Origin of the sequence: Staphylococcus sp. AS1337 (assembly GCF_051408735.1) — a bacterium.
Classification (GTDB): Bacteria; Bacillota; Bacilli; order Staphylococcales; family Staphylococcaceae; genus Staphylococcus; species Staphylococcus xylosus_B.
The window spans coordinates 288,358-403,700 of sequence record NZ_JBOIHZ010000001.1 but is presented as its reverse complement, the minus strand read 5'-3'; the positions used below and the strand labels follow the sequence as shown (position 1 = coordinate 403,700).

Sequence of the window (115,343 nt, the reverse complement as noted above, 5' to 3'; positions counted from 1 at the left end):
GTCACCTTTTTTCAGCCCTTCTTTAACAAAAATTTCTCCATTTATTTTATCAATTTTAATATTACGTTTTTCTACTTTATTATCATTATTAACGACAAAAACATTATTATCTTTAGTTAATACCGATTTAGGTAATTTAATAGAGTCTAGTGGTACTTTTACTTCCATAGAATAACCTGCACGTACTGGAATATCTATATCACTAATAATCACTGTGTACTTAGATGACTCTGAATCATTACCGCCACTTGGTGCTGATTGAACCGGGTTTGATGACTGTGTTGTAGCACTTTCTTCATCACCACTTCCTCCGGCACTCGCACCACCTGCTGCACCAGATTCACTCAACTGATCTTCATAGCTTTTAGGTAATTCTGCGATTTTTTTAATTGTCCCTTTACCTGTTTTACCGTTACTTGTGATTTTAACGTCTACCTTGTCTCCTTCTTTGATTTTTTCTAAATCAAATTCTGAAACAGTTGTTTTAATTTGTGGTTCGTTTGAAACCAATTGCAATATCGTTTGCCCATCTGCTACATTTTCCTTATTTTTGATATCTACTTTACCATCAAATGCTGCATATACGCTGTCATTGATTTGTTTATCGTGTTGATTCAACTGTTGTTGTGCTTCGCTTAATGCACTTTGATCTTGTGCCAGTTTCTTTTGTAAACCATTGTTATTTGGCGCTTGATTAATATTTCTATAATCTTCATTAACTGCTTGCTGTGCTTCGTCCACTTTATTTACTAATTGTTGGCGTTTATTGTTGTTAACGTTATAGTTAATGAGTGAGTCACCTTGCTTAACTGATTGACCATCATCAACTTGTGGACTTACAAATGTGCCTAATTGACTATTGTTGTTATATGTTTTTACTGCTTGAGGTGATGCTTTCCCCTCTAAATTAAGTGGACTTTCTTTCTCCACTTTATATGTATCGTAACCGTCTTTATCTTTTTCATCACTATTCGCTTGTTTTAACACTAAAGCAATAGCTAACAATCCTATAACTGCAACAATTCCTATAAGCCACATCCATTTTTTCTTCAATTAACAAACACTCCTTGTATATCCATTTAAATATAGAATGACAATTATATATAGATTACCTTAAAACCAATATAATTGTCATGCTATTTTTTCATTCAATTTTTATTTATACTAATATTTTTAATTAAATTATTTTTAATTAAACTCAAATATAACGGGATCAGTACAATTATAGTGAACATTATCCCTGGTGCAGCGTTAATAACTACGACTAAAATAGGTAAATTCAAAATTTGAGATAAAATAATTCTTGATAAAGTACTACCTAATACAGCGGCAATAATCAAAGAAAAAACATTCACTTTAAAAAACCAAATAACTAAAATTGCTACAAACCTAAAGCAGAAAGACACAATCAAATTAATAGGATTAAATATACCTAATATTAATAATATAAAACTAGATAACAATCCTCCAATAAAATATTTCTTAATACCAAAAATAGCTAAAATTAAAAGAGATACAGGTGCTGAAAGTTGGAATTCTAAACCTGGTAAAATTGATGGCATTTTTATTATTGCAAATATACTTAATATTGCTGCAATGCAACTTATCTGCGTTATTTCTTTTGATGACAATTTAAGCACTCCTAATTTTATTAATATATTATTTGTTTAGGTACTTCCTCTAAAAATGCAATATATTTTTTTAGATCTATTTTTTCACCAACAAAAATAATTCTACCTCCTACACGTGTATTCTTATTTTTAATATTAAATATTCTATTATATCCTAATGTGGGAGAAGCATAATAACCTGTAGTATAATTTAAGTCATCAGATACACATAATTCTCCTTTAACATTATTAAATAAATTTATACAGGTTGCTATTGATAGCGCATCTTTTACTCGTTCAGAGATATCATTGATTTTATTTTTGTTTTTAAAAGCAAAATTTGTCACTCTAACACCTCTATTTTTAGTAGAATCTAGTCGCTTTCCTGTTTTTGCCGATAAAATAATAGCCCCAGTATAAGCGATATCATTTTCAATATATTGAAATCCATTTTTTAAAGCTTTATCAGAAATACCACTATTATTAGCCAAATCTTGCATATTAGTATTTTGATTCTGGATTATTGGTAAAGCTTTTAGATTTTGAATAGGTTTTGTTATTTTTTCAATTTTTAAATTCAAAAAATCTATACTTCCGTTTTCATGATAAAAAGCTTTATTAAAATATTTTTTAATATTTTTTTCTAAATTTTCAAATTCACATATGGTTTCGGCACCACTTATATGAATTTGCTCATTACTAGCTCGCATCTTAATACTATACATTTTTTTCACCTTGATAATATTGATTGATTAGTTCTAAAAGTTTATCGATATCTTTTTCATCATGAAAATAAGATAACGAAATTCTTAATGTCGGTTTTTCGACTGTTGGATATCTTAAATAACTTAAAAAAATACCATTTTCGAAAAGTGTATTATATATCTTTTTAGCCACATCTAATCTATCAAAAGTAATTTTTTTAATTGGAGAGGCAGAATTTGTTTGATTTGGAAAAAGAACTTTAAAACTTTTATTAAAATAGTCACTTAAATATGTTAATTTTTCTCGTCGTTTATCAGCATCAAACAAACACTGTAAACTTTTTTTAATAAAATATAAATTATAAATAGGCAAGCTACTCGAGTAAATTAACGTTCGTCCCTGATTAATCATTAATTTTCTTATATCATTAGAACTTAAAATAATCCCCCCATGCGCGACCCATGCCTTTGATAAACTAGCTGTTAAAACATCTACATCATGATAGTTTTCAAATATACTTAAACCTAAACTATGAGAAGCATCCATCAAAAGAATTGCGTTATATTTATTTTTTAATTCAACTAATTTTTTTATATTTACAATATTTCCATTAGTCGAAAAAACACTATCTGATACGATTAATTTTTGAACATTTTTGTTTGAATGATATGCTAATTTTTCTTCTAAATCTTTATAATCTAAATGATTATAAATTTTTTTATCTAAACCACTGAGTCTAATGCCATCTATGATACTCGCATGGTTTTTTTGATCTGAAAAAACTAATATATCTTCATCTTTAAAAATATTGAATATAGATAAATTAGCATCATACCCACTATTAAAAATTAAGCAATTTTTGAAATTAAGCCAGTTGCTTATAGTAGATTCTAAATCATCATATATTATTGAATTTCCACTAACTAATCTAGAACTAGATAAATTTGGACTATATATCTTCATAAATTCTGAAAAATCTTGAATACTAAATTTTAATTGTCCTAAACCTAGATAATCATTAGAGGTAAAATTTGTATATCTTTTACCGTCTATATATATATATTTATCACAAACGCATTCTATAGATTTAAGTTTTCTATATAAACCTTCTTCATGTAATTTTTTTAAATTACTCTTCGAGTTCATTCCTCATTTCCTTTCAGTTCATTATATCCAGAGTCAATTTCAAATCCTAAGTCTTCTATCATCTTATAATCCAATTTATTAGGCTGTCCTCCAGTAATTAAGTAGTCTCCTACAAATATTGAATTTGCTGCCTTTAAAGCCAAAGGTTGTAATGAACGCAAATTAACTTCTCTACCACCAGCAATTCTAATTTCTTTTGATGGGTTAATTAGTCTAAATAAAGCTATAAGTCTCAAGCATTTCATAGGAGTCAATTCATTCATTTCTCCAAATTTTGTACCTTTAATGGGATGTAAAAAATTAATAGGAATACTATCGGCATCGATTTCTTTTAAGGCAAAGGCCATGTCAATAATATCTTGATTTGACTCTCCCATTCCACAAATCACACCAGAACAGGGCGATATATTGTTTTCTTTCATAATTTCTAAAGTGTTTGTTCTATCTTTATACGTGTGCGTAGTTACAACTTCTTCATGATAGTTTTCACTAGTATTTATATTATGATTATATCTATCAACGCCAGATAATTTGAGTTTTTTAGCTTGTTCATCATTAGTTAAACCAAGGCACGCACATATTTTCAATTGAGGGTGGTTTGATTTAATTTCTTCTACAGTTCTACTTATGTGATCGATCTCCTTATTACTAGGGCCTCGTCCACTCATTACAATACAATACGTACCTATGTTATTCTCATGAGCTACTTTTGCTCCACTAATAATTTGTTCTTCCGGAACTAAAGCATATCTTTGCTTTTGCTTCATATCTCTAGATTGACCACAATAACCACAATTTTCTGGACATATACCACTTTTAGCATTTAAGATCATATTTAGTTTCACTTTTTTTCCATAGTAATGTTTTCTTAATATATAAGCCTCGCTTAATAAATCTAATGTATCTATATTAGTATCTTCATATATTTTCAATAATATATCTTTAGTTAAAGTTTCTCCTTGTAAAATTCTTTCAGCTAAATTCATGCTACTCATCCCCATCTAATATATTGTGTAGTGATTTTTCAAAAATATTAACCATTTTTTTAATTTCTTTATTGGACATATTTAAAATTGGAACAAAAGTAATAACATTTTCTAAATTTCTTATCATTAATCCATTTTCTTTACAATTTCGCACTATTCTTTCTACACTATTTATATCTAAATCTACTTTATTATGCTTATCTTTTACTAATTCAACGCCAAACATAAGCCCTCTACCTCTAATATCACCTATATTTTCATGAGATTTAAGAGTGTGTAATCTACTTTTTAATGTCTCAGAAGTTTTTTGTATATGTGCTATAAGATTTGTTTTTTCAAAAAGATTAATATTTTCTAAAGCAACAGAACATACTATTTGGTTACCCGTATAAGTATGACCATGGAAAAATGTATTAATGCTATGATTATCGCTTAAAAATGCTTTATAGACCTTTTGAGAAGTTAAAGTAGCAGCTAAAGGTAAATACCCTCCTGTAATTGCCTTACCTAGACACATAATATCTGGTTGTACATTTTCATGATTACAAGCAAACATTGCACCTGTTCGTCCAAATCCCACAGCTACTTCATCACAAATTAGAAGCACATTATATTTTCTACATAACTTTTCTACAGATTTTAAAAATCCTTCTGGATGAACGAACAAACCGGTAGCTCCTTGAATAAGAGGTTCTAAAATAAAACCTGCTATTTCTTCATTTCTTTCTAATAAAATATTTTCAATACTATTTAAAATTGAATCAATCATATCCTTTTCATTTACGTATCTACTTTTATATATAGATGGGCTTTCTATCTGTATATTTTCAAATATCAAATCTTTAAAAATTTGATGGAAGCTGTCTATACCCCCAACACTTACAGAACCTAAGGTATCTCCATGATATCCATTTTTTAAAGTTAAGAATTTATTTTTTTTAGAATATTTATTTCGATCAATGTTTTTCCAATATTGATAGGCCATCTTAATAGCTATCTCCACTGACGCACTACCGGTATCTGAATAAAACACCTTTTTAAGTTTCTCAGGCGTAATATTCACAAGTTTTTTTGCAAGTTCTATAGACGGGATATTAGATGACCCTAAAAGTGTTGAATGCGCAATTTTGTTTAATTGCTTTTTAATCGCTTTATTTAGTTTTTTATTATTATGTCCGTGAACATTAACCCATAACGAAGCATATCCATCTAAATATTTTTTTCCATTTGTATCATATAAGTAACTTCCTTTCCCTTTTTCAATAATAATAGGGTTATCTTTTGTGTAAACGCCCATCTGAGTAAATGGATGCCAAACATATTCTGAGTCTTTAATCTTTAACTCTTTTGTATTATTCATTATTTCCTCCGATTAGATATTGAATAAATTCTTCTGAAAAATCACTGTGGATACCATCCTTTTGGAAAGTATAAACAACCTTTTCCGTTTCTTTTTCAATTGTTTTTTTATTATCATTTTCAATAAAGTCATTTATGTAATTATTCATAATTAGTAAATTAGGTGGGAGATCTTCCTTATCTATATAACTTTGATGCACAATAGCATCGCTGATAGCACCTAATTTTGAAGGTAAAACGCTAATTATAAGTTCAGATGTTTCTTTGATTAAATCTTTAGTCATATAAAAATGATTATCATATTCATAAATAGGTACCCCAATACCTCCTGCACCTTCTATTAAGACAATATCAAATTTATTTTCTAAAAATTTGACCCTATGCAATAATTTTTGTCTATCTAGTTTTTGGTTCTTTTCAATTTTAAACGCTAAATGTGGCGATACTGGATCACTGAATTTATATAATGATGTCATTTTATAATCTAATAAGCATTCTTTTTTAAATACATCTAAATCAGGGTATCTTCCATTATTTATTTCTTCTGTTTGAAACGGTTTAAAAATGCATACATTATAGCCTTTTTCTTTTAATAGTTTAAAGAGATTTTTAGTTATATAAGTCTTTCCCATATTCGTATTAGTACTTGTAATAAATATATTCATAAAAAATCTTCCCCCTTTAAATGTTAACCTTTATAAATTAAAAGTTTACATTTAAAAAATAATATTTTCAAGTTATTATAACTAAAATTGTATATTCAATATTTTTTACACTCTACTAACTCTCAATTAATACTATAAATAGGTATGATATTACTTATTAAAAATTCTTGTTTCATTACATCTAAAAGTCGATGAAACGACTAATATATTTCAGTTATATAAATAGCAAAATTTAAATTCTGAGGTGTTAACCGCTATTACAAAACAATTGGAACAAAAAGTCTTGTACGTTATTTCAAAAACATTAAAATGAATATAAAATGGAATTTGAAGTTACCGGCGAAGGCAAATGTAAAAAAATAATTTTATGAGATAACTTTTGAAATTGTATAGAATTTGAAACATGATGGCCACAAACTTTATATAAATATGCTAGAAGAGCTTTTTTCAATATTAAGTCATTATAAATTTAATTATTTATAATAGTTTGGTAATGGAAACAATTTTGGTAGAACTAAATAATCCCCTCACTATTTGAGTTAGTGAGGGGTTATTTAGTTCTACTGTGCATACTTATAAAATATAAGTTTACTTTACTACTTTATTATTTATAAATATTTACCATTTACGCTCAATAAAATTTTAATAAAGAGCATTTTTACAAGTATCAATGACTACTTTGATAGCAACATTTCCATTAGAATGCACCACGATATTAAAACCTAATTTTTGAATTTTTTTAAATATATCAATTAATTGGTTGTTATTTATCAATGGTCTAAGCGCTTCGTTAACATCTAAATACTTATTACGAAAGAAAAAAATACAATTGAAATTCAACTAACCTCAATTGCTGTATTTAATGACGATAGCTGAACTAAAAATTAAAACTTATCTCATTACAAAAGGATCGGCCATTTGTTCAGATGAGGAATTTATCCATATTGTTTTTGTTTTTAAATATTCATTAATAGATTCTATACCACCTTCCCTGCCATAACCACTCATACCTGAACCGCCAATAGGGGCCATTGGTGAAATACTTCTATAAGTATTCACCCATACTATGCCTGAATCAATGGAATCAATCATTCGTTGTGCTCTTCCAATGTTTTCTGTCCAAATTCCTGCGGCTAAACCATAGCGTGTGTCATTAGCTAATCTAATAATTTCCTCTTCATCATTAAACCTTATAATACTTAGAACAGGGCCGAAAATCTCCTCTTGCACTAAACAATCAGAATGGCTAGTATGTTCAAATATTGTTGGCTCAAAATACCATCCTTCTTTTAAATATTCTGGTCGTTTTCCTCCCACAACTAGATTAGCTCCTTCTTCAATTCCTTTTGATACATATTTTTCAATTTTTTCTAATTGCTCTTTAGTAGCTACTGGACCAACTTCAGTTCTGTCATCTTGAGGGTCACCTACAACGATTGAATTAGTTCTTTTTACTAATTTTTCCATAAATTCATCATAGATATCATCATGTAGGAACACTCTTGATCCAGCCACGCAACTCTGTCCAGTACCTCCAAAAATACCAGCTAGAACGCCCATTAAAGCATTATCTAAATTTGCGTCATCAAAAATGATATTGGGGGATTTTCCTCCAAGTTCTAAAGTTGGTTTGGCAAAATTTTCAGCAGTATTTCTCACAATATGACGTGCTGCTTCTGGACCACCAGTGAATGCTACTTTACTGATATATGGGTGCGTTGTTAATGCATCGCCTACTTCGTTACCAAATCCTGTAATAATATTAATAACACCATCAGGTACACCTGCTTCTTCTGTTAACTTAGCAAATTCTAAAAGAGAAGCTGAAGTATATTCAGATGGTTTAATAACTATAGTATTTCCTGCTGCTAACGCTGGTGCTAACTTAAGAAAAGTTAAATATAAAGGGGAATTCCAAGGTGTTATAGCTGCTACAACACCGACTGGTTCTTTTTTTGTATAAACAAATAAATCTTTTTTATCAATTGGTAATGTATCACCACTAATTTTGTCAGCCAAGCCAGCATAATAATAGAAGAATTGTGGCATATAGCTGAGCTGTCCCTTCATCTCTCTAATTACTTTGCCATTATCCTGAGTTTCAAAAGCAGCTAATTCATCAACCTTTTCAGCTAATATGTCTCCAAGCTTTCTTAACACTTGTCCACGTTCAGTGAAAGTCTTTTCAGACCAAGACGAACTTTTAAATGTATTATATGCAGCTTCAACAGCTTTTTGTACATCTTGTTCATTTCCTCTTGCTATTTGGCTCCATGCTTTCCCTGAAGCAGGATCATAACTATCAAAATACAAGCTATTTGTTGGTTTTTCCCACTTTCCATTAATATACATATTATACTGCTTTAATTTACTAATTATTCTTCACCTCGTTATCAATATTCTGTAAAAATCCATGTACGTTTTGATTGAAAATCTGAAATTTTTCTAAAGGTAACATATGTCTTGCTTCTGGGATGATTATTAATTTTGATTGAGAAATACGCTTTACCATTTCTTCTGCCATTCTGATGTTCGAGCCTTGATCAAATTGACCTGTTATTACAAGTGTAGGAGCGTTAATTTCACATAAATCTTTCCACAATAAGCGATCAGCTTCTCCAAAAACTCGATATGCTTTTAAATAACTGTCTTCGTCGTTGTCTTTAAGACGCTGTTTAATTTGATTTACTAGATTTGAATGACTTTTGATAAATGTATCATTAAACCATCTTTCTATTGCTGGTTCAATTGTGCTATTTTTTCCTAATTTCTCTACAGTTTGTATTCTTTTTTGTACTGAAAGCCTTTCTCTGTCATTTCTATGGGCAACCGCATTAGAGAATATAAGTGATTTAACTTTTTCTTTATAAACACTACCGAATGACTGTGCTACCATCCCCCCCATGGAAAACCCTAAAACATGGGATTCATGAATATTAAGTTCATTCATAAAATTCAATAATTGTTCTGTGAAATCTTGTAATTCATAGTTTTCTTTATCAGGCTTACTTGATTTTCCATGACCTAACATATCATAAGCAAACACTTGATAATATGCTGAAAAATAGTTTATATGTTCTTTCCACATTGTATGATCAAGCCCCACACCATGAATTAAAATTAAAGGGTCTCCTGTACCAGCAGTCACATAGTAAGTATTATCTGATGTTATGCCGTTTTTCATTTATAGTAATCCCATGTCTTTCATATCTTGATGTCTATCTCCCGTTCTAGGATGTGGACGTCCCCCTGTAGAAACCCCAATAGCAACTACAATTTCATCTTGTCTTGGTGCATCATCAATACTTGTCTCAAATGTAACAAAATGAGATCGTTTTGAATCATCATTTTTATGCACCATAGGTATAGTAATTTTAGATCCTGGGCCTCCGCGCTTGTTTGTAAAGCTAAGTATACTTTTTCCTTCAACAGAATCTCTAAATTTATTGCCAAACTTTAATGTATGAATAAAGGCTGAAGCATGTTCAATTTCTCCATCAACGCCTACTGTTGCTGCTTTCCCAAAAGCTTCTACTTCATCTGGTGAATTAATATATTTAAATAGTTCTTCAACTAAAGTCTCTCCTATTATAGGTGCTTGTTCATCTATTTCTGGTTTTAAGTTTTCAACGTATCTTTCTCCATACCAAGGATTTTTAATTACTGCTGCAGTTATTATCATTTTTACCGGAACTTCTACTTCTTTCTGCCCTTCAATAAAAGTTTCTTCAATTGTTGTAAATATTTTTCTAATTTCTACCATTATATATTCCGCCTTTCCATTATTTAAAATTTGGCATTACTTTTTCGGTGAATAATTTTAAACTTTTCATCTTTTTTTCATGGGATAGGCCGTTATGATCTACCCATAATAAAAGATTTTGTAAATTTAACTCGTCTTGTAATTCTTTAATTTTTTCTGTTACATATTCTGGAGTCCCGAATAATAAATTTCTAGGATGTAAAAAATCATAATCTAGTTCTTGATCTTCTGTTAATTCTTCGTCAGGGTTCATTAAATTACCTAACCCTCTCCAATGACAAACCCATCTGTAATTGTTCAATACTGCTTCAGCAGCATCTTCTCTTGCTTGCTCCATTGTTTCTGCAACATATAAATCTCTAACTATAGCAATACCTTCTCCTAAAGCGACTTCTTTACCACGGGCTTCGGAAGCCGTATCTTTATATAAATGAAATCTTTTCTTTAGTTCTTTTACTGGTGGCATCCAAAATATCGCGTTAGTTCCTTCGCTAGCTGCTTTCTTGATTGAAGTTGTTGAGTCAATTGTTTGCCAAAACCGAGGATGCGGATTTTGATAAGCAGGTGGCATTATAGCTACTTTATTTATTTCCCCCTTATCTATATCCATAAAATCTTCTGAAGATGGACTCATCGGATGTTCCCATTTAATACCTTTTGGAGGGAAATTATAAAATTCTCCGTGATGAGCAAAAAAGTTTCCTGTTAAAGCTTTTTTTAATACTGTAACAGTTTCTTCAAATATGGCTCTATTTTGTTGCTGATTTGATGGATCCGCAGCTATATTGAGGTTGGCTGCTTCTCTTCCATACAAACCTCTCCCAACTCCAACTTCAACTCGTCCTCTGCTCATTTGATCTAACATTGCTATGTCTTCTGCTAATCTAAGTGGGTGCCAAAAAGTCACAATGTTAGCTGCTTGGCCAATTTTTATATTTTTCGTACGTGCAGCAATATCAGCTCCAATTAGTAATGGATTCGGTATAATTTCATTCCCTTCATGACCAAAATGATGCTCTGTGTACCAAATTGAATCATATCCATTTTGATCACAATATACCGCTTGTTCTCTCATCTCATCTAATACTTTATCAAACTCTTCTTCTCTATTTTGTGCATTCCAATTCGCAAAAATACCAAATTTCATATATAGTCACTCCTTATTTTTAAAATTTTGATTATAATTTAGCGTCATTGTTGATTTACGAGTTATAAATTTTAAATTTTTTTCTTTATTAGTTCCTTCAATTAATTGTTGCTCTATTGCTAATTTATGTGCAATTTTAGGCGCTGTCCAAACAGCAGGTAACATAATAATTGAAATAGGAACTGCTGTTATAATAATAAATGATTGTATCGCATTTATACTTCCTTCACCTATATTTATAAGAATTATAGAAATAATCCCCATAACAACTACCCAAAACACTCTAACAATTTTAGGCGGATCTCCTTCACCTGTTACTGACATAGATATTGAATATGACATTGTATCCGCAGTAGTAATAACAAAAATCAATGTTAAAATAAGTAACACAATGACAAGAATAGCCCCCATAGGTAAATTTGTAGCTATTGAAATCACTGCTGCAGGCAAACCATTTTCTGATAGAGGATTACTAACTTCGCCCGGATTTTTGGTTTCATAGAAAAGACCACTTCCTCCTAAAATAGTAAACCATAAATGAGAAACTACACCTGCAACAATGGAAACAAGTATAAAAATTTCCCTAATAGTTCTTCCTTTTGAAACGCGAGCCACTAACATAGCCATTAAAGGACCGTAACCTATAAACCACCCAAAAAAGAAAAGCATCCATGATCCAGCCCATTTATCGTCTCCTCTAAAAGTACTTATATCTATAAATTGAGTGATGTAAATACCATAAGAAGAGATAAATGTATCTATTATAAATTTTCCTGGCCCAACTAATAAAATAAACAATGCAATTCCTATAGCTAACCAAATATTCAATTTGCTAAGAAATTGAATCCCTTTATCAATACCAGTAACTGCAGATATAGTTACTACTATTATTAACCCTACTACAGATAAAATTTGGGTAATTATATTATCAGGGACTCCAAAAATACTATGCATCCAATAACTAAATTGAAAACCAAAAAAACCAATTGTTCCAATTGTTCCAGCTACAGCTCCTAGGATACAAAGTACATCTATCAACGATCCTGTAGAATTATTTTCAATTTTCTTACCAAATATTGGGTATAATAATGTTCTAGGGCGTATTTTCATCCCTTTATTATAGTGCGCATACATTATAATAATGCCACTTACTGCTCCATATACTGCCCAAGCTGTAAACCCCCACGATGTAAAGCTTTGTGCCATTGACGCTGGTATTGCTTCAGTACTTTTGTTCTCAATATTAGAGTCCATAGTTGGTGGAACGTCAATGAAATAGTACATAGGTTCAGCAGCTGCCCAAAATATAGCTCCCGCACCTAATCCTGCTGTTATGACAATAGCTGCCCATTTAAAAAAACCCATTTCAGGTTTAGAAGTATTACCTAGACGTACACGCCCATATTTTGAAAAAATTAAAAATAGCCCTACTGCAAAAGTAGCGAGTAATAAAATTTGCCAAAATGCACCAAAATAAGTAATTGAAATTTGAAACCCCTTTTCAACAAACTTCGATGTAGCTTTGGTAAATAGTGAGGACATTACAACAAACAACATTAATACTCCTCCACTAAAACTAAATACCGGCCAATCTATTTTACTTTTCCACCCTTCCTTTTTCATTTTGCTACCTCAGTGTGCTCCGTATGCGCTAGTTGTTTTTGCATAAATCCCATTTCTATTGATAGTTCTTTCAATCTATATATTACGTCTGCATCTATAATTTCTTTATCGGAATTAAAATGAGAATCATTTAAGTAAACATTTCCAGGTGCGATATAAGCTCTAAAATATCCTGCTATTGGTTTCAACTGATTCTCAACAACAAGATAATGTTGAAACGTTCCACCAGTAGCTATAAACCCTATAATTTTACGTTTCATTGCCTTCGGTGGTATTAAGTCAAATAGATTTTTTAATACACCAGTAAAAGAACCTTGAAAAATGGGCGTACCGAAAATATATGCATCTGCAACACAAATTTTTCCTATTAATTCTTGTGTGTCATTGTTATATTCTGAAATAGGTCTACCATCACAAAATTCTAAATCATAATCCTTCAAATTTATAAACTCTGTAGTGACATCCTCATTCATATATTCTATAGCCTTCTTTACTGCAACTTCCGTTTTCGAACCTATAATAGTACCTGAAATGCCTAATAATTTCATGAATATTCCCCCTTAATAAATTCATATTCTTGAAGAATTATTGAATTCATTTAATTTGTGCGTTAATCCACCTTTTCCAAAAGACAATGTATTTTTGCTTTGTAAATAATTCAGAAAATCTATAATTTTTTTTCTTCTATGAAGAATATTTTTAACCCCTTGATTATAAAACCACGAATCTATGGTGTTATATATACCACGGTTAACTTTATACATATTCTTGCAATAGCTTGAAAATTCAAGATCTGTATTATGAATTATTTGGTTGTACCAAGACAATTTTATCCCCACCTTTTCGCTAATAAAAATAACTTAGACATCTCCAATAAAATAAACTAAATATTCTGAATTTATAAGTTGTCATAAATTACTCTTATTTAATAATCTCCCCCTTATAAGAAAGCGCTTCCATTTAATGTTAAAAATTTTTAAACAGGCCCGTAAACGATTTGTTATAATTAAAATAAGCAAACCCTAATAATTAAGTGACACTTAATTAAGTACAGATTAATAGTTTTGCTTTTATTTGTCAATTATAAAAAGGAGAAAATTACAATGGATACTGATATAAAAATAGGTCAAAAACTTAGAAATATTAGAAAAGGAAAAAATATAACTATTAATAAACTTGCGAAAGATACTGGTTTTACACCCAGCTTTATCAGTCAATTTGAAAGAGGTTTTACTTCAGCTTCTATTTCTACATTAAAAAAAATAACAGACGCACTATCAATAAATTTAACAATGCTATTAAACGAGAATGAAGATGTTCAGAATACTCCTTATATTGTAAAAAAAGGAGAAGCTAAAAAACTTTCTTACCCTGATGAGAAATCTACAGATTATATGATAACCAGAGAGAACGCTCCTTATGAAGTGATTTATAGTGAAATAAAGCCTGGCGGAAATAGTGGTGACTTATTATCTCATAATAGTATTGAAGAAACTGTTACCATATTACAAGGAACAATGGAAATTGAAATTAATAATAATATTTATATATTGAACGAAAATGATTCTATATCTTTTTGCAGTCAATCTCCTCATGCTTGGAAAAACAATAGCGATAAAACTTTGAAAGTAATCTGGGTAGTATATCCACCTACCTATTAAATAATTAAATTTAAAGATTATGATTTTAATATTTTACAAAAAAATTTATTCGTTATAATATTAAATAAATTCAATTTAGTAGGAGGTGCTTGTATGAATAAAATAGAAGCTAAAACAATCCAAAAGTACGTTTGTCATGAATTAATGAACTTGAGAAAAAATAAAAATTTTAAAAAACATGATATTGCTCTCGTCTTAGATATTAGTATTAGCGACCTCCTAGAAATTGAAAGAGGAAAAAATTCAAATCTGCCACTACCTATTTACATGCAATTATGTGATTTATATGATGTTGAATTAGAACAAGTTATATATAATGCCAAAAGAAATCTTGCAATAGATAGAGGCTATTCTTTTTAAATATTAAAATTATGATTATTAAACAGTTTCATATACTTAACTTAATCGAAGTTTCTCAGAAGTTATTTTAAAAGACTCTTTATTAATAAAGGGTCTTTTAATTATTTCAAAATCAAATACTTTTCAAATAATAAAAGTTCTATATTACTTTTGCTTGTTCAAATTAATTTTACTATACATATAATTCACTATAATTAACTGTTAAATTAGCAATTATTGAATAAAAAATTCAGATATTTATATGCCATTAAAAATAAATAATCATTTATTTTTTATTTATCTTTGTAAATTAATATTTCATATGTATATTAAAATGTAAAAATCAACAAAAATATTTCTAAATTTTCAGAATTCAACAAATTATTTTTAATTATTTTATGGTAAATTTAATTTATTTAGCATTTATATAAGGGGGAGGTTATTTGAGTTACTTCAATAAAGGACGCAATCATGCGCTAAAACCTAAGAAAAAATTTAAAATGCCACACATTTATGTCATTTTATTTATTTTTGGTGTAATCGCTACGCTTGCTACTTATATTGTTCCATCAGGTGAATTCAAGAGAATTAAGGGTCCTGAAGGTAGAGAAATGGTGGATGCTGATTCATTTCACTACATTACTTCTGCACCAGTAGGCATAGTCGACTTTATATCGATTATTCCTAGAGGACTTATTGAAGCTGGGGAAATCGTATTCTTTACATTAATTATTGGTGGCATGTTCATGGTACTTAGAAGAACGGGTATCATCGAAATTGCTGTTGATAACTTAACACGTCGTTTTATTTATAAAAGTATATTTATTATTCCGGTGTTAACTACAGTATTTGCTATTGTAGCTACTTTAATTGGTACAGCAGAATTATCGCTAGTTTATATTCCTGTCATCATTCCACTCGTCATCGCTTTAGGATATGATTCTATAACTGCCACAGCGATTGCTCTTTGTGGAACAGTTGTCGGCTTTACAGTAGGTGTTCTTAACCCTATTAATACGGGATTAGCACAAAAGCTTTCTGGAATCCCTGTATTTTCAGGTATTGGTTTAAGGATTATCTTATTTATCGTAGTGTTAGCAGTCACAATTGTTTTCATTATGCGTTATGCTAAAAAAGTTCATAAACAACCTACTTTAAGCCCCGTATATGAGGATGATTCAGAAAAAAGAGAGCTATATCAGCACATTACAGAACATGCTCCAACTAAAGCTACAACAAGACAAAAATGGGGGATCGCTGTTATCTTTGTCTTCTTTATTATCCTGGTATACGGCGTCACTACCCAAGGATGGTTCATGGTAGAAATGGCCGGTTTATTTATATTCATGGGCGTCATCGTTGGATTCGTTTCAGGCCTATCAACACAAACTATTTGCGAAGCATTCAATGATGGCTTTAAGGATGTACTCATGGGTGCAATTATCGTTGGCCTTGCACGTTCCATTGCTGTAGTTCTTGAAGACGGCAAGATTATGGACACCATCGTTCATGGACTTGGTTCAGTTATTGATGGTACTACTCCAACCATTGCAGTCATTGGCATGTATGCAGTACAAGTGCTTATTAACTTCATAATATCTTCTGGTAGTGGGCAAGCGTTGGTTACAATGCCAATTATGGCTCCTTTAGCTGATATGTTAGGTGTTACTAGACAAACTGCTGTCTTGGCGTTCCAACTTGGCGATGGCTTCACGCACATATTTTATCCTACAAGTGGTTACTTTATGGCAGCCTTGGCCATAGGTGGCGTTTCTTATACTAAATGGATCCGCTTCTTCTTCCCACTCTTTATAATATGGGCAGTTATTTCTATCATTACATTGATTATTGCACAACTTAGTGGATGGTCTTAAATAGCTTTTTTATAACATAGTAAGATCTTAACAATATATATGTCTTTTTGTGACAATGTTTAATTTTGAGGGAACAAAAGATAAACTTATTACTAGTTTCTCCTGTTCCCTTTATTATTGTATGAGTTAAATCAAACTGCATTAAAAATTTTTATACTATGTGCTACTTTATTGGTAATCAATGGTTACCAAAATCAATTTTAAAGCCTAAATCTTCTATCATTTTATAATCTAATTTATTCGGCTGATCACCTGTAATAAGATAATCTCCCACGAATATTGAATTTGCAGCTTTTAAAGCTAGTAGTTGTAGCGAGCGTAAATTAACCTCTTTATTAAGGTAATAAACCAATTTTTCCCACTAAATATTTGAATGTTTTTTATTGCTGAATGATAATTATAGTAATTTACATATTATTATCACACAGGAGGTAACCATGAGTTTAGCTGAAACTTTATTTACGACGGGAGAATTCGCTGAATTATGTAGTGTAAAAAAGCAAACACTTTTCCATTATGATGAAATTGGTATTTTAAAGCCTCAGTACAGAAATGACAAAGGCTATCGATTTTACACTTTAAAACAATTAGAAATATTTAGTGTGATTGATATATTGAAGGGTCTTGGTTTATCGCTTATTGAAATAAAGGAATTTTTAGATATCCGATCACTACCTAAAACAATTAATTTGTTAACTGACAAAGAAATAGAAATAGATTTGAAAATCCAACAATTAAAACAACAAAAACTAACCATACAAAATAAAAAGAGTTATTTATATGAGTCTTACAAAGCCGACTTTTCTACTATAGATATTATAACGTTACCAACACAATATTATTTGTTAAGTGATACTATAGGCGACGTAACACTTAAATCTTCATCGCATAAACTCATGTCTTTTATTAATTTTATAAAGCATAATCATCTAGACTCTGGTTATCCTATTGGTGTAATCATTGCTAAAAATAATATTCAAAACGATAAATATACTGAGTTCTCAAATTTTTATATTCAAGTAAAACAAAATATAGAAGAATCACATTTTACTAGGGAAGAAGGACAATACATTATTGCCTACCATGAAGGTCCTGATGAAACGTTATACAAAACACATAAAAAAATTAAAGATTATTTAATAAGCAATCGATTTAAAATGATTGGTGACAGCTTTGAAGAATATGTTGTTGATGAAATCAGTACTAATGGTCCCGATAAATACGTCACAAAAATTTCTATAGCAGTCGAAAAAATTTAACATCTTCTATTTTTTTATAAAAACTTACAAAACCATTCTTGACTATATGGTTACCATATAGTTTATATTTTTATATATGGAAAGTAGGTGACTGTTATGAATATTAAAAAGTGGATAATCTTATGTTTGGTCTCTAGTGCATTATTTTTAATCGTGATTGACATGACAGTTTTATATACTGCTCTACCATTGCTAACACATGATTTAGAAGCGACTGCTACACAAAAATTATGGATTGTTAATGCCTATGCTTTAGTAGTTGCGGGGTTACTGCCTGGTCTTGGTACATTGGGAGATTATGTAGGCTATAAGAAAATGTTTTTACTTGGTTTGGCTATTTTTGGTGGCGCTTCATTACTAGCAGCAAGTGCTACGACACCAACTGTATTAATATTGGCTAGAGTATTATTAGCTATAGGTGCTGCTACAATGATGCCTTCAACACTATCAATTATAAAATTAACATTTAAAGATTACCAAGAACGTGCATTAGCACTTGGTATTTGGTCGGCAATTACCGCAGCTGGTGCGGGTTTAGGTCCTGTAATAGGTGGCCTATTATTAGAGAAATTTTCATGGCCATCTGTATTTATTATCAATATACCTGTTGTGATTATCGTCATAATTATTTCTTATATTTTAATACCTCAATATCCTACAAATAAAGATGGTACATGGGATTTTATAAGCTCATTCCAAATCATGGTAGGTCTGATTACAGTCGTATTTGCAATCAAAGAATTAGCTAAACCAGAAAATAATTCAGCAGTATTATTCAGTGCTTTCGCTATTGGACTCATTGCTATAATTATGTTCATTAGAAGACAAAATAGATTAAAATTTCCATTAATCAATTTAGCAATCTTTAAAAATCCATACTTTACGGGCGGTACTATCGTTGCTATTACAACTTCTTTTATATTGATGGGATTTGAATATATTCTTTCTCAAAGGCTACAACTTGTTTTAGGCTTAACACCATTAAATGCTGGGTTAACAATAATGATGATGGCCTTAGCCTCACTGGTAGGCGCAATTTTAATTGGTATCATATTAACTAAATTTGGTACATTAAAACTACAATGGGTAACATTACTACTGGCCTTTATTGGCATATCAACATTTTATTGGGTTTTACATGCACATTTAGCCATACAAATTGTTACTTTAATCATAATTGGTCTTGGTTTAGGTGGCGCAATGACGCTAGCATCTAACGCTATTATGTCAAATGCTGATGATAAGAATTCAGGTATGGCCGCTTCCATTGAAGAAGTGTCATTTGAATTTGGTGGATCATTAGGCATCGCTATTTTAGGTGGATTATTCTCTGTTTTCTACAGTTTATTCTTTGATTTTAATAGTAATTCTGTTGATTTATCTAAGGCAAAAGGCAGTTTAGATGAGACATTGGTTCAAGCAGAACAACTTCCTTTATCTATTAGCAAAGAACTTATCGAAGCTGGCAAAGCAGCATATGACAATGCCTTTTCACTCATTATTATTATAAGTATTTTGTCACTAGCATTCACCATTATCTTATTAATATGGATGGACTTAAAACATAAGCGACTGTCTGAATAAATAAGAGTATAAAAAGCAGATGAAACGTTCAATCTATGAACACTTCATCTGCTTTATTCTTGTTGTTATATCATTGTTAAACACAATCCTAGTTCTCAAACTAACTACAATCCGCATAGAAATTATCTATACTTTAAATCTTACGATAACCACTCTGGTTTACTAGATCCTCTAGGAATTAACGTAGTATGGTAATGACCAGGTGTTTCTGACATTGTAACTTGGTCAGTCACTCCGATATAATGTCCGAGTGGTGTCTCAGATTCAAATTGGTCAGGAGCGACAATTGCATGCGTATCTGTCGTATTAAAAACATCATTTACATATGATTTTTCAAAAATACCTAATGACATTAAATAGAGTGAAACGCGACTCAAATTAACCTGAACTCTATAACTGCCGCCTTCTTTTGCTCTTCTTTCTAACGCTTTAATTGCTCCAGTTTCTAACAACCATGATATGACATAATCATTCACAACCACGATTGGTGGTAACTTAGGTTGGTTTTCTGTACCCTCTAATGCCATAACACCCATAGCGCTTCCTGCAGTTTGATCGAAACCATTTCTATCTGACCAAGGCCCTTGATCACCATAACAATTAACAGAACAATGAATAATTCCCGGTCTTTTCTCGGCAAGTTCATGAGGTGTTAAATGTCTCTCTTGCATGAAACCGTATCTTTTATTCATGAAAAAGATATCTGCTGATTTTAATAGGTCATCAAATTTTTGTTGATGTTCAGTTGAATGGTCGATATCTAAATAGGTTGATCTCATGCCGATATGTGAAGTTAATAATAACGTTTCCTCTTCTAGCTCAGAAGGTCTCCAAACATTTAATACATCTGCACCATGTAAAGCTAAGCCTCTTCCTAAACCTGCACCAGCAATTACATGTCCCATGCCTAATGCACGGATGCCATCCAATGGTTGTTGAGGGTTTTCACTGAAGCTCTCGGGTTCTGACTCGCCAATTTTCTCTATCGTAACAAGTGGTTCTTTAGCGATATATTCAAACTGTTCTTCTTGCATAAATTCAGGCAATGTTCTTACCATAGGCATGACGACACCTTTTTCTGCAGCAGCTTCTTCCAAATCTTTCGCGTCCCACTGTTTAATCGCATGAGCAACAGACTGTTTGTTTGGTAATGCTTTGATGAGTTCAAGCGTATGTCTATGTGAACTTGGGTAAGGATTTAATGGCATCACCCATCGATTATCTTTTGTTTGGTAAAAACTAAACCGCGTTGGATTATTTGGAAAATATTGCTGTTTAGCAGGAAATCCATTTAATGTTTCCCATTTTCTTTCATAAAAAGGAGATAAACGTTTCAATGCCTTTCTTATATCTACATAAATATCCTGCCCATTACCTCCCCTGTTTTGCCATAAGGAAGCAAGCGCAACAGATTTGGCAGCTAAGCCTATACCAGCTAATGAAGCAATCCTTAGTGTACTAGGTTGGATTGGATCCTTACCATAGAATGTAACTTCCCCACCAGCATCCGCAGTTGAATAGCCAATATCATTCAACAATTTCTCTAACTCAGAATTAATATCAAAATCATCGTCTTTATTTATACGATTCCGATAATTGTGTAGTAGCACTGTTTTTAAGTCTTTATTTAGCATTTCTTTTCCTTCTTTCTCAATAGCTTTATTTCATTATAGTTATTTCGTTATACTCATTAAAGTAAGCGAAAGTTCAAAAATATACATTTTGTTTATAATTGTTTATTTTTAAGGAGTGTTTTTTATTTATACAAATAAACGAAATAAAACCCAAAAAAGCATTATAGCTTCGGTGTTGTCATTACTAGAAAAACGCGCTTTAACTGACATTACAGTATCTGATATATGCAACAAGGCTAATATCACACGTGCTACATTCTATAAATACTATAAAAATATTGAGATGTTATACAAAAACATTAAAACACAAACACTCAACGAATTATTTGGTAACCCTTATATCTTCTTTAATAAGCATCAAAATATTTTAGATGCTCAATTGTACTTAGCAAACCAAGTCTTTCATTATATTATTCATCATCGCTATTTATTCAAAACTTTAATACTGAATGACACTAGATTCAATTTAGACATGTATAACTATTTTAAAGAAAACTATATTAATTTTTTAAGCAATACTATAGTTAATAACCACAATTTAGAAATTGATGACCAATTCTTATGTACTTATATAGCTTCTGCTTATACCGGCATCATCTATGAATGGGTACTTTCTGATTTTGAAATGTCACCTATTGATTTAACACATAGTATGATTTTTATAAATTCAAATGGTCCAATAAGTGTTTTAGAAAAATAAAATTTATTGAAATTTCAAATAATAAAAACGTAAAAATATTTTCTAAGTATTTAAGCAAAAATATTGAAACCCGATTAAAACGGTAGTATTATCACCTAATGTCAGTTTGAAATTCACTTCACAAGAACTGGACTATGAATATAAAAGACTAAGAGGAGTGTAAATATGTTCAATCAAACAAAACAATATATCAACGGTGAATGGGTAGAGAGTCACAGCAACGAAACAATGGATGTTATTAATCCAGCAACAGAAGAAGCTTTTGGTAAAATTGCTAAAGGTAATACTCAAGACGTTGAAGATGCGGTTAACGCTGCAGATAGCGTTTATTTAGAATTCCGTAATACTTCAGTAGAATACCGTCAAAACTTACTTAACGATATCGTTAAAGAATACGAAAATCGTAAAGAAGATCTAATCAAAGCGATGACTTTAGAGCTTGGTACACCAGTTACAGCATCTGAAAATGTCCACTACGAAATGGGATTATCACATTTTAAAGCAGCAAGAGATGCTTTAGATAACTTTAATTTTAGAGAGCGTAGAGGCAATAATATCGTTATAAAAGAAGCAATCGGTGTAGCAGGATTAATTACACCTTGGAATTTCCCTACAAATCAAACTGCCTTGAAATTAGCAGGCGCATTTGCAGCAGGTAGCAGTGTAGTCCTAAAACCATCAGAAGAAACACCATTTGCTGCAATTATCTTAGCAGAAATTTTTGATAAAGTAGGCGTGCCAAAAGGCGTCTTCAACTTGGTAAATGGCGATGGCCTTGGTGTAGGTAATCCAATCTCTGAAAATGAAAAAATTAGAATGGTATCTTTCACTGGCTCTGGTAATACTGGTAGTAAAATCATGGAAAAAGCAAGTAAAGATTTTAAAAAAGTATCACTTGAATTAGGTGGTAAATCACCTTATGTCATCTTAGAAGATGCTGATTTAGACAAAGCTGCAGATGCAGCAGTCCATAAAGTAGTTGGTAATTCAGGACAAGTTTGTATTGCCGGCTCAAGAACTCTTGTTCCAGAATCAATCAAAGATGAATTTATTGAAAAAGTAAAAGAAAAAATGAGTGCAATCAAAGTTGGCGACCCACAAGATGCAACAGTAGAGATGGGACCAGTCATTAACAGTAAACAATTTAATCAAATCCAAGAATTTATTAAAATTGGTGCACAAGAAGGCGCAACAATTGAATTAGGTGGAGAGGGTAAACCCGAAGGACTAGAAACAGGCTACTTCATTAAACCAACTATTTTCTCAAATGTAGATAATCATATGACTATCGCTCAAGAAGAAATATTTGGACCAGTAATGTCTATTATCACTTACAGTGATGTTGATGAAGCAATCAAAATCGCAAATGATACAAAATATGGTTTAGCTGCATATGTGTATGGTTCAGATATGGACACTTTACAAAAAGTAGCTACTGCATTTGAAGCAGGCGTTATTGAAATTAATGAATACCCAAGAAGCGCTGATATGCCATTTGGTGGTTATAAACAATCTGGTATCGGTAGAGAATGGGGAGACTATGGTATTGAAGAATTCTTAGAAGTTAAATCAATTTCTGGCTTCTTTCAATAAATAATAGTAATTAAAGCACGATGCCAATCTGTTTTATATTTAAATGAAACCCTAATCAAATACACTTCTATTTGAATGTAATAAACCCCAAAAGCTGAACTTATAATTCAACTTTTGGGGTTCTTATATTATATATACTATTACAATTATTTTTACACCATACTATGTCAAAATATTTTTAACCACTCTTACTATCCCACCAATTATATTAATGAATATATCTAGTATTATAGTAAATATACTTTCTTTACTCTCTCTACTTAACTTTCTTTTTCTTTGATTACACATTACCTTCACGCCCTTGTTCAAAGATTCCAAATTGACTTAACTATATCATCATTAATAGCTATAAACCTTTATTTCTAGCAAAGGAGGGAATGCTTATTTAAATTTACAATAAGTTAAGCTTTAAAATACTATAATTACTTACTTTTTATGAACCGTTCTCTTAGGATTCGGACCGTATTTGTTATCTTCTTTTTGCCCTTTTGAACAACAAACAACTAATGCAACAATTACAATAACAAGATAAACAACTCCAACTATAACCAATACAATATCCACCACAGCATTATCCATTTCCGTAATATCTATGTCTATCAATCTATTTATATCTTCTAAAAAAGTAACTAATAAAATCAAAATAGGAATTAACATAGTCATACCTATATCATGAAACCTTCTAACTGTGACAGTGAACATAGCAATTGTGACTAATATATATATATGACCCAACCAACTATTTCCTCTATTATTGTTGGAATTGGTACTATATATAAAAACAAACTAATCACAGTGTAAATAAGCATATTTATTAAAATAGTATACTAATATTCTTTTCTTCATTATCTACATGTAATATTTAAGGCATTAATCCAAAATAACTTGTAGTAATGTAACATCTATTTGCACCCCTATGTATTCTTTATTAACCCAATAATAAACAAATGAAATATCATAAATTAGCAATTAAAACTCAACAATAAAATGTTAATAAAAAACTAATTTCACATTATAATTAAAGTTTTTATTTTTATTAAGTTGTTTTAATATATTGTAGTACATGTTATGCTTTAAAAAAAGATACACTTAGGAGGCAATATACATATGGAAACATCTAAATTACCATTGGCTCAACATTTTTCAAATTTAAGAATTAATCCGAAATGGGCATTAAAACTACTTATCGCTATAGTCGTTGTGGTACTATCTACCATAATTAGTAGTAGTTTAATTGACTATGATACATTGTTTAAAGATACTGGTTTAAGTGGACAAGAGCTTGAACAAACGAAAGCTATAGGACAAATCACTGGAATCATTAGTGGCATTGTTGGTGGCATCATCGGCATCGGTATTACATTTGTTATTTTCCTATTAATTTCAAAAATCATGAAATCTGATGCTAGTGCTAAATCTATTTTTTCAGCTACATTAAGCTATACAGTTATCACTAGTGTAATTGGACTTATCGTGATTTTAATTCAATGGATTGCGGGCTTGTCACCAACGGACTATGTCATAACAAGTCTCAATATTTTTGATAAAGGCAACAGCTTTCTTAGTGCATTCAACTTACAAACACTTATAGGCGCTTATGTATTTGGTGTAATGCTCCTAGCTACAAATCGTTTTTCTAAAAAGTCAGCAATTATATGGTCAATTGTCTATTTAGTTATCTTAGTAGGCTTTGCATTAATTGGTGCTTCTTTCCAATAATAACTGATCAGTAACTTTTAAAATTAGAAATTTTTTAAGTGCTATTTAATCTGTAACGCATGTATAATTAACACTAGAGTCCTCTGCAGACTACTAACTCTATAGCCTATATAAATAAAACCCGAGACATAAATAAATGTCTCAGGTTCCAGAACGTAAACAAACCTTAGGTGAAAGTTCGCCTAAGGTTTGTTTATTTATATTTGTATAGTTATTTTTCAAAATAGCAGTAATCTTTCAGACTAAAGTTAGTTCTTTCATAAATTGATTTATTCAACATAACAAACACCACCACTATTTAATTTACATATTTTAATCTTTTCAGTGTAATATTAGCACTGTTTTGGGCCGACTCCTGAGGGAAGAGCACTAGCCGGAGACTACAAGCTAAGGCAGTGCTCGCGGAAAGCGTGCACAAAAAACTACCAACAAAGTCAAAGGCTTTGTCGACAGTCTAAACCCCAAGAGATTTATTTACGTCCTAGATTCTCATTTTTGTATTATTTAAATTTTAAAATCATAATAAAACACTCACAATAAATAAGATGCTAGTAATTATAAATAATACTCCTGTCACTTTAGACTTTCTTATATAAGCTATACCAATAGACATTGTGAATATCGCTTGAAAGGTATTCTGGGCAGTATTTGTAAAATGAACAACTTCAAAAAGCCCTAAGCAATTAATAGCAATAAAAATAATTGCAATAATGATAAATATAATTTCATAAATTTTGAAATCTTTATTTATACTCAAAATAAAAATCTCCTTTTACAAATTCAGATTTTCTCCATAATAATACCAGAAAAATAAACTTGTAATAATTGCCCCCATTTTACTCCGAATCATCTGTTTTTCTATGAGAACGACTACATAGCCTTTAATAAAAATGGCAAACTATTCTCTCTAATGACTGAATTATTTATTCTTTTCTGCTTCTCTTAATTCGATACGTCTAATCTTACCTGAGTTTGTTTTAGGTAAGTCTTCTACAAACTCTATAGCTCGTGGATATTTGTATGGTGCAACGTCTTGTTTTACATAATCTTGAAGTGTTTTGACTGTAGCATCCGTTGCTGATATACCCTCTTGCAAGATAACAAAGGCTTTAACGATATTCCCTCTAATTTCATGTGGGCTAGCAACTACAGCACATTCTTTTACATATTCATGTTTTGTAAGTGAGTCTTCTACTTCAAATGGTCCAATTGTATACCCTGAACTGATAATAATGTCATCTTTACGTCCTTCAAACCAGAAATAACCATCCTCATCTAATTTGGCTAAATCACCCGTGATATAATAATCTCCTATTCTGGGTTCAGCAGTACGTTCAGGGTCTTTATAATAACCTTTAAATAACGCCGGTAAGTCTAACGGCACTGCTATATTACCTACTTCACCTATTTCTGCTAGTTCACCATCATCATTAATGACAGTAACATGACTACCAGGAATTGATTTACCCATAGATCCTGGACGGCTTTCTGTATCTTTCAAGAAACCAATTAACAAAGTGCTCTCCGTTTGTCCATAACCGTCTCTCACTGTTAGATTAAAATTAGTTTGGAATTTTTCTACAACTTCTCTATTTAAAGGTTCGCCTGCAGAGACTGCACTATGCAAGTATTCTAAGTTATAGTCCGTTAGATTAGGAAGTTTTGCCATTAAACGATATTCAGTAGGCGTACAACAAAGGACATTAATTTTATAATTTTGTAGTAATTCTAAGTATTTCTCAGCGTTAAATTTACCATTATAAACAAATGCCGTTGCTCCTGACCCCATAATTGATAAAAATGGACTCCATACCCATTTTTGCCAACCAGGCGCTGCAGTAGCCCATGCAATATCGTCTTCTTTGATACTCAACCAATGTTTAGGCGCCATTTGCATGTGTGCATAACCCCATCCATGTGAATGTACCACAGCTTTCGGATTACCTGTTGTGCCAGACGTGTATGATAATAAGGCAACATCATCTTTAGATGTGTCGACAATTTGTAATTGATCTGCTTCTTTGGCTGATTCTGAATCGACCGTATACCAATCATCATACTCTCCGCCAACAATAAATTTCGTTAATGTGTTGTATTCTTTGACTGCTTTAAATTCATCAATACTATCAGCAGTTACTACGATAGCTTTGACCTCTCCATGTGAAATTCTATATTGTAAATCTTTTGTACGTAACATTTCAGAGCTTGGAATAACTACAATGCCTAATTTCAAAGCAGCTATGTAAATTTCATACGTTTCAATAGAACGTGGCATCATTACAAGTACTTTGTCACCTTTTTGTAAGCCATGCTTTAAAAACATATTGCCGACTTGGTTAGCATTTTTCACCAATTGATTATATGTGATTGAATGTGTTTCCCCCTCAGCATTTTCAAAAATAATAGCTTTTTTATTTTCATCAGCTGTATATTTTTCGATTTCGCTAACGATATTATACGTATCTGGAGCGACTAAATCTTTTTTATTCATTATTAACTCTCCTTTAATTCTAAATCTATAATTATCGTATTTACGTATGTATGCAAACACAAACCATAGATCATACTTTCGTTAATACAAAGTAACCCTATTACTCAATAAAACCATAATTCTAATCCTTCTTTATCTAAAAAGATACAATTATGACTTTATTAATATCAATACCTTCTTATTATAATATGTTACTAGATATACTTAAAGCCTAACCAGATTTGCGAAGTACTTGATTCTTAAAATATCGCTAATTCTTAAATAGCTTTGACATTTAGGATATATCTCATGTAGTATTTCTAGCATACAGTTGTAAAATGTTATCGAAAAACGAGGTTAGAACACAAATATATGTCGTAACCTCGAAAATGATGCTTATTTCAGCGCATTATATTTATGTTCACTTCCAAATATTCTACTATAATTTTCTGTTTTCATAAGTTTTATTGATGAAATTTATTTTTCACAGTTCAACATTTAGCTTTAAATTGTTCTTAGTGATATAATATAAAACTGTGTAATTTTTAATGAAAGAAGTGATACGATTGAGTTCAAATGATACTTTCCATGTTGAAAAAAGAATCCCCTTATTTATTGTGCTACTGTCTGGGGCATTTATTACGATTTTGAACCAAACGTTACTTGGTACAGCATTACCGCCAATTATGAAAGATCTCCAAGTAACTGAAAGCACTGTACAATGGTTACAGTCTGTATTTATGCTTGTAAATGGGATTATGATTCCAGTAACAGCATTTTTAATCGAAAGATATACATCGAGGCAATTATTCTTAACTGCCATGAGCATTTTTGCTGCAGGTACCTTACTCTGTGCAGTAGGCTCAGACTTTTCAATGTTACTTATCGGACGCGTCTTACAAGCAGCAGGTGCTGGTATTATGATGCCATTGATGCAAACAATTCTATTTTTAACTTTTCCTAAAGAAAAACGTGGTACTGCAATGGGACTCTTTGGTCTCGTAATTGCATTTGCACCCGCTATAGGTCCTACCTTATCAGGTGTATTAGTAGAACATTTATCATGGAGAAGTGTTTTCTATGTTGTATTCCCTATCGCAGTTATTATTATTATTGCGTCAATTTTCCTATTGAAGAATGTAACCGAAACTTCTCATCCAAAATTAGATACACCATCAGTAATTCTATCTACACTAGGATTTGGTGGACTATTATATAGTTTCAGTTCTGTAGGTGAAGCAGGTTGGAGCAGCGTACAATTCATAGCGCCATTAATCGTAGGTATAGTTTCATTGGTTGTATTTATTCGTCGTCAATTGAAGCTAAAAGAGCCTATGCTTGAATTTAGAGTGTTTAGTTACAATGTCTATACATTAGGTACAGTATTAAGTATGTTTGTATTCGGTGTATTAATTGCTACAAACATTATATTGCCACTATATATGCAAAATATGTTACAGTTCTCTGCACTAGAATCTGGTCTTGTCTTACTACCAGGTGCAGTAGTCATGGGCCTCATGAACCCACTTACAGGCTATTTATTCGATAAATTCGGTGGAACTTGGTTAGCACGTATCGGGTTACTCGTATTAGTAGCGTCATCCGTACCATTTACTGTACTAACAGCGCATACTACCTTTACTTATCTAGCAATATCTAACGCCTTACGAATGATTTCTATCGCAATGGTTATGATGCCTATGACAACGTTAGCCATTAATCAATTACCAAATCATCTCATTGCACATGGTACTGCAATGAACAATACTTTCAGACAAATGGCAGGTGCCATTGGTACAGCATTATTTATCACATTAATGTCTGTATCAGCTAATCCAAGTGATGGCGTCGAAGGTATCATCCATGGTGTAAACGTGACATTTATGGTTGCAACTGGTATTTCAGTAGTTGCGTTGATTTTATCAGCTAAACTTTCCGACGATAGTAAACCAGCTCGTAGAACATTATAAAATCTAATAATTTAAAACATGGATAAAAAATGATAAAAAATAACACTTTCGAAAAGTTCACTGCACATTGAACTTTTTGAAAGTGTTTTATTTTGCAAAATAGTAGATTACAACGCAATACATAATCAACAAAACTAGTTAGCATACGCTAGGTATCTTAACTTTATTAACCTTTAACAGATAATCTATTAATCGCAATTTCACCTAATGATTTTGCAGATACCAAGAGTGCATTTTCATTAACTTCAAACTTAGGATGATGATTCATATAAGGTTCTTCTATATGTTCTGGCTTACAACCTACAATGAAAAACGTCCCTGGTATTTCTTTTAAATAATAAGCAAAGTCTTCTGAACCTGAAACTGCAGGAATTTCAACTAAATGTTTAAAATAGTCTCCCTGACTTGTTGATAAAATGTCAGTTACCGCTTGTGTTTGATTAGGATGGTTGTATAATACTGGATAACCAAATTGATAATCTAAGTCATACGTAATATCGAATCCTACTGCGACACTTTTTGCGACTTTCTCAATTTCTTCATACATAAATTGTTCTAAATCATCATTAAGATAACGTGCAGTACCTTTAATCGTTACTTTATCTTGAATGACATTAGCGCCACCTGGTGCATCGAAAGAACCAACAGTAATAACACCCATCTCTGAAGGATCAATACGCCTAGACACAATTGTTTGGAGCGTATTTACAAAATTTGTTCCCGCTACTAAGGCATCGTGTGTCTTATGCGGGCTTGCAGCATGTCCACCTAATCCTTTGATTGTTAATGTGAACGTTGAGCTTCCAGCAAAAGCATTTCCCGTATTATAACCAATTACTTCTGGACCAGCGACTGGCACAACATGGATACCATATACTTCATCTAAATCACTTAACGCACCTGATGCCATAATTTGCTGTGCGCCACCTGGAGGCATTTCTTCCGCATGTTGATGAATAATTTTAATTGTGCCTGGCAGTTCATCTTTAATATCAATTAGTGCGTCCGCTAAACCTAGTAAATAAGCCGTATGCGCATCATGACCACAAGCATGCATTACACCTTCATTTATTGATTTAAAAGGTACATCCGCTTCTTCATGTATAGGTAAAGCATCAAAATCTGCACGCAAACCTATCGTATTACCAGGTTGTTGCCCTTTGATTTCTACAATAATTGCATTACTCTCAGCAACCGGTTGTGTGACTACTACATCTTTATCCTTATAAAAAGCTTTGATATACTCTGCTGTAGCATTTTCTTGGAAGGACAACTCAGGGTGCTGATGCAAATAACGACGATGCTGAATCATGTCAGCTTCCTTCTGTTCTAACTTCTCAAATAATTTTTCTTTCACATTCATAAACATTCACTTCTTTCGATTAAATTTTAAAACACATTACTGATTAATAAGTTTAAATTCCAAAGAGTATTAATTCAAACATAAAATAACATTTTATAAAATTTCTAGTTATTTTCAATCGAATTTAGTGAAATTAATTACCAAAACGAACATATTTTCATTCCACACCTTAATTTCTTAAGAAACTTTAAGTTCTACTGTCGTTTCTTTTTTATGAATGATATACATCATAGCACTAGCAATGATTACCATCCCAAAGCCAAAATATGGTGTCATTGTAATACCAAAATGATTTAGTACAAACCCACCAATAACAGATCCTAATGTGATTCCAATATTAAATGAAGCAATATTTAAACTTGATGCAAAATTCGTCGTCGCTTTGTTTCTACGTTCAGCAAAAAGTACCACAACCAGTTGTAGTCCTGGTACATTCATAAAAGCAAATAGACCCATAAGTAATACAATTAATGTACCTAATACGTGATGCGTAACGGTTATACCTACAAGTAATAAGACTAGTGCTTGGACCAAAAATATACCTATAAGCACTTTAGTGGGTTGATTATTTGTTAATTTGCCTCCTAGTGTATTCCCGATTGCAACCATTACACCATAGATAACTAATAAAACTACAACGGCGTCATCACTATAATTTAATACATCTGTAAGCATGGTCGTCAAATAAGTATATACGACAAATGTTCCGCCATAACCTAATGCTGTAATTAAATAAATCATCATTAAAGATTTATTTTTAAATACAGTTAATTGTTCTAACATTGAAGCTTGTTCATATTCATTAAGATCTTTAGGGACAGTAAATACGTTAACGATTAAACTGATTAAACCAATTAGCGCAATTGTAATAAATGAAGCTTCCCATCCAAATTGTTGGCCAATCCATGTCCCTAGAGGTACACCGGTAATAGTTGCAACAGTCAATCCCGTAAACATCATTGCAATAGCGCTTGAACGTTTGTCTGGTGTTACTAAATCACTGGCAATAGCAGTCGCTATAGACATAAATACTCCGTGCATTAATGCAGACAGCATACGCATAGCCAACAACATACTCAAAGTTGTAGCAAAGGCAGCGAGTCCATTTGCGATAATAAATATCAACATAATACCTATAAGCAAATGCTTGCGTTTCATTCTATTAGTTAATGGGGTAAGTAATGGCGCACCAATCGTTACACCTACTGCATATAATGAAACAGTTAAACCAGCCAAAGAAATAGTTGTATTAAATGAATCTTTAATTAACGGTAATAAACCAACACTAATAAACTCCGTCATACCAATTGCAAAAGCTGACATAGCTAAAGCCAAAATAGCAAATTTATTTTTTTTCATAGTTCATTTTCTCTCCTTAATTTTATTGATTGTGTTACTATATATCACACATGCAAGAAGAGGAAGTACGCACTTTAAAGTAATATAGGTACCTTTTAGTACCTATAAGGAGGAAATCATATGAGTAAAACATATAATATAGGCGTTGAAGCTACAATTGACGTCATTGGTGGTAAATGGAAGCCTGTCATACTATGTCACTTACAAAATAATGGCTTAATGCGAACTTCTGCATTAAAACGAGCGATACCAACTATTACTCAAAAAATGTTAACCCAGCAATTACGTGAATTAGAGAAAGACGGCATTATCAATCGTATCGTTTATGACCAAGTTCCGCCGAAAGTTGAATATGAACTTTCTGAATATGGTCAAACACTTGGTAATATTTTATCTTCCTTATGTTATTGGGGAGAATTTCACGTAGAAAAAATGTATGAACAAGGTGAATCTGTCACATTGAACCAACAAGACTTTATTAATATTCCAAATGCCTAATCAAACAATTTAACTCGGGCTTCAAGAGCTATAAACAAATTTCTAAAGATAGTACTTAAGCATTCGGACTAATTAATGATGGATTACTACAGTAGAGGAGTATTTAAAAATTATGAAACTTGATGAATTTGAAATAGATGATGTATTTACTACACCACCTAATAAGATAAGTGAGAAAGATATTATCAACTTTGCCCAAGAATTCGACCCACAATATATGCATTTGGATAAAGAAAAGGCTACACAAGGTAGATTCAATGGCATCATTGCTTCAGGTATACACACATTGTCCATTTCATTCAAATTATGGATCGAAGCAGGTAAGTATGGTGAAGATGTAATCGCAGGCACACATATGGATCATATTAAATTTATCAAGCCCGTATATCCTGAAGATGAACTTTACACAAAAATAAAGGTATTGAAAAAACAAGCTACGAAGCGCGACCAAGGTTTACTCACAGTATTATTATCGACATTTAACCAATACGAAGACAAAGTTTTTGAAGGAGAACTGACAGCATTAATGAAACGTTAATGATTTTGAGCATTAATATCTCACTAATCATATACTTAGCTGAAACATATCCAAATGACTAAATAATAATGATTCGCCTTCATGCCTATACAGTACCCATTAAAGATTACATATTTCATTCATGTGTGTTCATATAAAAATTAATCATAATTTATAATTATTTTTCATTGCTATTTCTATATAATCATAAAAATGTAAAAATTAATTATTTACTAAAGGAGATATTTATATGAGTATCCTATCAATTATTTTAGTTTTATTAGTTGCCGCAGAGTTTTTCTATATCATGGCCTTGCAGACTTTTGCTACAACTTCTGACAAAACGAGCAATTTATTTAAAATGACTAAACAAGCTCTACAACAAAATAATTTAAAAACACTTATGAAAAACCAAGGCGTTTACAATGGCCTTTTAGGCGTATTCTTACTATATGCTTTGTTCTTTTCAAACAATGCTAAAGAGTTAGTTACTTGTATATTAGTGTACATGATTATCGTTGCGATATATGGTGCCGTAACAAGTCAAAAATCTATTTTATTAAAACAAGGCGGCTTACCAATCCTATCCTTAATTTCATTGTTATTTTAATGTCTAGCATCCATGAACATACCATTACAACATGCCGATGAAAATGATAAAAACTACATTCAGAAATCAACAGCAAGATATGTTAAATTGGTTCACACAATACAAAAACTTGCACCGTAATTCTTGAAACTTCTCAATTCAGCTTGCTTCAAATAAACTAGCAGACAAATAAAGGCGAGAATATAACACCAATAATTAATGTTGATGTCATATACTCGCCTTTTAATATTTACTGATTATTTACAACTGAGCACTATAAATCTCGCTGTTTAAAACCGCTAATACCTATGATACACATCATTATTGCAATAATAGTTAATATCATCAGTGGCAATAATTTAAAATTATCTACCGGTATATTTGGAATATGATTAAACGGTGTAATGTCTTTCATCCATGCTTTTACATTTAATAAAACGCCTAAGTAATTTACTACAAAGGTGTAAGCTAAATAAAGATATACTAAATTTGTAAACTTAATACTCCAACCTATAACCAAAGTACCAAGTCCTACAAAAACTAATATTGCTGGGATAAAGACCATTGCTGATTGCATAATCGTTCCAAAATCAATTACATTTTCTAATGAATAAACTTGCCCTACATATAAACCTAGAGCAGCTAAAAAAATCATAACTATAGCGTTAATAATACTTAAAATCAAGAAACTAGATAAAAAATTGATTCGTGATACTGTGTTTGCTAATACAAGCATCGCATAACCCATATCAATACTCTTTTTAATTTTAAACAGTGCCATCAATGATGGTATTGTGCTGATTAAGCTCATAACTAACATCAATTGTGGCAAAAATTGTTCAACATAATTATTACCTTTATCGGAAAGCATTGATTGTAATAATGGATTGTCTTTGAAAAAACTATCTAAATCGCCGAAGATAGACCCATAGGAAAGTCCGAGTACGAATAACCCGATAGCAAAATAGCAAAAATCCGCTTTTTGCAATTTTATTTGTAATCCTAGTGACGATTTCATGTACCACGTGGCACGTTTTCTACTTGGTAATTGTGGTAGCATCTTAGCATTTATATCTCTAATATGATTTAGTACTAATGCGATAACATACATTAAAACAGTCACAACAATCATGGTAATCACTGGCCACCAGTTATTTTCTGAAAAAGCATAGACTCTAGATAACCACCCCATGGGTGAGTACATTGATATTTGTTCATTGGCTATATCACCAAAAGCCCTAACTAAATACATCAATAACAAAACGGCAATACTCATACCTGCCGTTTCTCCACCTGATGATACAAGTTGTGCGATAATCATCGTTAACGCACTAAACATTAAACCGAAGACACCCATACTAAAACCATAAACTAAGGCACCTGAAAAATCTATAGAATTGGTATTCAAGCATGTAAGCCCTACCACAAATAATATAGCTAACAAACCATTGCTAAATATACTCATCAATAAATGACTTATTAATGGTGCATGTTTCCCTATTGGTAATGCTTTTAAAATTTCTGTTCTACCATCCGCTTCATCCCCACGTATATCTCTAGCTACAATGAGAATATTCATAATAGCCACCATAATACCCGTAAACAAAGTCATTTCATGCGCAAACAATACACCAATATTAACATCGTTAAAATCTCCTGGCCCTAGCATAACTTCCATTGCAGGGTTCTTCGACATTTCTATTATTGGTCCCATCTTCGATTCATTAGGATACATGTTTTCAAAAGCTGGTGGGATAAGTAATGTTAAAATAGTTAAAAGTGTAAGCCATAGAAAAATTTTGAATTTATTACGCTTTAAATAAAAAGACAAAAGTTTCGGTGTTTGGAATAATAATGCCCCCATAATTATTCCTCCTCTTCACTATGGTTATCATAATGACGCTTGAATAATGCTTCTAAAGTTGGTGGCATAGATTCCAATTTCTTAACATCGTATTTCCCTAAGTATTTAATTACATCTGATACACAATTTGCATCTACTTCAAAGTGATATGTTGGATACGCTTGCTGAATATTATGAACACCATGCACTTGTGATAAATTTTCTAATTTTTGTTGTGACTCGACGATAAACTGCATGCGTGTTAAATGTCTCATTTCTTCTAATGTTCCCGTCTCCACAACCTCACCATTGCGAATAATACCCACGCGATCACACAATTTTTCTACCTCACTTAAAATATGACTGGAAAGCAATACACTTTTGTTGTCCCTTTTAACATCCCTTACACATTCTTGAAACACGTCTTCCATAAGTGGATCTAGACCTGAAGTAGGCTCATCTAATATATACAAACTTGCATCTATACTAAAAGCAGTAATCAAAGCTACTTTTTGACGATTTCCCGTTGAATAAGCGCTACATTTTTTGGTAATGTCTAACTCGAAACGTTTAATCAAATCCTTTTTCTTTTCATGGTTAGCATTAGGATGTAAATGTAAAAAGAAATCTATAATTTCGCCACCAGTCAAGTTTGGCCATAGATTAACATCTCCTGGTACAAATGCAATATTTTTGTGAACCTCAACAGCTTCAGTCATTGCATCTTTCCCAAACACTTCAATTAAGCCTTGTGTTGGTTTCAACAAGCCTAATATAGATTTAATCGTCGTAGATTTCCCCGCACCATTTGGACCGATAAAACCGTAAATCTCCCCTTCGTTTAATTCCATATTCACACCATTTAAAGCATAGAAATCACCAAATTTTTTTGTTAAATTCTTAATTTTTAGAATAACCATCGTATCACCCATTTTTATCAATTTTCAATTCATAAAATTAAATTTATTTGAACGTGATTATTTTATAAAAGTATGTCTTATTACTACGATTAATTGTGTATATGTTCATTCTAACCATTGTATTTTATTGTTTCGTTTCCAGATGTCCGTTCTCTTAAATCATATTCAATTTCTTCTAAACTTCGTCCTCGCGTTTCTGGCAAATATTTTATTACAAAGTACATTGCAAATATACCAATAACTGCAAAAATCAAGAATACCCATTCTGTACTTAATGCATTATTTAACACTGGAAATAGTTGCGCAACAAGTAATGTACCGAAATTTAATACAAGCGTTGCTAAACCAGTAGCTGCACCACGAGCACGCATCGGGAACATTTCTGGCAACATAACCCAAAGGATAGGCCCCCAAGTTAAACCAAAGAATACAATAAATAGTGATAAACACACGATAATAATACCTGCTGATGATGCGATACCAATTGTCCATATTAAGATTGCCATAACAAGTAATGAAGCTACCATCCCGATATTTCCTGTTATCAACAATTTCTTACGATCAACTTTATCAGCTATAAACACCGCTATAATCGTTACAAGCACATTTATCGTCCCAATTCCTACGGTCCCTAAAATAGACGTTGCTTCGCCTAACCCTGCTTTACTAAAAATAGTGGGTGCATAAAATATAATCGCATTAATACCTATAATTTGTTGGAATAATGCAAAAATACATCCAATTATTAATGTCGGTCTTAACCAAGGAGATTTTAAAATTGTCCAAGTTGACTCTGAAATTGCTGATAGTTCTTTCATCTCTTTAATTTCTGTATTAATCTCATTATCATCATTAAATGTAATTCTCATAACATCTCTTGCAGCTTTTTCATTCCTGTGCTCCAATAACCACCTTGGACTCTCAGGCATAAATGCTATACCAATTAATAAGATGACAGATGGTACTATTGCTAAACCTAGCATCCAGCGCCATCCCTCTATATCGGCAAAAGCATAATTAACGAGGTACGCTGCTAAAATTCCAATCGTAATCATTAATTGATTCAATGAGCCTAGCGAACCGCGATAAGCTGTTGGAGCCATTTCTGATAAATATACAGGCACTGTTGCCATTGATCCACCTACAGCTAGACCAATAACAAGACGTCCAAACACAAGCGTTGGCATGTTTTGCGCAACCGCTAATATTAATGATCCCACAATATAAATAATTGCAATAATTAATACTAAACGTCTTCTCCCGATTCTATCCGATAAAGGTCCACTCCCACCAGATCCAATGATTGCACCTATAAGCATGGATGAAACGACAAGACCTTCTGTAAAACTATTTAATGGAATATCGTCATTTATAAAAAGCAATGCACCTGAAATAACACCATTATCATAGCCGTATAGTAAACCGCCAAGTGCTCCTAAAATAAATATTAAACTCTTATTTGCTTTCAATTTCTAACCCCCCCCTTTAAAATTATGTCTATTATATTCTTAATATGTAAGCGTTACAAATATTTATAAATTATTATATTAATAACTTCTACTTTTAAAATGCTTATTATTATATATACGATATATCAATAAGTTTAAAACTTATAATTTAGGAAATTAAATAATATATTATGATTTTAAGGGGTGAAGTGTAATGCTTTTAAAAGAAGAAATTAATAACTTAGAAAAATATGATGGTACAACAGAGAACCAAAAAGTATTTTCAATTTATTTAAATACACATCCTGACCAAGGCACAAAATGGAAAATTGAATTAAAAAATGCACTAAAAGATTTAGCTTATAGAACTAAACACAGTGACGACCATGAGGAAAAAAATCAAGCTAAAGAAGTCATTAAAAAAGTTGAAACAGAAATTCAAAGTGTAGAACCTGAGTTAAAAAGAGGCCTTATTCTATTTTTAACTGCAGATGAATCATTATTATTTAAAAAATTAACTCATATCTCTTTAGATACTGAGTTTAATTGGGGAGATCAACCTAAATTAGATCAATTGAAATCATTACAAGGAAACTATCCTTATACTGGTGTATTAGTTTTACAACAAGACAAGGCGCGTTTAATTGAAACAGAAATAGGTACCATCGTTAAAGAAAAAGATTTTATTTTAGATTTAGACACAGACGATTGGCGTGAACACCAAGGACCACAAGGTGACGACTTTACACAAGGCGGCTCAAAAAGAGACGAGTTTAAAGAAAGAGTCAAAGCGAACCAAGAACGTTGGCTCAAAAATTTAGCTTCTACTGTAGAAATAAATGCTAAAAGAAATGAATGGAAACAAATTTATTTAGCAGGAGAAAAAGAAGAAATAGAAAAACTACGTACTTTATTTAATAAAGATATTGATAAAGTGATTACCAGTAACATCTTAAATTTAAACGCTACTGAAATTATAAATAAAGTTAATGAAGAATAACAAAAATGGGGGCAATATAGAAATCAAAGTGTTTAGATGATTTTTATATTTGCCCCCATTATGTTGCTTATATATTTTTAATTTGATTAATTTCTATGGTTCGCTTACGTTTTAATTTTTAAAACTTACAATATGATTTCTCAATTATTCGCCTTTACAGCTTTAGGTTCTCTACCGATATATATTGATTGAAGCATTATATATAAAACAAGCAAGCTACCCAACGTATCTGTAAAATAGTGTGCTTGTAGATAGATTCTAGAAATCATAATAGAAATAACTAATAATACACAGATTACCGATAATATTTTGCTATTTTTTAATAATAAAATAAGACTTACTAATAAACAAACACTTAAAACATGCATACTTGGAAAACTATAACCATCTATATCTATGTTTGGTCTCGGGCGTTGGATAACGTACTTTAAAAATGTGCCTATCGCAAATACACTAAAACACCAAAAACCATACCACCAAAATTTAACTTTATTAAAGAAAAACAACACAAGTAGTATTAGTAACACCATGATCAAACAATTCAGAGGAGAAAATATCGCAGAAATAAAAGACAAATAATGAACTAATATATCGGCTGTGATTAATTGATGTAACCAATGATAAACAAAAGCATCTAAGCCATCCGTTAAACCAGTATGTATACATAAAACTAAGAGCATAAAACATATGCTAACTAAAATCATATTCGCGTAATTTTTCATTTAATAGCCTTCTTTTCTTTATTAATATTTCGAGCTACTGCAAGCAACGCACCGAATGCAATACTTATACTTAACATCGATGAACCGCCATAGCTTAATAACGGTAACGTGACACCTGTTAATGGTATAAGGCCTGAGACACCTGCAAGATTGATAAACACTTGCATAAATAAATAACTAACAACACCTACACAAATTAACTTATAAAATTGATTTGTGGTTTTATTCGCATAAATCAGTCCTTTAAACAAAATAACACCATAAACTATTAATGTGAATAATACACCGATTAAACCTAATTCTTCCGCTATTACAGTAAATATAAAATCTGTATGTGGTTCTGGTAAGTATCCTAATTTAGCAATACCATTACCTAAGCCCCGGCCTGTAAAACCACCATTTCCTATAGAGGTCAGCGCCCCGGTTAATTGGTAACCATCTCCACTTTCATATTTAAATGGATCTAACATAACCTTGAGTCTTTTTAATCTATATAAATTTTTAGAATCAAATATCAATGTATAAATAATATAAAAAACAATGGGAACCATCGTAATCATCATAATTTGAAGTTTAATTTTATTTTTTATATCTGAATAAATAAGTATAGAAGTAATTATAGCTACTGTTAGCAATGTGCCACCTAGGTCCCCTTGCATCAACACAAGTAATAAACCAACACCTAGCACACCTAATGGAGGAATCATATGTTTTAAATGATAATCTCGAGAACTCGAAATACGTCGGTTAATTATGTATGATAGATAAAAAATTGAAGCTAACTTCAAAAATTCCGAAGATTGTAAGCTGAATAGTCCTAAGTTAATCCAGTTTCTCGAACCATTGATTTCTTTTCCAATCAGTACTGTAATGAGTAATAAACATAAAGTACCTATAATTATAAGCTTTTGTATATTGCTCTTTTTTAATACATTTATATTGATAAAAGCGCCTATGAAAATAATGGCTAAAAATCCAATTACTACAAAGAGAAATTGCCTTTTCATAAAATGATTACTTTCAATAGGTACACCGCCTGTAAGAGAGCCTTTAGAAGCTGGCACCATACTGGCACTGTAAACCATTATTACGCCTAAAATGCCTAGTAGCAAAAAACTTATAATTAAAATATAATCTAATTCCTTGATATGTTTACGTATGTAAGTTAAAAATCGTTTCATGTCTGCACCTCATTATGACTGTCAAAATATAGTAAAACACAAATTTAATATTAGCTCAATCGTACTTTAGGCTTATCTAATTTGAATTCTTAATATTTAATTATTTGAGTTTTATTCAATTATTATATATTTATCTATAATTGAAATATTTACACATATACATACCCTATCGATATTGCTTTTGCTTTAAAAAAACCCTCCATGCCACCAAGTAAAAGGAATTGAAAAATATAAAGTGCTATGCTAAAATCAATCAAAGACTTAAGGTATCTATAATAACCTTATAAGTAAAAGCATATTTCAAACTTACTTATTAAATAAAGGAGCTTTTATTTGAATAAAGATCGTTTTGACCAAATTGCACAAAAATACGATTCCCCTGAAAGAATACACCTCGCTCATATCATTACCCAAGCAATAACGAAACAAATTAAAGATACAAACTATCAAACTTTGCTAGACTATGGTGGTGGCACTGGCCTTGTAACATTAAATATCGCAGATTATTTTGAAGCAGTTACGCTCATAGATGCTTCTCCACAGATGGTAGATATTTTTGAACACAAGGTGTCAGATTTAAACCAAACTTCCATTAAAACATTGGTGGGCGACGTACTATTAGACGATACAATACTTAACCACAAAAATTATGATGTTATTGTGTTATCTTTAGTCTTGCTACATAGTGGTAACTACCAATTATTATTACAGAAGCTTTATAATCATCTAAATAGTGGAGGCATGATTATACTTGTTGATTTTGATAAAAACGAAAATATTTATCATCCAAAAGTATATAATGGCTTTGAACAAATGGATATCATCCATATTTTTAACGAATTAGCCCTGATAAACCCACAGATTAATACTTTTTACAGTGGTCAGAAAATATTTATGAAGCAAGATGCAAGCTTATTCATAGCTACAGGCACCAAACTATAGACTTTCATATTTATAAAGAGAGGCTCCGTGACACAAATTGGTATCACTATTTTTAATTATCTAGTTAGTAGACGACCAATATCGATGCCCTTGCCCCTGTCATCAGGGGTATCAAATACCTTTGCAATTATTGAAGTGTTTGTCCCTTTATTTAAGACTGAAACCTTGCTTTTAATGACATTTTTTCTATATCTGATAAAAAAGTATAGTTAATCGCACGTTGATTAATGTATTCAATTTGCTCTAACGTAATCATTTGGTTATCTACTAACAATTCATACTCTTCATTCAAGGAAGTTTGAGTAACCATTCGATTGTCAGTATTTATAAGAAATGGAATCTCTTGTTTTAACAAATAAGAAATATTTAATTCTTTTAAATCTGCAATTGCTTTTGTCTGAATATTACTTTTAGGACACATTTCTAATAGTACATCCTGTGCTTTTACAAACTGTAAGGCTGCCTCATCTTGGTTGATAGCAACGCCATGGCCAATGCGTTTTGCTCCTAATTTGATAGACTCTATCACATTTTGCATACAACCACACTCACCTGCATGTAATGTGAGATTGAAACCTTGATCTAAGGCATATTGAATAGGTGATGCTATATCATTAGGAGGGAAATCTGCCTCAGGTCCAGCAAAATCAATACCGTTGATGACTTTACTATCGTATTTTTTAATAAAATCAAAAAGTGCTTTATTAACTTCAGACTCATGTTGTCGCATTGCACAAACTAATAAGTTAACTTGAATATCTAATGTGTGAATAGCCTCTTGTACGCCTGCTTCAACCGCTTCTATCACTTCAGTTAACGTTAATCCTAGATCCATATGAAATCGCGGTGCGAATCGAATTTCAATGTATTTCACATTATCGCGTTGTGCCTGTTGTGCAACATCAACAACCGCTCTTCTTAAAGCATCATGTGTCTGTAAAACTTTTAATATTTCATCAAAACATTGCAAGTATTCATCTAAACTCTCACAATTACTACTCACAAATAGACGCTCTTCATTTAAATTTATGCCTTGCTCCATCGCTAATTGTCTAATTAATTCAACACTAGTAGAGCCATCTAAATGGCAATGTAATTCAACTTTAGGGATATCTTGTAGCGTTTTATTCATATCTGACTGACCTGCCTTACCTCTCAAATGTCACCATTAATTTTTAATACGGAAACAAAAAGATTTTTTTAAAATTTTATCTATATACTATATCACGACGTTAAACACAATACTATAAACGCATATGATAAATGAAATTTTATTTTGAATAAAATTTCATAATATAACACGATAGCAAATAAATATCATCACGCTATTGAACAGAACAATTCAATAAAAAAACTGCCAACAAGTCTTCAGACTAAGTCGACAGTATTATGATTGATCTAAAAGAAATTACATAAAGCCTTTAAGTGTATAACATATAAAACGTTAGCGTTACTACTTGCCACCTAAATAACCTATAGTAACTAATGAAATGCCTAAACCTAAAAAGCATACACAAAGTAAGATTACAATGATTTTCAATTCAGTCATGAAATATTTTCTACTTTGTCCTTTATTAACAAGCAAGATACCTATAACAATATCTAAAATAAAGACTGTAATTAAAGTGTAAGCAATGATATTTAATATGGCCATCCCATCTTCCCCTTTTAATGTTATACATAAGTCTTATTATAAAACTATTATTGTGTTACTAAACTACTAAGCACACACGGTCATATTTGGCTTAATTTGTAAGACTTAAACTTTTGTACTTACAAATTAAATATATTGATGTGTTTTTAAATAATCGATGATTTGAGTAACTGCATCTTCCACACTATATTGCTCTGTATCTATTACAATTTCAGGATTTTGTGGTTCTTCATACGGTGCGTTTATACCTGTAAATCCTTGAATCTCACCGTTGCGTGCTTTTTGATATAACCCTTTAGGGTCTCTTGCTTCACATTCATCCAAGCTACATGAAGTGTAAACTTCTATAAATTCATCTTCTGTTAATAGTTCACGAACAACGTCTCTATCTGCTTGATAAGGTGAAATAAATGCGGTCACTGTGACTAATCCAGCGTCGACCATAAGTTTACTCACTTCACCAATACGACGAATATTTTCCGTACGATCGTCTGGGCTAAATCCAAGATTTTTATTAAGCCCATGTCTCACGTTATCTCCATCTAAACGATACGTGTGAACTTGTTGATCATATAAAGCTTTTTCCAATGCTACAGAAATTGTGGATTTTCCTGAACCTGATAATCCAGTAAACCAAATAACTGCACTTTTATGTTTTTTACGCTGTTGTCTTTCTTCCTTAGTTACTTCTGACGCATGCCAAGTAATATTTTTTGAAGTAGTCATAATTAAGCTCCTTTAAAGTTATTTTTCTTGTAACCCTTTAATAAGTACTGCCGCTACTTCAGGTCTTGAGAACTCTTTAGGTAATGATTCACCGTTTTTCAATTTTTCTCGAACTTTTGTACCACTTAGATGTAAGTGTGAAGAAGCATCATGCGGACAAGTTTTCGCTGTTGCCATGTTTTCACAAGATTCACAGTAGAAAGCATGCTCAAACTTCAAAATTTGTATTCCCAACTCTGCTTCATATTGTGCAATTAATTCTTGGGCTTCATATGTACCATAATAATCACCCACACCTGCATGATCACGACCAACAATAAAGTGAGTACAGCCATAATTCTTACGCACTGTCGCATGCAATATTGCTTCTCTTGGGCCAGCATAACGCATTGCTGCTGGATATATAACTAAGCGTGTTCTATTTTCTGGGTAATAATTTTCAAGAATAACTTCGTAACTTTCCATTCGTACTTCAGCTGGAATATCATCAGATTTCGTTTCTCCTACTAAAGGATTTAATAGAAGTCCATCAACTGACTCCAAAGCCGCTTTTTGAATATATTCATGTGCGCGGTGTACTGGATTACGTGTTTGGAAACCAACAATTGTCTTCCAATTTAAATCGTAGAATAGTTGTCTCGTTTCTGCTGGATCTAAATGATAATCTACAAAGTCGTCATGTTTGGGTCTATCTAATAAATGAATCGGTCCAGCTAAATATACACTACCTTTTTCATAAACTTTTGCTACACCTGGATGTTCTAGATCTGTTGTTCCATATACAAATTGCGCTTCTTTCTCTTTGTCATAAGTATACTTCTCTTCTAGTTCAAGCACACCGTATAAATGATTGTCTTCCCCATATAAAGCGATGCGCGAACCAATTTCAAGTTCGTTAGCTTTATCCTCAGTCACTGGTAAAGTGATTGGGATACTCCATACTAAACCATTACTCAAATGTAAGTTCTCTACTACCTCAGTATAGTCTCCTTCATTCATAAAGCCTGTTAATGGACTAAAGCCACCGATACCAATAAGTTCTAAATCTGATAAACTCCATGGATTTAATGTAATAGCCGGTAACGAATCTACTACTGCTAGTAATTCCTCTTTTAAAGTTGTATCTGCTTCTCTATTAATCAACGTTCCACCATGTGGTTGAATTGTATTTTCTTTAATTTCTTTAGTTAATGGCAATTGAAAAAACTCCTTTTTAATCTACTTCACGCGCATTGACGTTGGCATTATTTTTAGTGAATATAAATGGTAATTTCTTGTTTTGATATAAAGTGAAGAATAATAAACCAATCCAAATAACAATTAGTGCTATTTTCACTGAGATTGAAATTGCTGGACTTGCTTCAAATACACTTAATAAAGAACTAGTATTTGTGAAAATTATTAATCCACTGACACAAACAGCTAAAATATTCATAGGTAAAATCTTAACTAAATAAGCTGCAAATGGTGCTGCTATTAAACCACCAATACTTAATGCAATTACTAAGCCCCAGTTAATTTGGCTCCATCCTAAAAAGATAATGAAACTAATAGAAGCTGAAACAGTTACAAAAAATTCACTCGCAGAAACTGTACCTATTGCATATCTTGGTTCTAATTTTTTCTGAGCTAATAGCAATGGCGTATTAACTGGCCCCCATCCACCACCACCAACAGAATCTAGAAAACCTGCAACTGCACCTTGTGGGATCATTGAATATTTACCAATGCTTGAAGGTTCTTTAATTTCATGTTTATTTCGTTTATATAAAAATTGATATAAAATATAAAAGCCCATTGTTAATAAAAATATCGCGATAAATGGTTTGATAAATTCACTGTGAATATGGCTCAAAAATGCTGCACCTATAAAAGCCGTGACAGCACCTGGAAGTGCCAATTTAATCATCGTTGGCTTATGTACATTATCAAACTTCCAATGTGATGTACCAGAAGCAGCTGTTGTAGCAATTTCTGAAAAATGTATGGTCGCAGAAACGATAGCTGGCGCTACACCAAACGTTAATAGTATAGATGAGGAAGAGGCGCCAAAGCCCATTCCAAGTGAGCCATCAATTAATTGTGCAAGAAAACCTGCAAGTGCAAATATAAATAGTTTATTCATGCGTCGTACTCCTTCCGACTCTATTTCATTGATTCAAGCCTTTTTATCATTTCAAGTTGCTTATTTTTCTCTTTATATGGCTGAGTTAAAACCATTTTCAAAAAGTCTTCTTTTTGGCTCATAGACAATTGCGTTTGTTTAATCTTTTGTCTACATTCATATAAAAAATCAACATAGTCTCCATAACTATCATCAAAACGTTCTTTAAATTCTGATAAAATTTGTGCTGTTAGCTTAGGGCTAGCACCATTGGTAGAAATACTCAGTGTCAACTTCCCTCGCCTCAATATACTTGGAAATACAATATCACCTTTCTCAGCAATGGAAGGCATATTGATGAATGCATGATGAGGTTTTGAAGCTAGAATTTGTCGGTTAACTTCGCTACTATTGGTTGCAGCAATGATTAAATCTGCCCGCTTTATATCTTTTGCTTCGAATGATTTTGCATGCCAATGTACGCCGTCTTGCTTAACCATATGACGTAAATTCTCGGAAATCGTAGGGCTAATGATGTGAATATCTGTCGCATAATGTACTAACGTACTAACTCTACGTTCAGCAACTTTGCCACCACCAACGACAACAATTTGCTTTTGAGAAATATCTATCATAAGTGGTATAAATGGCATAACATCACTTCCTTTTTAGATTGAATTACTGAGTCACATATTCAAAAGTCTCTTCAACACGATCTTTTAACGCGTCTTGCAAATGTTTATGATTACCTAATCGTTTACAGAGTATAATCTCTTTGGCATTCCCATATTCAACAACTTTCTTAGAAATCTGTTGATCTAGTATGCCTGTAAACCATATATAAGGCACAATATAGATTTGTGAACATTCTGAATGGACAGCATTATGCAAAGCTTGTTCAAAGGAAGGCTTACAAGCTGCTAAATAACATGTTTCGATATCACTAAATCCAGTTTGCTCTTGCAATTGGGACTTAATTGTCTCTACATCTATTTGAGTTTGTGGGTTATAACTCCCCCTACCGATGATGAGTATTTTGGCATCAGTTTTTGGTGTAACACCCGATGCTTCAATCCTCTGTTTTAAAATTCCAGTCAATCTTGGTTGCACACCTAAAGGTTCACCATAAGTAACATGGACGTTTGGATGTTTTTGTTGATTACGTTCAATTTCTGATGGAATGTCCTTGAAATAGTGACCAGCGCTTAATAACAATACAGGTATCACTGAAATTTCAGTTGCGCCTTTATCAACTAAGCGTTGGAATCCTTGTGATAAGTCTGGGCTTGTTAATTCTAAAAAGCAGGTCTCTTGCAGGGCCACATCAACTTGTACTTTTACTAAATCAATAAATGCTTTAGCTTCATTAACAGCATCGGGCACTCTACTACCGTGACTTACATATAAGACGCCTCGCATACTTACCCCTCCATTTCTAGCGCTCTCAATAACACTGGTTTCAGGTTATTGATATGTTAGTTTCGCGATTGCTGATTCAACTGGCAGCTCGTCAAACCAGCTAATGCGCTCTCTTAATTTGACTACTTCACCGACAACAATCATTGCAGGATTTTCAATGTCTTTTGCAACTTCAACAATATTTGATAACGTCCCTACCACAGTTTTTTGAAATTCTGACGTTCCTAGACGTACTAGAGCAACAGGGGTATCAGTAGCGCGGCCATGTTTGATTAACAACTCACTAATTTCAGGTAATTTTTTAACACCCATATAAATACATAGTGTTTCTGGCCCTAGGGCAAGGTGCTTCCAATAACTATCTTTATCTATATTTTTATTAATAACACCGGTAACAAATGCTACTGATGAACTATAGTCACGATGTGTTACCGGAATGCCTGCGTATGCTGGTGCCGCTACACCAGAAGTTATGCCAGGGACAATTTCAAATGGAACATGGTGCTCAGCTAATATTTCCGCTTCTTCTCCACCTCTACCAAATATAAAAGGATCGCCACCTTTTAACCTAGTTACTACTTGTCCTTTTTTGGCTAAATTCACGAGTAATTTATTCGTGTCTTCTTGCGGCAACGAATGGCGATTAGGATCTTTACCACAATACATAAATTTTGCTGCGGGTGATGCATGATTTAACAATTCTTTATTCACCAATCGGTCATACAAGATTACATCTGCTTGTTCAATTGCTTTTAATCCTTTGACTGTAATCAGATCAGGATCTCCAGGCCCTGCGCCTACTAAAAATACTTTGCCCATCCTGTCACCACTTTCTCAAATTTTAACTATGGAACGTCTGTCCATCTCTTACTTCTTCAACAATTCCTGCACGTACAACGAAATCTCCGAAATGCTCTCCTTCAGTTCTTTCTTTTGCATATTGGATTAATATTGGTTTTAAACTTTCTAATATTTCTGCTTCACCAATATTTTCTTTATAGATTTTATTTAATCTATCGCCTGTAAATCCGCCGCCCAAATACATATTATATTTGCCTGGACCTTTACCAATAAAAGCAATTTCTGCTAATGCCGGTCTCGCACAACCATTTGGACATCCAGTCATTCTAATCGTAATTTCTTCTTCGTTTAATCCCGCTTCATCAAGTAAGTTTTCAATTTTACTAATGAGTGAAGGTAGGTATCTTTCTGATTCTGCCATGGCTAGACCACATGTTGGGAATGCCACACAAGCCATAGAATTTCGTCTCAGACCTGTATAATTTTCACCATCCGTAATGCCATATTCAGCGATAATTTTTTCGATTTCAGGTTTTTTATCTTCAGACACATTGGCAATCACTAAATTCTGGTTAGGCGTTAACCTAAAATCACCTGTATGAATTTCTGCTATGTTTCTTAATGCAGTTTTTAATTTATATTCTTTAGTGTCTTTGACGCGCCCATTTTGAACAAATAATGTATAGTGCCATTGGCCACTGCCTTCTGTCCAACCATAGCGATCACCATTGTCATCAAAGTGATATGGACGTGACTCTTCTAATTTCCAGCCTAAACGGTTATTGATTTCATTTTTAATCCAATCAACACCAAGTCTATCTACCGTATATTTAAAGCGGGCATTCGTACGTACTTCACGATTACCATAGTCTCTTTGAACGGTTAAGATTTTTTCACAGACATCTACGACTTCTTCTTTCGGGAAATACCCGATAAGACGTCCAACTTGTGGATATGTGGCTGTATCACCATGTTTCATGCCCATACCACCACCTACAGTGATATTGAATCCAACAAGTTCATCGTTTTCTAAAATGGCAATCAGTCCAATATCTTGAGAGTACACATCTATATCATTTGATGGTGGTACCGCGATACCAATCTTAAATTTACGTGGAAGATATGTTTTACCGTAGATTGGCTCTGGCTCTTCATCACTTGTATCCAATACTTTTTCACCATCTAACCAAATCTCATGGTATGCCTGTGTCTTAGGTGAAAGATGTCGGCTAATATCGCTTGCGATTTGATTAACTTCACTATGCACATCAGATTGGTAGGGATTAGGGTTGCACATCACGTTACGATTCACGTCTCCACATGCTGCGAGTGTATCTAGCAACGATTGATTGATGTCTTTCATCGTTTGTTTTAAGTTATGTTTTAAAATGCCATGAAATTGAAATGCTTGTCTTGTTGTTAACTTTATTGTGTTATTCGCATATGTGTTTGCAATATCGTCCATCGCGATCCATTGATCTGCTGTCGAAGCACCACCTGGCGCACGCACCCTAATCATAAAGCTATAAGCCGGTTCTAACTTTTGTTTTCTACGTTCATCACGAATATCTCTATCGTCTTGCATGTAACTACCATGGAACTTTAATAGTTTCGTGTCTTCTTCAGCAATTGCACCTGTCACTCTATCTGCTAAACCTTCAACAATCGAGCCACGAAGATAATCACTGTCTGTTTTAATACGTTCCATTTCATCGAGTTTGTCTGAAAAATTCACTTTTGTTTCAGCCATATCATCATCCCTCTCTTAATAAACATCTCTTTGATAACGTTTGTCTTTTTTCATTTGAGTAAGATACGCTTCTGCATCTGTTTCAGACATACCACCCTCTTGTTCTAAAACATAACGTATGGTTTCATGTACATCTTTTGCCATATTTTTTTCGTCACCACAAACATATAAGGTAGCGCCATCTGTCAACCACTGATAAAACTCTTCGCTTTTCTCTGCAATGCGATGTTGAACATATACTTTTTCATCAGTATCACGTGAAAATGCCACATCTAATTTGGATAATGTTTCATCTTTTAACCATGCTTGCCATTCCGTTTGGTATAAAAAGTCGGTTGTGAAATATTGTTCACCAAAGAATAGCCATGTATTTCCAGATAATCCTAGCTCTTCACGTTCTTGTAAATATGATCTAAACGGCGCTACGCCTGTACCAGGACCAATCATAATTACAGGTGTTGTTTCATCAAATGGGAATTTGAAATTTGGATTTTTCTTTAAATATATTGGAATTGTATCTCCCGGTTGTACGCGTTCAGCTAATTGTACAGAACACACTCCATTACGAGCTCGTTCATGTGCTTCATATCTAACTGCGCCAACAGTTATATGAACCTCATCAGGTGTTGCTTCGTAACTACTTGCTATAGAATATTCTCTTGGTGGTAATTTTCTTAAGAGTTTATATAAGTTTTCAGGACTTAAATTTGCTGCTGGGAATGCATTTAATAGGTCGATAACATCACGGCCATCAATGTATTGTTGTATCCACTCAGCATCTTCTACATGTGCAAGTAATTCGGTATTACCAAATAACTCAGCTGCTTTTTGTAATAATGGTTTCGTTAATTTTGTAACTTCAAAGTGTTCTGTTAATGCTTTTTCTAAAGTTAATGTATCACCATCGTCATTAATATTTACTTCTGTCTCTTTATCCCAGTCTAATGTCTCGATTAATGATGACACTATTTCTGGATCGTTTTGAGGTAAGACTACGACACAGTCTCCAGGTTCAAATGATTCTCCATAATTGTCTAACAACAACTCAATGTGTCTAACTTCTTTGTTAGATCCTCTACCGTTGAGATTAATATTTTCTAGCACTTCTGCTTGATATGGATTCGCTTTGGTATAACGTTTTTCTTTTGCTGATTGTACAGTTTCAGTGGATGTTACTGTTGGTTCGTTACCAGAAGATTGGTTGATTATTTCAATATTCGTGTTCATCCATTTTTCGGCTAATTCATCAAAATCTAAATCACAATCTTGTCTTTCAGCTAATTGTTCAGCGCCTAACTCTAGTAACCTCGCATCAAAATCCTTACCAGTTTGACAGAAATATTCATACGATTCGTCACCTAAAGCTAATACTGAGTACCTTACATTTTCTAATTTCGGTGCCTTACGACTATGTATAAATTCATGGAATGTAAGTGCATTATCTGGAGGATCACCTTCGCCATGTGTTGCAGTAATGACAAATAGATCCTCTACTTTTTTCAATTCTTTTGGTTTAAATTCGTCCATTGCTGTTAATTTCACTGTATGATTTTGTTCAACAAGTCGGTCGGCAAATATTTCAGCTAAACTCTGTGCATTCCCTGTTTCAGAACCATAAACGACAGTGATGTGACGGTTACTTATTTCCGTTTCTGGTTCAGAATTCAATACATATGCTGCTACTTGTTGTGGCACTTCAGAAGATGATTCTTGTGTTACTTGTTGTGCCGTGAGATAACCACTTAGCCAAATTTGTTGTTCTGCTGTTAATGTTTGAAAAATTTGATTTAATTGCGCTGCCTGTTCGGCGTCAAAAGGGCTATTCGATACTGATAAATTCACAATGCATTCACCTCAATTTTATTTTTAAAACTCATGAATTTTTAAATCCATCCCTTTATTTTTAATTAATATATAAATGTTAATTAATTGGGAAATATTTTAAAATGGTACTATATTCAATCATTAAATTCTTTATATACCCGATACGAATACTAAGGTATTAGAGTAAAAATTTTTCTAACCTAATTTATGGTTTATTAGTGGTATGAAGACCACATTCTGTTTTAGTAGAGTTACTCCATCTACCTGCTCTTGAATCTCCTGAACCCGAAACAGCTGCTGTACATGGGATACAACCAATACTCGGATAATTAAAATCATGTAATTCGTTATAGTGTAAATCATATTTTTTGATATATGCCCATACATCATCCCATGTCCAATGTATCAGTGGACACACTTTAACAGACTTAAATCGCTCATCCTTATTAATAAAATTAGTAGACTGGCGGCTTAGTGATTGCTCTCTTCTTAATCCTGAAACCCAAGCTGTCGCACCAGACAACACTTCTTCTAGTGGTTTAATTTTACGAATGTAACAACATTGATTTGGATCGTTCTTCCAGAGTGCTGGATTAAATTGATCGGCCTGTTCTTCTAAAGTAAGGTCTGGCTGTTTAAGTTTTATATTCAATTCTGGATAACGTGCTTTCACACGATCTATTAAATCATATGTTTCTTGGAAATGAAGGTTTGTATCTAAGAATACAATTTCAGCATCTTTTTTCACACTGTAAATTAAATCAATTAAGATCATACCTTCAGCACCAAAGCTACATGAATATATAATAGAATCGCCATATGTTTCGTAAGCCCATGAGATTACTTCACGAGCGCCTTTTGTTTCATCTGTGATATCTAATGTATCAAATGCGTTTGGCTTAAAGTTCTCATACGTAATTTTTGCTTCTGACATGAATGGGTCATCCCCTTTTCTTTTAATGTGCTTTGATTAAAAGTTCACGTTATATTTATTTTTTTAGAATTATTCGAAAATAATTATGTTAAACACTTTACTCACTGATTTTTTTTATGTCAAGTTCATCTTTTAATAATTAAAAATGTGAATTTCTGCTAATTCCATTCAATGAAAGCGCTACAAATGCTTATTTAAAACGTTTTTTAATAATAATTTTAAAAAAACAATTATAATAATCTAATGATTGCAATATCGCTCAAACGTGCGTTTTTATAGTATTTCTATATTTTTTGAAAAATTTTTAAATTTTTATAATGATTCTAATTTAAAAGTAAAAAATACCAACAAGCATTTAAATGTTTGTTGGTATTTAGTAAATTTTTTATTATATATATGTTTATTAGACTGAAAAGCTCAATCTCGGTATGAATGTTTCAAAATGGACACGGTCCATTGAAATATTCAGTGACTGTAATTCAGCGATCATCGCTTTTAAGAATGAATTACCTCCACATACGTATACCTCAGTGTTTTCGTCCACATACTGACTCAATTGTTCTGTTTCAATAAAGCCATCACTATCACGAAAATGCTTAATAAAAGAAGCATTTTCTGATTGCTCAGTTATTTGATTTAATTTTTCTTCAAAAGCGACATTTTCTGCATTTGATGTTGATTGTAAAAATATTGCAGGTGTCCCAACTTTTACTGCTTCATCATACATGGAAACAAGTGGTGTGACTCCTACGCCAGAACCTAAAAATAGTTGCTTATTTGATTTATTTTCCAATTTAAAACCACCGACGGGTGCAGATAACGTTAATGTATCGCCAACAGCCACTTCGTCGTGTAAAATCGTTGATACTTCACCTTCATGTGTTTCAGTCACATCTCTTCTGACACCAAAAGTTAAGAAATCAATACCCCCATCGACAATAGAATAATGTCTTTTAGCTTGATACGGTAATTTATCGCTAGAAATATCTACAGTGATGTATTGTCCCGGTATAAATTGACTCAAATCTATTTCGTCAGATTTAACAGTAAATGATTTAATTAATTCTGTTTCCTTTGTAATTTGTGTAACTTCAAATGGTTTAAAACCTTCCCATGTCATTTGGCTATATACTTCATTTTCTAAACCAATAAATGCGTCAGCAATTTCACCATATGCTTTTACCCATGCTTGAATAATTGGATCTTCATCTTTCAATCCAGTTACTTCTTCAATAGCCAAAATTAAATTTTCACCGACTATTGGATAATGTTCCGGTTTAACTTGTAGTGCACAATGTTTATACACAACTGGCATAATTGCTGGAACAATTGGCGTTAAATCTTCAATATTTTCTGCTGCTGCTAGTACTGCCATGGCAAGTGCTGAAGACTGTAAACCTCTTTGTTGATTGGTTTGGTTAAACACATTTTTTAATTCAGGATGTTCTTCAAATAATTTCTTATAGAAAATTGATGTAATCGTTTGTCCTTTTTCTTTTAGTAAAGGAATTGTCTCTCTTACTGTTTGTATCTCTTCTTGCGTTAACATATAACTCCCCCTAATTAGTACTTTATTCACATTATTGTACTATTTAGAAATACTCACAATTATATTCATTTAGTTTCACAAAATTATCACAATATTAAGATACAATTTTGCAACATTTTTATTTTTTAAATTAATTTCAAATCGACTTTTAATTTTAGCTCCAATTAAGTTTGTTAGCGTATTCACATTTCATAGCATTCATAATCGTTGCTTTAATTTTCGCCTCATAACTATATATTGAAACTCTAAAGACCTTGTAGTTGATGCTAAGTACGTTAAATGTCATTTGTTTGAATTTAATTCGCTACTTAACCTTTCAATGATTTCAGCTACTGAATCTGCATTATTCTTGATCACGGTATCATAATGCTCTGGTTTGCTGGTTTCAGCTGTAACAAAAATTGATTTTTGTGCATATTTTAAAAGTTGGGCATCGTTAATATCGTTACCAAAAGCAATATAGTTCTGTTCGCCGATCATTTTTTTGAGTGTGGTGTATTTATTGATTTCTTTAGCAGTAATATCTATATTATTATCATCTTCATGAACATTTATAGATAAATGTTGCCTAAATTTCTGCAATGCGTCTCTGACTTCATCAAAAATTCTTTCTTTAATATCCACTAAAATAATTTTAATTGGCTGCTTCACCTTATGTATACCTATGTTCGAAGCTAAGTTATCTGGATCTAATTGCTGGAATATTTTGTTACTTTGTTTAACCTTAGCTACGTAATCAAAGTCACTATCTATGATAAAGTCTAAATCAAAAATACTAATAAGTTTTATTATTTTTTCAAATAACTGATTAGGAATATAATCCATGACTTTTATCTCACCATTCTGAGATACTATTGACCCATTACCACCAATTAAGCAATGGTCTTGATAATCTTTTACGACTGGTATCAAATCTCTGATAGGCCGCGCCGATGCGAATATAACAGTATGGCGTTGCGCTAATTGATGAATGGCGTCTCGCAATCTACTTTCAATAAATTTACCATTAAAACAAATCGTGCCATCGATATCAAAAACATATATCACTATTATTACCTCTCATTTAGTGCTTAATTTAGTTAATTATTATATTTTTCGTTCAATTGATGTACTAACCTTTTAAATTCTGCTTCTGAGCTAAATTCAAAAGTAATTTGTCCCTTTTTATTTTGAGTAGAAATAGAGACATTTGTGCCATATTGTTCTTTTAATTGACGTTCTTGTTGTCGAATAAATTTGGGTTTCGTAGATGGTCTCTGAGTTTCCGACTTTTCTTTTTTATCACTATAGTGCTCGGTCACATATTGCTCTAACTCTCTTACGCTCCAAGACTCCTGATAAGCTTTATTAGCAATTCGTTGCATTTTTTGAGTATCTTTGACAATCAATAAAGTACGTCCATGTGCACCAGATAGCGAACCATTTTTCACCATATCAGAGACTGATTTAGGCAAATGCAACAAGCGTAGCATATTTGCTATATAAGGTCTTGATTTACTTAGACGCTGTGCAACTGCTTGTTGTGTTAGGTTTAAATCGTCCATTAGTTTACGATAGCTTTCTGCTTCTTCAATTGCATTTAAATCTTCACGTTGTAAATTTTCTATAATAGCTAGTTCCATCATATCTTCGTCTGTTAGTGATTTTATGATTGCAGGAACTTCTCTTAAACCAGCATTACCAGCAGCTCTGAAACGTCTTTCACCTACAACGATATTATAACCAGCGATTGTTTTTCTTAACACGATTGGTTGAAGGATACCGTGTAATTTAATAGATTCAGCAAGATCTTTTAAACGTTCCTCATCAAATGTTTTACGCGGTTGATATGGGTTAGCTTTAATATCTTGAATTTTTATATTTTGGACTTGTGCATCTGCTTCTAATGTTAACCTTTGATCTTGTTCATTTTCGATTTTCAAACACCTACTTCCTTTATCATCAAAAAATGATTCATGTGCTCATACACTTATTATATCATCACTGCAACACCATAAAATATAGATAGTAGTATTTAGTTTAATCTAAATTTTCAGAAAAGTTGTTGACAAATGTAATTTTAATGTGTAATCTTAGGTATATCAAATTTGTCAATGACATATTTCACACACAGTAACAAGGAAAGTAAAACTTACACTACTGACACAGAGAGTCTTTGATACGCTGAAAGAAGACACGGAAAGAAAGTTTGAAAATGGCCTTTGAGTGTTGATGCCAATATGAGGTATCAACGGGATCGCCCGTTATAGCGATACAGTATTAACATTTTGTTAAATGGCGTACTGGATTTTTCCACACGTCGTATATTTCGTTAATACTCATTTTATTCCAACATAAGATGGGTTTTTATTTTTTATTGAAAGTACGATGTCATGATTCAGACAACGCTAATCATTCAACAATTTGGCGTACTGGATAAGGTTGCTTTAGTGATAAAGTAGCAAACAAAGGTGGTACCGCGAGCTAAGCTTTCGTCCTTTACATCCGAATTATTCGGGTTTAAAGGACGGAAGCTTTTTTATTTTAACAAGGAGGTTAACAATTATGAAAAATACTGAATTCGCACAGATTGCACTTTCTCAAGACCATACAGGCGCAATCGCTAATCCAATATACTTATCTACAGCCTATCAACACCCTAAGCTCGGGGCGTCAACAGGATATGACTATACAAGAACTAAAAATCCTACACGTTCGGCATTTGAAGAAGCATTTGCAAAACTTGAAAGAGGTACTGCTTCATTTGCAACATCCAGTGGTATGTCTGCCATACAACTAATTTGTAACTTATTCAAATCTGGCGATGAAATTTTAGTTTCTTTCGACTTATATGGTGGTACTTTTAGACTTTTTGATTTTTATGAGCAGCAATACGGTATACATTTCAAATATGTTGACTTCCTAAATTATGAAGAAGTAGAGCAAAGTATTACAGAAAACACAAAAGCACTTTTTATCGAACCAATTTCTAATCCGCAAATGATAGAAGTTGATATTGATCCATATTACATTTTAAGTAAAAAATTCAACTTACTATCTATCATAGATAACACATTTTTAACACCATATCTTTCAACACCACTTGAAGAAGGTGCAGATATTGTTTTACATTCGGCAACAAAATATATCGGAGGACATAATGATGTACTCGCAGGAGTAGTAACTGTAAAAGATGAACAACTTGCAGAACAACTAGGACAATTACACAACATGATAGGCGCAACGCTATCACCTTTCGATAGTTATCTATTACAACGTGGGTTAAAAACTCTGCATTTAAGAATGGATCGCTCTGAATATAATGCTAAATTACTTGCCGAACGATGTAATCAGTTAGAAGCTATTGATCAAGTACTCTACAGTGGACGTACTGGTATGTTGAGTTTGAGACTGAACAAAAATTATAAAGCCGATAAATTTTTAGAACACTTAAAGGTTTGTATTTTCGCTGAAAGCTTAGGTGGCACTGAAACATTTATTACTTTCCCATATACACAAACACATGTTGATATGCCAGATGAAGAAAAAGATAAGCGCGGTATAGACGAATATCTATTAAGATTATCCATTGGCATTGAGAACTATGAAGATATCGAACAAGATATTATTCAAGCATTAGAACAATCTAAACAAGGAGTGATTTTATGAGTTTATCAAAAGAAACAGAAGTAATATTCGATGCACATAGAGGGATTGACTATGATTCAGCAAATCCTCCTTTATACGATTCTTCAACATTTCACCAACAAGTACTAGGTGGCGATGCCCAATATGACTATGCTCGAAGTGGTAATCCAAACCGTGCTCTTTTAGAAGAAAAGCTAGCTAAACTGGAAGGTGGCAGTCACGCCTTTGCATACGCATCTGGCATTGCAGCAATTTCAGCAGTGTTACTCACATTAAACGCTGGTGATCATGTCATTCTACCGGATGATGTATATGGTGGTACCTTTAGATTAACTGAGCAAATATTAACGCGCTTTAACATTGAATTTTCAACTGTAGATACAACTCACTTAAAAGAAATTGAAAATGCGATTCAAGACAATACGCAATTAATATATATTGAAACACCATCGAATCCGTTATTTAAAATTACAGATATTCGAGGTGCAGCAGATATAGCCAGAGACAACAATCTCTTACTTGCTGTAGACAATACCTTTATGACTCCACTAGGTCAATCACCCTTAACGCTCGGTGCAGATGTTGTTGTACATAGTGCCACTAAATTCTTAGGCGGCCATAGTGATATTATTGCTGGCGTAGCTGTTACCAACAATCAAGCACTCGCTGACGCACTTTATCTATTGCAAAATGGCACTGGTAATGCGTTATCTGCACAAGATAGTTGGACATTGGCTAAACATTTAAAAACTTTACCTGTACGCTTTCAACAGTCTGTTGAAAATACCAAACAAATCTATGACTTCTTAGCACAATGTGAGGAAATCTCAGAAGTCTATTACCCAGGAAATAGCGAGCTACACTTGTCTCAATCCCGTCATGGTGGCGCTGTATTAGGTTTTAGATTGAAAGATGAGACAAAAGCACAAGCATTTGTCGATGCCTTATCCTTACCTTTAGTTTCAGTGAGTTTAGGAGGCGTTGAAACAATCCTCTCTCATCCGGCTACGATGTCACATGCAGCTGTACCTAAAGCAGTACGTGAAGAACGTAATATCACATTTGGGTTATTTAGATTGAGTGTCGGATTAGAATCAGCCGACGAATTGATTTCAGATTTAAATTACGCATTTAAGGAGGCTTTTAATGAGTCAACTACTCGACAAACTAAAATCCAACATATTAGTAGCTGATGGCGCTATCGGTACAATCCTTTACTCTGAAGGTCTTGACACTTGCCCTGAAGCTTATAACTTAAATCATCCTGATAAAGTTGAACGCATTCACCGCACCTATATTGAAGCTGGTGCAGATATTATTCAAACCAATACGTATGGCGCAAATTTTGAAAAATTAAAAGTTTTTGGTTTAGAACATAGAGTGAAAGACATTCACCAAGCAGCAGTACAAATTGCCAAAAAAGCAGCAAATGACGATACTTTTATTTTAGGGACTGTAGGTGGTTTTAGGGGGATTAAACAAGAAGACTTAGAGTTATCCTCTATTCAATATCACACTGAAATCCAAGTAGAAACCTTAGTTAATGCTGGTGTAGATGGAATTCTCTTTGAAACCTATTATGACTTGCAAGAACTTACCAATATTATTGAGGCTACAAAACGTAAATACGATATTCCAATTATCGCTCAATTAACTGCCTTAAATACAAATTATTTAAGAGATGGTACTGAAATCAATCACGCACTACAACAAGTAACTGCAAGCGGTGCAGATATTGTCGGATTAAACTGTCACCATGGTCCACATCATATGCAGCAATCCTTTTCACACATCGAATTACCAGAAGGTGCATATTTATCTTGTTACCCAAATGCAAGCTTGCTAGATATTGAAAATAGCCAATTTAAATATAGTGATAATGCATCTTATTTCGGCAAGGTGGCTGAACAATTGATTAATGAAGGCGTCAGACTTATTGGTGGTTGTTGTGGCACAACACCTGAACATATTCAATATATTAAATCATCCATAACTGGTTTAAACCCTGTTACTAAAAAAGATGTTATACCGATTACAAAATATATCAATAACACAGAAAAAGAACCCAAAAAACAAAACCTTAAGTCAAAAGTTGAAAATCGCCCAACTATAATTGTGGAGTTGGATACGCCGAAACACCTTGACACAGAAACTTTTTTCAGAAATATCAAAAAACTTGATGATGCAAAGATTGACGCCGTCACTTTAGCCGATAATTCGTTAGCAACGGTACGCATTAGCAATGTTGCTGCTGCAAGCATTATTAAACAGCGTTATGATATCGAACCATTGGTACATATCACTTGTCGTGACCGTAACCTCATCGGATTGCAATCACATCTATTAGGATTGTCATTACTAGATATCAATGAGATTTTAACAATTACTGGTGACCCTTCAAAGATTGGCCATTTACCAGGAGCAACCAATGTCTATGATGTGAATTCTAAAGGGCTAACCGAAATCGCCTTACGTTTTAATCAAGGTATTAACACTGATGGTGATGCGCTGAAGACAAAGACAAACTTCAACATCGCAGGTGCTTTTGATCCAAACGTAAGAAAGTTAGACGGTGCAGTTAGACGCTTAGAGAAAAAGTTAGAGAGTGGCATGCACTACTTTATAACACAGCCAGTCTATAGCAAAGAAAAAATCAAAGAAGTTTATGAAGCGACGAAGCACTTAGACGTCCCTTTCTTTATAGGTATAATGCCTGTTACAAGTTATAACAACGCATTATTCTTACACAACGAAGTACCTGGCATTAAATTATCAGAAGACATATTAGAACAATTTGAAGCAGTTAAAGATGATAAAGCCAAAACAAAGGCTTTAAGTCTGAAACTTTCAAAGGATCTGATTGACACGGTACACGAGTATTTTAATGGCTTGTATTTAATTACACCATTCCAAAAAGTCGATTACACATTAGAACTTGCAAACTATTCAAAAACAATTACTTCAACTAAACAGGAGGCAATATTATGACAATTAAAACATCAAATTTAGGTTTTCCAAGGTTAGGTAGAAAAAGAGAATGGAAGAAAGCAATCGAAGGATACTGGTCAAATAAATATGATTTAGAAACGCTTCATCAACAATTAACGGATTTACACAAAGAGAACTTATTACTCCAAAAAAATTACAATTTATCTAGTATTCCCGTTGGAGATTTCTCATTATATGACCATATTCTTGATACATCGTTACTCTTTAATATCATCCCTGAACGCTTTCAAGGTAAAGACGTAGATGATGATTTATTATTCGATATTGCCAGAGGTAATAAAGAACATGTTGCGAGTGCATTAATCAAATGGTTCAACACAAACTATCACTATATCGTTCCAGAATGGGATCATGCTGAACCTAAATTAAATAAAAACGTGTTACTTGAACGTTTTAACTATGCACAATCACTTAATGTAAATGCGCACCCAGTTATTGTAGGGCCAATTACATTTGTTAAATTATCTAAAGGTGGTACACAGTCATTTGAAGAAAAAGTAAATACACTTTTACCATTATATAAAGAAGTTCTACAATCATTAGTTGACGCTGGTGCTGAATATATTCAAATCGATGAGCCAGCCTTAGTTACCGACGATAGCTCGGAATATGAAACTATCACACAGGCCGCATATGATTATTTCGCTGAGGCTGGTTTAGGTGAACACTTAGTAATACAAACTTATTTCGAACGTGTTAACTTAAAATTCTTAAACGGTCTCCCTGTTAAAGGATTAGGTTTAGATTTCGTACATGACAATGGATTTAATCTACAACAAATTAAAGCAGGAGATTTAGACAACTCCAAAACACTTTACGCAGGAATTATCGATGGCCGTAACGTTTGGGCTGCTGATATCGAATCTAAAAAAGAACTAATTGAAACGTTACAAACATATTCAAACGACCTTGTCATCCAACCTTCATCCTCACTATTACACGTTCCTGTGTCACTGGATGATGAAACACTAGATACTTCAATCGCTGAAGGTTTGAGCTTCGCTACCGAAAAATTAGATGAATTAGATGCACTCAGACGCTTATTCAATGATAGCGATGATTCAAAATATAATGAGTTGAAGGCACGTTATGAACGTTTCCAAAATCAATCATTTAAAAATCTTGAATACGATTTCGATAGTGTACGTACTTCAAGACAATCAGCTTTTAAAGAACGTAAAAAAGCACAAGACGCACAACTAAATTTACCAGATTTACCAACAACGACTATTGGTTCTTTCCCACAATCTCAAGAGGTTCGTAAGTATCGTGCAGATTGGAAAAATAGTCGTATCACAGATGTAGCATATAAAGACTTCTTAAAAAATGAAATTGCTCGTTGGATTAAAATTCAAGAAGACATTGGTCTAGATGTACTTGTACATGGTGAATTTGAACGTAACGATATGGTAGAATTCTTTGGTGAAAAACTACAAGGTTTCTTAGTAACGAAATACGGTTGGGTACAATCATACGGTTCACGTGCGGTTAAGCCACCAGTTATTTATGGAGATGTAAAATGGACAGAACCACTTACCGTCAAAGAAACACTATATGCCCAAAGTTTAACTGACAAACCAGTTAAAGGTATGTTAACTGGCCCTGTCACTATTTTAAACTGGTCATTTGAACGTGTTGATTTGCCACGTGAAGAGGTTCAAGATCAAATCGCATTAGCAATTAATGAAGAAGTATTAGCGCTTGAGAATGAAGGTATTCAAATCATCCAAGTTGATGAACCTGCTTTAAGAGAAGGCTTGCCGCTTCGTTCAGAATATCATGCAGACTATTTAGATAAAGCAGTTCGTTCATTCAAACTGTCAACATCTTCAGTCTCTGATGAAACACAAATCCATACACATATGTGTTATTCTCAGTTTGGTCAAATCATTCATGCAATTTACGACTTAGATGCAGACGTTATTTCTATTGAAACATCACGTAGCCATGGTGATTTAATTCAAGACTTTGAAGACATCACATACGATTTAGGTATCGGTTTAGGCGTATATGATATTCATAGTCCACGTATTCCAACTGAATCAGAAATTACAGAAGCAATTAACCGTGCTTTACAAGAAATTGATCGTTCACTGTTCTGGGTAAATCCTGACTGCGGTTTGAAAACACGTAAAGAAGATGAAGTTAAAGAAGCACTTAACGTGTTAGTAAATTCCGTTGATAAATTACGTAAATCAACAAATACTGCAACTGTTTAATTATCAATCTTGTAGGTGATACCAATGAGTTATCCTTTATGGAAGCAATTAGAACAATTAAAATCATCAACGTGGGTCGACTTGACCCACACTTTCGATGAAACTATTCCTTGTTTCAGTGAATTTGAACGTGCCAAAGTCTCAACACTTTTCAATGTTCCAGATGATGGCTTTTATGTTCAAAACTGGAATATTGTAAGTCAGTATGGGACACATATCGACGCTCCTATTCACTTTGTAGAAAATACACGTTATTTGCATGAATTAAATTTAAAAGAATTGGTCCTACCACTTGTAGTTTTAGATTTTTCACAAGATGTAGCGGAAAATGCAGATTTTATTTTAACACGTTGTCACATTGAACAATGGGAAGCTGAGCATGGCACAATTGAACCTGAAACATTTGTTGCCTTTCGCAGTGATTGGTCAAAACGTTGGCCAAATATTGAAGCGTTTGAAAATAAAGACTCCGATGGCAACCAACATTTACCAGGTTGGGGACTAGACGCTTTGAAGTATTTACTTGAAGAACGTAAAGTTAAAGCGATTGGTCATGAAACTTTCGATACAGATGCCTCAGTAGATATTGCAAAAAATGGTGACATCATAGGTGAGCGTTACGTGTTAGGTCAAGACACCTACCAAGTTGAGCTACTAACCAATTTAGATCAGTTACCTAATCGAGGGGCACTCATTTATGTTATTAGTCCCAAACCAAAAGATGCACCAGGGTTTCCTGTTCGTGCATTCGCGATAAAACCTTAAACTTAAAACATAAGATTAGTACCACTCATATACAGGGTCCGGGGCATTTATATATGTCTTGGGCCTTTATTAATATATCAACACGCAATTAATTGTTCATTAAATCAAGAGATTATCCTTATTGGTTTTCATACTAATTATGTATCATTTCAGCTTAGTAAATATTTTAAATCAAGTATTTGTGTTCCTAGTTATATTTACCTGATTATGGGTCAGAAATCCTTTTGGCACAATAAGGTTTCTGGCTCATCTTTATTTATATCATAGTACAAAACATATAGGTCATTAGTTTGATTTTACACAAATGATAATCCATATCATTTAAAATCATTAAATCAATGTTATAATTCAAGAAAATTCAATATAGTTTATTTTGGGTGCTTTTCACCTATTTTCTATATAAATACCATAAATAGAGGTGACTTTTTTGCAACTTAATCAAACCAACACCCCTTTTAACAAGGAGCAATTGGTTCTCATAAATCAACTACTACCAATGCTTTCGACAGAACAGCAACATTGGTTAAGTAGTTATCTTATCAATCCAAATGCGTCAGAGCCTGAAGACGACATTTCAGCAGCACAAGAAGCAAACACAACAGACAATACAGGGGATGAAACAAATGATACAACATCTGTAGTAAATTCAGCGGAACCTATAGATGTTAATATATTATATGGTACAGAAACAGGTAACGCTGAAGAAATTGCCGAAACATTTGAAGGTAAGTTGAAAGAACATAATTTTAATGCACATTTATGGGATATGGATGATTTCCCTAAAGAAACCTTAACCGAAGTTGAACATCTCTTTATCATTTGTTCAACACAAGGTGTGGGTGAACCCCCTATTAATGCTTTAGATTTATATGACTACCTTCATAGCAATGAGGTACCACAGCTAGACACTGTTAACTTTGCAGTATTAGCACTTGGTGATCAAGACTTTCCAGATTTTTGTCAGGCCGGCAAAGACTTCGATCATATTCTAGATGAACTTGGTGCAAATAGAATAGCTGATCGCGTAGATTGTGATTTTGACTTTGAAGAAACTGCCGAGCAATGGATTTCAAATATGCTTGAATTGCTTTCTCAAACGTCATCGAATATGGCTACTATTGATGAAGATGATGAAACTGTTACTATAGATGAACCTGAAGTGCCATTTTCTCGATCAAATCCTTTTCAAGCAGAAGTTTTAACAAATAAAGTACTCACACAACCAGAAGCTTCTCGTGAAGTACGTCACTTAGAATTATCACTTGAAGGTTACTCTGAAACATACGAACCTGGAGACAGCTTGGTCGTTATGCCACACAATGACTTAACATTGGTTTCAAATTTAATCTCAGCATTAGGTTGGGACGCCGATACTAATATTCAACTTAGCGACAACGATGCCTCACGCTCACTTAAAGATGTGTTGCTATATGATTTTGAAATTTCTAAATTAACTCCCGGTCTCTTGCACAATGCGGCAGAATTATTTGGTAACCCAATGTTAAATGCAAATATCCAAAAATCAGAATGGATTCAGAATTATATATATGGTAGAGATGTGATTGATTTAATTCAAGACTTCACACCCGTATCTTTAGAACCTCAAATGCTGCCACAACTATTAAGAAAATTACCACCAAGGGAGTATTCTATAGCGAGTAGTAATCAGGTCAACCCTTCCAGTGTCGATATTACAGTTCGTGTTGTTAAGTACGAAGCACATCGTCGTGAGCGTTTTGGTGTTTGTTCTGTACAACTAGCAGAACGGACGCCTGTAGGAGAGAAATTACCTGTATACCTTAAAAAGAATCCAAATTTCAAATTTCCTTATGAAGCCGATACACCAGTGATTATGATCGGAGCTGGAACTGGAATAGCGCCATACCGAGCTTACCTTCAAGAAAGAGCTCACTTAGGTCTAAAAGGAGCACAATGGCTCATCTTCGGTAATCAAAATTATCAACACGACTTCCTCTATCAAAGTGATTTAGAGAGCTGGCTTAATGAAGGTGTATTAAGTAAATTAGATTTAGCTTTTTCAAGAGAGACAGAAAATAAAATTTATGTTCAACATCGCATTGAGGAAAATAGTGCTGAATTTTACCAATGGATTACTCAAGGCGCTATTATTTATCTTTGTGGTAATAAAGACGAGATGGCAAGTGGCGTCCATCAATCATTGATTAACATTCTTAAGAGAGAAGGTAATTACAACCAAGCAGATGCTGAGGACTATTTGACAGAAATGATAAAACATCAACGTTACCAACGTGACGTATATTAACCTGTTAAACCAGTAACTTAACTTTAATAATGTTTTATAATTATCATTAACTATAAAAGTGCTATGCATACACTGACAAACGTAACCTGAATTCACGATTAAATGAGACTCCAATTTCAAAAGGTGGTTATTATATGACACAATTCGCAATCACTTATGACAATGCATTAATACTGATAAATAAGCAATATGATGATATTCAACTTGAAAGAAAATTGGAAGGTATGAATATCATTTCAATAGCTCAAGACCCTAACGATAAAAACACTCTTTATTGCGGCACGTTTGATCGTGGTTTATGGAAAAGTGTGGACAAAGGTCAAAATTGGTTCCCTATTGGGACACGTTTCACATACAATAGTCCTTTCAAACATGATGATATTCACATGACTGCTATTACTGCAGTTACAGTTATAGATACAGGCAATCATCATAGTTCTGTGCTCGTAGGTACTGAACCTAGTGCTTTATTCATATCAGATGATCAGGGGGGTTCATTCGAATTACTTACTGATTTTAGTCATATTGCTGGTAAAGAACATTGGTTCTTCCCACCTAGACCACATACGCATCATGTGAAATGGTTTGATATAAATACCAAATCACCAAATGTCATTAACCTTACAATTGAAGCTGGTGGTTTTATCCAATCTACAGATTTAGGTCAACATTGGACAGCACCACAAACCCAAGATACACCTATTGATATTCATGTCTTAAAGAGCCACCCAGACTATCCGAATAAATTGTACGGAGTATTAGGTGATGCTTTCTTAAATGGTGGACGTGATACATTTATTGAAAGTGATGATTATGGTAAGACATGGACAACATTTATTGAAGGAATCGAGCACAGATATGGCTATGGTTTAGCGATAAATTCTCAAAATCCAGATAATATTGTCATCGCTACTTCAAACTCTCCATATAACGCACATAACTATGGAGACAACACCTTTTCAACCATTTACACTATTAATAAAGCACAAGACAATGAGTGGACTGAAGTAACTACAGGGCTACCTTCCCCAAATGGCACATTGATTTCATCTATCACTGAACAAGATGGTACGTTTTATATTGCCAATAATAATGGTGTCTATTATTCAGATGATAGTGGTATCAATTGGACAGCATTTGATATAACATGGCCAGATTCACTCACGTCTCAACACGCACATCAATTTATTACTTTAAATTAGAAATTGTTAAATGCATAACCTTAGAGTTTGGTTGTTGGCCAAAATCTAAGGTTATTTTTATGCGCAAACATAACAACATTCAGGGGAATACATACCACTTAAACGTAAATACATGCCACTTATATAATTTATGTAGTATTAATTTGGTTTACTTATGGCAATAGGAGGTGTGCCTTTATGGATTTAGAAATAATTCACGGTAATGATTTACCCAAAGGCAAGGTTATTATTCAAAGTCACAAACATACTGAACAATTACCAGAAATTATCGCTTGTATAAAACAACTATCTCAAAAAAATTATTTCCTGGAAAATATCAAGACGATATTTACTATATCAAACATCAAGATATTATTAGTTTTCGTATAGAGAATAAAGTTTTAACGATTATAACGTCAGACCATCAATACACCAGTACTCAAGGCTTATATGAAGTAAAATCACAAATTAGCATGCAATTTCTACAGATTTCGAAATCTGAAATACTTAATATTAACTATATCGATCATTTAAAACTTAATAAAAATGGTACTATCGAGATTCGTTTTACGAATAATGATTTCACATACTCTTCAAGAAGATATTTGCCATTTATCAAGGAGGCTTTAAAACTATAAAACGTTTATTTCGCGGTGCAACCATTGGTATTGCCATTGGTATAATAATTGCTTTAATCTTTTCATCTATTTTTGCTCGAACAGCTTTTCATCCTGTCTCACCCGTATCAACCATGGGGCGCTTTTATTTTCAACATTTAAACGAATTACAAATTATGCTTATTTCAGTTATTATCTGGGCCTTAATTGGTGTTAGTTTCAGTTTTGGCGAACTCATATTTTCAAGTTCTAGAAAATCACTCTTATTTAAAACATCACTTCATTTTAGCCTTATGTTTATCATTATGTTGCCTTTATCTATACTAGCAGGATGGTTTCCACTTAAATTATCAGCAGTTTTGTTTTTCATCATTATCTTTACAGTTATCTATTTTATTATTTGGACAATAGAAACGAAGCGTAATCAGAATGATATCAATGAGATTAACGCTATGCTGTCTAACAGAAGGAATGATAAAAATGAACAAAGGTAGATATACTGTGTTACCAAATGAACTATTACTCTATTCTTAATTGGTCTTCGTGTGGACAAATGGTATAAAATTCATAAATGGTTACCCGTTCTTTTAGCTATGCCACCTATACTGAATGAATTATTAAAAAATAAGTCTCTTGGCTGTCTATCTTATGAAATGTTTTTTAAATATCGTGGCGTGATGATAGTAAAATATTGGGAGTCGAATGAACAACTTTTATTTTATTCAAAAATGCCAAAACACTTAAAAGCATGGCGTAGATTTGCAAAAGCATTAAAGCAGAATGATGCTGTCGGTTTCTATCATGAAACTTATAATTCAGAATCAAAACAATATGAAAATAATTATATCAACATGCCAGACTTTGGACTAGGCAAGGCACGTGATAATCAAGTAGTAAACAAAGAAACGCAATCTGCAAAACAAAGACTACGCTCTCAAGGATGACTTTATACCAGCATTTTAACAGTAAATTAATGCAAATAGTAATGGCCGAGACATGATAATTGATGTCCCGGCCATTATTATATTGCTTCTATATCACCTTATATATTCGAAGATGCCTGCAGCGCCCATGCCGACGCCTATACACATCGTTACCATACCGTACTTTGTATCAGGTCTTTTCTTCATTTCTGATAACAATCTCCCTACCAGCATGGCACCTGTCGCACCTAGTGGATGTCCTAATGCAATTGCACCACCATTAACATTCGTCTTATCAGTCTCTAATCCAACTTCTCTCATAGATGCTAAGGTTTGAGATGCAAAAGCTTCATTTAATTCTACTAAATCTATATCGCTAACATCCAAGTCAGCTTGTTTTAACACTTCAGGAATGGCGTATGCTGGTCCAATCCCCATTAATTTAGGGTCTACACCAACAGCTTTGAATCCTACAAAACGCGCAATTGGTTTAACACCTAATTCCTTAACTTTTTCTCCAGACATGACAACTACAAATCCAGAACCATCTGTTAATGGTGCAGATTGCCCTGCAGTCACTGTGCCGTCAGCCTTAAACACCGTGCGTAGCTTAGCAAGCGCTTCTTTATTTGTGTCGGGTCTAATCAATTCGTCATCTTTAAACACTTCTTTGCTAATAACTGGACCATTTTGATCATAAGTCACCTTATTAACTTCTATAGGAATAATTTCATCTTCAAATTTTCCTGATTGCTGTGCTGCTGCTGCTCGTTGATGACTTTGCACAGCATATGCATCTTGATCCTCTCTCGACACATTATATGTTTCAGCAACCATTTCTGCAGTCAATCCCATAGGATAAGAAACACCAGAATCTTCATCTTGAAGTATTGGATTATTCGTCGGTTCATTACCACCCATTGGCACTGCACTCATCAGCTCAACACCACCAGCGACAAGGACATCTGCTTGGTCAGCAATAATTTGGTTTGCCGCATGTGCAATCGTTTGAAGTCCTGAAGAACAATAGCGATTCACCGTTTGCCCTGGAACTTCATTTGGCATACCTGCAAGTAATGCAATTGTTCTTGCAATATTCTGACCTTGCAAACCTTCTGGGAATGAATTACCGACAATCACATCTTCTACCATGCTTGGCTCAAATGAACCTCCAACCCTTTCTAATACACCTTTTAATACTTTAGCGGCAACCTCATCTGGTCTTTCATGAGCCATTGCACCATTTTTTGCTTTACCAGCTGCTGAACGTCCATAAGCAACAATATATGCATCTCGCATTTAAGTTCACCCTTTCTTATCCTGATTAATGATTAGTTACGTAGTGGTTTACCTTTTTCTAACATGTGTGAAATTCTGTCATACGTTTTTTTATTTTGTAAAAGTTCTAAAAATCTCTCTTTTTCAAGTTTTTGCAAATATCTTTGATTAACGTAAGTGTTACGTGGAATATCTCCACCTGATAATACTTCTGCCACTTTCAACGTAATTTCATAATCATAGTCACTGATAAAATGACCCATACGTTGTGCGTCTAACTGACCTTCAGCTAATGCTTTGAAGTCTTTTCCTAACGCTATATATTGTGTTTTTGGCGTTGGCACATAATTTGTTTCTGCTTCATAACGAGCCCTGTTTAAGGCTACCTCTACACGTCTTTCAGTATTTAAAATTACTGTATCTGTGTCTCTTAAATAGCCAAATCTGATAGCTTCATAGGCATTAGTTGAAACTTTTGCAAAACCAATTTGCATCAATATATCCGTAATTGATTTTTGTTTATCATCATTTTTATGATTTGTACGCAGTACTCTATCTGTTAATTCAGCGAGTCCACCTCCAGCAGGTAACAATCCAACCCCTGTTTCAACAAGACCTATATAAGATTCACTTGCAGCAACTACTATTGGTGAATGTAAAACTAATTCACAACCACCACCTAAAGCTCTACCGTGAACTGCTGTCACTACTGGTTTCAATGAATATTTCAATCTAGAGAAGACATGGTGTAGTTGTTCAACTGCTGCGCCGACTTCTTCTACTACGCGACCTTCTTCATGTGCTTTTTTCATTTGGAATAAGTTCGCGCCAACACTAAAGTTGTTTCCACCACCATAAATGACCATACTCGTATAGTCTTCACTTTCTAATTTATTAATTGCATCTAATAAATCATCAAGGAAACCATTAGAAATAACATTATTTTTACTTTGTAGTTTTAATAAAAGTTGATCTTTATTAGCTACTGATAAATTTGAATCCTCTTTATTCCAAATTTCTTCATCAATATATTCTGCTACTGGTGTAATTCGTTCAATAGATTCACCATCACTATAGAATGGTGCCGTACGTTGCTCTATCCAATCTGGCAGCTGACCTAACTCTTCTTTCATACGTGATTTCACACGTTCGAACCCCATTAAATCCCACAGTTGAAATGCTCCTAATTTCCAATTGAACCCCCATACTAATGCGCGATCAATATCTTTAAAGGATTCTGCAGCTTTCGGCACATTAATTGCTGAATAATAGAAATTATTTCTTAATGTTTCCCACAAGAATACGCCTGCATCATCTTGTGCATTAAAGATAACATCTAAATTATTAGCTAAGTCTTTACTAAATTTACCTAAAATTTCTAATTGTGGTTGTTCGGGCGCCACATATTCATTCTGTTCTGGATCAAAAACATAACGCTTTTTATCTACTTTTTTATAAAATCCTTGTTTAGTTTTATTACCTAGCGCACCATTTTCTACTAATTTTTCAGACAGTTTAACATCGTGGAAGAAAGATTGTTCTTCAGGTATACTTTGTAATCCCTTGATAACCGCTAAAGCAATATCTAGTCCTACTAAATCAGACAAACCATACGTCCCCATCTTAGGACGGCCAATACTTCGACCAGTTAATGCATCTACTTCTGTAATAGAAAATCCTTGTTGTTCAGCTCTATACATAATGTCATTCATCGTTTGTGTACCGACTCGGTTAGCAACAAATCCTGGCACATCATTTGCAACAATGACGCCTTTACCAAGTACGTCTTCAGCAAATTCTTGCACACGTGCAACAACTTTTTCAGAAGTGTTGCTATTTGGAATGACTTCCACTAATTTCATAATACGTGGTGGGTTGAAGAAATGCATTCCAAAGAATCTTTCTTTATCTAGTGTATCAAATACATTTGCGATTGATTCAATTGGGATTCCTGACGTATTAGTCGCAAATATCGCTTCTTTTTTGGCAACGTCTTTCACTTTATTCCAAACTTGATGTTTAATATCTACTTCTTCTTTAACGGCTTCTATATATATATCTGCATCATCTTGTTCTACTAAATCTTCATTGAAATTACCATAAGATAAATTGGATGCAAACGCTAAATCAAATAATTGTGGACGTTTAGGATTTGTTATAATCTCATATGCTTTTCTTGAAATTTTATTAGGATCATTTTCATCAATCACAATATCCAGCAGTTTTACTTTTAGTCCTGCGTTAACAAGCAGTGCTGCTATTTGACTGCCCATTGTACCTGCGCCTAATACTGTTGCTTTTCTTATCGTCATACTAAACCCTCCAAATTTTTTCTTGAACTACAGATATATGTTAAATAAATGCTGAGTCACCCGTGATTGCTCTTCCAATTACCAAGGCATTAACTTCATGTGTACCTTCATAAGTGTAAATAGCTTCAGCATCTGCAAAGAATCTAGCGATATCATATTCTCCAGCTAAAATACCATTACCTCCATGTATGCCACGTCCCATAGCTACAGATTCTCTCAATCTTAATGAGTTCATCATTTTCGCAGTTGAAGTCGCTACTTCATCATACTCTCCATTGGCCTGCATTCGAGCAAGCTGTGCACATGTCGCCATTGCTTGCGCTAAATTACCTTGCATCATGGCTAATTTTTCTTGAATTAACTGGAACTTACTAATTTCTTTACCAAACTGTTTACGTTTTGTTACATAGTCCGTCGTTGCTCTCAAAGCACCAGCCATAGCACCTGTAGCCATATAAGCCACACCAGCACGTGTAGAGTACAAGACTTTCGCAATATCTTTAAAAGAATTGATATTTTGCAAGCGTTTTTCCTCTTTGACGACTACATTTTTTAAACGAATCTTTGCATTAGGAACAATTCTCAGTGCAATTTTATGTTCTAATAGTTCTATTTCTACACCTTCTTGACTCGGTTCAATGATGAAACCTTTTGGCTTACCTGTATCGACATCAACTGCATATACGGGCATAACATCAGCTACATTTGCACCGCCAATCCATTTTTTCTCACCATTGATAATCCATTCATCGCCTTCTCGTTTAGCCGTCGTTTCTAATCCACCTGCAACATCAGATCCGTGCTCTGGTTCAGTTAGTGCGAAACATGTACGTAATTCATGAGATTGTAATTTTGGTAAGTAGTAAGCTTGTTGCTCTTTACTACCCCCAAACCAAAATGAATTATGTCCTAATCCTTGATGCACACCTAACAATGTGGCTAAAGAGACATCAAATCTTGCAATTGTATAAGACATGAAGAATTGGAACATTTGGCTTGGTGTTTGTGCACCTTCACGCCCTTCAAAAAGTAATGGATTTCTGAAATAATTTAATTTACCCAACTCTTCGAAATAATCTTCTGGTTCAGTAGCATTTAACCAATGCTCATTGACTGAATCTCGATATTTTTCTTCTAACATGTCATTCAACTGTTTTAGCAGTTTAACTTCGCCTTCCGTTAAATCTTTCGCAATGCTTAAGATATCCTCTGGGTATAGTGCTTTGATTGTTTCTTCTTTTGTTGGCATAATTAAAACCTCCATCGCAATGTTTGCGCTTACATTTTCATTGAAAATTTTTTGCTTAATAATTATTTTAATTCATCTTTATCTTGAGCTAACTTCTGAGCTTTATCATTCATGTATTTCTGAAGTTCCAATTTATCTGCTTTTGACGTAGAGTTCAATGGCATATGTGTCAGTTTTAGATATAGTCTCGGTATTTTATAACCTGCAATGTTCTCTCGCATATGTTCATCTAATTTCTGTTCAAAGTCTGGGTCATCTTCGGTAAGTACAACCGCTGCTGAAACTGATTCACCATATTTAGGGCTATCATATCCGACAACAACACCTTGGGCTACAAGTGGATGTTCTGATAATACCGCTTCAACTTCAGAAGGTAATACATTCTCGCCACCAGTAATAATCATTTCTTTGCGGCGATCAACGATATAGACATCACCATCTTCATCTACTTTGGCTAAATCACCAGTTAAGAAATATTCACCATGAAACGTTTTTGCAGTTTCTTCTGGTTTATTCCAATAACCAGGTGTTACGTTATTCCCACGAACTCCAAGTTCACCAATTTCTCCAACTTCTACTTCTTCAAAATTATTATCAAATATGCATATATCCATGAACATTACCGGTTGTCCAATACTACCAGGCTTCTGCGCCCCATTTTCTGGTGTATTAACCATAACAAGTGGTGCTTCAGTTAAACCATAACCGTTAATAATAGAATATCCCATACTATTAAATTTCTTTTGTACCATTGGTAATGGAGCTGAGCCACCTTGAATTAAGAAATCAATACTTTCAAAATTTTTCAGATCAAAATTTTCAGCTACTAACATGGCATAATACATCGTTGGAATCTGAATTAAATAATTTGGCTGGTACTGAGCCATTAAATCATTTAGAGATTCGCCATTAAAGTAACGTTGCAATATAAGCGTTCCGCCAGCCATTAATAAAGGAAGCGTCAAATCGTTAAATCCTAATACATGGAACATAGGTGTTGAAATAATAGTTGTATACGTTGAATTAATTTTATAAGTTAGAGCTAGATTAATTGGGTTATTTACAAAAGAGTCGTATGAAAACATAACCCCTTTGGGCAATCCCGTCGTACCACTTGTATACATTAACGAAGCTAAATCGTTTCCTTCAACACTTACAGTATTGAAAGGGCGATGTTGCGTTGGATCTACTATGTCATCATATATTTTTGAATCTATATCCATGTGTATTAATTCGTCCGCAACGCCTTCTAAACTTGAAACGTGCTTCTCAGCGTAGAAAATGAGTTTCACATTTGAATCATTAATAACACTCTCAATCTCCTGTGTTTTTAGACGCCAATTAATCGGCAAGTATACTGCACCTAATTTAAACGAAGCAAACATTAAATCCAATATCGCTACATCATTGGGTGTGAATATACCGACGACATCACCGCGTTTAATACCTTGATCTTGTAAATAATTGGCTAAGTTTTCTGCACGAATATTCAAATCTTTATAGGACCATTCAGTGCCTTTAAATGGATCAATCACTGCGGCTTTATTATCGTCAAACGTTGCTCTTGTTTTAATCCAGTCGTAGTTCATATTTTTCTCCCCCTTATTTAAATACGATGTTCCGACTTAATTGCTTGAGACAATCCTCCCCATTCATCTTGATAAATATCGCTATTAGTCACTTTGATATTATCTGCAATGGTAGGTTTAAATTCCATAAGTGCTAAAATGTCTTTTTCTAAATCCAAGCCAGGTGCAATCTCAAGAAGTTTCAACCCCTTAGACGTTAATTCAAAAACTGCGCGTTCTGTTACAAAATAAACTTCTTGCTTTAGTTCCAATGCGTTATGGGCGTTAAAATCCGTATTACCAATATTATTTACAAATTTTGAAGTATGACCCTCTTGTTTCACAGATACTTTGTTATTTTCATATGATAGTTGACCCCCGACAACCATCGAGCCTGAAAAAACAATGGTATGCACTGTTTGGCTGATGTCTATAAAGCCACCACAACCATTCATTTTATCTCCAAATTTTGAAACATTTACATTTCCGTATTGATCAACTTCGGCAAAACTGAGATAGGCTACATCTAACCCATCGTTATAAATGAAATCCCATGTCATGTCATGCCTCATACGGGCGCTCAAATTATAGTTCATACCAAATCGTGATCCACTACTGATTAAACCACCGAAAACACCTGTATCGATATTTGGTTGTACTAGATGATTCACTTGTTCTTCTATTAACACATTGGATAATTCATTATTTATGCCAAAACCAATACTGATTACGTCTCCCTCTAGTAGAAATTGAGCTGCGCGCCTCAATATTACTTTACGGGTACCTAAAGCTATATATGGTTCTCGCATCTTAACGATTTGATAATGACCAGAGAGCGCAGGATCATATTGTGTTTGTATGACCTGTCTATGAAGCTTTGGATTAGTATTAATTACTACATAATCCACTAGCTTTCCCGGAATAAATACATCGCTTGGGTTAAAGCTGCATTTTTCTACAACATCTTTAACTTGAACAATCACTTTTCCTTTATTCCTATGCGTTGCAGCCGCCAAACTATAACCTTCGCCTAAATGAGCCTCATGAGTCATATAAATATTTCCATCTGTGTCGGCATATGTACCTCTTAATAGTGCTATATCAATATCAGGAAAATGATACTGTAAATACTTTTGATTATTAATTTCTATCAACGAGACTAAATCCTCTGTTGTACATGTATTGACTTTACCTCCTGAATAGCGAGGGTCTACGTTGGTATTTAGGCCAATTTTAGATATTATGCCTGGTGAAGCATGTGTTTTATTTCTATAGTGTGTCGTAATCACACCTTGTGGTAAATAATATGCTTCAATGTCATTATTACGCATTGCATTGATGGTTTCTGGTGAACCAGTAATGATGCTTGTAATTAATCGCTTAATCATACCCCTTGTTGTAAAAGAATCTAAATCATAACTATCTCCACGATAATCACTAATGTCATTTGCTAGCATAAAAGTAAAATTCTTAAAAGATTGATCTTCATCATTATGTTCGACTAACGTTTTCAATATCTCAGCTGGTAAATTAGCCGTTGATAAGGCTGCCAGAGCTATAACATCACCTTCTTTAATGATGCTTGTTAAATCTGAAAATGGAATAATTTTCATATAGGTGTCTCCTATCTTTATTTAATCCAAACTGTTATACATAATTTCCCCTTTTAAAACCTCTCCTTTTTATAAATGTAAGCCCTTACATGTAATATACCATTATTTTTGAAAATTATGCAAAAATTTCAAATTTTATAAACTAACATCTTTCTTAAATATAATTATAAGGGTATCTAGCAGCAGAAAAACATTTTCACACTAATATGCTTCATCTAATTTACTTAATATTATTTAGTAATAGTTCAGATGCAATAATACCTGGGAATATGCGTGCTGACTGGTTAATAGTGTCCTATTATTCAAGTTATATAACTCAAAAAATATTTGTTTTGTGAAGAAAGTTAACGTTTTAAGTTATGTCATTTTACACAAATTTTAAATAAAAAAACTTTTATAATAATATGTAAATGTAATATAAATTCAAAGCAAGGGGGCGTTTGATTATGTTATCTGGATTATTAGGACCAATCGTTGATTTAATTGCTGCTTTAGGACTTTAATTTCTTTATATAATTAAAAACAGAGTATATTTGTTATAAAAATCAAGCAAAACACTTTCGTCGAATTTATTAAGCGAAAGTGTTTTTACTTCAAGACATCCACAATCATTTGCTTTTTAAAATAAACAGAAATTGAAGTTTTACGTAAAGTATAAATGTCCCTCTAGTGCTATTATTTTTTCAATCCATCTGTAAGCACATCTAAATTATATTCAAGATATTTCAAATAAGTGTCTGCTTGCTCGCCTTTTTTACCTATTTCATCTGAATAGATTGGCTTTTTATAAATAGGTACACCAGTTTCGTTGGATACTGTTTTCATTGGACGTGTATCAACGTTAGATTCTACAAACAAAGTAGCAGGTTTATTACTTTTTATAAATTTAGTTAAATCTTTGATTTGGTTCGGTGTGCCATTTTCATCCGTATCGATTGGCCAAATATAACCCTCTTTTAGATCATAACGGTCAGTCAGATATTGAAAAGCTTGTTCACTAGCTACAAATACACGATCTTCTTTAGGAATACTACCGAGTTGTTGATTATAGTTATCCTCAATGTTATTTAATTTCTTTAAATATTCTTTTTCATTAGCTTCATAATAACTTTTATGTTTAGGGTTTTTTTCTGATAATGATTTTGTAATATTTTTAATCATTTTTTCCCCAACATTTGGGTCGATGAAAGCATGAGGATTTACTTCTTTGTTACCATCTTCGTCTTTAATGTATTTAGGTGAAACCCCTTCTGATACTTTAATAGCATTCTTTTTAGAAAAATCAGTAGAACTTAAAGCTTTAGAGAGCCAACCTTGATCTCCACCTTCTAAATTCAACCCATTATAAAAAACTAAATCAGCTTGAGATAAATGTTTAATGTCGCTTGGCTGTGGCTCGTAATCATGTGGATCTGTACCAGTAGGAACAAGATTGGTTACTTCAACATGTTTCCCACCTATTTCTTTAGCCATATCCTCAATCATTGAAAAACTTGTAACGACTTTAACTTTATCTTTATCAACAGCTTCCAACTTATCGTCAGAATCGGCATTTTTTTGATTATTGCCACATGCTGATAATATTATTGTTAATAAAGCTGTAGCTAAAATTAATATAATCTTTTTCATTGTGAGACCTCCTGTCTATGATTTAATCATTTTCCATAGCAATCCATTTTTCGGTGCTAAGAAGAATGTAATGATGAATATTATTGTAATTACTAACACGATGACTACGCCTGATGGTAAATTGAATGTCACGCTAAAGAACAGTCCAATCACAGATGACACCATACCTATTAATGCAGAAGTTAAGATCATCGTTGATAACCTTTTGGTCAATAAATATGCCGTAGATGCTGGCGTAATCAATAATGAAACAACTAAAATTACGCCTACCGTTTGTAGTGAAGCTACTGTTACTAATGTTAATAAAATCATAAGCGTATAATGAATAAACTTCACTGGTAAACCAGACGCAGCGGCCATTGTCGGATCAAAACTGGATAGTAAAAATTCTTTATAAAATACAATAATGATTATCAATACAATCGCTACTACAATAAATGTGATGGTTCTATCTTCTGGTTTCACGGTTAACACGTTACCAAATAAAATTTCAGTCAAATCGATGGCTGACTGTGCTTTAGTAATCAGTAATACACCCAGTGCTAAAAATGAAGAAAATACAATACCTATTGAAGAATCGCTCTTAATCTTACTGTTTTGATTAACAAAACCAATGCCTAATGCCGCTAACACCCCAAATACAACGGCTCCATAAAAGAAATTAATCCCTATCATATAAGAAATCGCCACGCCAGGTAGGACAGCATGTGAAATTGCGTCTCCCATTAAAGCAAGACTTCTAAGTACAATAAAGCACCCTATCACACCACAAATCATACCTATTACAATTGAAGTAATGAGCGCTCGTTGTAGAAAACTAAATTCAAATACATCGTGTATAAACTGACTAACCATGATGCGCCCCACTTTCTGAAGCGATTAAAATATCTGTACCGTAGGCAGCTTTTAAATTACTACTATTAAACACTGTCGCTACTGAACCAAAATCAATTAATCGTTTATTTAAAATAATTAAACTATCAAAATATTTCTCAACTTTAGACAAGTCATGATGAACAATTAAAATTGTTTTGCCTTTTTGAGATAACTCTTTCAACAATTCGACGATAATTTCTTCACTTGTAATATCGATACCTACAAAAGGTTCATCTAATAAAATAAGATCTGTTTGTTGAACGAGTGTTCTCGCAATAAGTACACGTTGAAATTGTCCACCCGATAACTCTCCAATTTGATTATCCTTATACTCAAACATATTTACTTTTTTAAGTGCCGCTTCAGCCTCATGCTTTTGTTGTTTACGCGGTAATTGCCACGGTTTTAATATCGGATAAAACCCTAACATCACGCAATCTAAAACTTTCATTGGAAATGTTGAATCAATATTACTTTTTTGTTCGACATATGAAATATTTTTAGGTTGCTTAGCTATTGGCAAATCGTTAAAACGAGCTATACCTTTATGAGGCATTAAATTAACTATGGACTTAATTAACGTTGTTTTGCCTGCCCCATTAGGCCCGACAATTCCTACAATTTGTCCTTTTATAAGTTGGAAAGAAACATCTTGTAACGCTTCTGTTTTATTTTCGTACGTTACAGATAAATTTTTTATATCTAGCATGAAATCAATCCTTTCCTTCTTTCCTGATATAAAAACAATAATATTAGGCTAACCTAATTTTAATGTTTAGTCAATAAAATCATTTTATTCAAAAGCATTATTATGCTCTAGTGCATATATTTAACTTTACATTTATTTTTAAATTCAAAATAATTAATAAATCGAATGTACTTGCATAGCATATAGGTTATTAGAATTAAGAACGTAATGTACGTGCAAGGTTTAGGTGATAGAGATTGTGAAGTTGGTGAAGTTGATGCAATAGGTGGTTGCTAAGAAGTTGCTCCTGAATAAAACAAAACACGAGAGCTTTTTAGTTTGCCTTTCGATGAATATGAGGCGTATTATTGTTAACCGGTTAACAATAAAGAGGTGTACTATGAATAAAGAAATCTTTGTAGCGAGTACGTTTATTTTTGGCACCTTCATTAAGTATAAATTCTTATAAAGAAGAAATATAAATATCACATAATGAAGTACAAGCAGACACCACCCAAGCTTGGTATGCGTACAATGGGTGCATTTCAAAAGCTGGAGACTTCGTATTAGATCAATCAGTTTATAATGGTCTTAAATCTGGGAACATTAATTTTAATGGCATTAAAGTTAATAGCAAGTATAGTTCTAAGACTATCAGTAAAAAGATTTACGACCAAGTTTTTCAACAAATAGATGGTAAATGAATAATATCGAATTTATTATACAAAATAAAGGAGTAATTTTTAACAGAGTATTTGTATCTTTAAATAATATAAAAAGTATGGAAATTAATACCTTTGATAATAATTTGACTTATGTCTTATAATTTATGGAGAAAGCATACAGAAAAAAATAAAGAAAGGAGTTCTGTATGAAAAAACATATTTTTATTATAGGTTCTGGTTTAAGTGGTTTAGTTACAGCAACAGAATTATTAAAAAAAGGACACAAAGTTACGATGCTTGACCAAGAACCTCGTCAAGCAATTGGAGGACAAGCATTTTGGTCATTTGGCGGTTTATTTCTTGTTAATTCTAAAATACAAAAAAGGTTAGGCGTCAAAGATTCATATGAATTAGCACTAAATGACTGGTTAAATACAGCTAAATTTGATCGTTTGAAAGATGAAGATTACTGGGCGTATCAATGGGCAAAATCTTATGTAAAGTTTGCAACATTTGAAAAAGAGGATTATTTAAAAGAAATGGGCATTAAACTAACCCCTATTTTAGGTTGGGCAGAAAGAGGTGGAACCTCGGCTTCCAACCATGGAAATTCAGTACCCCGTTTTCATGTAACGTGGGGGACTGGCCCAGGGTTAATAGAACCTTTTATTAAATATGTATTTAATAAAGAGAAAGAAAATCAGTTTGAATTCTTACCAAGACATCAAGTTGATGAAATAATTATTCAGAATAATGAAGTCAAACAAATTAAGGGAAACATCCTTGAACCAAGTGATGTGGAACGGGGGAGGCCATCATCTCGTAATATAATGGCTCACTTTTCTTTAGATGTAGATTATCTAGTAATTACAACAGGAGGAATAGGCGCTAATTTCGATATGATTAAAAAAAACTGGCCAAAACGTTTAGGAGCCCCTCCCGAAAATATGATTCAAGGCGTTCCTGACTCTACAGATGGTAAAGCTATAGAAATATCTGAGAATTCTGGCGTAAATGTAGTTAACAAAGATCGTATGTGGCATTATACAGAGGGAATTCAAAACCATAGCCCTATATGGAATAAGCATGGCATTAGAATTACCCCGGGCCCCTCATCACTATGGTTTGATGCTAGAGGCAATAGGCTGAAATCTCCGGACTATCCGGGATTTGATACTCTTCACACGTTAGAAAGTATTATGAGTACAGGATATGATTATTCATGGTTTATATTAACAGAAGATATTATAAAAAAAGAATTTATCCTTTCAGGATCCGAACAAAATCCAGATCTAACAAATAAAGATATTAAATTATTAATTAAAGAGAGGTTGCTAGGACGAGCTACAACTCCAGTAGTTAAATTTTTAGATAAAGGAGCAGATTTTGTAATAGCTGAAAATTTAAAAGATTTAGTCATCAAAATGAATGATATAACAAAAAATAAACTTATTGATTATGAAACAATAAAAGAGCAAATTGAAGCTCGTGATTTACAAATAGATAATAAATTTAATAAAGACCCCCAAGTCACTTTTATTAATGGGACTCGAAAATTTTTAGGAGATAAATTGATGCGTACAGCAAAGCCCCATAAAATTTTAGGGGGCAAAAATGGAAAGTTAATTGCAATTAAACTGCATATAATAAGCAGAAAAACATTAGGGGGTATTCAGACTGACTTAAATGGAAATGCTTTAGGTAAAAACAATAAACAAATTTTAGGACTATATGCTGCTGGTGAAGCCTCCGGATTTGGAGGGGGCGGATTACATGGATACAGAGCTTTAGAAGGAACATTTTTAGGCGGTTGTATCTTCAGTGGTATAAGAGTTGCAAAAGGTATAGACAAAAAATAAACTTTTAATAGAATTTGTGTCCTCCCCTACTACAACATTATAAGTGAACTAAAAAAGTATAGTGCCTATATCAACCCAAATCCCTGACTAATGGTATATCGAAAGAATATTTGGTGTGAGTGTCACTAGGCACCTCTTTATAATTTCTCTAAAGTGAATTATTCCTTCATGTTTTTAAAAAAGAGAAATAACAATTAGGCATATCTGTGCATATATAATTAATGTCATTACAAATGACTCAATATTATGGATAAAAAATAAGTAAATGTTTTAAATGAAATGGAAAAGTAGGGTAATATATCCATTTTACTAAAATGAATATATTATATAATCTTATAATACTACTAACATAGATCGTCTTAGTTCAATATAGTTCGATGTAAATGAGGGTTCTGAGACAGCATCTAAAAACTCATAATATTTGTCTGTTATGAGTTTTTAATAATAACACAAGAAAAAGCGTACGAATTCGTACGCTTTTTCTATATAATAATTGTTTCTCTAATGGAGGATATTAAAAAAATCTAAGTAAAATAATACCTATAATGATTAAAACAATTCCTATAGTTTTACGAAAAGTTATTTTTAGGTATTCCAAGTAAACCAAACTGATCAATAATTAAAGCCATTAGCATTTGACCTAACATACCAGCTATGGTGGTAAGCGCAGCACCTAAGTAAGGCATTAAAAAGATATTAACAGTTATAAAAATAACTCCAAAAATTACGTGTCGAAAATAAGTATGGACATGAGCATAGCAAACATTATAGTAATATCTTTAAATATATTAATTTAATTATAATAGATAAGGTTGATTGCCTTAAAGTACAACATTTAGAACAAGGAAGAGCTATTTATGATGAATGGAATTTATCAATGATATTTATTGGTATGCCAAGTATAAAGAAAGCAAGGTAGCATATTAAATTACGTTGTTTTTTCTCATTTATTAAGTAAAACCTTTCCCATATACAAACTAAAGTGACAATAGCATTTTACAAGCACTTTTTATTATTCGATTAGGGCAGGATCTAAATATACAAAAATAAAAATAATATAAACTAATCATTAATGTGACAAAATCGTAAGACAAATTCGATTTTCATTTTTTATTGCCCCTTGTATAATGTGCTTTATATTATTGGAAAAGAGGGATAAAATGAACGTACAAAAAGGTACAGCTTCGCTAACAAGAATTAACCTCATTGACGTTATACGTGGTATAGCTATTATAGGTATTCTATTAATTAATATTCACTTTTTTGAACCCTCTGATACAAAAAGTATAGATATTAACACATTTGATAGTAAAGTTATTAATTATATAGAAATGTTCAGTTTAAATAAATTTCATTTTATATTTGCTTTTTTGTTCGGTGTCAGTACTTCTATTTTTATAAATAATTTACAAAAAAAAGGGTTAACCATTTGGGTACATATCCGTCGAATGGTTCTTTTATTTATGGTAGGCGCATCAAGTTCCTTATTATGGGATGGTGATATTCTTAAACTATATGCAGTCATGGGCTTACTTTTACTAATTTTCCAAAAGATACGAAACACAATAAAACTAATTTGTGGTGTTTTTTTGATTATTTTGGGGAATTTTTTACCTGTATTAACGAAATTTTTAGAAATAAAAGGTATTCATATTCCTAATTTGCTTAATTCATTTGTTTTATTAATGGTCATGCTCTCAACATTAGGACATATGTTATTAGGACAAGCACTTTACTATATCGGTATTTTTACAAATAAAAGTTTATTGCCTAAATTAAAAAAATATTGGTTACTATTTTTAACACTTACCCTCCTTATATGGGTACTTGCATTATTCATTCAAAATAACGAATTACTGCATAGCTTTAATCAAAACAGTGGTCCTATTATTGGTATATTTTATATATTTACAATTTTATTACTATATCAAATTACACCAGTACAAAAATGCCTTTCTATATTGATTCCGTATGGGAAAATGGCATTCACGAATTACTTAGGCCAAACAATCATAGGCGTTGTTATTTTAACACCGATTCTTTCAAATTATACCGTCCATACTTATGGCATGCTTTTATTATATGTGGCAATTGTTGCATTTCAGGTTATTTTTTCATTCATATGGATGCATTATTTTTTATTTGGTCCATTAGAATGGTTATGGCGTTGTGGTACATATTTAAAAATTCAACCTATTAGAAAATCAAACAGCTTCTTATAAAACAATTAATCGTTTTAGAGTAAATCCTAAAGAAGATGCCCTATTAGAATCTTTATTTATTCAATTTCCCAGTCAATGCCTGAAACAAAATCTTATAGATGATAAGACTATTTTATTGATGGTACAAAACTGAAAGCTAATGCCAATAGATATAAATTTGTGTGGAAAAAGAGTATTCAAAACTATGAATCAAAAATGAATGAAGATTCTAAAGCGTTATATCATGAATTAGTGAAAGGCAAAATCATACCTAAGATTAAAGAAGTTAATGATTATGCATTAACACAAGAAGAAATAGATTTAATTTGTATTCATTTGGATAAAGAAATCAAAGATTTAAATCATCATATTGAACATGAAAAATGTACTCAGTTAAGAAAGCAAACACGTCAAAAGCGAACTAAAATCAAAAGATATAAAAGGTATGCCTATCGTCATGATAAATATGTATTTAGGAGAGATTTTAAATTATATGAATGCGATGATTGTTCAGAATGTCCACTAAAGAACAATTGTATAAAACCAAATTCAAAATCGAATAAAAAATAATGAGAAATTATAACTGGGAATATTTCAAAGCTCATATCAATCAAAAGCTTTTGGAATCAGAAACAAAAGAAATCTACAATCAAAGAAAATTGATGTAAAACCTGTTTTTAGATTTATGAAGGCTATTTTGGGGTTCACTCGAATGTCGGTGCGAGGCATAAATAAAGTCAAAAGAGCACTTGGATTTGTATTAATGGCACTTAATATAAGAAAAAGGCAATTTCAATAGAAATTGCCTTTTTCACTTGTCCAAGAACTTTATGTCCCATGCTCTTAATCGTTTCGAATTTCAAACCAGTAATAACAAAACTTAATTTATGAACAATTATCTATGGTACTTTGCTTTTCCCTTCTCCACTTTGTTTAAATCTATTGGTAATTATCACTAAGTTTAAGCAAATGCTGTGCGTTTTTATAATTAATTTTGTCTTGGTCTTCTTCCGATAACCCTAATTCCTCTAAAAATGTTCCAAGCTCTTCAGGTTTAATATATGGATAGTCAGCAGCGTAAAGCATTCTATCTATGCCAAATGCATTTTTAACCATTTCAAATTGTGGCTGCGTCAGCATACCGCTCGGTGTAATATAAAAATGATTTTTAAAGTATTCACTTATAGGCTGTAAGAGATGGTCTGAAAGAAGTGCTTCATCCATTCTCTCTAGGAAAAATGGAATAAACTCTCCCCAATGTCCAATAATCATTTGCAAATTAGGATATTTATCGAAAACACCACCTAAAACAAGGTGGATGGCGTGGATACCGACATCAACGTGCCATCCATAGCCAAAGGAGGCAAATGAAGCGGCAGTAGCATCTGAATATGCATCGCTTTTGTAATATGCTTGATAAATATCCGCATTAACTGGAGCAGGATGTAAATATATAGGCACGCCCAATGCTTCAGCCTTAGCAAAAATAACATCATATTTTTCTTGCTCTAAAAAACCATCTAAAGGGCGTCCTGCTATTAGTACACCTTTAAAATTTAATTGCGTAATTGCCCTCTCTAATTCTTCAGCCGCTGCTTGGGGTTCATTAATGGGTATACAGGCAAACCCAAGAAAACGTTCTGGATACATTTCGATATAATTATACAATTTATCGTTAGCATACCGACAGAGCTCAATTGCTTTTTCTCCTGTCAGGTTAGACGGCGCGCCATTACCATAAGATAATATTTGGACTGCTACGTTATGTTCATCCATAAATTTGATTCGCTGTTCATGGTTCTGTAGCTCATCATCATCCGTAAAACCTGTTTTATTTTCTAAAGCCTCTAACATAGTCTGTAAAGGTACGCCTTCTGGGTCAGGTTGTACAAATTTTGCCATTTCGTCTTTAACTTCTGGTAATATAAAATGTTCTTCAAAAGTAATACTTTTCATATACTCACAGCCTTCTTTTTCAATATATTTTTAAAGTAATTATAACTTTTAACTATGTGAAATCGTGCCATTCTAATTGTTGGAGCCAATCATCAAAATTAAGTAGTGGAGGATTTACCTTACGTAATTCAGCTATATTAGCCTCATAGCCTTCATATTCAAACCATTCGAACATTTTCATCATTTGTTGGAACTTTTTACGCGCATCTACTATTTCACAAGATACTTCAAATTTCTCACTTAACTTTTTAGCTATTTCATTTAAAGTAATTTCTTCACCCGCTAATTCCATAGCTTTGCCTATATATTGTTTAGGTTGACTAAAAGCAATAACGGCAAAAGCACCGATGTCTTGTACAGCAAGCATCTGTAATGGTATTTTAGAATCCATAAAGCCTTGCATCACTATTTTGTCGTCTTGCACTTTCGCAAAACCAGTGAAATTATCCATGAAAAATGTATGGCGTAAGATTGTATATGGTAAATCTAATGTACGAATATGTTCTTCAATTTGCCATTTACTTGCAAAATTATCAGCTCCACTATATCTTTCAGCGCCAGCAGCTGATCCGTATACAAAATGAGTAGTACCTACTTGCTTAGCTACATCTGCTATCATTTTTCCTTGTTGTACTTCTTTTTCAGGGTCTTTAGGATCAAATGATTGTACGCTGTATACACCATAAACATTTTCCATTGCTTCGACAAGAGACTGCTTATCATTCATATCTGCTTGTACAATAACAGCTCCATCTTGTTCTAATTCTTTTATCGCAGATTGGTTAGGATTCCGCGTCATAGCATGCACAATCCAACCATCAGACAGTAAACTTTTAGCAACTGCATTGCCTTGGTTTCCGGAAGCGCCTATTACTAAAATGTTTTTATTGTTTTCCATCATAATCACCTTTCATCTCATTGTTTAATCAAAATATTACGTCCATATCGATAATATTGTTTCTGAAAAACCTTCTGGCTTCTGAATATATCCTAAATGTCCGCCAGGTATGTCGACGATTTTAATGCCCGTTTGTTCAGCAATATAGAAATTGACATCTTGAGGAAATGAACCCTTAGAGTCAATGCCATTTAATAACGTTATGAGGTCTTTATACTGTGATAAATCTTCTAATTTAATATCAGAGTGTGTGTACTGTCTAATTTCATATTCCGCCCAAAACATCATACGTTCATATTGTTCTTTTTGCGCTTCTTCATCCTCGGAAACAGGTTGCGACATACTTTTTTCATCGATTGCTGAAATATTCAGTATTTCTCCAAAAGTTTTCATACCTGCTTGCAACCCTTCAGTTAAAACTTGTTCTACAATTTCAACATTTTTATCTTTCCAATATTTACTATTTGGTAAAAAAGTATTAATTGGTGGCTCATGAAAAGCAATTTGTTGAATTACTTCTGGATAATCTTTTAAAACATGCATGGTAACAATAGCGCCAGAACTAGAACCAAGTAGATATACTGGTTCATCACTTAAATACTTAGCCAGTTCTGCAATATCTTTAGCATCACGCTTAACACGGTAATCGTCATCAGGTTTTTGCGCTCGTTCAGGAAGAGGTTCAGTTAATTCACTATGACCATAGTCACGACGGTCTACAGCTACGACGGTAAAGTTACCTTTCAAGTGCTCTGCTAAAGGTAAAAATATATCACCTGTGCCATTGGCTCCTGGCACTAAAATAAGTACAGGGCCTTTGCCTACTTTATAATAATTTAATGTCGCGCCTTCTAGTTCTAATTTATTCATCAATAACGCCTCCTAATTTTTACTAATTTACTAAATTTTAATTAGATGATAAATCAATAAATTATTTTTAGTTCATTAGCATGTATTATATGGTTCATTTTATATTAACGCCCTTTTAAAAATTAAACACACTTTTTGAAAATATGTTTAATTTTTAAATTTGATCTAATTTGCCTTTATCTTCATATACAAAAATATGTGTATATGCTGCGATATTATTCATTACCGTCTAAAGCTTCTCTTAACGTCTCTGCTAATTCAAATGGGGCATGTTCACCAAGTAATACATCAAGGAATTCATCTGCATTCGCTGCCGCTATTTCACTACGTGGGAACATTGGTGCTTCATATTCGGCAATAGCTTCTTCAATATTATCAAGATTATCTGCGATAGCTTGTCCTAATTTCGCGCCATCAAACATCGCTAAGTTTGCGCCTTCTCCTGCTGGTGGCATAAGATGAGCCGCATCCCCAATAAGCGTCACTCCAGGTACATGCTTCCAACGATGACCAATAGGTAAGGCATATACTTTACGTAAAACAGGTGCTGTTTCACTATCATTAATTAATGCTGTCAGCTCTTTAGGCCAGCCTTCAAATTCTGCTGCAACTTGAGCTATCGCAGTTTCTGGGTTTTCAAAGTCTATTTCATCAAACCATGCTTTGGAACGTTTCAGTGAGACATACGTATGAATAATGTTGTTAGGCTCTCTATGTGCTTGAAACCCTTTGCCGGGTGATAAAGCATACATTGCGCCGTCTCCAACGATATTTGCCGCATCGGTATGTTTTTCATCAACATCATATAAATACGTTTCTACAGAGGCAACCCCGGTATATTCCGGTGTTGCTTCTGATAATAATGGACGCACTTTAGAAAAAGCACCATCTGCACCTACCAATACATTTGTAGTCACTGTAGAACCATCCGCAAATGTCAATTCATGTTGACCGTCTCTAAGTGTTTGGATATTTGTTAATTTTTTATCCCACTGGATTGTGCCTTCGGGTAAAGAAGCTAGTAAAATATTACGTAAATCTCCACGAAGCACTTCAGGACGGCCGTGTGTGCCATCATCTGGGTCATCGAGTAAAATATTACCCTCCTTATCTACGACACGTGATGCTTCGCCGCCTTCTTGAATGATTGCTTTGAATTCGTTTGTTAATTCTGCGATTTCAAGTGCAATTTGACCATCACGTTCGTGAATATCAAGTTTGCCGCCTTGTGTACGTGCTGCTGTGGAAGCTTCTGCTTCATAAATTGTGACTGGAACGCCTTGAAGATATAACACACGTGCTAATACAAGACCTCCCATACCTGCGCCCACAATTGTAACAGGTGCTTTGATTTGTTTAGATATATTTTCAATAGTCATTTTTAAATCGCTCCTTTTTCTAATAATTAAATAAAAAATAGCTCATTTTCCTACAATGGTTATATTGTATGAAAATGAGCATGACTAACATCGAAATAAAATATTAGTGATTTGGTATTACTGGTACAAGTAGATGTGAATCATAGTCCCCACCTGTATAAATGTTGTGTGTACCTTGATTGACTGTTTCGTCATGTTCATAACGTGTTTTTAGTCCAGGTGTACTATTACCTTTAACAACTTCACTTGCTTTAACGACAACTTGGATGCTTTCACCTTGTTTGAATAATGTACCAGAAGGTAGTATTTCAACTTCTACAGGTACGATTTCATCTTTATTGAGTTTAGCTTCTTTTTCATGTGTATGCCATGGTTGTAGTGGCGTAGATTTATCTTGATCTAATTCTCGATGAGATACACGTAACCAACCTGTAGCGACTTGTCCGTCTTCAATATGATTAAAGTCAGGGAAGTTCACTTCTTCACCTTGACGATTTATTTTTTTAATACCTACAAATAAATCCATATCATCAGCTTCGTCGGCAGAAATCCATAGTTTCAATTTCATATTGCCTGTAAGTTCTGTATCTTGATCAAACGCAGTGCTAAATCTGACTTCATCATTATCTTCAACTTCACTGTCATAAGAAACTTTAGCTGTGTCTTGAGGTTTTGAAGTATTGAGTGACATTGTTTGACCATCTAAATATAAAGCTGTTTCTTTCGTATTTGGAATTGGGAAATCGCTCGTATATTTTGTGTAACCTTGATAGAATTTATCTCTGACTTCGTAACTCACTTTAGGCGTATCTTGCCAATCGTTGTCGATGCCCTTGAGATAGTAGTCGAAGAAATCTTTTTGTTGTTCAAGAGATTCGCGTGCATAATAAGTTTCCCATTCTTTACGTCCGTGGATTTTAAGCCATTTATCTTTGGAAGAAGCTTGTTTAAACCCTTCGAATGTACCACGGTTGTGCAATCCTTGTGTAGACCAGCTTGCACAAACAAATATTGGCACTTTAATGGCAGAAAGGTCTGCTTGTTTGCCTTTCCAATAATCATCAAATAAAGGATGATTTTTTTGGGAACCTTTTAAATCTTCGATGTCTGAATCTGGCCATCTATTAATAAGCCCATCGTGCCAAAATCTGTAAAAGCCTGTATCAGGAATACCACCATGGAAAGCAACTTCACGATACATATCGTTCAAACCTTCCCAAGGGATGATTGCTTTAAGGTGAGAAGGGTTTAATGAAGCCACCCACCATTGTGTAACTGCTAAATAAGAAACACCATTGGTACCAACATTGCCGTTACTCCACTCTTGTTGACCAGCCCATTCAATTACCTCGGCATAGTCTTTTGCTTCTGAAAGACCCCAAGGGTATAAAGATCCTTTTGATTTAGCGCTACCGCGTAGCGCAACTTTAACAACTACATAATCATTAGGAACCCAAAAACCAGGATCTGGTGATTCTTCAGGCGTGATGCTTGAAGTTGGTATCGCTCCTAATGTTGGCCAAAGTGCACCCATATTATTAATATTTGGTTTATTGTCTTTACCATACGTGTCTGCAGACATTACTACTGGAAATTGACCTGCTTTATTGGGACGGATAACGTTAACATATAATTCTGCACCATCTGACATTGGTACAGCAACATCTTTTTCCATAATCATTTCTTGATTACCGTATTGTATACTGTCAACAACTATATGATTTGTACCTTCTTTAATCTCTTCAATAGGTGTTGCAGTTAATTTTGAATTACCTAACATTTGTTTAGCCATTTAAATCATTCCTTTCATATAAAATAATTACTTGTTTTTCAATACACTTTTACCTTATATTCATAACAAGTAATAAACAACAAGCAAGTGTATGATAACTGTTTGAAAAACAACAATCTGTATAATATTGTTGTCTAAAAGAGCATATTAGAGGAGGAAAACCCTTATGGTTCAAGACCGTAGAATACGTAAATCTCAACAAACAATTAAAATAAATTTTTTAGAACTATTAGAAACAGTTTCCTTTGAAAATATCACTGTACAGCAGCTTGCTGATTTGGCAGATATAAATCGTAGTACTTTTTATGCTTATTATGTAGATAAATATGATTTATTAGAAAATATGGAAAATGAAAAAATTGATGAACTCCAAGCATTTATAAATAAACAACATAAAGCTATTGGAGAAAACAGTCCAGCTTATATGGTTAAAAATATTATGACTTATTTGATTGAACATATTGATGCAAATATAGGGTTCTACAAAACAATGTTTAGTATTGGAAAGGTTTCAATGTTGCAAGAGAAGTTACATATGCTTATTCAAAATCATCTAAGCGCATATAAAAGTAAAGACAATAAAATAGGAGATATGCCTTTCGACTATTTTATGAGTTATGTTTCTGGAGCAGGAATTGCACTATTGAAACATTGGGTTCAAGATGAGAAAAGAATTAAAAAAGAGGATTTTATTCATCATTTTTATAATATTGTTACGGAAGGAACTATAGGCATTGTTAAAAAGTCAGTTTAGACGTCTCTATGTTTTAAATCTCTATTATTTTTAATGTGTTATCATTAATTTACTAATCGAACCCATATTAAAAATGGCCACATCCATAGCATATCTATGAATGCGACCATTAGGTGGTTTTAATTATTTAGTTGACTGTGTGCAGTTCACATATATTTCTCTAAGTCTTTTATTTATTTTCTAGATTTTTATTTACGATTGCTTTTTTAGATGGAATAGGAACAATGAAACTGGAAAAAGGTATTTTACTTATTAAATAAATCGATAATACTGAAACACATAATACAATGATATATGAAGCAACAAATGTAGATGGATTATTTACAATATCAACATATGGAGTTTGTCTGTATACCATAATTATAAAAACGTGAATTAAATAAATCCCCATAGAATAATTACCTATAACCGTTAAAGTTTGAGTTAGCAACGAATAATTTTTTACATGATTATAAAATATGATTAATAAAGCAAGAAAAATTGGTATATATATGATATTAGCAACATTCGTCGAACCATATAAATTTGTAATATCAATTTTAATAATTAAATCGATAAATAGAAGTATCCCAATAATTTTGAAATATATTTGATATTTTAAAACGATATCATTAATTTCCTTATAATACTTCGCATAACCGATACCGAGGAAAAAGAAAGATACCCAATTTAAGATAAATGCTTTACTATTAACAAACGTATTCAACATTTCACTATGCAAAGTAACTGCGCCACTACCATAGCTTAACCAAAGCACATTAATAAGCGTTCCTATTATATATGCAATAATAAGTGGCGCTCCTTTTTTCAGTTTATGCACAAAAGGAAATAATACATAAAATTGAATCACTACTAAAATAAAGTACAAATGAATTTCTGCAGTCCCTAAAAGATAATATTTAATTATTGGTGTTCCTGCTGGATAATATGTATTCGATAAAAGCATTCTCAATATGATATATAAAGTAGTCCAAAGTATATAGGGTATTAAAATTTTTGTGAATCTAGATTTAATAAAATAAGGTAGTTCAAACTCACGCTTTAGTGTCGAGCTTGTAAGTAAAAACGCACTAATTACTGCAAAAATAGGCGTCCCTAACCTCGCTATTTGATTAAAATAAGATAAAATTGGATCTACGATAACCCCATTAGAATTATATAATTGTGCTGTTAAATGTATACAAAGCACTAACATCGTTGCTATAGCTCTTATGACAGGGATTTCTCCATAGTATTTCATAAACTGCACCTCTAAACTTGTTATAAGCATTTTGTGAATTTAATAAAATTACAACTAACTGATGATAACATGTATTATAAAATTAAAATACAACTAATGTTTAATTTTAATTTGAAATCTATACAATTAACCTACGAATAATTAAGATATGTTTATATCCATCCCCTCGTCCAACTATAATAAGTAGCTCTTTTATGATTTTCAAAATATAGGATGCACTTTATCTTCTTATTGTTTATATAATTGAAAAATTTTAATAAAAAGAGGACAGGATGGAAACTAAAATTTTCAAATTAGTTTCTTAACCCTGTCCTCATAGTACTGGCTAGATAGCTATTATATATTTATTTGCTCGTGATAAATTATGCTTTTATATTTTTAGGAATAATGATTTGCGCTACAATGATGCCAATAATCATTAGAGCTACACCTGTAATCATTGACCAAGCAGCTGCTACGCTAGCACTATTTGAAACTTGTAATGTCGCGAAAATAGTCGTGTACATTGCTATACCAAAGGCGCCGCCTAAAGTGGCACTCATTTTATAAAGACCTGATGCAAGTCCGACCTTTTCATCAGGAATAGTTAATATCGCAACAGTTAAACCAGGCGTCGCACATAAACCATTACCAATGGCACAAATGACAAAACCAAACGTAACTGCTGCAATATACCATTCAGATGGTAAAATAGTTAAACTGATAAATATAATCCCAATTGCAGGAAAAGCTGGCCCTAATAGTAACATTGGTTTCCCACCGTGCTTTATCGCAATCTTCTCGCCTAAACGAATCATTAAAATTGCCATAACCACATAAGGCACCGTAACTAATCCCGACTGGAATGAACTCAACCCTAGTTCAGTCTGGGCATACATATTAAATACCGTTGTGATGCCTACAGCCGAGTTTAAAACAAAATTTATCACAGATGATCCCATTAAACCACGATTGCGGAATAATTCAAAATCTATAAATGGTAAGTGTTTACGACGCTCAAAAAAGTAAAATATAATTGTTGAAATAACAAAGATACTTAAACAAATCATTGAAAAAGGACTTGTCCAACCTTGTTCAAAGCCTTGTGTTGCAAATAAAGTAATACTGCCTATAAGTACCGCAAATATTAACATACCTACATAATCGAAAGGTCGTTTGTCTATAACTTCCTTAGCTTCTTCTTTTGTACCAAGTAATAATATAAAGGCAATAGTTGCAATAATGATAGACAGTATAAAGTTAGATTGCCAATTAATATATGTAGCAATCAATCCTCCAACCATAGAGGCTAAACCTATGCCACCTACACTACCAATCATTAAATAACTGAAAGCTCTACGTAATGCTTTACCATTAAATTGATCGTTGAACACACCAACTGTTGAAGGTAATAATATAGCTGCAGAGACCCCTTGCAAAATTCTACCAATAAGTAGTAGTGCTGTAATATCAGAAATAATAATTAATAGTGAGCCTATAATACTTAAAACAATGCCAATATAAGTCATTTTTAAGCGGCCAATTTTATCTGATATATCGCCCGCACCCACCATAAAAATACCGGTTGCAAAAGAAGTGATACTCACAGATAAATTCAAAATTCCTGGAGTAGTATGATAAGTCTGTTGAACTGGTGTTGATATATTTATAAACGATTGGGCAAACAGCCAATACGTTAATATACTTAAGACAATTGCTAAAATCAATTTATTGCCAGAGCGTGAATGTTCGCTTGTGCTCATGATGTAAAACGCCTCCTAATATCAATAATAAAGCTAGAACAACGAAAGTTTCTTAAAAACCTCTCCTCATTCTGCTCCTAACTGATAATATCACATAAGCAATGAATTATCGTGAGCATTATAAAGTTTTCAATTAATTTTTAGCAGTATTTTTATATTTTTAACTTATTTAAAGCCTAATAATAAATTAAGTGTTTGCACCACACCATCTTCATCATTATTTTTTGCTATTAAGTTAGCTTCTTCCTTCAATTCTGGATATGAATTGTCCATCGCCACTTTATATTTAGCCGCTTTAAACAAATCAATGTCATTTAAACCATCTCCAAATGCTATTGTTTCTGTAGGATTAATTTGGAGTAACCGTTGTATTCGACGAATTGTTGTACCTTTGTTAACGCCTAAATCTGCAATATCAATCCACTCATCATCAGAAGCTATAATATATACTTCTGATTCATAATGTTTTATTTGGCTAGCAGTAGTCTTACAATTTCCCGTAGCATCATGAACTGAAATTTTTAAGAAATCATCTTCAACTTCAGAGAAATCATTGATATATGTCACGTTTTGAAATGATCCATGCACAATTTTCTTTTCAATTTCTGGAATATGATTTAATACATAAGCCCCCTTTTCAGTACAACCTAATATGGTTTGTGTTTGGTCAATATCTTGAATTGTCTGTATAATTTCTTTCCCTTTTATATTTTCAATTTTAGCATTATAAATAAACTCTCCATTATATTTAATCCTCGTTGCACTATCTCCAACAATAAATGTATCTTTGGACAACTCCCCAATAATACTTTCAACGCGCTCACATTGTTTTCCAGTACAAAAAACAAAACGGATTTGATGTGCTTCACAATTTTCTTTTAATAATTGAAAAGATTCACTATTAAATTGACTGTCACTATTTAAAAAAGTACCATCCATATCTGCAACAATAAGCTTAATATTCACTTTAATGCACCCCTACGATTCATATTTATGCTAATTATATCTATTTGTTAGTAAAAAGCATAATATTCATATTCTATAAAACAAGCATTCTATTATTAAGTAAAAAATAGATAACTTTTACCATATTAATAGTTGATATATAATAAATATATAAATTTATTATGTATAAATCATACAAACAACACTTTTATTTAAAGGGAGCAAAATATAATGGAGCTCAGACATATGAAGTACTTCGTGGAAGTGGTTAATTTAAAAAGCATGACTAAGGCAGCGTCAAAACTGTTTATTACGCAACCTACTATTAGCAATACAATCAAATTATTAGAAGATGAATTAGATGTTACTTTATTTCACAGATTTAAAAATCAAATTTATTTAACAGACGCCGGCGAAGCGTTTTTCTTCCAATGCAAAGAGATGCTAAAAATGTATGACAACATTCCTAACGATTTAAGCAATTTACTAGAAATGAAGTCCGGTCATTTAAAAATAGGCATACCCACTATCATTAATATACGAAAGTTAATCAATTTAATTTCTCAGTTCCATGAATCTTATCCAAATGTAACTTTTCAACTTTTTGAAAACGGAAGTAAAAAAATTGAAAATGATGTTTATTATGGAGATTTAGACATGGGTATCACCGTTTTACCAACTGACACTAAAATTTTTAGTACTTTTTCATTTTTAGAGGAGTCTTTAAAACTTGTCGTACATAAAAACCATAAACTGGCAGATAAACATATGATAGATATAGAAGACTTAGTAAATGAAGAGTTTATTTTATTTAATTCTGACTTTTACCTAAACGATAAAATTATTAATATTTGTAGAAATCATGGATTTAATCCAAATGTTATTTTTGAAACAACACAATGGAGTTTTATTGGAGAAATGCTTTTAAATAATATGGGTGTTTGTGTGCTACCAGAAGGGATTTTAGAATTATTAGACTCTGATTTAACAGCAATAGATATCGATGAAGCATCGATGAAATGGGAGTTAGCACTTATTTGGAGAAAAGATACAATAGTTGATTCACTTACTAAAAACTGGATTAAATTTATACAAGAGAACGTTTTATTGAATGATTAAAGAAGAAGGTATTTGTAAATTTTATACCTTTATAAATTATAGATATTTTATAGTTATAACTGCACCTCCTATAATTTAATGTGTAATAAATAATAGAAATGGGAGCTAAGTTATGGAAAATTGTAAGTATCCGAACGACAGTAAAATCATTAGTACTGATCAAGTATTAATTAATGATTTAAACAATTATAATACCTTATTTGGTGGCGTATTAATGAAAAAAATTGATAATAACGCTACTTTATCAGCACGAAGACATGCTCGGGTTAAAGAATGTGTGACTGCATCCACTGATTCTATAGAATTTTTACATCCAATTACCCAATTAGACTCTGTTTGCATTGAATCTTATGTAGCTTACACAGGTGAAAAATCAATGGAAATATTTTGTAAAGTAATTGCAGAAGATATGATAACTGCTGAACGAAAAATAGCTGCAATTGCCTTTTTAACATTTGTTGCTCTAGACGAACACAAAAAACCGATCAAAGTAGCAAATATCACACCTCAAACACATGAAGAAAAATTATTGTATGCGCATGGAGAAGATAGAGCAAACATGCGAAAGAACAGACGTCAACAAAGTAAACACCTTATTCAGTCACTTAATACAGTTAAGCCTTGGGCATTGGAGGTTGTAAATAAATGATAAGTGAAATGGAAAAACTACAACAAATTAAAACGAAACTATCTCAATTACAAGTTCATTCACCCGAACTCTACTTAAAATTAGAATATATTGCCAGTTTAACTAGACAACTAAGTATACATTATAAATATTTAGGGCTACTTATGTTTTCAGAAGACTCATATGTTATTCAGGAAAACAGACCCACTTTAATTAGGGATTCTGTTTTAAGTTTATATGAACAAGAAGTTGAAAAAGTAAAAAGTAATGAGGCATTTAGTGATTTCTATACCATGATACAAAAATTTCAAGATATAGCTTATTCACAAGTATTCCTCATTATTTTAGGGGCTGAACCTAGCTTCGTATTCCACAATACAATTATTAAATAATTAGAACAACCTTTTAAAAAATGAGGTGTACTTAATGAGCATATCCGAGTGTAGATATGTATGCGTCAAAAATAATCAATCCTTTACAGCAGGTAAGCTATATTGGTTATTTCCAACAGATGTTACAACTTTAGATGAAAATTATTCTTACGTTTCCAATGAGGGCCAACTGTTAACAGAATCATATAAAACAAATTATTTTATAAAAGCCAATAATTTAGTAAGTCATAGTTGTTAGTATAAAACATCCGTAATATCTTTATACAGATAATACAACATCACTCCCTGTTCCCTAAACCGCCAATAGTAATTAAAATTAAACACCAAAACGCCGTTTCCCTTATCCTAGCGTTTTGATTCTGAAACTATATATGATAAATCATTGGATAATGTAAGAATTGACATAGATTAAAATGGCCGAGACATAATTTTGATGTCTCGGCCATAATCGTTATATTGACAGTATTTATCATTATCAAAAATTTTATATATTATTTAAGTTTACTTCTTTATTTTCTTCCTTGTTTTCAATAATATATTTTAATTTTTCGGCCAGTACATTGCCGAAAGACTCCGAATAAGTATTTGTCATATGATCCATATCTCTATAAATATTAATATTTCCAATTACTGGCGTATATTGATTATCTACTTTAAAAAATTCAGTAGGGTCAAATTTGTACAGTCTCTCATCATTTTCAGCAAAATCTTTCCAATATGATGTGTCTTTTTGGCTTTCAAAATCATTCATTTTTTTGATTGTCTTATCTTCACCAAATTTTTCAAATTCTTCAGGAACACTAAAATCATAAGTTGGGATATCTCTTATAGCAAGAACATCCATATCATACTCATCTTTTACAATATTCAGTTGATTGATCATTTGATTTTGAACCCATTTACTATCACTCGCAGCAGAAGTTGCATGTGAAACAACTAAGTCTATATCTTTATGATGTTGTAAATAGTCGTTAACATTTTCAACCCATTTTCCTTTAGGGCTATCATCTTCATAGCCAGTAGAAAAACGTGTTCCAGAACGTGTAATATTCAATATTCTATAACCATTTTTATCTGCAGCTTTAATAAATCCACCAAGCCAATGTTCAGAGTGAGAACTTCCAACTAGAGCAATTGTAGCTTTATAATTCTCTGTTTTACCATATTCACCTACTTTTACATCTGTTTCTTTAAGGTTTTGGTTACTATTATCGAGATGAGATTCAGGTAAATCATCAAACACTTTTGCAAAATTTGGCATAGGTGTTTGCTCTTCAATTTCTTCACTTTTAGCCACTGCATCTACACCCGGATAGTCTTTATGACTTATTTCCTTATCAGAGCCACTGTTTTTCACTACACCCACCACAAATAATGACACAATTAAAATTAAATTGACTGATAATACTTTACCTAACTTTGCAAAAGCTTTTTTATTATTTTTACCATTTCTAATAGGAGCTTCAATAAATCTCGTCATAAAGAAAGATAAACCAATAGATAATAAAATAATCATAATACCAGATATTAGTCCTGGCTCTTCTGCAATTTTAAACTTATAGAAAGAAAGTAATACCCAGTGCCATAAATAAATACCAAAGGATATGCCACCTAGTTTAGTCATAATAGGCAATGCTAAAAATCTTTTTACACCATATTTTGTATCCACATTGCCTGAAAGAACGATAAGCAATGCACAGGTCATTGGCCATAAGGCAATATAGCCTGGGAATAGTTTAGACACATCAAATAAAGCACCTGTTAATATCAATCCTACTAAGCCAACCCATCCAATAATAGCAGCTACTAAACGATTGATTTTGATTCGTCCTAAATTAACACATAATAAACCACCTAAAGCGAATTCCCATACTCTTGTAAATGTAATAAAATATGCAAAAGGCTGATTTACTTGGGTAAGGTATATAGAATAAATAAATGACACTATAAATATAATTATTAGTAAAAAGTTAACAAGTTTTTTGCCATTCGATAGCGCGTATTTGCGTACTAAATATAAAACAAATGTAAATAATACAAACCAAATAAGATAAAATTGACCTTGGATAGACATGGCCCAAAAATGTTCGAGTGGGCTCTTCATTTGGTTAGCATCTAAGTAATCTGTACTACTAAAAGCAAGTTGCCAATTTTGATAATAAAATATAGAAGCTAGTGCCTCTTTAATCGTTTTCGTTAAAATCGTAAGCGGTAAGAAGAAGAAACTTAACACCAATGTCACCAAAACTATAAACAGTGCCGATGGTAAGAGACGCTTCAATAATTTAGATATGTATGGCCAAAACTTATATTCTCCAGTTTTATTTATAGTTGAGATAATAGATGTTGTAATTAAAAAACCTGATATAACAAAGAAGACGTCCACGCCTCCCGACACTCTTCCAAACCATATATGATAAATAGCGACAAGTAATGCTGCTACTATTCTTAGCCCCTCAATTTCAGGACGAAATTTGCGTTCAATATCAATTAAATTTTTATTTTGTTTCATTTTAATCCCCTTAATAAAATATAACTCATTACTTATTTGATGAGAGAAAACACATAAGCGTGTGACAGAAGTTTGGCAACAGTTTTCTGCCTCCCCTCTGTCTACGCTTCAACCAAATCACATAACTCTTTTCATCAGAAATACCACTACACATTGTTACTTAACATCATTCATTTCGTCGAATCTTAAGCGCTAAATTACCATTGATAGTTGGATAAATAGTAGCTGTTGTTGAAGATATTTTTATTTTCTTAGTAAACCCGTATTTAATATTTAATGCTTTATAATCATCATAAACAATTATAATGTTATAAACACCTGTAGCTAGTGTCTCTATTAGATGTTGATTTAACATGATTGTAAAAAAACCATCTTTCAATGACATGTCTTCGTAAGTTATATTTTGTTTGTAATCCGTACGACTTTCTAATTGAATTTCTTTTATTCTGTTATCTTTCAAATTATTAACTTCTATTTGAAGGTACATAGCTTTTTCCATTACTTGTAAATTTTTTAGGTTTGCAAATGGGGTTGTTATTTTAAAATCATAACCATCAGTATCTTTTGAATCATAATAGTTATCAGCTGTTTTTTCTAAAAATTTATGCCCCCTTTTCAACCATTCAAAATACGCTTCAAATTTATTAAAATCATTGTCATAAATCGCTGCTACAGCAGAATTGAACTTAGCATCAATTTGCGGAACAATGCGTTTTTTGACATATGCATTTTCAAATGCTGTTTTAATCATTTCAAAAATATTTATCTTAGTTGCTTTTGGTGAATCTAAAAAAACATGAGAATTACAACTTGTTAATAAATCATATTCTAAATTTCGCAATAACAACTTATCTCTACGTTTTTTGTCTTTCATATTCAATATATATTCAAATATAGTTAAATCACTTTCTCTCTTTTTAATAAAATGAGTTCTTCTAACAATCGAAATATTATCTGAGTAGCGATTGATATGCACTCCAATGCTCGTTGTAGTTGTAACTTTTTGCGCTTTTTCAAATACTCTCACAAAAAACAGTTTATCTTCTCCAAAATGTAAATTTATTGGAAATTGTATATCATGTTTTTCAATTAACTTACGCTTAATAAATTTACCACCAGGGCCTAAATAATAATATAAATAGGGAATTTTATAACTTTGCTCATTAATGTATGTCTTAGCTGTCATAAATCTCGCATGAACAGATTGATTTTTCTCAGTATGTTTAATGACCTTGGAAATAATTAAATCGCTCTTATGCCATTTTTTATTTATTGAAATCGTTTCCAAAATATTCTGTTCTAACCAATCATCACCATCCAAAAAGTATAAATACTCACCGTTACTATGTTTAATACCAGTATTTCTAGGTATTGATGGTCCGCCACTATTTTGGGCTAATCTATACTTTTTAATATTAAAAGTATTATAACGTTGCAATATTTCCCATGTACCGTCGTTTGAACAATCATCAACAATAACTATTTCATATAAATCTGCGTCTAAACTTTGTGCCATTACTGAGTCCAAAGTTTTTTCTATTGTATTTTTATTATTAAAAGTAGTAATAACAATAGAAAAAATAATCTTTTTATTTTCGATTATAATCACCTTTTCATATTTATATTAATACATTATGTTAATTTAAATATTATTATAACAATTTATACGTTATAATTGTTACAACTTATTAAATTTATTGGAGGCCAGTAACTTGCGACATATTAATCAAGAAGGTTCTATGCTCTATATTTCTTTCAATCAACAAAATAATAGTATTGGAAAATTATATGTAAAAAATGAATTTCATTCTATTTCGTATAATCCAATAGATGAATTTTGTAATTTTGAAATTGATTTAAACGAAATTTTGAAAGCGTTTAAATCGTATAATAGAAGTAAAATTTTTTTAATTATGGAAGAATCTGATGCAATTATTACGACTCAAAAAAATATTAAGGTAACAGATGAGCAATCTTCTGTTTTTAATTTATCAGAGATTTCGGATGGCTCGGATGTTATCCATCCTTATGTCACCCAAAATGGTTTTTTACATCTTTCTATGGAAAGTTATTTACCACAAAAAGTATTCTTTTCAAGACGTCATATTGATGCACTTAAATTTAACAATAGCGAAGCTTATATTACTGGGGAATTTTCAACATTAAATGCCGTTGTACAAAAATCAAATATCGTAATACGCACACGCTTTACGGAACGCGAAACTGAAATACCTTTGCCAATCACTTTGAAAAGTGAGAATAAGCGAACACATACTTCTAATTTTAAATTTTCAGTAGATATTTATAATGAATTGATCAACTTTATGAAATATCCTTTTGAAACAGAAGATGTTATAGATATTTATTTGAAAGTTGATGTACAAGAATCAGCTGAACCACTTCTAACCAAACTTGGTAATCCTAGAATTTTTACAGAACGGTTCCTTAAAGGGGAAATTATTACAGATTATAAAGAGGAAATTGTCTCTATTACACCCTATTTCACAATGAAAGGTCGTAACTTATCTTTTCGTATAAATCGCTATAGCATTGAAAGTTACCTGACTTATCTTCAAAGTCTGAAAACACCTTCATTAAAGAACCTATCACTAAAATCAAAAAATAAAGTTTGGATTATCGGAGAAAAATCTTATAAAGCTCAAGATAATGGATATCATTTCTTTAAATATATGAGAACGTACCATCCAGAATTACCTGTTTACTACATTATTGATGAACACTCAAATGAAGCAAAAAATGTATTGCCATTTGGTAATGTCATTTACTATCAATCTCCTGAGCATTTTTCGGTAATGTTGCAAGCAGATTATATTTGTTCAACACATCATCCAGAATTATTGTTCCCAACTAATAGTGCAGCCTATACGAGAAAAATTACTGCCACTAGAGTGTTTTTACAACATGGTGTCTTAGGCACTAAAAATTTAACTCAAATTAATGGTAATCAATTAAAAGACTTCAATGTAGATGTCTTTATAACAAGTTCAGAGCGCGAAAAAGAAATTGTAGTTAGAGATCTAAATTTTGATGAAACACAAGTTAAAGTTACAGGGTTAGCTAGATTTGACGAGCTGTTCAATAAAGATATTCAGATAAAAAATCAAATTTTAATTATGCCAACATGGAGAGATTGGTTAACTAACTATGAACAATTAGAATCCTCTGAATACCTAGAACGTATGAATACTTTAATCAACAGTGATAAAGTCAAAAATATTGCGGAACAAGGCACAAAAGTCATTTTCTGTTTACACCCTAACATGCAACCTTTTATTGATTCATTTGATATACCACAGCATGTTACAAGTATTAAACAAGGCGATGTAGACGTTCAACAACTCATTCAAGAAAGTAAATTGATGATTACAGATTATTCTAGTGTTGCCTTTGATTTTAGTTTTTTAGGTAAACCTGTGATCTATTATCAATTTGATAAAGACCAATTTTTAGGAAAAGAACCTTCCCACATTAATATTGAGGAAGAACTACCTGGATTAATCGTAAATAATCAAAACGATTTAGAGACACAACTTACTAGAATAATAGCAAATAACTATACAATAGATGAAAGCGTTAACATAAAAGCGCAACGTTTCAATAACTTTAATGACCGTCATAATAGTGCACGAATCTACACAGAAGTTAATAAATTTAAAACAAAAAATCAATTTAAAAGTAAGTTGAAATACGATATTTTATCTCAACATTTATTTAAACGTTTTAGAAGAGATAAGCGTTATTTTAAAGTTATGGATAAGTATAATAGTGCAGTATCTAAAATTGTTCCTGTTAAGAAAGATTTAGTAGTATTCGAAAGTAATGTTGGTAAATCAGTTAGCGATAGCCCAAAAGTGATTTATGATGCTTTAAAACAACACAGCGACCAATATCAAATTGTATGGGTTAGCAACACACAATACCCATTTAATGATGCGAACGTTAAATCAATAAAACGTTTATCACCAGAATATTATCACTATTTATCACGTGCTAAGTATTGGATTAACAATCAAAATTTCCCTTACTATATTAATAAGCCGAAAGATACGCTTTATATTCAAACTTGGCATGGAACACCACTTAAAAAAATGTTGAATGATATAGAAACTTTTGCAGGCCGCGATGATGGATATAAAAATCGCATTAATCATGCAATAAAATATTGGGACTATCTTGTTTCACCAAGTCCTTATGCTACAGAATGCTTTAAATCTGCTTTTGATTTTCATAAAGAGATACTTGAGGTTGGATATCCAAGAAATGACGTATTTTATCAAGACGAAGCTAAATTAGAAAATGAAAGCATTCATATTAAGCAAAAATTAGGTATTCATGATGACCGTAAAGTGATTTTATACGCTCCGACATTCCGTGACGACGAAATTACAAAAGCCAAAAAGCACATCATTAATCTGCAAATAGATTTATATGAAATGCAAAAACGCTTAAGTGACGATTATATCTTAATTTTACGTCCACATATTATCATCAGTAATGCTTTACATTTAGACAGTAGTCTAAATGATTTTGTGATTAATGGCAGTGATTATAATGAAATTAGTGATTTATACCTCATTGCTGATATATGTATTACTGACTATTCGTCAGTAATGTTTGATTACGCTAATACGAAAAAGCCATTATTGTTCTTCACTTATGATCTTGAACACTATAAAAACAGTCTTAGAGGATTCTATTTTGATTTTGAAAATCAAGCACCTGGACCTCTTTTAAAAACAAACGAAGACTTAATTCAATCAATAGAAAACATCAACCAAGTTCAAGAAACTTATAAAGATAAATATAATGCATTTTATAATCGTTTCTGTACTTTTGAAACTGGCACTGCTGCTAAAAGTATAGTTCAACGCTTCTTTTAAAAACATATAAGGGAGTAGAACAGAAAACATATTCTATAAACAGCGTTTCTGTCCTACTCCCTCTAATATATTTTATAAAACAGCATGATGGAGGTTTACATATGTATAATCAACTTACAATCATCTTACCTTTTTATAACAACGAAGCACACCTCAAACAATGCCTAGAAAGCCTTATTAATCAGACAAACCAACACTTTGAATTAATATTAGTTAATGATGGTGCACAAGATCTATCTGAAAAGTACTTATTTGAAAAACTAGAAAATTATTCAAAGCAGCCTAAATATATTAAATTAGATAAAAATCATGGTCATGCCTATGCACGAAATAAAGGAATCGCTCATGTTAAAACACCCTATTTTATGTTTTTAGATGCTGATGATATCATCACGCCTTATACCATTGAAGTATACTTAAAGTATCTCAAACAGCAAGATGCAGTTATTTCGAAAATACAAGACTTTTCTTTAAATATACCTAATTCTTATCTTGATGAAGACCTAACTGTTCATTACAAACAGATTGATAAACATCCAGACTCCTTACTAAAACAAGATTCAATCAGTAATATTATATTCAAAACAAGCATTGTACAAAATCATCATATAAAGCTTAATGAAAAGCTCAATATTTACGCTGATTGGTCATTCATTTTAGAATATAACAATTATGCAGAAACATTTGTTCATATTGAAGGCATACCCTTTTACTTTTGTGGAGAGATTTACGATCCTTTTAAAACTGAAAAGTTGAGAGCCCAACCGTTTGAATCTATATTTCCAGACTATGTAGATGCCTTTAAAGATGCTATTCAACGTGTTAATAAGCTCAATAATAAAAAATCATTACAAAAATTCATAATACAGCACATGGTAGACAAACTGCATTTTTGGTTTGAACCAAATAATCAAAACAATGCTGCTCAATATCAATTCGCTAGCAAAATGTTAGCTGATATCATACCGATGATCAAACCAGCATTAAAATCAGAATCACCTTTATTTAATTTAGAATTACGATTTATTCAATTTGGCTTTACGCAACTTGCCATTAAACTTAATTACAAAAGGTATCGTTTACGCTTTTATAAAGCAATTTTGCTGAATAAACCGACTAAACATTATGCTAAGTATGTCTTGTTTAATAAAAATTCTGATGTGTCACATCAAACTGTAGTGTTCGAATCGTTCGGTGGTAGTAGTTATAATGACAGCCCTAAATATATTTATGAGTATATGAAAACACACTACCCAAACTTTCATTATTATTGGGTGTTTAGAGATACTGAAAACATAGATGTACCAGAGGGTATTAAGCCTATACAAAAACAAAGTGCTGCATACTACGATATTTATAAAAAAGCACACGTTTGGGTCTCTAATGCACGATTACCATTATTTATTAAAAAGAAAAGTAACCAACTTTATATTCAAGTCTGGCATGGCACACCTTTAAAATTTCTAGCAAATGATATGACAGTAGTTCGTATGCCTAATACAACAACTGCCACCTATAAGCAATATTTTTATGAGTCTACACGGCGTTGGGATTATTTAGTATCACCGAATGCTTATTCTACTACTATATTTCAATCAGCTTTTTGGATGGCACGTAACCAAATTTTGGAAATTGGTTATCCTAGAAACGATTTACTCATCAACCATCAACATGATCAAGAACTACATCATAAAATTAAAGATAAATTAGGAATCTCTTCCGATAAAAAAGTAATTTTATACGCGCCAACTTGGAGAGATGATGAATACAGTACAGAAAATAAATATATATCTAATTTAAAAATAGATATCGATCAACTTCGAAATCGCTTAGGGGATAAGTATGTAGTTTTATTCCGAATGCATTATTTAATTTCTAATGAGCTAGACCTTAGCCAATATACAAATTTTGCTATTGATGTTTCAAAGTATGACGATATTTCGGAATTATATCTAATTTCCGATTGCTTAATCACAGATTATTCTTCGGTCATGTTTGATTTTGGTATATTAAAACGTCCTCAGATTTTCTATGCCTATGATATGGAGAAATACAGTACTGACTTGAGAGGTTTTTACTTTGATTATCTGAATGACTTACCAGGCCCTATTTATACAAATACAGCAGATTTAATTGAAGGATTGGAAAACATTAAACAAATTGAGCAACAATATCAGCCAAAAATCAATCACTTTTATAATCGTTTCTGTGCAATTGAGGATGGTAAAGCATCGCAATACCTCGGAGATTTGATTGCAAATAGAATACATAATACAGACATTTAAATTTTATAAGTTAATAATAATAGAAATAGAAGTTAGTGAAGTATTCACCTTGGAGATTGCTATATTACAGGAAATCATTTTTTGAATTTTATGCTTGTTATATTAATCCAATCTTATGATAAAAAAGATTAAGGTTTTAAAAGGATGTATATAATTATAGAAATTCTAGAGTTGAATTATTCAATAAATTGGGTAACCCCACTTTACCTTTTCATTCCAGAATCTATTATCTATATAATTAAAAGCTCCGAGACATTTATCGATGTCTCGGAACTTTATTTTGTTAGTGAATCTCTAATAATCATTGATTAAATTAATTTAAACAGTTAGACAAATCATTGTAGATAGTACTCATGAGTAATTCTAAGTGTAGAATTAAAAACAAACTAAATAGATTTGTCTAAATTTAGATTAATCTTATTCATTATTATTGATTTGTGCTTGTAGTGATTGTGAATTAGACTGTGAAATATTGAGTAAATATTTGGACCTTGCCAATGATTGCTTACTATTATTATAGGAAATTCCTACTCGCTTGGAAAGTAAAACTGTGACAAGCGACCCTAATATCGCTAACACTGTAATTGTGATAAATAATGACACGTTCGCAGTTGGATTAACAAAAAAGATAATCACAGCTATAAGTATAGACACTATAGCGATACCTATTAATATTAATGTAGCATACATATATTGCGTTGCTTGTTTCAAATCTTTTTGAAATTGTTCTTTGGAACGTCTATAGTAAAGGTTGTTTTTGTATAATTTCAAATCTCTGTTTGCATCCATCGTTTGCGCAAAATCTGAAACTTCTTTATTATCATCCTTTTTTAATGCTTCGATGATTGGTTGATAACCAAATGTAAGTGCAATTTTTTTCTCTTTTACTGTGCCCTTTGCCAGCCGGTGCAATTCTTCTAATTTTTGTTGGTTCATTGTGTCCACTCCCGTATTGTTTAGTATTAATCTGTGTTATTAAGCCAACTCTCACTTTTCCATTGAGTCTGCTATTTTGTTAACAATAGGTGCTTCTAAACATCATCATTTATTTTTTGATAATTCTGTTTTTTGTGAGTTTTGAACTTGAGTTTGCGTCTCCGTGTTATTATCTTGTTTTTCTTGGCTATTGGCTACATGACTGCCAAATAAAGTACCTGAACCTAGCACAGCACATAAAAAGAGCCCACCTAACCAAGTAAAGAACGTTGGTTTTTTTCTTCGTTCATAGCGTTTTGCTTTTTCAGCATCATCATCTAATAAATTACCTACATCGATATTCTGCGGTCCAGCAACCTTACTGAAATTTGATTGATTTGACTCAATATTTGAAAAACTTAGAGCTTGCTGTTTAATTTCCATAGCACGCGCCGAAATACTTAAACTTGTTTGATTACTTTGTTCTAGTTGTTGATTTAATCGATCTAGATGACTTCTATTATTTTGAAGTTCCATTTCTTTAGAACGGATCGATTCATCTTTATCTGCGCTTTCTCTTTTTGATTTTTCTAATTCTACTCTTAACCAATTAATTTCATCTGTCATTTGTGAGTCTTTTAATTCATAATCAGTTACTTTTTGATTCACTGCTAAATCTAAACGTTCATTAAATGTTGCTTCATTATGAATTAAATCTTGTTCTAACTTACTAATTTCTCCTCTAAGTTTGTCGACGTCTTCACTTCTTTTTTGGACTAATGTTTCCACATCTTTTTCCATAATATTTTGAAGTTCCGACTTTTTAGTAGCTATAGTCTCTTGATGATGTTGAACGATGTCATCGACAATTTTAGTAATATGCAAATCATAGTCATTTTTTACATTGGCATCTAATACTTTAATTTGGTTATTATAAGCATTTTTGGCTTTATCTGATAATGTCTTCTCATATTCACGAATACGATTTGTTAAAATCGGTCTTTCTTCTCTTTCTATTCTTTCTTCCATATCTCTACGTGCTTTTTCGCTACGCTCATTTTTACTTGTTTCAAAATCTTTTTCTAATTTTTTAGTTTGCTCTTCAACTTTCTTTGGAATAACTCCTAAATCTTCTTGTAATTTACTTTCAATTTGTGTGTATGTTCTATGATATTGAGAATCATTTGATTTATAATTACGCATTTTATCCGCTTCAATACTTTTACTCCACAAATCATTAACAAGTTGATTAAAGATGCTGTTTATAATATCTTCTCTCTTTTTTTCTAAAACTGCTAATTTATCATTTTTTGCTTTGTTAAAGTCATCTTCAGTTAATTGTTCAAGCTTTCGGTAAGTAGGTAATATTTCTTCATTATAACCTTTGTCATCGACAATACTTCTAAATTCTAAATTTTCATCATCTAAATATACTTTATCTATAAGTGAATCCAGTGTGTTATATAGGTTGCTTTTTAAAAATTGGATATCTGAAGAATCTTCATTTTTATTAATAGATATAACTTGTTTTTTCTTATTTTCATTAAACAATTTTTTCTTAGCTCCATTTTTATTTTGAATTTGTTCTATAATTGCGTCTTTTAGTGGTTGTAATGTTTCAAATTTTAAACCTTTACTTAAATCAGAAATATCAAAGCTAGTAATATTGATTTCTTTTAAAATATCATTGTTTATAACTTTCAATTTGGACTCATTTTTTTGAGGCATATAAAGTCTTAAACCAAAATTACAGTCAGGACGTTTAGCCTCTTTAATATTATGTAAAGAAGTTAGGTCTGTAACACAATATTCTCGATCTTCAAATATTTTGAATGGCTCATTTTCATCATTATGATCTATCGTCACATCAAAAGATTGCACAATTTTAGAGGAACCTAAGATTTGTTTAAAACAATCAACAGCATTCCCCTTAGAATCTCCTTTTCTCAATACTGGGGCAACGATTGGAACAATATATATTTCGCTTTCTCCTGCAAGTACATGGTCTATTTCTAAAGAACTAATATCTAAAACGTTATTGCTCATTACATGTCATCCTTCCATTCGAGTTATTGTTTAAAAAGTATTTTCATTTTATGCTTAATCGATAGTCAAGAAGTCATAAAATAATATTTCTTTCTGTGCAATGAAATAATATCAAAAAACGAACTTATTTATTTTTTAATATGTTATATAGTAAATTATTATTACTTATCATATTTAGATGATAACATATTAATTAAAGTTGTAATATTAATATTTTAAATAAAAACACGTATTTTAATTATTAATTCGAGGATTTTGTAATTGTTTTTATACAATATACGGAATATAAATAATTTTTGTGATATGAAATATTAACAGTGATGTGTGAAAATTTACCAGCATAAAAATTTTTACATGAACTCCATCCAAATACTTCATTAATTATAGAAATATTTATGTTACGCAGCATTTTCCAGGAAATATTAGCTAATGCAATTTAGTTTGATTTTACAACAATAAGTGAAGCCTTATTCTAAAACATAAAAATAGAAAGTCCGAGACATTACTTTATGTCCCGGACTTTTAGCGTTTTACATCAACTTATTCTTAATTAGGAATTGATATCAAACACAGTTCTGATAAGTTTTATTTAATTAATCTTTTACTCTATTTCACTTATTTTTTGTTCTGGATATTTTGTAACACTATCCAATATGTCTATAAACCTATCCAACATACGTTGAATTGTTGATGAAGAAAATAATTCACTCGCATATTTTAAAGACACTTTGTAAACTTCGTCCCCTTCTATCATCATGTGTAAATCAAATTTTATATTTGTATCGATAGTTTCTTTACGTTCAATTTCCCAACCATCTACGTTCAATAATTGCTCATTAATATTTTGGAATGCAAAAGTTACATCATGCAATGTATTACGAGTTAAATTATATTTTTCTACAATTTCTTCTTTCAAGTATTCAATAGGATAATCTTGGTTATCTAAAGCTTTCAACGATAGCTCAGTAATTTCTGTTAATAATTGATTAAATGATTTATTACCTTCTGGAAAACCACGTAATGCAAGTCTATTAAAAAACGCACCGACAACTTCTTCAGTATCTTTTTGTGTACGTCCTGAAACGGGGCTACCGATTACTATATCTTCTTGGTTAGAATACTTATTCATCAATATCATTAATGATGTTAATAGGATTGTATAATCAGTGCTACCAGTCGCTTGTGCAAGTTTATCTATTGCTTTTTTCGTTTCATTAGGCATGTTCACAGTAATTGTTTTACCTTCAAAAGTTTGTTGTTTAGGTCTTGGATAGTCCAAAGGTAAATCTAAAATAGGAAGTTTATCTTCAAACTGTGACAACCAAAATGTACGTTGCTTGCTTAAATCATAATTTTTAATCCATTCACTATAGTCTTTATACTGTAACTTCATCTCACCTAAAGTATGCCCTTGATATAATTTTGAAAATTCGCCAATAATATGATAAATGGACGCACCGTCTGAAATGATATGATGAATATCGAATAATAATATATAACGCTGTTTATCAAATTTCACTATTTTAACTCTTAACAACGGTGCAATTTTTAAATTGAATGGTTTTACAAAATCTTGTAAAAGTATATCATAATCAATATTTGATTTTTCTTCATAGTCTACACTAATTTGTATGTCATCTTCAATTATCTGAACAGTTTCTCCATTAATTGTTTCAAAACGCGTTCTTAATACCTCATGTCGATTAACTAAAGTTTGGAAAGCATTCTGTATACTTTTCATATCTATATTACCTTTTATTTCAAATGCTCCAGGCATGTTATATGATGTTGTTTGTTTACCAGCAATTTTATTCAATGTATATATATGCTGTTGCATCGGAGATATAGAATAAAATAATTTATCTTCAGCTTTTGGTATTTTTCGTAAATTTTTGTATTTATTACTTTCCTTTATAATTTTAGCCAATTGTATAACTGTTGGTTTTTCAAAAATATCTGTAACTGGTATACGGACACCGCTTTTATGTTCTATTTCATTTATAATTCCCAAAGCATTAAGTGAGTGGCCACCAATTTCAAAGAAATTATCATTCGTGCCAACACTTTCAATATTCAATATATTCTCAAATATTTGAGTGATCATTACTTCTGTGTCATCTTTAGGCGCAACGTATACTTTGCTTTCAACCTTAATTTCAGGCAGTTGACTTTTATTTAATTTACCATTGTCTGTGACTGGTATTTTGTCTATTTGAGTTATATATGTTGGAAGCATATAACTTGGTAATTTTTCGCTTAAATCTCTTTTGATATTTTCACAGTTTAGTTGCTCATCTGAGACTAGGTAAGCACACAGCGCTATATCTCCCTCTCCCATTGATTTGGCAATAACAGCAACATCTGTAAGTTTTTCATTCTTACGTAAAGCACTTTCTATTTCACCAAGTTCAATGCGATAACCACGTATTTTTACTTGATCATCGATACGCCCTAAACATATAATATTACCATCTTCCTGCCATTTTGCTAAATCACCGGTACGATATAATTTCCCTTCACCGAATGGATTATCAATAAACTTTTCTTTTGTCAATTGAGGTCGGTTTAAATAACCATCAGTTACGCCTGCTCCCCCAATACAAAGCTCTCCTTGAGTACCAATACCCATGAGATTATTATCTTCATCCATAATATACGCTTGTGTATTCGCAATAGGTTGACCAATAGGTACAGTTTCATAGGTAACATTATTTTCAAAACTAAAGTTCGTCACATCAATAGTAGTTTCAGTGGGGCCATAAACGTTGATTAGTTGTGTATTATTCACCTTACCAATCCATTTACTAAATTGATTAACTAACTCTGGCTTCACTGCTTCGCCTCCAACTAAGACATACCTTAAGCTAGCAAGTAAGTTTGATTGTTTAGTTAACTGAATATAATGAATAAATGGGTTAAACATAGAAGGTACAAAGACAGCTATCGACACTTTAGATGTGTGAATTAATGATGTGATTACTTCTGAGTTACCTTCTTTACCCGACGGTAACAATGTGGCTTGTGCACCAACCATAGCCCATCCAAATAATTCCCAAATTGACGGGTCAAATGTAAATGGCATTTTAAATAATATGTTATCTTTACTACTAATACCAAATCTCTTAATTCTTCTATTAAGATTATTCATAACACTTTTAGAAGTTATCTTAACACCCTTAGGTTTACCTGTAGTGCCAGAAGTATAAATAATACACATCAAGTCAGATATACTTGTAACATGCGATAAATTCTTTGTGGGTTGTATTGATATACTTTTATCCTCCATTAAATTTATAACCGATTGATTAAATTCAATAGAAGTGCCTAAAGCTCTATCTGTTAATAGTGTATTGGGTTTACTGTCTCTTAAAATATAATTGATACGCTCGCTCGGATATTCTGGGTCAATTGGAACATAGGCGCCACCCGCTTTTAAAACACCATATATCCCAACTA

Annotated in this window: 92 protein-coding genes, 4 pseudogenes and 1 other annotated feature (2 of these 97 only partly in view); of the genes and pseudogenes, 36 read left to right on the top strand and 60 right to left on the bottom strand. The window is 32.4% G+C overall.

What is annotated here, in order from left to right; genetic code table 11:
- From ACSUE0_RS01820 to ACSUE0_RS01760, 13 genes are all read right to left on the bottom strand, one after another.
- Nucleotides 1-1,053: the 5' portion of an efflux RND transporter periplasmic adaptor subunit gene (locus ACSUE0_RS01820; protein ID WP_436955829.1), read on the bottom strand. Its footprint begins 63 nt before the window's first position; the window shows 1,053 of its 1,116 coding nt (coding positions 1-1,053); the start codon lies at nt 1,051-1,053; its stop codon lies off the left edge, out of view.
- Between the two features lie 95 nt (nt 1,054-1,148).
- The gene (locus ACSUE0_RS01815; protein ID WP_436955827.1) at nt 1,149-1,631 is read right to left on the bottom strand and encodes a QueT transporter family protein; all 483 of its coding nucleotides are present in this window, start codon (nt 1,629-1,631) and stop codon (nt 1,149-1,151) included.
- Between the two features lie 20 nt (nt 1,632-1,651).
- Complete coding sequence (locus tag ACSUE0_RS01810; RefSeq protein ID WP_436955825.1) at nt 1,652-2,335, bottom strand: 6-carboxyhexanoate--CoA ligase; 684 nt, start codon at nt 2,333-2,335, stop codon at nt 1,652-1,654.
- Nucleotides 2,328-3,461, bottom strand: coding sequence for an aminotransferase class I/II-fold pyridoxal phosphate-dependent enzyme (locus ACSUE0_RS01805; protein WP_436955823.1), 1,134 nt, complete (start codon nt 3,459-3,461; stop codon nt 2,328-2,330). The genes ACSUE0_RS01810 and ACSUE0_RS01805 overlap by 8 nt, the downstream gene beginning before the upstream one ends.
- Nucleotides 3,458-4,447, bottom strand: coding sequence for a biotin synthase BioB (gene bioB / locus ACSUE0_RS01800; protein WP_436955821.1), 990 nt, complete (start codon nt 4,445-4,447; stop codon nt 3,458-3,460). The genes ACSUE0_RS01805 and bioB overlap by 4 nt, the downstream gene beginning before the upstream one ends.
- 1 nt (nt 4,448) lies before the next feature.
- Nucleotides 4,449-5,807 carry an adenosylmethionine--8-amino-7-oxononanoate transaminase gene (gene bioA / locus ACSUE0_RS01795; RefSeq protein WP_436955819.1) on the bottom strand — a complete coding sequence of 453 codons (1,359 nt, stop codon included), beginning with the start codon at nt 5,805-5,807 and terminating at the stop codon, nt 4,449-4,451.
- On the bottom strand, nt 5,800-6,471 hold the full coding sequence (bioD, locus tag ACSUE0_RS01790; RefSeq protein WP_017723565.1) for a dethiobiotin synthase: 672 nt from the start codon (nt 6,469-6,471) through the stop codon (nt 5,800-5,802). The genes bioA and bioD overlap by 8 nt, the downstream gene beginning before the upstream one ends.
- An 891-nt stretch (nt 6,472-7,362) precedes the next feature.
- Nucleotides 7,363-8,823: an aldehyde dehydrogenase gene (locus tag ACSUE0_RS01785; RefSeq protein ID WP_436955817.1), complete on the bottom strand. Its 1,461-nt coding sequence runs from the start codon at nt 8,821-8,823 to the stop codon at nt 7,363-7,365.
- A gap of 19 nt (nt 8,824-8,842) precedes the next feature.
- Nucleotides 8,843-9,655, bottom strand: coding sequence for an alpha/beta fold hydrolase (locus tag ACSUE0_RS01780; RefSeq protein ID WP_436955815.1), 813 nt, complete (start codon nt 9,653-9,655; stop codon nt 8,843-8,845).
- Entirely contained in the window at nt 9,656-10,234 is a 579-nt protein-coding gene (locus ACSUE0_RS01775) for an amino acid synthesis family protein (RefSeq protein ID WP_436955813.1), read from the bottom strand.
- A 19-nt stretch (nt 10,235-10,253) separates the two neighbouring features.
- Complete coding sequence (locus ACSUE0_RS01770) at nt 10,254-11,381, bottom strand: LLM class flavin-dependent oxidoreductase (protein WP_017723569.1); 1,128 nt, start codon at nt 11,379-11,381, stop codon at nt 10,254-10,256.
- Nucleotides 11,382-11,387: 6 nt separating this feature from the next.
- Nucleotides 11,388-13,004 (bottom strand): BCCT family transporter, encoded by a 1,617-nt coding sequence (locus ACSUE0_RS01765; protein WP_436955811.1) that lies wholly within the window; start codon nt 13,002-13,004, stop codon nt 11,388-11,390.
- Nucleotides 13,001-13,552, bottom strand: coding sequence for an NADPH-dependent FMN reductase (locus ACSUE0_RS01760; RefSeq protein ID WP_107552287.1), 552 nt, complete (start codon nt 13,550-13,552; stop codon nt 13,001-13,003). The genes ACSUE0_RS01765 and ACSUE0_RS01760 overlap by 4 nt, the downstream gene beginning before the upstream one ends.
- 555 nt (nt 13,553-14,107) lie before the next feature.
- On the opposite strand from ACSUE0_RS01760, the gene ACSUE0_RS01755 reads away from it, so the two are divergent.
- The 3 genes from ACSUE0_RS01755 (at nt 14,108) to ACSUE0_RS01745 (ending at nt 16,878) form a co-directional block, all read left to right on the top strand.
- Nucleotides 14,108-14,665, top strand: a complete 558-nt coding sequence (locus tag ACSUE0_RS01755; protein ID WP_017723573.1) for a helix-turn-helix domain-containing protein — start codon at nt 14,108-14,110, stop codon at nt 14,663-14,665.
- 93 nt (nt 14,666-14,758) lie between these two features.
- Nucleotides 14,759-15,025 (top strand): helix-turn-helix transcriptional regulator, encoded by a 267-nt coding sequence (locus ACSUE0_RS01750; RefSeq protein ID WP_119604193.1) that lies wholly within the window; start codon nt 14,759-14,761, stop codon nt 15,023-15,025.
- A gap of 422 nt (nt 15,026-15,447) precedes the next feature.
- Entirely contained in the window at nt 15,448-16,878 is a 1,431-nt protein-coding gene (locus ACSUE0_RS01745) for a YfcC family protein (protein WP_436955808.1), read from the top strand.
- A 178-nt stretch (nt 16,879-17,056) separates the two neighbouring features.
- Here ACSUE0_RS01745 and ACSUE0_RS01740 read toward each other — a convergent pair.
- Nucleotides 17,057-17,212: pseudogene (locus ACSUE0_RS01740) on the bottom strand (biotin synthase BioB); the annotation flags it as partial.
- A 103-nt stretch (nt 17,213-17,315) separates the two neighbouring features.
- Between ACSUE0_RS01740 and ACSUE0_RS01735 the strand changes: the two are divergent.
- A complete protein-coding gene (locus tag ACSUE0_RS01735; RefSeq protein ID WP_153672617.1) occupies nt 17,316-18,137 on the top strand; it encodes a MerR family transcriptional regulator in 822 nt (273 codons plus the stop codon).
- Nucleotides 18,138-18,233: 96 nt separating this feature from the next.
- Nucleotides 18,234-19,721, top strand: a complete 1,488-nt coding sequence (locus tag ACSUE0_RS01730) for an MFS transporter (RefSeq protein WP_436955806.1) — start codon at nt 18,234-18,236, stop codon at nt 19,719-19,721.
- Between the two features lie 140 nt (nt 19,722-19,861).
- Here ACSUE0_RS01730 and ACSUE0_RS01725 read toward each other — a convergent pair whose 3' ends face one another.
- The gene (locus ACSUE0_RS01725; RefSeq protein WP_436955805.1) at nt 19,862-21,355 is read right to left on the bottom strand and encodes a CoA transferase; all 1,494 of its coding nucleotides are present in this window, start codon (nt 21,353-21,355) and stop codon (nt 19,862-19,864) included.
- A 175-nt stretch (nt 21,356-21,530) separates the two neighbouring features.
- On the opposite strand from ACSUE0_RS01725, the gene ACSUE0_RS01720 reads away from it, so the two are divergent.
- The gene (locus ACSUE0_RS01720) at nt 21,531-22,055 is read left to right on the top strand and encodes a TetR-like C-terminal domain-containing protein (protein ID WP_436955803.1); all 525 of its coding nucleotides are present in this window, start codon (nt 21,531-21,533) and stop codon (nt 22,053-22,055) included.
- A gap of 165 nt (nt 22,056-22,220) precedes the next feature.
- Nucleotides 22,221-23,648 (top strand): aldehyde dehydrogenase family protein, encoded by a 1,428-nt coding sequence (locus ACSUE0_RS01715; RefSeq protein ID WP_436955801.1) that lies wholly within the window; start codon nt 22,221-22,223, stop codon nt 23,646-23,648.
- Between the two features lie 426 nt (nt 23,649-24,074).
- Here ACSUE0_RS01715 and ACSUE0_RS01710 read toward each other — a convergent pair whose 3' ends face one another.
- Nucleotides 24,075-24,383 carry a DUF805 domain-containing protein gene (locus ACSUE0_RS01710; protein WP_436955799.1) on the bottom strand — a complete coding sequence of 103 codons (309 nt, stop codon included), beginning with the start codon at nt 24,381-24,383 and terminating at the stop codon, nt 24,075-24,077.
- 372 nt (nt 24,384-24,755) lie between these two features.
- Here ACSUE0_RS01710 and ACSUE0_RS01705 point away from each other — a divergent pair, with 372 nt between their 5' ends.
- Nucleotides 24,756-25,367 carry a YIP1 family protein gene (locus ACSUE0_RS01705; protein WP_119614186.1) on the top strand — a complete coding sequence of 204 codons (612 nt, stop codon included), beginning with the start codon at nt 24,756-24,758 and terminating at the stop codon, nt 25,365-25,367.
- A gap of 919 nt (nt 25,368-26,286) precedes the next feature.
- Here the strand turns inward: ACSUE0_RS01705 and mbcS are convergent.
- The gene (mbcS, locus tag ACSUE0_RS01700) at nt 26,287-27,858 is read right to left on the bottom strand and encodes an acyl-CoA synthetase MbcS (protein ID WP_436955796.1); all 1,572 of its coding nucleotides are present in this window, start codon (nt 27,856-27,858) and stop codon (nt 26,287-26,289) included.
- Between the two features lie 527 nt (nt 27,859-28,385).
- Here mbcS and ACSUE0_RS01695 point away from each other — a divergent pair.
- Nucleotides 28,386-29,807, top strand: coding sequence for an MDR family MFS transporter (locus tag ACSUE0_RS01695; RefSeq protein ID WP_119614183.1), 1,422 nt, complete (start codon nt 28,386-28,388; stop codon nt 29,805-29,807).
- A gap of 166 nt (nt 29,808-29,973) precedes the next feature.
- On the opposite strand, the gene ACSUE0_RS01690 is transcribed toward ACSUE0_RS01695, so the two are convergent.
- A complete protein-coding gene (locus tag ACSUE0_RS01690) occupies nt 29,974-31,170 on the bottom strand; it encodes an amidohydrolase (RefSeq protein WP_436955794.1) in 1,197 nt (398 codons plus the stop codon).
- Between the two features lie 177 nt (nt 31,171-31,347).
- Nucleotides 31,348-32,529 (bottom strand): MFS transporter, encoded by a 1,182-nt coding sequence (locus ACSUE0_RS01685; protein ID WP_119614181.1) that lies wholly within the window; start codon nt 32,527-32,529, stop codon nt 31,348-31,350.
- A gap of 120 nt (nt 32,530-32,649) precedes the next feature.
- Here ACSUE0_RS01685 and ACSUE0_RS01680 point away from each other — a divergent pair, with 120 nt between their 5' ends.
- From ACSUE0_RS01680 to ACSUE0_RS01670, 3 genes are all read left to right on the top strand, one after another.
- Nucleotides 32,650-33,027, top strand: a complete 378-nt coding sequence (locus ACSUE0_RS01680) for a winged helix-turn-helix transcriptional regulator (protein WP_107530293.1) — start codon at nt 32,650-32,652, stop codon at nt 33,025-33,027.
- 112 nt (nt 33,028-33,139) lie between these two features.
- Complete coding sequence (locus tag ACSUE0_RS01675; RefSeq protein ID WP_119614180.1) at nt 33,140-33,565, top strand: MaoC family dehydratase; 426 nt, start codon at nt 33,140-33,142, stop codon at nt 33,563-33,565.
- 229 nt (nt 33,566-33,794) lie between these two features.
- Nucleotides 33,795-34,154, top strand: coding sequence for a DUF1304 domain-containing protein (locus tag ACSUE0_RS01670; RefSeq protein WP_436955791.1), 360 nt, complete (start codon nt 33,795-33,797; stop codon nt 34,152-34,154).
- 253 nt (nt 34,155-34,407) lie between these two features.
- Here ACSUE0_RS01670 and ACSUE0_RS01665 read toward each other — a convergent pair whose 3' ends face one another.
- From ACSUE0_RS01665 to ACSUE0_RS01655, 3 genes are all read right to left on the bottom strand, one after another.
- Complete coding sequence (locus tag ACSUE0_RS01665; RefSeq protein ID WP_436955789.1) at nt 34,408-35,997, bottom strand: ABC transporter permease; 1,590 nt, start codon at nt 35,995-35,997, stop codon at nt 34,408-34,410.
- Between the two features lie 2 nt (nt 35,998-35,999).
- Complete coding sequence (locus ACSUE0_RS01660) at nt 36,000-36,896, bottom strand: ABC transporter ATP-binding protein (RefSeq protein WP_436955787.1); 897 nt, start codon at nt 36,894-36,896, stop codon at nt 36,000-36,002.
- A 110-nt stretch (nt 36,897-37,006) separates the two neighbouring features.
- A complete protein-coding gene (locus tag ACSUE0_RS01655; RefSeq protein WP_119614176.1) occupies nt 37,007-38,365 on the bottom strand; it encodes a sugar porter family MFS transporter in 1,359 nt (452 codons plus the stop codon).
- A 193-nt stretch (nt 38,366-38,558) separates the two neighbouring features.
- On the opposite strand from ACSUE0_RS01655, the gene ACSUE0_RS01650 reads away from it, so the two are divergent.
- Nucleotides 38,559-39,344, top strand: a complete 786-nt coding sequence (locus ACSUE0_RS01650) for a VLRF1 family aeRF1-type release factor (protein ID WP_436955784.1) — start codon at nt 38,559-38,561, stop codon at nt 39,342-39,344.
- 140 nt (nt 39,345-39,484) lie between these two features.
- On the opposite strand, the gene ACSUE0_RS01645 is transcribed toward ACSUE0_RS01650, so the two are convergent.
- Nucleotides 39,485-40,066, bottom strand: coding sequence for a phosphatase PAP2 family protein (locus ACSUE0_RS01645; RefSeq protein WP_436955782.1), 582 nt, complete (start codon nt 40,064-40,066; stop codon nt 39,485-39,487).
- Nucleotides 40,063-41,247 (bottom strand): FtsW/RodA/SpoVE family cell cycle protein, encoded by a 1,185-nt coding sequence (locus tag ACSUE0_RS01640; RefSeq protein ID WP_119614651.1) that lies wholly within the window; start codon nt 41,245-41,247, stop codon nt 40,063-40,065. The genes ACSUE0_RS01645 and ACSUE0_RS01640 overlap by 4 nt, the downstream gene beginning before the upstream one ends.
- Nucleotides 41,248-41,580: 333 nt before the next feature.
- On the opposite strand from ACSUE0_RS01640, the gene ACSUE0_RS01635 reads away from it, so the two are divergent.
- Complete coding sequence (locus tag ACSUE0_RS01635) at nt 41,581-42,189, top strand: class I SAM-dependent methyltransferase (RefSeq protein ID WP_119614652.1); 609 nt, start codon at nt 41,581-41,583, stop codon at nt 42,187-42,189.
- 151 nt (nt 42,190-42,340) lie between these two features.
- Here the strand turns inward: ACSUE0_RS01635 and add are convergent, their stop codons facing one another.
- From add to ACSUE0_RS01565, 14 genes are all read right to left on the bottom strand, one after another.
- Entirely contained in the window at nt 42,341-43,321 is a 981-nt protein-coding gene (add, locus tag ACSUE0_RS01630) for an adenosine deaminase (protein ID WP_436955780.1), read from the bottom strand.
- A gap of 321 nt (nt 43,322-43,642) precedes the next feature.
- Entirely contained in the window at nt 43,643-43,843 is a 201-nt protein-coding gene (locus tag ACSUE0_RS01625) for a hypothetical protein (protein WP_119614653.1), read from the bottom strand.
- A gap of 126 nt (nt 43,844-43,969) precedes the next feature.
- On the bottom strand, nt 43,970-44,569 hold the full coding sequence (cysC, locus tag ACSUE0_RS01620) for an adenylyl-sulfate kinase (RefSeq protein WP_119614654.1): 600 nt from the start codon (nt 44,567-44,569) through the stop codon (nt 43,970-43,972).
- A gap of 18 nt (nt 44,570-44,587) precedes the next feature.
- Complete coding sequence (gene sat / locus ACSUE0_RS01615; RefSeq protein WP_436955777.1) at nt 44,588-45,766, bottom strand: sulfate adenylyltransferase; 1,179 nt, start codon at nt 45,764-45,766, stop codon at nt 44,588-44,590.
- A gap of 16 nt (nt 45,767-45,782) precedes the next feature.
- Nucleotides 45,783-46,694 carry a sulfite exporter TauE/SafE family protein gene (locus ACSUE0_RS01610; RefSeq protein ID WP_017723601.1) on the bottom strand — a complete coding sequence of 304 codons (912 nt, stop codon included), beginning with the start codon at nt 46,692-46,694 and terminating at the stop codon, nt 45,783-45,785.
- Between the two features lie 20 nt (nt 46,695-46,714).
- Nucleotides 46,715-47,326, bottom strand: coding sequence for an NAD(P)-binding protein (locus ACSUE0_RS01605; protein ID WP_436955775.1), 612 nt, complete (start codon nt 47,324-47,326; stop codon nt 46,715-46,717).
- Between the two features lie 25 nt (nt 47,327-47,351).
- Nucleotides 47,352-48,092 (bottom strand): sirohydrochlorin chelatase, encoded by a 741-nt coding sequence (locus ACSUE0_RS01600; RefSeq protein WP_436955773.1) that lies wholly within the window; start codon nt 48,090-48,092, stop codon nt 47,352-47,354.
- Between the two features lie 45 nt (nt 48,093-48,137).
- A complete protein-coding gene (gene cobA / locus ACSUE0_RS01595; RefSeq protein WP_119614658.1) occupies nt 48,138-48,911 on the bottom strand; it encodes a uroporphyrinogen-III C-methyltransferase in 774 nt (257 codons plus the stop codon).
- A gap of 22 nt (nt 48,912-48,933) precedes the next feature.
- Nucleotides 48,934-50,643, bottom strand: a complete 1,710-nt coding sequence (locus ACSUE0_RS01590) for an NADPH-dependent assimilatory sulfite reductase hemoprotein subunit (RefSeq protein ID WP_119614659.1) — start codon at nt 50,641-50,643, stop codon at nt 48,934-48,936.
- A 15-nt stretch (nt 50,644-50,658) separates the two neighbouring features.
- Complete coding sequence (locus ACSUE0_RS01585; RefSeq protein ID WP_119614660.1) at nt 50,659-52,485, bottom strand: assimilatory sulfite reductase (NADPH) flavoprotein subunit; 1,827 nt, start codon at nt 52,483-52,485, stop codon at nt 50,659-50,661.
- Between the two features lie 187 nt (nt 52,486-52,672).
- Entirely contained in the window at nt 52,673-53,401 is a 729-nt protein-coding gene (locus ACSUE0_RS01580) for a phosphoadenylyl-sulfate reductase (RefSeq protein WP_119614661.1), read from the bottom strand.
- 403 nt (nt 53,402-53,804) lie between these two features.
- Nucleotides 53,805-54,950, bottom strand: coding sequence for a globin domain-containing protein (locus tag ACSUE0_RS01575; RefSeq protein ID WP_119613654.1), 1,146 nt, complete (start codon nt 54,948-54,950; stop codon nt 53,805-53,807).
- 282 nt (nt 54,951-55,232) lie between these two features.
- Nucleotides 55,233-55,997 carry an HAD family hydrolase gene (locus ACSUE0_RS01570; protein ID WP_119613655.1) on the bottom strand — a complete coding sequence of 255 codons (765 nt, stop codon included), beginning with the start codon at nt 55,995-55,997 and terminating at the stop codon, nt 55,233-55,235.
- Nucleotides 55,998-56,029: 32 nt separating this feature from the next.
- A complete protein-coding gene (locus ACSUE0_RS01565; RefSeq protein WP_119613656.1) occupies nt 56,030-56,872 on the bottom strand; it encodes a ParB/RepB/Spo0J family partition protein in 843 nt (280 codons plus the stop codon).
- A 181-nt stretch (nt 56,873-57,053) separates the two neighbouring features.
- Nucleotides 57,054-57,432, top strand: a binding site (T-box leader).
- A gap of 62 nt (nt 57,433-57,494) precedes the next feature.
- On the opposite strand from ACSUE0_RS01565, the gene ACSUE0_RS01560 reads away from it, so the two are divergent.
- From ACSUE0_RS01560 to ACSUE0_RS01510, 11 genes are all read left to right on the top strand, one after another.
- Nucleotides 57,495-58,598: a PLP-dependent transferase gene (locus tag ACSUE0_RS01560; protein ID WP_119613657.1), complete on the top strand. Its 1,104-nt coding sequence runs from the start codon at nt 57,495-57,497 to the stop codon at nt 58,596-58,598.
- Nucleotides 58,595-59,770, top strand: coding sequence for a cystathionine beta-lyase MetC (gene metC / locus ACSUE0_RS01555; protein ID WP_436955768.1), 1,176 nt, complete (start codon nt 58,595-58,597; stop codon nt 59,768-59,770). Before ACSUE0_RS01560 ends, metC begins: the two co-directional genes overlap by 4 nt.
- The gene (locus ACSUE0_RS01550; protein ID WP_119613659.1) at nt 59,724-61,565 is read left to right on the top strand and encodes a bifunctional homocysteine S-methyltransferase/methylenetetrahydrofolate reductase; all 1,842 of its coding nucleotides are present in this window, start codon (nt 59,724-59,726) and stop codon (nt 61,563-61,565) included. Before metC ends, ACSUE0_RS01550 begins: the two co-directional genes overlap by 47 nt.
- On the top strand, nt 61,559-63,805 hold the full coding sequence (gene metE, locus ACSUE0_RS01545) for a 5-methyltetrahydropteroyltriglutamate--homocysteine S-methyltransferase (protein ID WP_119613660.1): 2,247 nt from the start codon (nt 61,559-61,561) through the stop codon (nt 63,803-63,805). Before ACSUE0_RS01550 ends, metE begins: the two co-directional genes overlap by 7 nt.
- Nucleotides 63,806-63,829: 24 nt before the next feature.
- Complete coding sequence (locus ACSUE0_RS01540; RefSeq protein WP_436955766.1) at nt 63,830-64,570, top strand: cyclase family protein; 741 nt, start codon at nt 63,830-63,832, stop codon at nt 64,568-64,570.
- A gap of 427 nt (nt 64,571-64,997) precedes the next feature.
- Complete coding sequence (locus ACSUE0_RS01535; protein WP_436955764.1) at nt 64,998-66,854, top strand: diflavin oxidoreductase; 1,857 nt, start codon at nt 64,998-65,000, stop codon at nt 66,852-66,854.
- Nucleotides 66,855-66,988: 134 nt separating this feature from the next.
- Nucleotides 66,989-68,056 carry a WD40/YVTN/BNR-like repeat-containing protein gene (locus tag ACSUE0_RS01530; protein ID WP_436955762.1) on the top strand — a complete coding sequence of 356 codons (1,068 nt, stop codon included), beginning with the start codon at nt 66,989-66,991 and terminating at the stop codon, nt 68,054-68,056.
- 177 nt (nt 68,057-68,233) lie between these two features.
- Nucleotides 68,234-68,425, top strand: coding sequence for a hypothetical protein (locus ACSUE0_RS01525; protein WP_259338031.1), 192 nt, complete (start codon nt 68,234-68,236; stop codon nt 68,423-68,425).
- Nucleotides 68,344-68,673: a LytTR family DNA-binding domain-containing protein gene (locus tag ACSUE0_RS01520; protein ID WP_436955992.1), complete on the top strand. Its 330-nt coding sequence runs from the start codon at nt 68,344-68,346 to the stop codon at nt 68,671-68,673. The genes ACSUE0_RS01525 and ACSUE0_RS01520 overlap by 82 nt, the downstream gene beginning before the upstream one ends.
- Nucleotides 68,622-69,146, top strand: coding sequence for a DUF3021 domain-containing protein (locus ACSUE0_RS01515; RefSeq protein WP_436955990.1), 525 nt, complete (start codon nt 68,622-68,624; stop codon nt 69,144-69,146). The genes ACSUE0_RS01520 and ACSUE0_RS01515 overlap by 52 nt, the downstream gene beginning before the upstream one ends.
- Before the next feature lie 51 nt (nt 69,147-69,197).
- Nucleotides 69,198-69,596, top strand: coding sequence for a DUF4188 domain-containing protein (locus tag ACSUE0_RS01510; protein ID WP_436955760.1), 399 nt, complete (start codon nt 69,198-69,200; stop codon nt 69,594-69,596).
- Nucleotides 69,597-69,689: 93 nt separating this feature from the next.
- Here ACSUE0_RS01510 and ACSUE0_RS01505 read toward each other — a convergent pair whose 3' ends face one another.
- The 8 genes from ACSUE0_RS01505 to ACSUE0_RS01470 form a co-directional block, all read right to left on the bottom strand.
- Nucleotides 69,690-70,874: a thiolase family protein gene (locus tag ACSUE0_RS01505; RefSeq protein ID WP_119613666.1), complete on the bottom strand. Its 1,185-nt coding sequence runs from the start codon at nt 70,872-70,874 to the stop codon at nt 69,690-69,692.
- A 32-nt stretch (nt 70,875-70,906) separates the two neighbouring features.
- Nucleotides 70,907-73,165: a 3-hydroxyacyl-CoA dehydrogenase/enoyl-CoA hydratase family protein gene (locus ACSUE0_RS01500; protein ID WP_119613667.1), complete on the bottom strand. Its 2,259-nt coding sequence runs from the start codon at nt 73,163-73,165 to the stop codon at nt 70,907-70,909.
- A 40-nt stretch (nt 73,166-73,205) separates the two neighbouring features.
- Nucleotides 73,206-74,414, bottom strand: a complete 1,209-nt coding sequence (locus ACSUE0_RS01495) for an acyl-CoA dehydrogenase family protein (RefSeq protein WP_107551229.1) — start codon at nt 74,412-74,414, stop codon at nt 73,206-73,208.
- A 62-nt stretch (nt 74,415-74,476) separates the two neighbouring features.
- Nucleotides 74,477-76,003 carry a class I adenylate-forming enzyme family protein gene (locus ACSUE0_RS01490; RefSeq protein WP_119613668.1) on the bottom strand — a complete coding sequence of 509 codons (1,527 nt, stop codon included), beginning with the start codon at nt 76,001-76,003 and terminating at the stop codon, nt 74,477-74,479.
- Between the two features lie 17 nt (nt 76,004-76,020).
- Nucleotides 76,021-77,595, bottom strand: a complete 1,575-nt coding sequence (locus ACSUE0_RS01485; protein ID WP_119613669.1) for a malonate decarboxylase subunit alpha — start codon at nt 77,593-77,595, stop codon at nt 76,021-76,023.
- A 675-nt stretch (nt 77,596-78,270) separates the two neighbouring features.
- Complete coding sequence (locus ACSUE0_RS01480; RefSeq protein WP_436955756.1) at nt 78,271-79,224, bottom strand: metal ABC transporter substrate-binding protein; 954 nt, start codon at nt 79,222-79,224, stop codon at nt 78,271-78,273.
- Between the two features lie 15 nt (nt 79,225-79,239).
- Entirely contained in the window at nt 79,240-80,079 is an 840-nt protein-coding gene (locus ACSUE0_RS01475; RefSeq protein WP_436955754.1) for a metal ABC transporter permease, read from the bottom strand.
- On the bottom strand, nt 80,072-80,809 hold the full coding sequence (locus ACSUE0_RS01470) for a metal ABC transporter ATP-binding protein (RefSeq protein ID WP_119613670.1): 738 nt from the start codon (nt 80,807-80,809) through the stop codon (nt 80,072-80,074). Before ACSUE0_RS01470 ends, ACSUE0_RS01475 begins: the two co-directional genes overlap by 8 nt.
- 461 nt (nt 80,810-81,270) lie before the next feature.
- On the opposite strand from ACSUE0_RS01470, the gene isaB reads away from it, so the two are divergent.
- The gene (gene isaB / locus ACSUE0_RS01465) at nt 81,271-81,492 is read left to right on the top strand and encodes an immunodominant staphylococcal antigen IsaB family protein (RefSeq protein ID WP_436955988.1); all 222 of its coding nucleotides are present in this window, start codon (nt 81,271-81,273) and stop codon (nt 81,490-81,492) included.
- Between the two features lie 167 nt (nt 81,493-81,659).
- The gene (locus ACSUE0_RS01460; RefSeq protein WP_119613671.1) at nt 81,660-83,312 is read left to right on the top strand and encodes an FAD-binding dehydrogenase; all 1,653 of its coding nucleotides are present in this window, start codon (nt 81,660-81,662) and stop codon (nt 83,310-83,312) included.
- Between the two features lie 514 nt (nt 83,313-83,826).
- Here ACSUE0_RS01460 and ACSUE0_RS01455 read toward each other — a convergent pair.
- A pseudogene (locus ACSUE0_RS01455) lies at nt 83,827-84,052 on the bottom strand (DMT family transporter); the annotation flags it as partial.
- On the opposite strand from ACSUE0_RS01455, the pseudogene ACSUE0_RS01450 reads away from it, so the two are divergent.
- The 3 genes and pseudogenes from ACSUE0_RS01450 to ACSUE0_RS01440 form a co-directional block, all read left to right on the top strand.
- Nucleotides 84,031-84,222, top strand: a pseudogene (locus ACSUE0_RS01450) (AAA family ATPase); the annotation flags it as partial. The pseudogenes ACSUE0_RS01455 and ACSUE0_RS01450 sit on opposite strands and share 22 nt — an antisense overlap.
- A 217-nt stretch (nt 84,223-84,439) precedes the next feature.
- Entirely contained in the window at nt 84,440-85,534 is a 1,095-nt protein-coding gene (locus ACSUE0_RS01445; protein WP_436955751.1) for a DUF418 domain-containing protein, read from the top strand.
- Nucleotides 85,506-86,312 (top strand): annotated as a pseudogene (locus ACSUE0_RS01440) (transposase); the annotation flags it as partial. The gene ACSUE0_RS01445 and the pseudogene ACSUE0_RS01440, both read left to right, overlap by 29 nt.
- Before the next feature lie 140 nt (nt 86,313-86,452).
- Here the strand turns inward: ACSUE0_RS01440 and ACSUE0_RS01435 are convergent.
- The 5 genes from ACSUE0_RS01435 to ACSUE0_RS01415 all read right to left on the bottom strand — a co-directional run bounded on the left by ACSUE0_RS01435 (nt 86,453) and on the right by ACSUE0_RS01415 (nt 92,408).
- On the bottom strand, nt 86,453-87,469 hold the full coding sequence (locus ACSUE0_RS01435) for an amidohydrolase family protein (protein ID WP_436955749.1): 1,017 nt from the start codon (nt 87,467-87,469) through the stop codon (nt 86,453-86,455).
- Between the two features lie 52 nt (nt 87,470-87,521).
- Nucleotides 87,522-88,367 carry an NmrA/HSCARG family protein gene (locus tag ACSUE0_RS01430; protein WP_436955747.1) on the bottom strand — a complete coding sequence of 282 codons (846 nt, stop codon included), beginning with the start codon at nt 88,365-88,367 and terminating at the stop codon, nt 87,522-87,524.
- 36 nt (nt 88,368-88,403) lie between these two features.
- Nucleotides 88,404-89,237: an alpha/beta hydrolase gene (locus ACSUE0_RS01425; protein WP_436955745.1), complete on the bottom strand. Its 834-nt coding sequence runs from the start codon at nt 89,235-89,237 to the stop codon at nt 88,404-88,406.
- A 215-nt stretch (nt 89,238-89,452) separates the two neighbouring features.
- Entirely contained in the window at nt 89,453-90,616 is a 1,164-nt protein-coding gene (locus ACSUE0_RS01420) for an FAD-dependent oxidoreductase (RefSeq protein WP_436955743.1), read from the bottom strand.
- Nucleotides 90,617-90,719: 103 nt separating this feature from the next.
- Entirely contained in the window at nt 90,720-92,408 is a 1,689-nt protein-coding gene (locus tag ACSUE0_RS01415; RefSeq protein ID WP_436955741.1) for a CocE/NonD family hydrolase, read from the bottom strand.
- A gap of 166 nt (nt 92,409-92,574) precedes the next feature.
- Between ACSUE0_RS01415 and ACSUE0_RS01410 the strand changes: the two genes are divergently transcribed.
- Nucleotides 92,575-93,162, top strand: a complete 588-nt coding sequence (locus tag ACSUE0_RS01410) for a TetR/AcrR family transcriptional regulator (protein ID WP_436955739.1) — start codon at nt 92,575-92,577, stop codon at nt 93,160-93,162.
- A 169-nt stretch (nt 93,163-93,331) separates the two neighbouring features.
- Here the strand turns inward: ACSUE0_RS01410 and ACSUE0_RS01405 are convergent, their stop codons facing one another.
- From ACSUE0_RS01405 to ACSUE0_RS01395, 3 genes are all read right to left on the bottom strand, one after another.
- The gene (locus tag ACSUE0_RS01405) at nt 93,332-94,402 is read right to left on the bottom strand and encodes an acyltransferase (protein WP_436955737.1); all 1,071 of its coding nucleotides are present in this window, start codon (nt 94,400-94,402) and stop codon (nt 93,332-93,334) included.
- Between the two features lie 362 nt (nt 94,403-94,764).
- A complete protein-coding gene (locus ACSUE0_RS01400; RefSeq protein ID WP_119614590.1) occupies nt 94,765-96,144 on the bottom strand; it encodes an MFS transporter in 1,380 nt (459 codons plus the stop codon).
- Nucleotides 96,145-96,309: 165 nt separating this feature from the next.
- A complete protein-coding gene (locus ACSUE0_RS01395) occupies nt 96,310-97,110 on the bottom strand; it encodes a Cof-type HAD-IIB family hydrolase (RefSeq protein WP_119614591.1) in 801 nt (266 codons plus the stop codon).
- A gap of 210 nt (nt 97,111-97,320) precedes the next feature.
- Here ACSUE0_RS01395 and cidR point away from each other — a divergent pair, with 210 nt between their 5' ends.
- From cidR to ACSUE0_RS01380, 3 genes are all read left to right on the top strand, one after another.
- Complete coding sequence (gene cidR / locus ACSUE0_RS01390) at nt 97,321-98,208, top strand: cidABC operon transcriptional activator CidR (RefSeq protein ID WP_119614592.1); 888 nt, start codon at nt 97,321-97,323, stop codon at nt 98,206-98,208.
- 112 nt (nt 98,209-98,320) lie between these two features.
- On the top strand, nt 98,321-98,857 hold the full coding sequence (locus tag ACSUE0_RS01385) for an acyl-CoA thioesterase (RefSeq protein WP_436955734.1): 537 nt from the start codon (nt 98,321-98,323) through the stop codon (nt 98,855-98,857).
- Nucleotides 98,854-99,228 carry a hypothetical protein gene (locus ACSUE0_RS01380; protein ID WP_119614594.1) on the top strand — a complete coding sequence of 125 codons (375 nt, stop codon included), beginning with the start codon at nt 98,854-98,856 and terminating at the stop codon, nt 99,226-99,228. The genes ACSUE0_RS01385 and ACSUE0_RS01380 overlap by 4 nt, the downstream gene beginning before the upstream one ends.
- A 484-nt stretch (nt 99,229-99,712) precedes the next feature.
- On the opposite strand, the gene ACSUE0_RS01375 is transcribed toward ACSUE0_RS01380, so the two are convergent.
- Nucleotides 99,713-101,740, bottom strand: a complete 2,028-nt coding sequence (locus ACSUE0_RS01375; RefSeq protein WP_119614596.1) for an acyltransferase family protein — start codon at nt 101,738-101,740, stop codon at nt 99,713-99,715.
- 166 nt (nt 101,741-101,906) lie between these two features.
- Complete coding sequence (locus ACSUE0_RS01370; protein WP_119614597.1) at nt 101,907-103,349, bottom strand: glycosyltransferase family 2 protein; 1,443 nt, start codon at nt 103,347-103,349, stop codon at nt 101,907-101,909.
- Nucleotides 103,350-103,452: 103 nt separating this feature from the next.
- On the opposite strand from ACSUE0_RS01370, the gene ACSUE0_RS01365 reads away from it, so the two are divergent.
- A complete protein-coding gene (locus tag ACSUE0_RS01365) occupies nt 103,453-106,641 on the top strand; it encodes a CDP-glycerol glycerophosphotransferase family protein (RefSeq protein WP_436955731.1) in 3,189 nt (1,062 codons plus the stop codon).
- 101 nt (nt 106,642-106,742) lie between these two features.
- A complete protein-coding gene (locus ACSUE0_RS01360; protein ID WP_436955729.1) occupies nt 106,743-108,926 on the top strand; it encodes a bifunctional glycosyltransferase family 2 protein/CDP-glycerol:glycerophosphate glycerophosphotransferase in 2,184 nt (727 codons plus the stop codon).
- 417 nt (nt 108,927-109,343) lie between these two features.
- Here ACSUE0_RS01360 and ACSUE0_RS01355 read toward each other — a convergent pair whose 3' ends face one another.
- The 3 genes from ACSUE0_RS01355 to ACSUE0_RS01345 all read right to left on the bottom strand — a co-directional run.
- On the bottom strand, nt 109,344-109,862 hold the full coding sequence (locus tag ACSUE0_RS01355; protein ID WP_119615232.1) for a magnesium transporter: 519 nt from the start codon (nt 109,860-109,862) through the stop codon (nt 109,344-109,346).
- Nucleotides 109,863-109,967: 105 nt separating this feature from the next.
- Complete coding sequence (locus tag ACSUE0_RS01350; protein WP_436955727.1) at nt 109,968-111,887, bottom strand: hypothetical protein; 1,920 nt, start codon at nt 111,885-111,887, stop codon at nt 109,968-109,970.
- A gap of 601 nt (nt 111,888-112,488) precedes the next feature.
- Nucleotides 112,489-115,343: the 3' portion of an amino acid adenylation domain-containing protein gene (locus tag ACSUE0_RS01345; protein WP_436955725.1), read on the bottom strand. The gene runs 1,522 nt beyond the window's last position; only the last 2,855 of its 4,377 coding nucleotides appear in the window; its start codon lies off the right edge, out of view; its stop codon occupies nt 112,489-112,491.

Excerpts from the sequence above, each read along its gene's own strand:
- ACSUE0_RS01675 (WP_119614180.1), top strand. The coding sequence starts at position 33,140 with ATGAAACTTGATGAATTTGAAATAGATGATGTATTTACTACACCACCT.
- ACSUE0_RS01760 (WP_107552287.1), bottom strand. The coding sequence starts at position 13,552 with ATGAAATTATTAGGCATTTCAGGTACTATTATAGGTTCGAAAACGGAA.
- ACSUE0_RS01500 (WP_119613667.1), bottom strand. The coding sequence starts at position 73,165 with ATGACGATAAGAAAAGCAACAGTATTAGGCGCAGGTACAATGGGCAGT.
- ACSUE0_RS01640 (WP_119614651.1), bottom strand. The coding sequence starts at position 41,247 with ATGAAACGATTTTTAACTTACATACGTAAACATATCAAGGAATTAGAT.
- ACSUE0_RS01775 (WP_436955813.1), bottom strand. The coding sequence starts at position 10,234 with ATGGTAGAAATTAGAAAAATATTTACAACAATTGAAGAAACTTTTATT.
- ACSUE0_RS01590 (WP_119614659.1), bottom strand. The coding sequence starts at position 50,643 with ATGGCTGAAACAAAAGTGAATTTTTCAGACAAACTCGATGAAATGGAA.
- ACSUE0_RS01355 (WP_119615232.1), bottom strand. The coding sequence starts at position 109,862 with ATGAACCAACAAAAATTAGAAGAATTGCACCGGCTGGCAAAGGGCACA.
- ACSUE0_RS01785 (WP_436955817.1), bottom strand. The coding sequence starts at position 8,823 with ATGTATATTAATGGAAAGTGGGAAAAACCAACAAATAGCTTGTATTTT.
- ACSUE0_RS01350 (WP_436955727.1), bottom strand. The coding sequence starts at position 111,887 with ATGAGCAATAACGTTTTAGATATTAGTTCTTTAGAAATAGACCATGTA.
- ACSUE0_RS01400 (WP_119614590.1), bottom strand. The coding sequence starts at position 96,144 with ATGAGCACAAGCGAACATTCACGCTCTGGCAATAAATTGATTTTAGCA.
- ACSUE0_RS01435 (WP_436955749.1), bottom strand. The coding sequence starts at position 87,469 with ATGAAAAGTATTACTTTTGAAGAACATTTTATATTACCAGAAGTTAAA.
- ACSUE0_RS01470 (WP_119613670.1), bottom strand. The coding sequence starts at position 80,809 with ATGCTAGATATAAAAAATTTATCTGTAACGTACGAAAATAAAACAGAA.
- ACSUE0_RS01560 (WP_119613657.1), top strand. The coding sequence starts at position 57,495 with ATGAAAAATACTGAATTCGCACAGATTGCACTTTCTCAAGACCATACA.
- ACSUE0_RS01425 (WP_436955745.1), bottom strand. The coding sequence starts at position 89,237 with ATGAATAAATTAGAACTAGAAGGCGCGACATTAAATTATTATAAAGTA.
- ACSUE0_RS01490 (WP_119613668.1), bottom strand. The coding sequence starts at position 76,003 with ATGAACTACGACTGGATTAAAACAAGAGCAACGTTTGACGATAATAAA.
- ACSUE0_RS01750 (WP_119604193.1), top strand. The coding sequence starts at position 14,759 with ATGAATAAAATAGAAGCTAAAACAATCCAAAAGTACGTTTGTCATGAA.
- ACSUE0_RS01650 (WP_436955784.1), top strand. The coding sequence starts at position 38,559 with ATGCTTTTAAAAGAAGAAATTAATAACTTAGAAAAATATGATGGTACA.
- ACSUE0_RS01625 (WP_119614653.1), bottom strand. The coding sequence starts at position 43,843 with ATGGCCATATTAAATATCATTGCTTACACTTTAATTACAGTCTTTATT.
- ACSUE0_RS01705 (WP_119614186.1), top strand. The coding sequence starts at position 24,756 with ATGGAAACATCTAAATTACCATTGGCTCAACATTTTTCAAATTTAAGA.
- ACSUE0_RS01495 (WP_107551229.1), bottom strand. The coding sequence starts at position 74,414 with ATGCCAACAAAAGAAGAAACAATCAAAGCACTATACCCAGAGGATATC.
- cysC (WP_119614654.1), bottom strand. The coding sequence starts at position 44,569 with ATGACTACTTCAAAAAATATTACTTGGCATGCGTCAGAAGTAACTAAG.
- ACSUE0_RS01660 (WP_436955787.1), bottom strand. The coding sequence starts at position 36,896 with ATGGTTATTCTAAAAATTAAGAATTTAACAAAAAAATTTGGTGATTTC.
- cidR (WP_119614592.1), top strand. The coding sequence starts at position 97,321 with ATGGAGCTCAGACATATGAAGTACTTCGTGGAAGTGGTTAATTTAAAA.
- ACSUE0_RS01360 (WP_436955729.1), top strand. The coding sequence starts at position 106,743 with ATGTATAATCAACTTACAATCATCTTACCTTTTTATAACAACGAAGCA.
- ACSUE0_RS01580 (WP_119614661.1), bottom strand. The coding sequence starts at position 53,401 with ATGTCAGAAGCAAAAATTACGTATGAGAACTTTAAGCCAAACGCATTT.
- ACSUE0_RS01765 (WP_436955811.1), bottom strand. The coding sequence starts at position 13,004 with ATGAAAAAGGAAGGGTGGAAAAGTAAAATAGATTGGCCGGTATTTAGT.
- ACSUE0_RS01610 (WP_017723601.1), bottom strand. The coding sequence starts at position 46,694 with ATGAATAAACTATTTATATTTGCACTTGCAGGTTTTCTTGCACAATTA.
- ACSUE0_RS01575 (WP_119613654.1), bottom strand. The coding sequence starts at position 54,950 with ATGTTAACGCAAGAAGAGATACAAACAGTAAGAGAGACAATTCCTTTA.
- ACSUE0_RS01380 (WP_119614594.1), top strand. The coding sequence starts at position 98,854 with ATGATAAGTGAAATGGAAAAACTACAACAAATTAAAACGAAACTATCT.
- ACSUE0_RS01715 (WP_436955801.1), top strand. The coding sequence starts at position 22,221 with ATGTTCAATCAAACAAAACAATATATCAACGGTGAATGGGTAGAGAGT.
- ACSUE0_RS01445 (WP_436955751.1), top strand. The coding sequence starts at position 84,440 with ATGTGCTTTATATTATTGGAAAAGAGGGATAAAATGAACGTACAAAAA.
- bioB (WP_436955821.1), bottom strand. The coding sequence starts at position 4,447 with ATGAATTTAGCTGAAAGAATTTTACAAGGAGAAACTTTAACTAAAGAT.
- ACSUE0_RS01405 (WP_436955737.1), bottom strand. The coding sequence starts at position 94,402 with ATGAAATACTATGGAGAAATCCCTGTCATAAGAGCTATAGCAACGATG.
- ACSUE0_RS01685 (WP_119614181.1), bottom strand. The coding sequence starts at position 32,529 with ATGAAAAAAAATAAATTTGCTATTTTGGCTTTAGCTATGTCAGCTTTT.
- ACSUE0_RS01810 (WP_436955825.1), bottom strand. The coding sequence starts at position 2,335 with ATGTATAGTATTAAGATGCGAGCTAGTAATGAGCAAATTCATATAAGT.
- ACSUE0_RS01600 (WP_436955773.1), bottom strand. The coding sequence starts at position 48,092 with ATGCGAGGCGTCTTATATGTAAGTCACGGTAGTAGAGTGCCCGATGCT.
- ACSUE0_RS01665 (WP_436955789.1), bottom strand. The coding sequence starts at position 35,997 with ATGGGGGCATTATTATTCCAAACACCGAAACTTTTGTCTTTTTATTTA.
- ACSUE0_RS01805 (WP_436955823.1), bottom strand. The coding sequence starts at position 3,461 with ATGAACTCGAAGAGTAATTTAAAAAAATTACATGAAGAAGGTTTATAT.
- ACSUE0_RS01755 (WP_017723573.1), top strand. The coding sequence starts at position 14,108 with ATGGATACTGATATAAAAATAGGTCAAAAACTTAGAAATATTAGAAAA.
- ACSUE0_RS01375 (WP_119614596.1), bottom strand. The coding sequence starts at position 101,740 with ATGAAACAAAATAAAAATTTAATTGATATTGAACGCAAATTTCGTCCT.
- ACSUE0_RS01540 (WP_436955766.1), top strand. The coding sequence starts at position 63,830 with ATGAGTTATCCTTTATGGAAGCAATTAGAACAATTAAAATCATCAACG.
- ACSUE0_RS01505 (WP_119613666.1), bottom strand. The coding sequence starts at position 70,874 with ATGCGAGATGCATATATTGTTGCTTATGGACGTTCAGCAGCTGGTAAA.
- ACSUE0_RS01735 (WP_153672617.1), top strand. The coding sequence starts at position 17,316 with ATGAGTTTAGCTGAAACTTTATTTACGACGGGAGAATTCGCTGAATTA.
- ACSUE0_RS01690 (WP_436955794.1), bottom strand. The coding sequence starts at position 31,170 with ATGAATGTGAAAGAAAAATTATTTGAGAAGTTAGAACAGAAGGAAGCT.
- ACSUE0_RS01385 (WP_436955734.1), top strand. The coding sequence starts at position 98,321 with ATGGAAAATTGTAAGTATCCGAACGACAGTAAAATCATTAGTACTGAT.
- ACSUE0_RS01475 (WP_436955754.1), bottom strand. The coding sequence starts at position 80,079 with ATGGTTAGTCAGTTTATACACGATGTATTTGAATTTAGTTTTCTACAA.
- ACSUE0_RS01420 (WP_436955743.1), bottom strand. The coding sequence starts at position 90,616 with ATGACTATTGAAAATATATCTAAACAAATCAAAGCACCTGTTACAATT.
- ACSUE0_RS01780 (WP_436955815.1), bottom strand. The coding sequence starts at position 9,655 with ATGAAAAACGGCATAACATCAGATAATACTTACTATGTGACTGCTGGT.
- ACSUE0_RS01530 (WP_436955762.1), top strand. The coding sequence starts at position 66,989 with ATGACACAATTCGCAATCACTTATGACAATGCATTAATACTGATAAAT.
- ACSUE0_RS01430 (WP_436955747.1), bottom strand. The coding sequence starts at position 88,367 with ATGGAAAACAATAAAAACATTTTAGTAATAGGCGCTTCCGGAAACCAA.
- ACSUE0_RS01695 (WP_119614183.1), top strand. The coding sequence starts at position 28,386 with ATGAAAGAAGTGATACGATTGAGTTCAAATGATACTTTCCATGTTGAA.
- ACSUE0_RS01605 (WP_436955775.1), bottom strand. The coding sequence starts at position 47,326 with ATGCCATTTATACCACTTATGATAGATATTTCTCAAAAGCAAATTGTT.
- ACSUE0_RS01480 (WP_436955756.1), bottom strand. The coding sequence starts at position 79,224 with ATGAAAAAGATTATATTAATTTTAGCTACAGCTTTATTAACAATAATA.
- cobA (WP_119614658.1), bottom strand. The coding sequence starts at position 48,911 with ATGGGCAAAGTATTTTTAGTAGGCGCAGGGCCTGGAGATCCTGATCTG.
- ACSUE0_RS01670 (WP_436955791.1), top strand. The coding sequence starts at position 33,795 with ATGAGTATCCTATCAATTATTTTAGTTTTATTAGTTGCCGCAGAGTTT.
- ACSUE0_RS01645 (WP_436955782.1), bottom strand. The coding sequence starts at position 40,066 with ATGAAAAATTACGCGAATATGATTTTAGTTAGCATATGTTTTATGCTC.
- bioA (WP_436955819.1), bottom strand. The coding sequence starts at position 5,807 with ATGAATAATACAAAAGAGTTAAAGATTAAAGACTCAGAATATGTTTGG.
- ACSUE0_RS01730 (WP_436955806.1), top strand. The coding sequence starts at position 18,234 with ATGAATATTAAAAAGTGGATAATCTTATGTTTGGTCTCTAGTGCATTA.
- ACSUE0_RS01550 (WP_119613659.1), top strand. The coding sequence starts at position 59,724 with ATGAGTCAACTACTCGACAAACTAAAATCCAACATATTAGTAGCTGAT.
- metC (WP_436955768.1), top strand. The coding sequence starts at position 58,595 with ATGAGTTTATCAAAAGAAACAGAAGTAATATTCGATGCACATAGAGGG.
- ACSUE0_RS01525 (WP_259338031.1), top strand. The coding sequence starts at position 68,234 with ATGGATTTAGAAATAATTCACGGTAATGATTTACCCAAAGGCAAGGTT.
- ACSUE0_RS01725 (WP_436955805.1), bottom strand. The coding sequence starts at position 21,355 with ATGCTAAATAAAGACTTAAAAACAGTGCTACTACACAATTATCGGAAT.
- ACSUE0_RS01410 (WP_436955739.1), top strand. The coding sequence starts at position 92,575 with ATGGTTCAAGACCGTAGAATACGTAAATCTCAACAAACAATTAAAATA.
- ACSUE0_RS01680 (WP_107530293.1), top strand. The coding sequence starts at position 32,650 with ATGAGTAAAACATATAATATAGGCGTTGAAGCTACAATTGACGTCATT.
- mbcS (WP_436955796.1), bottom strand. The coding sequence starts at position 27,858 with ATGAATAAAAAAGATTTAGTCGCTCCAGATACGTATAATATCGTTAGC.
- add (WP_436955780.1), bottom strand. The coding sequence starts at position 43,321 with ATGAATAAAACGCTACAAGATATCCCTAAAGTTGAATTACATTGCCAT.
- ACSUE0_RS01770 (WP_017723569.1), bottom strand. The coding sequence starts at position 11,381 with ATGAAATTTGGTATTTTTGCGAATTGGAATGCACAAAATAGAGAAGAA.
- ACSUE0_RS01460 (WP_119613671.1), top strand. The coding sequence starts at position 81,660 with ATGAAAAAACATATTTTTATTATAGGTTCTGGTTTAAGTGGTTTAGTT.
- ACSUE0_RS01485 (WP_119613669.1), bottom strand. The coding sequence starts at position 77,595 with ATGAAAATTATTCCATTTTCAGATTTAACAAGCATCATTAAAGAAGGT.
- ACSUE0_RS01415 (WP_436955741.1), bottom strand. The coding sequence starts at position 92,408 with ATGGCTAAACAAATGTTAGGTAATTCAAAATTAACTGCAACACCTATT.
- bioD (WP_017723565.1), bottom strand. The coding sequence starts at position 6,471 with ATGAATATATTTATTACAAGTACTAATACGAATATGGGAAAGACTTAT.